The organism is Rhodococcus sp. 14-2483-1-2, from assembly GCF_002259405.1.
Taxonomy (GTDB): Bacteria; Actinomycetota; Actinomycetes; order Mycobacteriales; family Mycobacteriaceae; genus Rhodococcoides.
On sequence record NZ_NPFW01000017.1, the window covers coordinates 171,697 to 285,134 of the forward strand.

The window sequence follows — 113,438 nt, forward strand, 5'->3', positions numbered from 1 at the left end:
CTACCGACGAAGAACGAGATCAACAGCACCGGCAGAATCTTGATGCCCTCGTTCACCGGATGTACCAACAACATGCGCTTGTCCAGGCGCAGCCACGGCTGCTCCTCCTCGACGGCGAGCAGTTCTGCCTGGTACTGCGGGTCACCGGCGGTCACGTTGCGTCCCCGACGGTACGGCCGGCGATGTCGGTCAGTCGCGCGACCGTCTTGTCCGCGACATCCTGATCGAGCGCGGTGATCTTCACCGCGCCCGCGGACGATGCCGTCGTGACGGTGACGGTTGCCAACCCCAACAGCCGGTCGAGCGGTCCGCGTTCGGTGTCGACGGTCTGCACCCGCGAGATCGGCGCGATGCGTCGCTCCTGGCTCAGCCAGCCGGTGCGGGTGTAGACCGCGGTGTCGCTGATCTCCCAGCGATGCACGCGGTACCGCCACTGCGGCACGACCGCGATGTGCAGGGCCGCCAAAACCACCGTCGCCGCGAGAACGGCAACGTGGGGCCACGTCGTCGCATTCGAGTCGACGACGGCCCAGACGATCTGGGCGACGAAGATCGGTAGCCACAGCAGACCGGCACTCAGAGCCCAGAGCAGGCGTGCACGCGGAGACGGTTGCCACTGTGGATCGGTCATCGTTGTCACGGGTGCAAACCTAGCCGTCCGTTCGTGCCGCGGTCGTGACGACGCGGTGCACGAACCGCAACTTCTCGTGCACCGGTTGCGGAATGATGAAGGGATAGAGGTCGCCCTTGCCCATCGACCTGTTGACCCTGTTGAACACTCCCGACAGGATCTGCCAGTCCTCGAGGATGTCGTCGAGATCTGCGTCGTGATAGCTCGTTCGAGGAGCGACATCGTCTCGCATTGCCCAGGCCGCCAGGTCGGCGCGCAGCATCACTCCGGACTCGGCCGCAGTGGCCAGTGTGTCGGTGATGTGCAGGTAGTGGGCGAAGCACTCCGCGAAGTCCTCCCACGGATGCATCGTGGCGTACTCCGAGATGAAACTCTGCTGCCAGTCCTCGGGTGCACCGAACTTGTAGTGACGTGCGATCGCGTCCGAGTAACTTGCGCGCTCATCGCCGAACAGCACTCGACAGTCGTCGATGAGCGGACCGTTCTCGACGAGGATGTTCTCGTAGTAGTGGCCGACCTCGTGCCGCAGATGACCGAGCATGGTCCGATACGGTTCGCGAAGCCGCACCCTCAAGGCCTCGCGGTGTGCGTCGAGGGACTCCGCCAGGTCGATGGTGATGACACCGTTGGCATGGCCGATGGTGACCTGCTGACCGGATGTGCGGGAAGACAACAGGTCGAATGCCAGGCCGCCGTCACGCTGTCGGTACGAATCGACGGGTAGGCCCAGATCCAGCAGCTGGAAGAGAAGCTGACGGAGGGAAGCGGACGCGTCGGCTAGCTTTTCGAGTGCGATCGTGTCGTCGCTCTCGGGCCTGCGGCGTATGAGACGGCCCGCCGCACACTGCCCACTGCCGGAGTCCTCGGCAACCAGCCAGTTGCACTGCCACGACCAGTTGACGCAACGGTGCCAGCGCACCCCGTCGACGACGACCTCGTCGTCCGGGATCGCGACCAGGGTTCTGGACGGGAGATGAAGGCCGAGGAGCGTCGAGCACGATGGGCAGCTCTGCGACTCGAAGGGGGCGAGTCGGCCGCAGGCCGGGCAGGCGAAAGCGCGCATGAACAGGAGCTTCCCACGATGGCGTGCGCTTTCCCGCCCGTACGAACGAGGGCGACCTGAGTCGTTACCGAATGGCGACGTTCGGATCGGCGACGGACTACCGACCCCTGCGGTGGCACGTGCGTACCAGGAAGGCGCATGATCGTTGGGTGACTTCTCTACCGGACTCCGTACCAGCTCCCTCCGCGATGCGACGAGTGTTGCGCCGCGCCCGCGACGGAGTGTCTCTCAACGTCGACGAGGCCACGGTGTTGCTGCACGCCCGTGGCGAGGATCTGACCGATCTGATGGCGTCGGCGTCCCGGGTGCGTGATGCGGGACTCGAATCCGCAGGCCGGCCGAAGACGGTGTCGTACTCGCGAAAGGTGTTCGTACCCATCACGCGGTTGTGCCGCGACAAGTGCCACTACTGCACATTCGTGACCGTGCCGGGCAAGTTGAATGCCGCAGGCCACGGGATGTTCATGGATCCCGACGAGATCATCGACGTCGCTCGCAAGGGTGCCGCACTCGGGTGCAAGGAAGCGCTGTTCACCCTCGGTGACCGGCCGGAGGAGCGGTGGCCGGAGGCCAAGGCGTGGCTCGACTCCCGCGGCTACGACTCGACCCTCGACTACGTGCGCGCCATGTCGATCAGGGTGCTCGAGGAGACCGGTCTGCTGCCACATCTCAACCCCGGAGTGATGTCGTGGCAGGAACTTTCGCGACTCAAGCCCGTCGCCCCGTCGATGGGCATGATGCTCGAGACCACCTCGCGTCGGTTGTTCGAGGAAAAGGGGCAGGCGCACTACGGCAGCCCCGACAAGGATCCCGAGGTTCGGCTGCGGACCTTGACCGACGCGGGTCGTCTGAACATCCCGTTCACCACCGGAATTCTGGTGGGAATCGGCGAGACGCTGCGCGACCGCGCCGAGTCGATCATGGCAATTCGTAAGGTGCACAAGTCATTCGGGCACGTGCAAGAAATCATCGTGCAGAACTTCCTGGCCAAGTCCGATACCGCGATGCGGTCCGTGCCCGATGCAGGTCTCGAAGAATTCCTGGCGACGATCGCGGTGACCCGCATGGTGGTCGGCCCGTCGATGCGGATTCAGGCCCCGCCGAACCTCGTCGCAGCGGAGGAAACCGCAGCGTTGCTGGGCGCAGGCGTCGACGATTGGGGTGGCGTCTCGCCGCTCACTCCCGATCACGTCAATCCCGAGCGGCCGTGGCCGAATCTCGACACCCTGGCCGAACTGTCGGCGTCGGCCGGTTACACGCTCGTGGAACGTACTGCCGCGCAGCCGCAGTACGTACTGGCCGGTGCTCCGTGGATCGACCCGCGGATCTCCGCGCACGTGCGGGCCCTCGCCGATCCCGAGACCGGCATGGCGCGCGAGGGAGTGAATCCGACGGGTCTGCCATGGCAGGAGCCGGACGAGGAGTGGGAGTCCTCGGGCCGGGTCGATCTGAACACCGAGATCGACACCCAGGGCCGCAACACCGAGACCCGCTCGGATCTGGCGAATGCCTTCGGCGACTGGGAGTCCATTCGTGAGCAGGTGCGCGATCTCGCCGGGCTCGAGCGGGTGGATCGCGACCTGGTGTCGGCGTTGACGGCAGCGGAGAAGGACCCGGCCGGGTTGTCCGACGAGCAGTACCTCGCGCTCGCAACGGCCGAGGGCCCGGGAATGGATGCCGTCGCCGCGCTCGCCGACGATCTGCGCAAGCAGGTCAACGGAGACACCGTCACCTACGTGGTGAACCGGAACATCAACTTCACCAACATCTGCTACACCGGGTGCCGCTTCTGCGCGTTCGCCCAGCGCAAGGGCGACGCCGATGCCTTCACCCTGTCCACCGCCGAGGTCGCCGATCGAGCGTGGGAAGCGCACGTCGTCGGTGCGACCGAGGTCTGCATGCAGGGCGGCATCGACCCCGAACTGCCGGTGACCGGGTACGCCGATCTGGTGCGTGCGGTCAAGGCCAAGGTGCCGTCGATGCACGTGCACGCGTTCTCGCCGATGGAGATCGTCAACGGCGCATCCCGCGGCGGTCAGTCGATCCGCGAGTGGCTCACCGAACTCCGGGCAGCCGGGCTGGACTCGATCCCGGGTACGGCCGCGGAGATCCTCGACGACGAGGTCCGCTGGGTGCTCACCAAGGGCAAGCTGCCTGCTGCCGAGTGGATCGAAGTGATCACCACCGCGCACGAGGTGGGCCTGCGGTCGAGCTCGACGATGATGTACGGCCACGTCGACAATCCGTCGCACTGGGTCGGTCACCTCAACGTGCTCAAGAAGATCCAGGACAAGACCGGTGGGTTCACCGAGTTCGTGCCGCTACCGTTCGTGCACCAGTCCTCGCCGTTGTATCTGGCCGGGGCCTCGCGACCCGGCCCGACCAACCGGGACAACCGCGCGGTGCACGCCCTGGCCAGGATCATGCTGCACGGCCGAATCGACAACATCCAGACATCGTGGGTGAAATTGGGAATCACGGGTACACAGGCGATGCTGAACGGAGGCGCGAACGATCTGGGCGGGACCCTGATGGAGGAGACGATCTCACGGATGGCGGGTTCGCAGAACGGTTCGGAGAAGACCGTCGCGGAGCTGCACGAGATCGCCGACGGCATCGGACGACCGGTTCGTCAGCGCACCACCACATACGACCCGGCCCCGGCCGTGTCGGTTGCCGGCCTGATCTGACCCTCGGGTCCCTCTTCTCGAAATGGAGCTTGTCTGACATGGACGACCGTCGCGTCGCCGCGGTGCTGAGCAGCGCCGTCGCCATCATTCATCCCGTGCTGGACATCCTGGCCACACGGGACCCGATCGGACTCAAGGGGCGGACGTTCCGCGAGTCCTCTGCGGACGATTCGACCCTCGACAACGTCATCGATTTCCTCGCGAAAGCCTTCGACACCACCGACTTCCCCGGCACCGCAGGCTGGGAGAAGCTCGACAGTGACGCTCGCTCGCAGTGGTGGGTCAATCGCATCGGTGCCCTCAACACCGTTGCCGTCGCATTTCCCGGTGTGTTCGGCATCCTGGTCAACCGGCTGCCGATCCAGGATCTGCTCGGGTTCGCCAACCAGGCGATGGTGCTCGTGGCCGTGGCGCGCGAATCGGGTGTGACCGACCGCGAGACGCACGTGGAGCTGCTCGGATCGGTGCTGTGCAAGCGTGATCTGACGTCCCTGGCCGACAGTGTTCCGGCGAAGAAGGAAGAGTCCCCCAAGTCGGGTCCGTTCGCGTTGCTGCGCGGCATGTGGCAGATCGCGAACGTGCTGCGCGACGTCTCCGGTGAGTTGGAGAAGCGTCCGCATCCGCGTGGGGTCTACCGCGTCCTCGGTGCCATCCCGCTCGTCGGAGGTGTCGCCGGATATCTCGGCGAGCGCGGCGCTCTCTCGCGTGCTGCGAAACAGGGACGTAAGTGGCTCGCCGCCCACCGTAAGGCCGCTGCCATCGGCGAAAGCTCACCGGCGAAGCGACTGCGGGGATAGCCGCCCGAGCCAGGTGAGGTCACCCTGCTCGGTTTGCTTCAGGTTCGGACGGCGATACTAGGATGCTCAGGGCGCGCGAGCGCCCACGATCGATACAGGAGGGGAGAGCAGCAGTGACTTACTCGATTGCAGAACCGTGCGTAGATGTACTGGACAAAGCGTGCATCGAAGAGTGCCCGGTGGATTGCATCTACGAGGGTAACCGAATGCTGTACATCCACCCCGACGAATGCGTCGACTGCGGAGCCTGCGAGCCGGTGTGCCCCGTCGAGGCCATTTTCTACGAGGACGACGTTCCCGAGCAGTGGAGCGCGTACGTAGGTGCCAATGTCGACTTCTTCGACGACCTGGGATCTCCCGGCGGAGCGGCGAAGCTCGGCAAGACCGACTACGACCCTCCCTTCATCAAGGCTCTGCCTCCCATGGGCGAGAACTGACGATCTTGGTGCGCACAGCGGTGGCAGCGGGGCTGCCCGATTTTCCATGGGACTCGCTGACCGCCGCCAAGGAGAAGGCCTCGGCTCATCCGGACGGCATCGTCAATCTGTCGGTCGGTACACCGGTGGATCCGGTCGCAGAGGTGATCCGTGCAGCGCTGAATTCTGTTGCGGATGAACCCGGTTACCCGACGACCGTCGGCACCGTGGCGCTGCGGGAGGCCGCGGTGGCGGCGCTCGAGCGCCGCTACTCCATCACCGGCATTTCGACCGACGCAGTGTTGCCCGCCATCGGCACCAAGGAAATGATCGCCTGGCTGCCGACTCTTCTCGGCCTGGGGCCCGACGACCTGGTCGTCATCCCCGAATTGGCATATCCCACATACGAAGTGGGGGCGCTGCTAGCAGGGTCGCGGACGATCCGGGCCGACGGCCTCAATCGACTGGGGCCCGAGCGTGCGTCGCTGATCTTCGTCAACTCACCGTCCAACCCGACCGGCAAGGTGCTCGGAGTCGATCACCTGCGCAAGGTCGTCGATTGGGCCCGTGAACGTGACGCGATCGTCGTCTCGGACGAGTGCTACCTCGGTCTGACGTGGGATGCCGACGCCGTATCCGTCCTCGATCCGCGTGTGTGCGACGGTGATCACACCAATCTCCTTGCCGTGCATTCGCTTTCGAAGACCTCGAACCTGGCCAGCTACCGCGCCGGCTTCGTGACCGGAGATGCCTCCCTCGTCGCCGAGCTGCTCGAGGTGCGCAAGCACGCGGGCATGATGGTGCCGTTGCCGATCCAGGCCGCCATGACCGCTGCACTGGCCGACGACGAGCACGAGAACATCCAGCGCGAGCGATACCGCGCCCGTCGAACGACTCTGAAGGCGGCCGTCGAGGCAGCGGGATTCACCGTCGATCACTCCGAGGCCGGGCTCTACCTCTGGGCAACGCGGGGCGAACCGTGCCGCGACACCGTCGACTGGCTCGCACAGCGCGGAATCCTCGCCGCACCCGGGGAGTTCTACGGTCCCGACGGTGCCCACCACGTGCGCATCGCACTGACGGCTACGGACGAGCGCATCGAGGCTGCGGCCGGTCGCCTGCGCGGGTAGTCGGGTTTCTCTGGTGCGCTGAGCGTCCACTATTCGGCCCGTCGAGCGGGATCCCGTTTCTCGACTCGAATTGTGGACACTCACGTCGGTTGGCTCCGGCTCCGCCGGGGTGTTCTCATATAGCCGTGACCCTCAGCCTGCTGCTCAGCTTCGCCGGTGTGTGCTTCCTGCTGGCGATTCTGCCCGGGCCCGATTCGTTTCTGGTGCTTCGCTACAGCATCGGCGGCCTCAAGCCCGGCATCGCCGCAGCGATGGGCGTCGCGATCGGCGGACTGTTCTGGGCCGTGCTGGTGGCCGTCGGGCTGGCGGCGATCGTCGAGCAGTCTGCGACGGCATATCGAGTGGTCAAAGTCCTCGGCGGCCTGTACCTGCTGTATCTGGGCGTCAAGGCTTTCCGCGCTCGACGGAAGAACAAGGTGGCCGGCGAGCCGCTCGTGCCGGTCGCTGCGTCCGCGTGGTCGGCGTTCGGCGCCGGAGTTCTCTCGTGCGCGCTCAACCCCAAGGTAGGACTGTTCTACCTTGCGGTGGTGCCGCAGTTCCTGACCGTGGTCACCTTCACCGGTGCCATGACGCTCGGGCTGGTCGAGGTGGTTGTCGCCGCGCTGGTGATGGGAGTGTTCTCCGTTCTCGCCTCACGCGCGGTCGCGCTGCTGCGCAAGCCCGCGGTGACCGACTGGATCGACCGCATCAGCGCCGGAATCCTGGTCGCACTCGGTATCGGAACCGTCGCGTCCTCGGCCTAGATCTCGCAAACGCGCGCGCACTTGCCATACGCGCGCAGAATCGTGACGCGAAACCGCTCGCGTTCAGCAAACGCGCGCGCGTTTGCGAGGACCAGAGGTGCCGCGTGGATCACGGCTCGAGGTCCGGCTCGCCCACATCCCAGCCGCCGCGTCGGATACGCAGGATGTAGACCAGCTCGTTGCTGCCGAACGCCTCGACGGTGGTGAAGCGTTTGGGCTCGGTGTTGACCTCGGGATTGCGTGCGTGAGCTTCCTCGTAGAGCTGAGTGGCTCGAAGATCGGCCAATTCCACTCGGGTCCAGAAGTCGTCGGACTGCACCGAGTAGACCAGCCGTGGTGCGCCGTCGGTGACGTGCGCGATATCGATGTCGTCGTCATCGTCCGAATCGGAGTCGTCGAGGTCCAGGTCGAGGTCGTCCTCGGAATCTGTGTCCTGCTCTGCGTCGGTTCCGATCAGATAGACACCCGCCTGCAGGTCACCGGCGGCGACCGTCATGTACTCGGCGTAGTCGCCGGTGTCGATTCCGTCCACGTCCATGTATGTACGGTAGCCATGTGCTGCTTCGTTCACTGAACCCACTCGCCGTTGCGCGAGGAGACGATATTCCCGACGCCATCACGATCGATGGGGTCTCGCTCTCCCGTGCCGATATCCTGGGCGCCGCGACGTCCGTGGCCGAGCGCATCTCGCGAGCCGACCGCCTCGCGATCTACGCGACACCGTCCGTCAAGACCGTGCTCGCCGTCGTGGGCGCACTCATCGCCGGTGTCACCGTGGTGCCGGTTCCGCCCGATGCCGGGGTGGCCGAACGTGAGCACATCCTCCGCGACTCGGGCGCGCAGGCGTGGCTCGGTGAAGCGCCTCCGGATACCTCCGGGCTCGAGGTCCTGCCGGTGCGTCAACATGCACGGTCGTGGCACAGCTACCCCGAACCGCAGCCGTCCTCGGTCGCGTTCGTGCTCTACACCTCCGGTACCACCGGCCCGCCGAAAGGCGTCCTGATCTCGCGTAGTGCCATCGCCGCCGGCCTGGACGCGTTGGCGCAGGCCTGGGCGTGGACTGGGAAAGACACTGTGGTGCACGGGCTTCCGTTGTTCCATGTGCACGGTCTCATCCTCGGCGTCCTCGGCCCACTGCGAGTGGGCAGCCCGCTGATCCACACCGGCAAGCCGACGCCCGAGCTCTACGCAGCCGCGCGCGGATCCCTGTACTTCGGGGTGCCGACGGTGTGGTCGCGCGTTGCCGCGGACGAGGCGTCGGCCCGCGCCCTGTCCGGTGCCCGACTGCTGGTGTCCGGCAGTGCGCCGCTCCCGGTCCCGGTGTTCGAGAAGCTGCGTGAACTCACCGGCCAGGCTCCCATCGAGCGATACGGCATGAGCGAAACCCTCATCACCATCAGCACCCGCGCCGACGGGGAGCGTCGAGCAGGCTCGGTGGGACTGCCGGTCGCGGGCGTCGAGACACGGTTGCGTGGTGAAAAGGGCGAAATCCTGCCCCACGACGGCGAATCCATCGGTGCACTGCAGATCCGGTGCCCCATGCTGTTCGACGGCTACCTGAACAACCCCGAGGCGACGGCCGCGACGTTCACCGAGGACGGGTGGTTCGACACCGGAGACGTCGCTCTCATCGAGCCCGACGGGTTCCACCGCATCGTCGGGCGCGCCTCGACCGATCTGATCAAGTCCGGCGGGTATCGCGTCGGCGCAGGGGAGATCGAGACGGTGTTGCTGGGGCACCCGAGCGTCGACGAGGTGGCCGTGGTCGGTGTGCCCGACGACGATCTGGGCCAGCGCATCGTGGCGTTCGTCGTCGGCACCGATGTGGAAGATCGAGTGCTGATCGATCTGGTGGCCACCGAGCTGTCGATTCACAAGCGGCCCCGCGAGATTCGCGTCGTCGACTCCCTTCCGCGCAACGCGATGGGGAAGGTCCAGAAGAAGCTGTTGTCATAGTCGTCAGCGAGGGCGCGAGGCGGCGGTTAACGTCGAGGAATGACCACACTCGACGGTGCACGCATTCTCGTATTCGGTGCCAGTGGCGGTCTCGGCGGTCCGGTCGTCGAGCAGCTCGCGAAAGCCGGTGCACGGTTGACCGTGAGCGGCCGGAGCATCGAGTCGGAGCATCACTCGGTGAATGCCGATCTGACGCTGCCGGATTCGGCTCGATCGGTGATTGCGGAGGCCGTCGAACACCACGGCGGACTGGACGGGATCGTCATCGCCGCGGGTGTCGTGGCGTTCGGGCCGGTGACCGAAGTGGACGACGACACCGTCGACGAACTGTTGCTGCTCAACTATCTCGCGCCGCTGCGGGTGCTTCGAGAAGCGCTGACCACCCTGGGCCAGGGCGGGTTCGTGCTCAACATCAGTGCCGTCGTGGCGGACAAGCCGATGCCGAACATGGGTGCCTATTCGGCGAGCAAGGCTGCGGTGACCGCTCTGCTGAAAAGCGTGCGCACGGAGGCACGTAAGTCCAAGATCAGGATCGTGGACGTGCGTCCGCCGCACACCGAGACGGGTCTTGCGACGCGGCCGATCGCCGGGCAGGCACCGAAACTACCGCAAGGTCTGACGCCGGAGGCGGTGGCAGCGCGTATCGTCGCGGCGATCGTCGACGACGAGACCGATGTCGGCGCGGATCAGTTCTCGTAAGCTATTGTCGGCGTCGTGACCGAGACACACGTGATCGACGCAGCCAGAAGGCTCGTACGTCGTCGCACCATCGACTTCGGTCTCGTCTGCACGTCTTCCTGTTCGTAACTGTCGATCGAACCCATCCCCGACGGGCATTTCGCGCTCCTCGGGTAGTTCCGGCAACCCTCGAATCGAACAGGATCCTCCATGACCACATCTGTGTCCCACATCGGCGGCGTCATCGCTGCCACCGACGATGCCGTGCAGGCCGACGCGAAGAACGCCCAGGCGGTCTTCCGTGCCTCCGCCACCGCGCACGATGCCGTCGCCACCACCGTCACCCTGGGCAAGTTCAGCGTCGAGGTCGACGAGCCGCCTGCCCTCGGCGGTGAGAACAAGGCCGCCAACCCGGTCGAGTACTACCTGGCGTCGCTGCTGTCCTGCCAGGTGGTCACCTACCGCGTCTGGGCCGAGAAGCTCGGCATCGTCGTCGACGACATCAAGGCCAAGGCCGAGGGTGACCTCGACGTTCGCGGATTCTTCGGTTTCGACGACAACGTTCGTCCCGGGTTCGGTGAGGTGCGCGTCGTCGTGACCGTCACCGGTCCCGAGTCACGGGAGCGGTACGAGGAGCTGCAGAAGGCCGTCGACGATCACTGCCCCGTGCTGGATCTGACGCGCAATCCCACCCCGATCCACACCGTTCTCGAGACGGCCTGACGTCATGAGCGAACGGACATTCGGCCTGCGTACCAGAGCAATTCACGCCGGAGCGAGACCCGATCCTGCCACCGGTTCGCGTGCGGTGCCTATCTATCAGACGGCGAGCTACGTGTTCGAGAATTCCGCGGACGCAGGCGATCTGTTCGCTCTGCAGAAGTACGGCAACGTCTACAGCCGCATCGGCAACCCCACCGTCGCCGCCTTCGAGGAGCGCATCGCGAGCCTCGAAGGCGGCATCGGGGCGGTTGCGTTCGGCAGTGGGTTGGCGGCCGAGTTCGCAGTGTTCGCTGCGCTCGCGGGCACCGGAGACCACATCGTTGCCGCGGCCGGGCTCTACGGCGGCACGGTGACCCAGCTCGACGTGACGCTGCGCCGCTTCGGCGTCGAGACCACGTTCGTCCCTGGCACCGATCCCTCCGATTACGCAGCAGCGGTGACGGATTCGACCAAGCTGATCTACGCCGAGGTCATCGGCAATCCGTCGGGCGAGATCGCCGACCTCGAGGGTCTGGCCGCCGTGGCCCACGATCACGGAATCCCGCTGGTGATCGACGCGACGATGGCGACGCCGTGGCTGAGCCGGCCCATCGAGTTCGGCGCCGACATCGTGATCCACTCGGCCACCAAGTTCCTCGGTGGTCACGGATCGACGCTCGGGGGAGTGGTGGTGGAATCCGGGCGGTTCGATTGGGGCTCGGGCAAATTCCCGCAGATGACGGCACCCGTGGCCTCCTACGGCGGGCTGTCGTGGTGGGGAAACTTCGGCGAGTACGGCTTTCTGACGAAGCTGCGCAGCGAACAGTTGCGCGACATCGGGGGCGCACTGGCACCGCAATCGGCATTCACGCTGATCCAGGGTGTGGAGACGCTGCCGCAGCGTATGGACGCACATGTCGCCAATGCCCGAGTCGTTGCAAAGTGGCTCGAAACCGATCCACGTATCGACTACGTGAGATGGGCAGGCCTGCAAAGTCATCCGCAGCACGACCGAGCAGCGAAGTATCTCCCTGCCGGTCCTGGTGCGGTGTTCGCTTTCGGAATCGACGGTGGCCGCGAGGCCGGGCAGACGTTCGTCGAGAGCGTGCAGATCGCCAGCCACGTCGCCAATATCGGTGACGTGCGCACGCTGGTGATTCACCCGGGCAGCACCACACACCGACAACTGACCGATGAGCAACTCCGCGGAGCAGGTGTCGGTCCCGAGTTGATTCGCATCAGCGTCGGACTCGAAGATGCCGAGGACATTCTGTGGGACCTGGATCAGGCCCTGGCACTGGCAACAGGAAAGGCGCGGTCATGAGCGAGCGCACCTGGCAGGGCCCGTCCGCGCCGCAGCGGCAACGCATCCTGCGTGAGACGAAGACCGTCGCGATCGTCGGTGCGTCCAAGAACCCCTCGCGGGCAAGCTACTTCGTCAATCGGTATCTGTCCTCGACGAGCAACTACGAGATCTTTCTCGTCAATCCGACGGTCACCGACATAGAAGGGACCACGGTCTATCCGACCCTCGCGGATCTGCCTGAATCGCCGGATCTGGTCGACGTGTTCCGCAAGTACGACGACTTGCCCGACGTTCTCTCCGAAGCGATTGCAGCGCAGGCGAAGACGATCTGGCTACAGCTCGGACTGTGGCACGAGCAGGTGGCACGCGACGGGGAGGCCGCGGGGTTGAACGTCGTCATGGATCGGTGCCTGAAGATCGAACACGCCCGATTCCACGGAGGACTGCATCTGGCCGGATTCGACACGGGAGTGATCGATTCGCGTCGTACCCGCGGTTAGCGGTTCACGCCTTCAGCAGACGGCCACTGATCACCGTGGCCAGTGCGCGTGGGGCCAAACGGACACTGCCGGCGCTGATCTTGTTGGACAGACCGGACACGACACTGGCGGGGGTTCGGCGAGAATCCAACGCGCGCATAGCCGTCGAGACCACCTGCTCGGAGGTCTGGTAGTTACCCACCGCGGCATCTTCCGATCCCACGACATCGAAGAACTCGGTGCGCGTGGGGCCGGGGGAGAGCGCGAGAATCTTCAGCGACGAGGTGCGGTGCTCGTAGGCCAGCGCTTCGGTGAAGTTGAGGACGAAGGCCTTCGTCGCACCGTAGACGGCCATGTTGGGGGTGGGTTGGTACGCGGCGGTACTCGCGATGTTGATCAGTGCGCCGGTGAGGTTCGGCAGAAATGCGTGCGTCAGGTCGACCAGGGCGCTCACGTTCAGTGCGATCTCGGCAGCGACGCGCGCGGGATCCTCGTCGGCGAACCTTCCATGCGTTCCGAAACCTGCATTGTTGACGAGGGTGGTGGGGGTGATTCCTTTGTCCGCCAATGTGGTTCGTAGGGTGTCGCCCACGCCGGGGACACCCAGGTCCATCGCTACGACGGTGGCCGTCACGCCGTGCTCGGATTCGATGCGCCGCGCCAGGGTGTTCAACCGATCGGCGCGTCGAGCTACGAGGACGACGTTCTCGCCGCGTGCGGCGAAGCGGGTGGCGAATTCCTCGCCGAGGCCCGAACTTGCTCCGGTGATGAGCGCTGTGGAAGTCATGCCAGCAAATGTAGGCAGTGTCAGCATTGTTGTCAACGCCAACATCGCCTAGGGTGAGGTCATGGCAACGCAGCGCTACCACCACGGTGACCTGCGCGCGGTCTTGCTCGACGAGGCCGAACGGAGCATCGCGCACGGCGGGGTCGACGCGTTGTCGCTTCGGCAGCTGGCCAGAGATGTCGGCGTCAGTCACGGTGCCCCGGCGCGCCATTTCCGCGACAAGCAGGCGCTACTGGATGCGCTGGCGCTGCACGGTTTCGAGGAATTGAATCGCCGAATGGTCGCAGCGGCAACGGGACCCGGTGAGCTGCTGGCTCGGTTCCGTGGAGTCGCCCGCGCCTACCTCGGATTCGCCGTCGAACACCCGGAGTTGCTCGATGTCATGTACAGCACCAAGCATCATCCCGACGCCAGTGAGAATCTGAAAAGCGTTGCGCACGAGAGTATGACCGCCACCGAGGATTTGCTGAAGGAGGCGATGGCGGCCGGTGTGATCACCGAGGCTCCACCCGAGATCCTCGCGCGCGTCGCCTTCGCGAGCGTGCACGGACTCGCGATGCTGGCCACCGGCGACCTGCTCGACGGCGTGCCGACCGAGGATCTGCTCGACGCGACCGTGGACACTCTGCTGCGCGGGTTCACCTGACCGGTGGCCCCGAGCAGCGGTTCGAGGAGCAGCCCCCTAGGTGGACCCCGATAGGGGTATTTCGTCGGGGTCCGTCCCCGGATCGACGAGGTGAAGTCCCGGCCGTGCCCTTCGGCGGTCGGGGCGCTGAGCGACGCTGGAAGCCATCTCGGCAATGAGGTCGAGCCGGAGGCGCTCTGCTGCGCGCTGCCTGCTCCTGAGGTAGTGAGCCAGTTCCGACGCGATGAGTGCGGCACCGACGGGCCCGCCGTACCGGTGCGTCCACCCGGGTCCATCGTGCTCGAATGCGTTCAGGAAACGGTTCGGGTCGGACAGCACGGCAAGGACGGTATCCGCGGTCACGCCGTGTGCGCGTAAGCGGGCGGTGACGTCCGAGATCTCGTGTGTTCCCCGGTGTGCGCCGAGCGCACGCTGCCACTGGGCATTCACAACTGCGGGCCGAAGTGAACACTGGGCCCGCTGCACGGGAGGCGGTGGGGTCCGGCCGAGTTCCGCGGCGACCCGACCTCTCCGTTCGGTCGGCGCTTGTACCGATACAGATCGGCATCGGCGTCGGCCAGTAAAGTCTCGAACGGTTTGTCTTTGGGCGTCGACACGGCCAAACCGTAAGAGGCAGAGACCGATTGGCTGGCAACCATGGTTTCGGCCAACTGCCTCGCCTCGGCGTGGTTCGAGACCGGGGTGATGAGGACGAACTCGTCGCCGCCCACACGTCCGAGGATCGACCGCGACGGCGCGCGTGAGGACCACGAGAGAGCGAGCTCTGCAAGGGCCCGGTCACCGGCTGCATGCCCGTAGTTGTCGTTGAGATCCTTGAAGTTGTCGATGTCGAAAGCAATGATCGCGACGCGGTCGGTCCTTCGGCGCAGTTGCGCTGTGAGACGGGCGAACCCGTGCTCGGCACCCGTGCGGTTGAACACCCCCGTCAGTGGGTCGCGCAACGCTGCCGAGCGAAGACTTGCTCCGGCCGACCCCAGTACTTCGGTGAACGCGACCACACAGAAGAGGGCGACGATGACCTCGCTCGGCGAACTCGCGGCTTCACCGAGGGCGAGCGAACCGGCCACGGCCAGTGCCAGTACCGAACACTGAACCCGTGCGATCGAGGCTCGGTGCATGGTTCGGATGTATACGACGAGAACGAGTATCGAGGCAACTGCGCTCATGCGGAGAGCCGTGTGCACCTGGAAGGCGATACCGAACAGGCCTGCAAACGCAGCCCACACGACGGTCGAGTCGAGCTGCACGCGTCCGATGTGCACAGGTCTGTTCGCGACCGTACCCACGATCGAGAAGACGATGGACGCGACCAGTCCGCTCACCGTCGTCCACGACTGCTCGACGTCGGGTACCGAGAACGAGTCGAGCGTCGTTCCTATTCCGGTGAGAGCCGATACGATCAGCAGTAGCAAGACTGCCGCCAGCACTTTTCGGGCCTCTCTTCGCTGAGCGACGACGGGCACCGAGGCGTGGGGTGTCGATACGGCATTCACGTCTGCTCCATCGCCGCAGCTATTTTCCCGTTACCAATTGTGATTCTCGCAACTCCACTCGGTCGGTGTCGGCGGCCGTGACGGATCCGATGGCGCGGGAGTCCGGTGAGCACGGCCGGCGTCGCGGGTGGTCCGCTGCGGAGGTATGCCTCCGCTTCGAAAAGTGCGATCTGAACTGCGTTGATACCGATTGTCTCGGTGAACGGCCGCGGGCGAGTCGAGTGAGGCAACGTGACGTCGGCTCGCGTATGAAAAGCGGGCGTTTCCGTGTGCTGCCCGTCCAGTCGGCAGACCGCTGCTGCGGTGCCGCTGTCCTCGGATGGATAACTAGAAAATTGCTGACTTCGGGCAGTTTGGGTACGCTGCTCGCTAGTCGAATGTGAAGGACGGGGGCATGGTGACGAGTGCATGGAGCAGAGCCGAAAATCTTGCTGTTATCGACAGCGCGAGCTTCCGGGCGGTGTACGTCTTCGGTGTGGCGGCAGCGTTGCTCGCAGGATTCACGGCGTTGGGTTGGATGTTCGCCCAGCCGATGCTGGGGATCGTGGCGGGAGTGACCGCAATCGGCACGATCGGGACAGCTCACGCGCTGCTCGGTGGTAGTCGTTTCGGTACGTCGCCCGCTGATCTGTTGGAGACGCATGCGGGTCGCTTCGATGGCTGACAACCGCGACGAAGCCTTGATCACGTTCGCGGCTCGCTGGGAGCCGTACGGCGGTGCGGATGCTTCGGAGATCTTCGTCTGCTTCGGTTTGAGCGAAAGTCAGTACCGGGCGCGTTTGTACCAGGCCTTGACGCGTTCCGGGCACGGTGCAGTGGACGTCGACGCCCGGGTGCGGACGCGGTTGCTGCGCTACAGCACGTCGTGAGTATTCGACTTCTGCCCGGCGAGGCCGATACTCGATGCAGTGGCGTGCCGATCCTGGCTGCCGGCTCGAAACGAACGACAATCGGGGACAGCGAATGAGCATTGGGGCCAGGTGGCGTGTCGCGGCGCTGACAGTGGCGGCGGGAGCCGCGACGGTCGGTGGCGTCATGATCGGCACCGGGGCCGGCGTCTCGTCGGCGTATCCGATCTGTATCGGAAATCTGCACGCGTGCCATCACCCCGCCCCCACCAGCATCGATGTCACCACCACGGTGGATGATTCGACGACCACCGAATCCACCACGTCGTCCACCACCACGTCGGCGACCTCGACCACAACAGCAGCGTCGAGCACCTCGTCGTCGAGACGCCCACGACCCACCCACGAACCCACCACGGAGTCGGAACAGTCGTCGACTCGCTCGCAGCCGTCACGCACGCCGACGTCCGGGGTGGTCGACGGGCCTCCTGCAGCCGGGCCTCCTGCAGCCGGGCCTCCTGCAGCCGGGCCGCCTGCAGCCGTTCCGCCTGTCGGCGGTGCAGGCGGTGTCCCGCCAGGAGCCGGCCTCGATGTACCCGATGTCGAGGACGAGGAGACGGCGGCGGCATCTTCCTCGACCGCACCGTCGACAGAACCGGCCGGCCCGGCGTCGACCAGTGCGGCCTCGCCGTCGTCGTCCGCTTCCGGTCCCGGCGCATCGGGTCCCGGCGCGAACGGTCCTGATCCGGATACCGAACTCACCGCGTCGTCCGGTCTGTTGGACGCACGCGCGGTGGCAGGTGGAGTCGTGGGTCTGATGCTCGCCGGAGCCGGAGCGGGTGTCATCAGCGCCAGGGGAGCCCGCGCGCAGCAGGTGCGTCTCGATCGAGCTCGCGGGGAGATTTTCTCGTGACGCGCTCACATCGTCGGATCTCGGCGGCCGTGGACGTGGTCTGCGAAATTGCAGCGGATGCCGATCGGTCCACGCTCGACGGCGTGATCGAGGCGATCGCCCGCGAACGCAGGCGACCGATCGTCATCGAGGGCGCAGTCCTGCCGCCAGGGGTGTGTGGGCAGCGCCGCGCCTACCCCGATCGCGACGTGATCGTGATAGGTACGGACCTTCCGAATTACGATCGCACGCTCGCCCACGAACTGGGCCACATCGTCTTTCGACACGACGGCATACCCATCGAGAGTTCCCTGCGCGCCGTCAGCGATGAGCTGCTGGCGTACTTGCTGAGCGAACGCACGTTGCAATCGGCCGTGGTGGACGGTGCCGACAACGACGACGAATGGGAAGCGGAGGCCTTCGCCGGGCAGCTGCTGCAGCGATTGCGTCGTGCGAACACCCGAGGCGCAGCTCGATCGATCGTCTCTTTCGACCAGGCGTTGGGCTGACATGGCGTGGATTGCAGCACTGGTGGTCTGGCTTGCGGCCGGTGCACGAGTGGGCCGAATGGTCGTGCGACCTGCCACCACGGTTCGGATCTGCATGGTCCTGGCCATGGTGTGCACAGCGGCGGCCCAGACGGTGGCCATCGACGACGTCGCCGCCACGCTCGGCCGCGACAATGCGGCCGCAGCGTTGGCGATGTGCTGGGCCGGCGGGGCCGGAGCGTCGATGGTGATCGCCATCAGGGCATGGCCGACACTTCTGCGGCGGTGGTACCGAACGTGTGCCGTCGTCATCGCGGTGTCCACAGCCGGTGCGATGGCGGGCTCGCTCTTGAACCCGGTGGCCGGCTGGTGCGCGGTTCTGCCGGCGTTCGCCGCCGTGATCGCGGCCGGGGTTCGGGTGATCGCCCGCACGCCGATCGGGCGTGCGGTTGCCCTTTATTGTCTCGGTGCTGTGGCGCCGCTGTCGATCGCCATCGCAGTGATTCTCGGTGCGGAACCCAACCGCGGGGTGCTCACAGTGGGTGCGTTGATCATGTCGATCGGTGCCGTGTCGGTGTTGATCGAGACATGGATACGCGCCCGGATCCTGCTCTACCGCATCAAAGATCTACACCACGCCCTGCTCCGCCGATTCCCCGAACTTCGCGACTCCGACCGATCGCGGGCACCCACTGTGCTGCAAGCGTCCGATCACGTGTCGGACGTCATGGACGGGCTGTACTTGCAGGTGGGTGCCGGACAGTTCGACGACGGAGTCGCCGCGCCTACCGATCCGGTGGATCGCGCAGCACGGATAGCTCGGACGGTCCACGACCCTCTCGCCCACCCCATCCTCGGTGCCCACTGGATCGTGCCCCCACCCGACTGGTCCCCTCCGCAGTGGGTTGCCTTGATCGCCCGGGCGCATCGATCGACGTCCACCGCCGCGCTCGACGACGCGACATCACCGGACTCCGCTACCGACACGACTGCTCGGTAGCGGACGCGGCCGGCCAGGCAGCGAGCGCTACGGGGTGCTGTCCGGTGGCACCGCGGGCAATCCTTCGCTTGCGCGTAGCTTTTCGGCCATCGAGGTCAGCAGGCTCTGCGATTCGTCGGACAGGTCGAATGCGCGTGCCGACAGTCGCCGCAGGCCCTGATTCCGCAATTGCGCGAGCATTTCGAGATCGCGATCGACCGCATCCTGATAGACCGGGTCGTAGAAATAATCCGCCCGTACCTTGAAGAACCGCGCCAACGCTGTCACGGTCTCCTCCGACGGGTTGGTCCTGTGTCCGGATCGAAGCTGCGAAATATACGGTTTGGAGATGCGATGGCCCGCGTCGGCCAGCCCCTGTGCGACCTCGGCATTGGTGTGAGGCCGACGTCCCGGTGGATGGACCGTGTCGAACAGCTTGTTCAACCTGGCCGCGAACGATCCGTCTTCGACCGGCACCTTTGTCTTCCCTCTGATCATGTGAACCCAACTTGTCCCGCGGCGGTAGCCGACATTTCAGTAACCAAATGGTAACCGTCCGGCGGCTTCGATAAACGCGCTCTGCTGTTCACGGTCGAAATCCGCGTTGGGTGGCGCTTGGCCGGTCCTGAGCGATGTGCCGAATCATTCGGATCGATTCGCCGACGATCAACGTGACCAGCGACAGCGCCATCAATGCAAGCGCAGCCACGATCGCGAATATCAACACCGAATACATCTCGACTACCCCTCTGTCTCATGAGCTGGACGAGTCTGGATCGCAGAGGCGACGTGATGCGGTCGAATCCGGATGCGAGGCCTGTCGTGCTTTGCGGGGGGTGGCCTCGCATCCGGCAGCCGGCATCGTCTGCGAATTCGACACCGTCCAGGTCTAGATATTAGCTGAAAGATTGCTGTCGAGGCGAACCGAATCGGTGCCCTAGGTTGAGTGCATGACCGAATACGACCTGCAACGCTTCGTCGACGCCCAGGATCCCGTGTGGAGTGCAGTGACGCAGGAGTTGAAGGCGGGGAGGAAGCAGACCCACTGGATGTGGTTCGTGTTCCCGCAGTTGGCGGGATTGGGACGAAGTGCGACTGCTCAGCACTTCGGCATCGCCGACCTGACGGAGGCGGAACTGTATCTGTCCCACGAGGTGCTGGGTCCGCGTCTGAAGAAGGCGGCCCGGCTGACCGTCGGAATCGAGGGTCGAACGGTGGACGAGATCTTCGGTTACCCCGACAATCTGAAACTGCATTCGTCCATGACGCTTTTCGCCGAAGCTACCAAGGGCCAGTCCGTTTTCGGCGAAGTGTTGCAGAAGTATTTCGGCGGCGAATTCGATGGCGCGACACTCGACTTGCTCGACGAGCGGTACCGCTAGCATCGCACCCATGACGACTCCACTCGCCGGATCCATTGCCTTCGTCCACGCCAGCTGGCACCTGGACATCGTCGACCGAGCGCGAGTGGGATTCGCGGCAGAACTCGAGCGGCTGGGCCAGGGCGATACTCGTGTCGACGTCTTCGAGGTGCCGGGGGCATTCGAGATCCCGCTGCACGCCCAGCGGTTGGCGAAGACCGGGAAGTACTCGGCGATCGTCGCCGCCGCGCTGGTCGTCGACGGAGGAATCTATCGACACGACTTCGTAGAAACGGCGGTCATCGACGGCCTCATGCGGGTGCAACTGGACACCGATGTGCCGGTGTTCTCGGTGGTGCTCACTCCCCATCACTTCCACGAGCACGCCGACCACGCAGCGTTCTTCACCGCCCACCTCGAAACCAAGGGTGCCGAAGCGGCGCGGGCTGTTGTCAAAACCCTGGCGTCGCTGGGAACCATCGGCTGACGCCGGGGCCGATTTTGGGCCGGGGCCGATTGCCTCCCTGCGCCTGAGTTGCATGAAGTACTCGCGGAACTCGAACCGCGCGAACGGATCTTCTATCTTTGCGAGTACGGCACCACGCGCAACGACGCCTAGTGCCTCGCCGATCAAAGTTTTTGGGATATCGACGCTCCGGGTCGGCTCTGCAGTCGCGAGCACGTCTGATCGGTCCTCGAAGACCGGTACGTGTACGACCCGGGCGGTCGGCGCGGCGGTGATGATCGGGGAGTTTCAGCCACGGGAACTGCCCCAGCCACCTACCTGCTGACGTACACACTGCTGCTCGACTGCGTGCATACCCGTAGAGGGACGTTGTGGCAGCGACGGGACGGTAACTGGACAATTCTCCAACATCGAGGAGCCGTGATCGCAGCCCACAAATCGTGATGTGTGGGGGATGAGTCGACCTCTATCATGGGCTACCGACAGACTTTGAGTTCCCAATACTTTTGTAGGGCAATAGTTTTCGATTGCACTGTGGTTGTCAGTCGAATGTTTGTTCGATACACTTGCTCCCATGACCACGGAGATCTGGCAACTGAGCGAGAGTGAACTCCTCGCCGATGCCGCCGCGGTCTCCCACCAGATTCAGTTGTTGGAGGCGCGGCGGATCGCGCTCGTCGCCGAAATCGACACCCGCGTCTCCCGCGAGAAGCTCGGTTTCCCCGGACCCGCCGGATGGCTGACCTCCACCACACTGCTCTCACCGTCCAAGGCCACCAAGATCGTCGCCCTCGCCCGCGGCATGGCTGCGTTTCCCGACATCGCCGACGCCGTCAACACCGGCGTCATGTCCGTCGATCACGCCGCTCTGATCCTCACCTTCGCCGAAACCCCACCGGAGAACCTGCCGGAAGAGGGTCGCGATATGGCCCGCGCCGCCTTGATCAAGGCTGCGACCGGGCCCGACGCGCGCACCGGCCGGATTCGTGCAGCGATCACCAGACTCGAAGACAGCTTCGGCACCAAGAAACCACCCGCCGAGAACACCGACCGCAACGAACTCTTCGCCTCCACAACCCTGAACGGGCGCCTGGTACTCAAAGGCGACTTCGATGCGATCACCGGAGAAAAGCTGCTCACCGCACTCTCACCGTTGACCGAACCCCACCCCGCAGCCGACGGCACCCAAGACGACCGCAGCCCCGCCAAACGCCGAGCCGACGCCTTCGGACACATCCTCGACCAGTACCTCGCCTCGAGTGATCGCCCCATCGAAGGCGGTGAACGACCGCACGTGAACCTGCACATCAGCCTGCGCGATCTCACCGACCTCCGCGACAGCGCCGACGACATCACCGATGACGAAACCTCACGCGCAGCAGCCGAATCCGACACCGTGGATCCGGTCGACATCAAGACCGGACACGCGATCGACCCCGACACAGCAGACGCATCTGATACACCCTCTGCCGCGGATCGTGGCGCGTATCGCGACCTGTTCGGCGACGGCACCACGGTCGGGTGGCTGCCGTGGATGGGACCCCTCTCCCGCAATACTTCCCGCCAGTTGGCCTGCGACTGTGTCCTCACCGCCATCGTGATGGACGAGAACGGCAACCCGTTGAACCTCGCCCGCACCGCCCGCACCATCACCGCCAAACAACGCACAGCCCTCACCGCCCGCGATCACGGCTGCGCGTTCCCCGGCTGCGGAAAACCTGCAGCCTGGACCGAAGGCCACCACATCTGGCACTGGGGCGACGGCGGCCCCACCGACATGAACAATCTGGTTCTGCTCTGCGGATTTCACCACCGCCTCATCCACCACTCCGATTGGGAAGTGTTCATCGGTACCGACAACCACCCGTGGTTCATCCCGCCCGCAACCGTCGACCCGTACCGACAACCCAGACAATCGCACGCCCGAGCAGGCCCCCACATCGCCTGAGCCGAGCGCACCGTCCACACAACGACTCCAGCCCCGCACCGAGAACACGGTGCGGGGCTGGAAGAGGTTGCTCTACAGCCTGATTCGAGTGAAGTGGACTCTCAGTCGTTGGCGTGCAATGCCGCGTTCAGTTCGACGCCGGTGCCCTTCCACGGCACCACCTCGACCGCGCCCGAGAGCGAGTTGCGACGGAACAGCAGGTTGGATTTGCCGGACAATGTTGCCGCCTTCACCACTGTCCCATCCGGACCACTCACCTTCGTGCCTGCCGTGATGTACAGCCCCGCCTCGACGACGCAGTCGTCACCGAGCGAAATGCCGAGACCGGAGTTCGCGCCCAGCAAGCAGCTCTTCCCGACGGAAATGACGTTCTTGCCGCCACCGGAGAGCGTGCCCATGATCGACGCACCGCCGCCCACGTCGGAACCGTCGCCCACCACGACACCCGCGGAGATGCGACCCTCGACCATCGAGTTGCCGAGCGTGCCGGCATTGAAGTTGACGAAGCCTTCGTGCATGACCGTCGTGCCGCTGGCCAAGTGCGCGCCGAGGCGAACGCGGTCGGCGTCGGCGATACGAACTCCAGTGGGAACGACGTAATCGACCAGGCGTGGGAACTTGTCGACTCCGTACACGGTCACCGGACCGCGTGCGCGCAGCTTCGCGCGCACCGTCTCGAAACCGTCCACCGCTGCGGGACCGAAGTTGGTCCACACCACATTGGCCAGCAGGCCGAACACTCCGTCGAGATTCTGCCCGTGCGGCTGAATCAACCGGTGCGAGAGCAGATGCAGTCGCAGATACGCGTCGTGGGCGTCGATCGGGGCGTCGTCGAGGGAGGCGATGCTGGTGCGCACTGCGACCACCTCGACGCCGCGCGCCTCGTCGGATCCGACGAGAGCGGCCAGCTCCTCGGGGACGTCCGAACCCTCGAGCCGGGTGGTGCCGGTCTCGAAGCCGGTCCCGAGCTCCGGGCTCGGAAACCAGGTGTCGAGAACAACGCCCGACGTCGTGATGTTGGCGATACCTACTGCTGATGCTCCATGTGCGCTCACGGGACGAAGAATACGCGGTGGGCCGAATGCGGTGGGGGCTCGGCAACGGCTCCGGTCGGGGACTGTTCTGCCCGCCGTGTCGGGCGCGCGGATTGTGGGTGCACCGCGATTCGGGCGAAGCGTCGGTTCGTTATCGGTTCGACTGCCGAGCGTGATCGCATCGGGACGCCGGCGGACGCGTCGGCGGTGGGGAAGCTGACAGAGTTTCTCCGGTGACCACCCGTACCGCCTCCCGCAGTCGCGGAGTGACCTCGGTGATGGCCGGCGGCGTCTCCTTCACCGGATTGGTGACGACCTTGGCCACGACTATCGTCCTCGGAATCGCCCTGGGTTTGGTTGTCACAGGCGCGTGGTAGACATGCCCATCGGCTGACAGGGGGTCGCCGAGTCTGGGGGACGTCATGAGTTCGAGCAAGTCCACACGTACGCGTTCGGCAGTGACGGTGATCGCTGCGGCGGTGATCGCCGTGAGCAGTGCCGTTGTCGGTTCGGGCACCGCTGCCGCCGATCCCAACTGCGCCGGAGCCGGCGGTTCGTCGGCCGTGGTCGCGCGAATCCCCGGGGCAGCTCTCGAAGGCCTGGCCGTCGACGCGTCGGGCCGCGCCTACGTCACCGACATCGTCTCGGGCCGGGTGTACCGCATCGACGCGCCCGGACAGGCCGCGTACCCCATCGCGACGGTCCCCAGCGGCGGCGGTGGCGCGCTGGCATGGATGCCCGACGGCACCCTGCTGGTCGGCTACGGAGCCGACCCCCGCGTCTTCGTCGGAGACATCGTCAAGGCCGCGGGCATCGTTCGGCTCGACGTGAACACTCTCACCGTCACCCCGTTCGCGACGGGTCTGAGCGCAGCCAATGGACTCGCAGTCGCCGCCGACGGAACGGTGTACGCCACCAACGACTTCGGCTCGCTCATCGGCCGGATCGGTCCCGACGGTTCGGTCGACCCGGCGTGGGCGAGCTTCCCCAGTGCCAACGGTGCAGTGCTCGACGCCGCAGACCGGTACCTCTACGTATCGCGCACGTTCGTGAACCCAGGCGTCAGCCGGATCCCGATCGCCAACCCCTCGGCACCGGAAAGCGTGCTCGACCTGTCGGGACTGGACAGCTTCGCGGCTCCGGACGGGCTCACCCTCGACGATTCCGGACGCCCGGTGGTGCCGCTCAACGCAGGCGGCTCCGTCGTCCGCATCGATGCACCGGGGGCGACGTGTGTCATCGGCACCGGAACTCGGCTGACCAGCGTCGTCACCTACGGCCGCTCCGACCAGGGATTCTCGAGCGGACGATTGTTCGGTGCGGGCTTCGACGGCGTGGTCCGCGAGATTCCGGGATCCACGGCCTAGAGTTTTCTCCCGTGACGCTCGAACTGAATGCCGACCCGATAGACCTCACCGCGGCACTGGTGGACATCCCCAGTGTCAGCGAGGACGAATCGCGCATTGCAGACGAGGTGGAGAAGGCGCTCCGCGAGCAGACCACGGGCTTCGAGATCATCCGAAGCGGCAACGCCGTTCTGGCTCGAACCAACCGCGGACTCGGGTCGAGGGTGATGCTCGCCGGGCATCTCGACACGGTTCCCATCGCAGACAACGTGCCGTCCAGGCGCGAGCACGACAGCGCCGAGGGCGACATTCTGCACGGGTGCGGAACTGTCGACATGAAGTCGGGTGACGCAGTGTTCCTGCACCTCGCGGCCACGATCGACAACCCTGCTCACGATCTGACTCTGGTGTTCTACGACTGCGAGGAGATCGCGGCCGCCCGGAACGGACTCGGCCGCATCGAACGAGAGCTGCCAGAGTGGCTCGAAGCCGACGTCGCCATTCTCGGCGAACCCTCCGGCGGTTTCATCGAGGCCGGTTGCCAAGGGACGCTGAGGGTTCGGCTGACGGCGTCGGGAACGCGGGCGCACAGTGCGCGGTCCTGGTTGGGCGACAATGCAATTCACAAGTTCGGTGCGGTCCTGAACCGACTCGCCGCGTATCGCGCACGCACCGTCGATATCGACGGCTGCGTGTATCGGGAAGGGCTGCAAGCAGTCCGGATCTCCGGTGGAGTTGCGGGCAACGTCGTTCCCGACGCGGCCGAACTGGACGTCAACTTTCGCTTCGCGCCGGATCGCAGTGTCGACGACGCCGTCGAACACGTTCGTGAGGTGGTCGAGGGACTGGATCTCGGCTTCGAGGTCACCGACTCGTCGCCCGGGGCGCTTCCCGGTCTGAACCGACCCGCAGCGGCTGCTCTCATCGAAGCCGCGGGCGGACAGTTCCGAGCCAAGTACGGCTGGACGGACGTCTCCCGGTTCTCGGCGCTCGGTATCCCGGCGGTCAACTACGGACCAGGCGACCCCAATCTCGCTCACAAGCGCGACGAGCGTGTACCCGTCGAGCAGATCACCCACGTCACACAGGTTCTCCGGAGCTACCTCTCTGCCGGATAGCCTGAACGCCATGAACAGCGACCAGGACCCAGGCGGTTTCGAGGAACCCGGCACCGAGAAGCCGGCCAAGCACAAAGGATCCGTCGTGCTCAGGCGTGGCCGGAACACCGAGACGTCCACCTCGGATCAGCGCCTGCTCGACGAGCGAGGATCAGGGAACTGGATTCACTCCGACACCTGGCGAGTGCTGCGTATCCAGAGCGAATTCGTCGAGGGATTCGGTGCCCTCGCCGAGGTCCCGAAGGCCGTCACCGTGTTCGGTTCGGCGCGCACCCCCGCAGACCATCCCGAGTACGCCCGAGCCCGGCAACTCGGAGCTGCTCTCGCGAAGGAGGGCTTCGCCGTCATCACCGGTGGTGGTCCCGGGGCGATGGAAGGGGCCAACCGAGGTGCGAGCGAGGCCGACGGGTACTCGATCGGACTCGGGATCGAGTTGCCGTTCGAGCAGGGCCTGAACGAATGGGTCGATCTGGGCGTCAACTTTCGCTACTTCTTCGTGCGCAAGACCATGTTCGTGAAGTACTCCCAGGCGTTCGTGTGTCTGCCCGGCGGCTTCGGTACTCTCGACGAACTCTTCGAGGCGCTGACCTTGGTGCAGACGGCCAAGGTCACCAGGTTCCCGATCGTGTTGCTGGGCAAGGACTTCTGGTCGGGACTTCTCGACTGGATCAAGACGACTCTAGTGAAAGAAGGCAAGGTGTCCGAGAAGGACCTCGAACTGATCCACTGCACCGACAGCGTCGACGAGGCCGTCCGGATCGTCCGCGAGGCCCAGCAGTGAGCGATCGTGCATCGACCGAACGCTTGCTCAGTGTCTGCGTCTACTGCGCGTCGGGCCCCGTCGACGCGTCGTTCATCGACCTGGCCGGCGAGGTCGGCACCGAGATCGGTCGACGAGGCTGGCAGCTCGTCTCGGGTGGCGGCAACGTCTCGATGATGGGCGCGGTCGCGGCGGCGACGCGAGCAGCGGGCGGCAACACGGTCGGCGTGATTCCGAAAGCGCTCGTGCACCGCGAGGTCGCCGATGTCGACGCCGACGAGCTGATCGTCACCGACACCATGCGTGAGCGGAAGAAGATCATGGAGGACCGCGCCGACGCGTTCATCACCTTGCCGGGTGGGATCGGGACGTTGGAGGAGCTGTTCGAGACATGGACTGCGGGCTACCTGGGCATGCACAGCAAGCCGATGGTGATGCTCGATCCATTCGGACATTTCGACGGCATGATGCAGTGGATAGAAGGCCTGCGAGAGACCGGATTCGTGCAACAGCGCGCTCTGGACGCCCTGGTCAGAACGACGACCGTCGATGCAGCTCTGAATGCATGCGCAACGTTGTGACAGGTCATAAAGCGCGGCCGTGAAGAGAGATGCTCAAAGTTGTTACCCTCAAGTAGGGTAAGAAATCTCACATCGTCTTCAAAGGGGAGTTCATGGCTGTCGATGCCCGTCAGAAAATTGGAGTGACCGACCTCGCGGTCGCGTTGCCGAAAATGGTGACGGAGGTGCCCAGCCTGCTCAAGGGCCTGGCGGGATTCACTCGTAAGCCCGACCACAAAGCGTCGATCGGTCAGATCTTCCAGGACGCCGCCGCGAAGAACAGCGACCGTCCGTTCGTGCGGTTCGAGGGCGAGTCGATCACCTACCGTGAGGCGAACGAGCTCGTCAACCAGTACGCCGCGGTGTTCGCAGACCACGGAGTCAAGCGCGGCGACGTCGTCGGCATCCTCAGCAAGAACCGCCCGGAGGCGCTCTTCTCCGCACTCGCTGCCGTCAAGCTCGGTGCCACCGCGGGAATGCTGAACTACAACCAGCGCGGTGACGTGCTCGAGCACAGCCTCGGCATTCTCGACGCGACCGTCCTCGTGCTGGACGAGAACGCACAGGAAGCTCTCGATTCGCTCGACGGGCAGCCGAAGGTCGGAGCAGTTCTGCCGCTGAAGAAGTTGGCCGAACTCGCGGCGACGGCGTCGACGGCGAACCCGAAGGTCACCGCGGAGATCCAGGCCAAGGAGAAGGCGTTCTACATCTTCACCTCGGGTACCACCGGCATGCCGAAGGCCAGCCTGATGAGCCACTTCCGCTGGCTCAAATCGATGTCCGGGTTGGGCAACATGGGTGTGCGGCTGCGCAGCAACGACGTCATCTACTGCTGCCTTCCGCTCTACCACAACAACGCCCTGACGGTGACTCTGTCCTCGGTGCTCGCAGGTGGCGCGACCATGGCCATCGGCAAGCAGTTCTCGGTGAGCAATTTCTGGGACGACGTCCGCGTCAACAAGGCCACCGCGTTCACCTACATCGGTGAGCTGTGCCGCTACCTGCTGACTCAGCCGGAGAAGCCCTCCGACCGAGACAACTCGGTCAAGCTGATCGTCGGAAACGGACTGCGCCCGGAGATCTGGGAAGAGTTCACTCAGCGATTCGGCATCTCCCGCGTCGCCGAGTTCTACGGCGCCAGCGAATGCAACATCGCGTTCATCAACGCCCTGAACATGAAGAAGACCGCAGGCATCTGCCCGCTGCCGTACGCCGTCGTCCAGTACGACGAGGAATCCGGCAAGGCCAAGCGCGGCCAGGACGGCAAGCTCCGCAAGGTCGGCAACGGCGAGGTCGGACTGCTGCTGTCCAAGATCACCGACCGGGCGCCGTTCGACGGTTACTCCGACGACAAGGCCACCGAGAAGAAGATGGTGCGCGACGGTTTCAAGGACGGCGACGCGTGGTTCGATACCGGCGACCTGGTCCGCAAGCAGGGCTTCATGCACGTCGCGTTCGTCGATCGACTCGGTGACACCTTCCGCTGGAAGGGCGAGAACGTCGCGACCACCCAGGTCGAGGGAGCCCTCGGTGGGCACTCGTCGATCGACGGGGCCGTCGTGTACGGCGTCGACATCGAGGGAACCGACGGCAAAGCAGGCATGGCTGCGGTGACGCTGCGCGAGGGCGAGACCTTCGACGGCAAGACGATGGCCGAGCACCTCTACGACAAACTCCCGACGTACGCGGTGCCGCTCTTCGTCAGGGTCGTAGACAGTCTCGAGCAGACGTCGACGTTCAAGAGTCAGAAGGTGGCCCTGCGCAAGCTCGGCTACGAGGAGGACAGCGACAGCGACCTGTACGTGCTGCGCGGCAAGTCCGGTGGCTACGAGAAGGCGTACGACGGTTACGTCGCCGAGGTCGCCGCAGGTAAGGCACCCAAGGGCTGAGCACTCGAAAGATGCGCGCGTGCCACTATTGATTTCATGAGCACCCTCTGCGGCAAACCGGTCGCCGACGATCGCGCATTGGTCATGGCCATCGTCAATCGCACCCCCGATTCGTTCTACGACGGGGGTGCGAATTTCAGCGACGATGCTGCGATGGCGTCGGTGCACCGGGCTGTCGCAGAGGGTGCCGACATGATCGACATCGGTGGTGTGAAGGCCGGCCCCGGCGACATCGTCGATGCCGAGGAGGAGATCCGCCGTGTCGTTCCGTTCGTGGAGGCCATCCGGGACGCGTATCCGGAGCTGCTGATCAGTGTGGACACCTGGCGCAGCGAGGTCGCTCGACTGGCCTGTGGCGTCGGAGCGGATCTGATCAACGACACGTGGGCCGGGGCCGACCCGGAGCTGGTGCGCGTCGCTGCCGCCGAGGGAGTCGGCATCGTCTGCTCGCACACCGGCGGTGCGGTGCCCCGTACTCGCCCGCATCGGGTTCGATACGCCGATGTGGTGGCCGACGTGATCGCCGAAGTCACCGCCGCCGCCGAGAACGCCGTCGCGGAGGGGGTGAAAAAAGACTCGATTCTTATCGATCCGACGCACGATTTCGGGAAAAACACCTATCACGGGCTCGAGTTGTTGCGTCGCGTGGACGATCTTGTAAACACCGGGTGGCCTGTGCTCATGGCGCTGAGCAACAAGGACTTCGTAGGCGAGACTCTAGGTGTAGAGCTCGCCGACCGGTTGGAGGGAACATTGGCAGCGACAGCATTGGCCGCAGCAGGCGGAGCCCGAATGTTCCGGGTGCACGAAGTTGCGTCGACCAGAAGAGTCGTGGACATGGTGGCAGCGATCCAGGGTCTGAGAACCCCGGCGCGGACGGTCAGGGGTCTGGCATGACACTCGCAGATCGAACGGACGTGACCAGAGCGTGGTCTGAGACCAACAGCTGGGACACCCCCGAATGGACCATTGCCGAACTCGAGGCCGCCAAAGCGGGCCGAACGGTGTCGGTGGTACTCCCGGCACTCAACGAGGAACAGACGGTCGCCGCCGTCATCGACACGATCCACCCGTTGCTCGGTGGCCTCGTCGACGAGCTGATCGTGTTGGACTCCGGGTCCACCGACGAAACGGCCGTGCGCGCGACAGCGGCCGGTGCACGTGTCATCAGCCGAGAAGAAGCGGTACCGGGCGTCGACCCCGTACCTGGCAAGGGCGAGGTGCTGTGGCGATCGGTCGCCGCGTCGACCGGTGACCTCATCGCGTTCGTCGACTCGGACCTGATCAACCCCGATCCGGCGTTCGTGCCCAAGTTGCTCGGCCCCCTGCTGATGGGCGACGGCATCCACCTCGTCAAGGGCTACTACCGCCGTCCGTTGCGGACGAGTGGAACCGAGGACGCCAACGGCGGTGGACGCGTCACCGAACTCGTGGCAAGGCCGCTGCTCGCTGCTCTGCGGCCCGAGCTGACCGGGGTCATTCAGCCCCTCGGCGGCGAGTACGCCGGTACGCGCGAGCTTCTGTCCGCGGTGCCGTTCGCACCCGGCTACGGCGTGGAGATCGGGCTGTTGCTCGACACGTACGACAGGCTCGGGCTACGGGCGATCGGCCAGGTGAATCTGGGTGTGCGCAAGCACCGCAACCGCCCGCTGGTCGAACTCGGGGCGATGAGCAGGCAGATCGTCGGGACGATGCTCAATCGGTGCGGGATGGTCGATTCCGGTGCCGGTCTGATGCAATTCCGGGTCGACGGTGACTCGTTCGAGCCGTTCTCGACCGAGGTGTCGTTGCTGGACCGACCGGCGATGAACTCGCTGAAATAGCGTGTCCGAGGGACGTGACAAGATCGTGGCATGTTGACGCTGCTGATCTACGTCGTCGTCATTGCCGTCGTCGCCGCTGCATTGTTCTTCGTGGCGTCAGCGGTGTTCGGTCGCGGTGAGGAACTGGGCCCGCTGCCCGAGGGAACCACCGCGACCGTTCTGCCCGCGGAGGGCGTCACCGGTGCCGACGTGCACGCGCTGAAGTTTCAGCAGACCCTGCGGGGCTACAAGCCGAGCGAGGTCGACTGGGCGCTGCAGCGACTCGGCGGCGAGATCGACATGCTCCGTTCGCGGCTGTCGGCAGCACAGCAGCTGCAGGACACGGTTGCCCCGTCCCCGGTCGAGGCCGAACCGGACGAGCGATGAGCGCGGTCGCCGGACCGGACGGCCGGATGCGCTGCCCCTGGGGTGCCACCGACGACGACCTGTACCGGGACTATCACGACATCGAGTGGGGACAGCCGCTCCACGGCCGCAACGAGCTGTACGAGCGTCTGTGTCTCGAAGCGTTCCAATCGGGTCTGGCGTGGATCACGATCCTGCGCAAGCGTGACAGTTTCCGCACCGCATTCGCCGGTTTCGATCCGGAGCTGGTGGCCCGGTTCGGCGAGGCCGATGTGGAACGGCTGATGAACGACGCGTCCATCGTGCGCAACCGGCTCAAGATCGACGCAGCGGTGAGCAACGCGCGCGCCATCGTCGATCTCGACGACACCGACCTCGACACCCTGCTCTGGTCCTTCGCTCCCGAACCCAGGCCGGCGCGCCTGATCGAGCTCTCCGATGTACCCGCCTCGACTCCGGAGTCCACGGCTCTGGCGAAGGAGCTCAAGCGGCGGGGCCTGCGCTTCGTCGGTCCGACAACCGCGTACGCCTTGATGCAGGCCACCGGAATGGTCGACGATCACCTGTCGGGGTGCTGGGTGCAGGTCGTCAATACCGACTCCGGTTCCCGGTATCGACGGGGATAGGGAAGAATAGGTGACAACACCCGTCGCCCCGCGACGAATTTATCTTTTTGGCCTAGGCGCCGAGCTGGTGGGCGCAGATCTGGAGGGAGCAGAGGATGGCGGCGATGAAGCCCCGGACCGGGGACGGTCCCCTCGAAGCAACCAAAGAGGGACGAGGAATCGTCATGCGTGTCCCGCTCGAGGGGGGCGGCCGCTTGGTCGTCGAATTGACCCCCGACGAGGCCGCAGCACTCGGTGACGAACTGAAGGGTGTCACCGGCTGATCGCCCTGTCGATCGATCATCGCTCAGCCCCGCTCGCCGTACCGGCAAGCGGGGCTTTGTGTTGTGTTCACGACTGTGGCGTCCGGCAGAGTCGTGATGAAGGAGGAGTCGGATGCTGACCGACATCGTGGACGTACTGCTGTGTCCGCAGTGCCGAGTGCGTGAGGTCGACTCCGGGCTCGGCGCAGGCGACACCGATCGGACGCTGTGGTGCGATCGAGGGCACTCGTTCGACGTCGCTCGGCAGGGCTACGTCAGTCTGCTGACCGGTGACGGCGGCAAGTTCACCGGCGACTCGGCCGAGATGATCGCGGCGCGCGACGTGTTCCTGGGGGAGGGGCACTTCGACCCGATCGCCGCAGCGGTCTCGGCGGGTGTCCCGGCGGACAGTGAGGTGGTGCTCGACGTCGGGGTCGGAACCGGTCACTACCTCGCGGCTGTTCTCGACGCCCATGCCGACGCCAGGGGCATAGGCGTCGACGTGTCGAAGTTCGCGGCCAGGCGCGCCGCGCGGTCCCATCCCAGGCTGGGGTCCGTGGTCGCGGACATCTGGAGCGGACTGCCGGTGCGATCGGGTGCTCTGTCCGCGGTGACGTGCGTGTTCGCTCCGCGCAATGCCGGTGAACTGCATCGGGTTCTCGTCGACGACGGCGTTCTGGTGGTCGTCACGCCGACGTCCCGGCATCAGCGTGAGCTGCGGGGGCCGCTGGGTCTGATCGGCGTCGAGGAGGACAAGACTCGCCGCCTGAGCGAGTCGTTGTCCGGTCTGTTCGAGCCGGTGGACGAATCCCCGATGGAATACTCGATGATGCTCTCGCACAACGACATCGAGGCTCTGATCGGTATGGGCCCGTCGGCGCGCCACGGTGACCCCGAGGCTCGGTCTGCGGCGCTGGCGCAGCTACCGGAAACCACCGAGGTCACCGCATCAGTGACGGTATCGACCTATCGCCGCCGCGCCAGAGCGTCGTTGTAGACGGCGAGAGTCTGCTTCGCGATCGACGCCCAGGAGAACTCGGCGACGGCTCGCTCGCGCCCGGCCTTGCCCATCGCTTCCGCGAGTGCGGGGTCGAGGGCTACTTGGTTGACCGTGTCCGCCAGGTTCCGCTCGAAGGCGTCGGGTTCGTAGGAGTTGTAGTGCACCAGGCGTCCGGTGCGGCCGTCGTCGACGACCTCGGGGATGCCGCCGACATCCGATGCCACCACGGCAGTTTCGCAGGCCATCGCTTCGAGGTTGACGATGCCGAGTGGCTCGTACACCGAGGGGCAGACGAACACGGCTGCTGCGGTGAGTATCTCGCGAATCTTGTCGGTGGGCAGCATGTCCTTGACCCAGAACACGCCGCTGCGCTGCTCGGCGAGCAGCGCCACGGCCCGCTCGGTTTCCGCGGCGATCTCCGGAGTGTCGGGGGCGCCTGCACACAGAACGAGCTGGATCGACGGGTCGAAGTGATGGGCCGCCGCGATCAGGTGTCCGACGCCCTTCTGCCGGGTGATGCGCCCGACGAACGCGACGATCGGCTTGCTTCGATCCACGCCGATCTCGTCGAGGGTCGAGGTGCCGTGGTCGGCGAACCACCGCTGCGTGTCGATTCCGTTGCGCACCACATGAACCCGACTCGGATCGAGTCGCGGATAGGCGTCGAGCACATCTTTGGCCATGCCCTCGCTGACGGCGATGACGGCGTCGGCGTATTCCACCGCGTTGCGCTCCGACCACGACGAGATGCGGTAGCCGCCGCCGAGTTGCTCGGCCTTCCACGGCCGTCGCGGCTCGAGGGAGTGTGCGGTGAGGATGTGGGGGACGTCGTACAACTCGGCCGCGAGGTGACCGGCGAGGCCGGTGTACCAGGTGTGTGAATGCACCACGTCCGCGTCGGCTGCGGCGTTCGCCATCCGCAGCTCTGCCGACAGCGTCGTCAGCGCAGCGTTCGCTCCGGCGAGCGCCGGATCGGGGTCGTGCACCTGCGCTGTGTCGCGCGGCGCGCCCATACAGTGGATGTCCACGTCGCACAGCGATTTCAGCTGCGCGGTCAACTCCGTGACATGAACTCCTGCGCCACCGTAGATCTCCGGGGGATATTCCTTGGTCATCATTGCTACGCGCACGTGAACGAACCTACATTCCCCAGCAGTTGTGCGTGTACTGCTAGCAAGGTTCTCTCGGTGCGGATAGGTTGAGTGGGTGAGGACACAACCGCACGTACTAGGGATTGTGCTTGCCGGCGGAGAGGGTAAGCGCCTTTACCCGATGACCGCGGACCGAGCCAAGCCAGCCGTTCCCTTCGGGGGCGCCTACCGACTCATCGACTTCGTACTGAGCAATCTCGTCAATGCCGGTTACCTCCGGCTCTGCGTGCTCACCCAGTACAAGTCCCATTCACTGGACCGCCACATCTCGCAGACGTGGCGACTGTCCGGGTTCGCCGGGGAGTACATCACCCCGGTTCCCGCGCAGCAGCGTCTCGGGCCCCGGTGGTACACCGGCAGTGCCGACGCCATCTTCCAGTCGCTGAACCTGGTGTACGACGAGGACCCCGAGTACATCATGGTGTTCGGTGCCGACCACATTTATCGGATGGACCCGGAGCAGATGGTGCAGCAGCACATCGACTCCGGTGCAGGCGTCACCGTTGCCGGCATCCGGGTTCCGCGCAGCGAGGCATTCGCCTTCGGGTGCATCGACTCGGACGAGAACGGCAAGATCACCCAGTTCCTGGAGAAGCCGGCTCAACCGCCCGGCACCCCCGACGACCCCGACGTCACCTACGCCTCGATGGGCAACTACGTCTTCACCACCAAGGTGCTCGTGGACGCCATCAAGGCCGACTCCGAGAACGTCGACTCCGACCACGACATGGGCGGCGACATCATTCCGGCACTCGTCGAAGCGGGCGTCGCCTCGGTGTACGACTTCAACGACAACGTCGTTCCCGGTGCCACCGAACGCGATCGCGGCTACTGGCGAGACGTGGGCACCATCGACGCCTTCTACGACGCCCACATGGACCTCGTGTCGGTGCACCCCATCTTCAACCTCTACAACCGCCGCTGGCCCATCCGCGGATCGGCCGAGAACCTGCCGCCCGCCAAGTTCGTCCAGGGCGGCTTGGCGCAGGAGTCGGTCGTCGGTGCCGGCTGCATCCTGTCCGCCGCCACCGTCCGCAACTCGGTGCTCAGCTCCAACGTCATGATCGACAGCGGCGCGACGGTCGAGGGCAGCGTCCTGATGCCCGGCGTCAAGATCGGTAAGGGTGCCGTCGTGCGGCACGCGATCCTGGACAAGAACGTCGTAGTGGGCGACGGCGAGATCATCGGCGTCGACCACGAGCGCGATCGCGAGCGCTTCAACGTCAGCGCCGGGGGAGTGGTCTCGGTCGGCAAGGGCGTCTGGATCTAGAGCCTGCGGCATGTGAGTGGTGGAGCCCTCGGGTCGTTTCGCGGGCTCCACTCCTGCCTCGTAGCCCGCTACGAGTTACCACTCACATGCGGCGCAGCCGCTCACGCTCTCGACGCGCAGATCAGCCCGTCACCCAGAGGCAGCAGCACCGTCGTCAGACGCTCGTCCTCGGCGATGGCCCGGGCAGCGGAGCGGACGGCCACCGCGGTCGCGTCCCGCTGAGTCGGGTCGGCCACGCGACCACCCAGTAATGCGTTGTGCAGCACCAGAACTCCGCCTGGGCGCAGAAGTCGAACACTCTCTGCGACGAAGTGCGGGTGGTCGGCCGGGCTGGCATCGATGAACACCAAGTCGTAGGTGTCGTCGGCCAACCTGGGGAGCACGTCGAGCGCCCAGCCGTTGATCAACCGGGTACGCGAGGGCGCAATTCCCCCCGCGCGGAACGCTTCTCGGGCCGCACGCTGGTGCTCCGGTTCGGTGTCGATGGTCGTGAGGACACCGTCTGCGCGCATCCCGTCGAGCAGCCACAAACCGCTGATCCCTGCGCCGGTTCCGATTTCGACGACCGTCTTCGCGCCGAGCATCTGGGTGAAGATCGACAGAATCGCTCCGACAGACGGCGGTACCGGGGCGGCACCCAGGTCGACGGCTCGCTCTCTGGCTGCGATCAGAACCTCGTCCTCCTGAGCGGAGTCTTCGGCGTAGGCGAGCATCTTCTCGGCGTTGGTCGGCACGTCCCGAGGCTATCGTGCCCAGGGCACATTCTCACGCGCACATTCTCAGGTGCGCCTCAGCTGTTTCATACCGGACCCACACGCGGGTCCGTCAGGCTGTGGAGGAATCGAAGGTCCATCTCGATTGCGAAGTGTGAGCTGGAACATCCGAGGGTAGTCGTCGGTTGAATCAGAAGGACGTACGCAGTCCTGAGCAGGAGGATCCAACTATTTACAAGATCAACGGCGATCGCGACACCGCGCGTCTACCCGAGTCCGTACCCGCGCCCGACGATCTCAGCGGCACCGCAGTGTTCGATGCGACCGGCGAGGACTCCACCATGCCGTCCTGGGACGAACTGGTCCGCGAACACGGCGACCGCGTCTACCGCCTGGCCTACCGCCTGTCCGGCAACGCCCAGGACGCCGAGGATCTGACACAGGACACCTTCATTCGCGTGTTCCGCTCCCTGTCCAACTACCAGCCGGGCACCTTCGAGGGCTGGCTGCACCGCATCACCACCAACCTGTTCCTCGACATGGTTCGTCGGCGCAGCCGCATCCGCATGGAAGCGCTCCCCGAGGACTACGACCGCGTCCCCTCCGACCGGCCCAACCCCGAGCAGATCTACCACGATGCGCGCCTCGACCCCGATCTGCAGTCCGCGCTCGACTCGCTGGCACCGGAGTTCCGCGCCGCAATCGTGCTGTGCGACATCGAAGGACTGTCGTACGAGGAGATCGGTGCGACACTGGGCGTCAAGCTCGGAACGGTTCGCAGTCGCATTCACCGTGGACGCCAGGCGCTACGCGAGTACCTTCGAGTGCACGGGAAGGTCGACTCGGGTCACGCAAGTGTCCACTAGCTACGAGGAGGGTTGGATGACGCAGGCGCGCAAGCCGAGGCGATTCAGCTCCACCGAACATCTGGCCAGTGAGGCCGTCGCGGCGTACGTCGATGGCGAATTGCGAATGCCTGCCTACCTCCGTGCAGCCGACCACCTGTCCGAATGCCCCGAATGTGCTGCCGAGGTCGAGGCCCAGCAGCAGGCACGGAAGGCATTGCGAGGAGCAGGGGAGATGTCGATGCCGCATTCTCTGCTCGGACTGCTCAGCCAGATACCGTCCTGCGCGGGCGAGGATCGGCCGTCCCACACCAAGCGAACCTTCATGTCCGCCGTCGCCGACGTCCGCCGTCGCCGACGCTGATCGCACCGAGATCTGCGCGACGACTTCTCACCTGCATCGAGTCGCGCCGACCGCTCGAGTGATACTGAACTCTCACACCGACGTATGCGAGGGGTAACCGGACGCGTGACATCGAATTCGACCAGCACCGAGACCGCAGGCACCGACCCGGCAGATTTCGAGGGCGCAGGGACCGGTCCCGAAGGTCCTCGGTTGCCACCGCGTCCGGTCTATCGGCCGTCCGTCGATCCGGTGTCGGCCTCGGTGTTCGGACGTCCCGACGATGTGGACGGCTCGTTCTCTCCGCGTAGGGCCGGCGAGGAACTTCCCTCGCGCGTATCGGTTCGTCCACCCGATCCCATCCTCGCCGAGGCGTTCGGACGTCCGGACGATGCCCAGGACTCGCTGCAGCGCGACCCGAACGCCGAGGACGACAGCGACACGGCCCCGTCGGCTCCGGCCGATCCGTGGCGCGATCCAACCGCTCGGGTGTCCCTCGGCAGCGCGGCGCTCGATTCCCCACCTCCTCCCGTTCTTCCACCGGGCACCAAACTCGGTGTGCGCGACGTGCTGTTCGGTCGGTCGGTGTCCGTCCGAGCTCTCGTCGTACTCGGCGTTCTCGCCCTCGTCATCGGATTGGTCGGCGGGCTGTTCGGTCGCCTCACCGCCGAGGTCACCGGGGCGTTGACCAGTCAAAAAGTGACCCTGACCCAGTCCAGCGGCGACGACATCCCGCGCGGGCAGATCAGCAAGGTCGCCGACGCCGTCCTGCCGTCCGTCGTCTCGATCCAGGTGACGCTCGGCGAGACCGGGGGCACCGGCTCGGGCGTCGTCATCGACGGTGCCGGCTACATCGTCACGAACAACCACGTGATCTCACTGGCCGCATCCGACCCGGAGAACTCGACCCTGGAAGTGACGTTCTCCGACGGCACCAAGGTGCCGGCCGACATCGTCGGACGCGACACCAAGACCGACCTTGCCGTCCTCAAGACCGATGTCGGCAACCTCACCGTCGCCGAACTCGGTCGTTCCGCCGACGTTCGCGTCGGGCAGGACGTGATCGCCGTCGGCTCACCGCTCGGCTTGAACAAGACCGTCACCTCGGGCATCGTCAGCGCGCTCGATCGGCCCGTCGCCCTGTCGGGTGAAGGCACCGACACCAACGCCGTCATCGATGCCGTGCAGACCGACGCCGCCATCAACCCCGGCAACTCCGGCGGTCCACTCATCGACTTCGAGGGCCGCGTGATCGGCATCAACTCGGCCATCCGCAGCGAGAGCGGCGGATCGGTCGGCCTCGGCTTCGCCATTCCGGTCGACGAGGTCTTCGAGGTGACGCAGTCACTGATCCGGGACGGTGTCATGCGGCACCCCGACATCGGAATCAATGCCCGCTCGGTCATCAACGACACCTCGGCAGGCGCGGAAGTGGCGAACGTCCGCGCCGACGGTCCTGCCCAGCAGGCCGGAATCGTCGAAGGCGATGTCATCACCAAGGTCGGCGACCGAGCCGTGGGCGACGCCGACGAACTGGTCGTCGCCGTGCAGGCCACGACCATCGGGGAGCCGGTTCCGGTGCAACTCGTCCGGTCGGGGCGGCTGGTGGACCTCTCCGTCACGCCGGTTTCGGACTGACGACGTAGGCTGGCAGGCGTGTTCGGCAACATCGGTTGGGGAGAGCTCGTCATTCTCCTCGTAGCAGCTCTCGTCATCCTCGGCCCCGATCGCCTCCCCGGCGCCATCAGCTGGGTGTCCAAGTCGATCCGCCAGGTCAAGGATTATGCCAACGGCGCGAGCCAACAGCTCAAGGACGAACTCGGCACCGACTTCGAGGACCTCCGCAAACCGCTCGCGGATCTCAATCAACTCCGGGGCATGACCCCGCGGGCAGTGATCACCAAGCACCTGCTCGACGGCGACGACTCGGTTTTCAAGAACCCACTCGAGGACACCTTCAAGGGCAAGCCCTTCGACGCCAAGCCGAAGAGTCCGGGCGGCCCGACGCCTCGGAACGGCGTGTCCTCGGGCAATGCGTCCGGCGGCACGGTGTCGATGAGCAAGAACGAGCCGAAACTGTCGGCCGGCGACACCCCGCCGATCGACGCCGACGCCACATAAGCCTGAACCGTTCTTCGTTCGGTCTCACCCGTCCGCGTCAATGGACCATTGCATACGTCTGAGCGCTGCAGTGGTCCATTGACGCAAACGGGGGCGGGGGCGGGCGGGCTAGAGCACCTTGTTCAGGAAGTCCTGAGTACGTGGGTTCTGCGGGTTTCCGAACAACTCGTCGGGGGTTCCCTCTTCGACGATGACGCCCTCGGCCATGAAGATCACACGATCGGCGACCTCGCGTGCGAAGCCCATCTCGTGGGTCACGACGACCATCGTCATGCCGCCCTTGGCGAGGTCGCGCAGCACCTGCAGTACTTCTCCGACCATCTCGGGGTCGAGTGCGCTGGTGGCTTCGTCGAACAGCATGATCGACGGGCTCATGGCCAGTGCCCGGGCGATGGCGACGCGCTGCTTCTGCCCGCCGGAGAGGTTGGCCGGCTTGTAGTTCGCACGCTCGGACAGGCCCACTTGTTCGAGCAGTTTCACGGCCGAATCCTTGGCCTGCGACTTCGACATCTTCTTGGTCTCGACGGGCGCGAGCATGACGTTCTCGAGGGCGGTCATGTGTGGGAAGAGATTGAAGTGCTGGAACACCATGCCGATGTTCTGGCGCACCTTGTCCAGATCGACGTTCTTGGCCGTGAGGTCGGTGCCGTCGACGACGACCGATCCGGCGGTGATGTCCTCGAGCTTGTTGAGGCAACGCAGGAACGTGCTCTTGCCGGAGCCGGACGGCCCGATGACGCACACCACTTCACCGTTGGCGATCTCGGCGTCGATGCCCTTGAGAACCGTGTTGTCGCCGAACGCCTTCTGCAGGCCCTTGATGGAGATCTTGGTTCCGGAACCGCTGTCGACCGGCAGGTCCTTGGTCAGTTCGGTGCTCATTTGTTGATCCTCTTCTCGAGCCGGTTCGACAGCTTGGTGAGAGCCATGATGATGATGAAGTACAGAACGCCGACGATGAGCCACATGTTGAACGACTCGAAGTTGCGGGCGATGATCAGACGACCCGTCTGGGTCAGTTCGGCGAGGCCGATGACCGAGAGCAGTGACGTGTCCTTGAGCGTGATGACGAACTGATTGATGTACGACGGGATCATCGTGCGAATTGCCTGTGGCATCACCACTTTTCGCATCGACTTGAGGTAACTGATGCCGAGGCTGCGCGACGCCTCCATCTGTCCCTTGTCGACGGCGAGGATGCCGCCGCGGACGATCTCGGCCATGTAGGCACCGGCGTTGAGCGAGAGCGTGATGATGCCTGCGGTGAACGCCGACATCTGGAAGTTCAGCGCCGCGGGTACACCGAAGTAGATGAAGAATGCCTGCACCAGAAGCGGTGTGCCACGGAAGATGTCGACGTAGGTGGTGCCGATGCCGCGGAGCACGATGTTGGTGGAGACGCGGAACAGACCGAAGATCCCGCCGAGCACCAACGCGATGGCGATGGAAATGACGGTCAACACGATGGTCAGCCACAGGCCCTTGAGCAGCAACTGCCAGCTGCTGGCGATCAGACCGGGGATGGACGTGTCGGCGGTGGAGGCATCGGCGTTGAGGTAGGTGTCGAGAATCTGGTCGTACTGGCCGTTGGCGCGCAGGTTCTCGAGTCCGGTGTTGAACTGTTCGAGCAACTGGGCGTTGGTGCCCTTGGCGACCGCGAATCCGTAACTGGCACCGGCTTCCTTCTCGGTGACGGTCTTGAATCCGTTGCCCTGGGTGATTCCGTAGGCGAGCACGGGGTAGTCCTCGAAGGCGGCCGCCGAGTTGCCGGTACGCACTTCCTCGAACATCGTGGCGGAGTCGTCGAAGCTGCGAATGGTGAAGCCGTACTGGTCTGCGATCGACGCGGCGAAGGTCGCGCCCTCGGTGCCGTTCTTGACCGCGACGGACTTACCGCGCAGATCCTCGTAGCCCGTGATGTCGTCGTTGGAATCCAGAATCGCCATCTGGACACCGGAATCGAAGTACGGCTCGGAGAAGTCGAAGGTGGCCTTGCGTTCGTCGGTGATCGACATGCCGGCGATCATTCCGTTGAACTGGCCGCTGGTGACGCCCTGGAGTGCGGTATCGAAACCGACCTGCTCGACGGTGTAGTCGAAGCCTTGATCCACCGAGATCGCGGCGAGTAGGTCCATGTCGATTCCGACGAGTTTGCCGCTCTCGTCCTGGAATTCGAAGGGTGCGAACGTGGTGTCGGTCGCGATCGAGTAGTTCTGTGCAGGCGGGGCGGGTTGTGCGGATGCCATGGCGGGACCGAGCAGCGATCCCAACAGGGTGATCAGCAGTGCGATCAGAACCGGAACGACGACCGGCCTGACCCGATGCGGCTTCTTCATGAAGGCCACTCTCTATCGACAGTAGGATTGAAGGCAAATCCTAAGGCCCCAACCCTGTTTCCCGCGTCGTTTGTCGGGTATAAGCGCGACTTACAGTTTGCGCGCCGAATCGATGCCGAGTGACATTCCGACCAATCCACGTTCGCGGACTGCCAACTTCGCAGCTACCGCCTCCAAGGCTTGTGCCGCAGGCGATTCCGGGTTGCTCAGCACGATAGGCGTCCCGGCGTCGCCGCCCTCTCGGACGGCGGTGTCGAGCGGAATCTGGCCGAGAAGGGGAACGCTGGCACCCACTGCCTTGGTCAATCTGTCCGATACGTCCTGTCCGCCACCGGATCCGAAGATGTCCATGCGGGTGCCGTCGGGCAGTTCGAGCCACGACATGTTCTCCACGACACCTGCCACGCGCTGCCGAGTCTGTAGTGCGATCGCACCCGCGCGCTCGGCGACCTCGGCCGCGGCCTGCTGCGGGGTGGTGACCACGAGGATTTCCGCGCTCGGGATGAGCTGAGCGACTGAGATCGCCACGTCTCCGGTGCCGGGCGGAAGGTCGAGCAGCAGTACGTCCAGATCGCCCCAGAAGACGTCGGCCAGGAATTGCTGCAGCGCGCGGTGCAGCATCGGTCCACGCCACACGACCGGGGTGTTGCCCTGGGTGAACTGCGCGATCGAGATGAACTTCACGCCGTGTGCCTGCGGCGGCATGATCATCTTCTCGACCTGGGTCGGTCGTGCGTCGTTGCCGAGCATGCGAGGTACGGAGTGACCGTAGATGTCGGCGTCGAGCACGCCGACCGACAAACCGCGAGCGGTCAGCGATGCGGCGAGATTGACCGTCACGCTGGACTTGCCGACGCCGCCCTTGCCCGACGCCACCGCGTACACGCGGGTCAGGGATCCGGGTTGCGCGAAGGGAATGATCGGCTCCGCGGAATCGCCGCGCAGTGACTTGCGGAGTTCGGTGCGCTGCTCGTCGTTCATCACGTCGAGTTCGACCGATACGGTGCCGACGCCTGCGACGTCGGCGACGGCGTTCTTGACGCGGTCGCTGATTTCGGTCTTCATCGGACAACCGGAGGTGGTGAGGTAGATGCCGACGCCGACGGCTCCGTCGTCGGAGATGTCGATGCTCTTGACCATCCCCAGATCGGTGATGGGTTTGCGGATCTCGGGGTCGATCACCTTCGAGAGCGCGGTCCGAACGTCGGATTCGGTCAATACAGCCATTGCCTCATGCTAGGCGGTGGGCCGACTCCCGATGGACAGCAGGGCAGGCGCGGACACCCGATCAGTGAATGCGCGGGAGCTGGTCCGACGTCGGGACGATGCCGGTGGCGTATCCGGCCGACCACGCGAGCACGTTCGCCACGTAGGCCATCGAGTTGTTGTAGCGCAGGATCGCCTTGGTGGTCGATCCGAGGTCGCGCATGTCGGTGCCGTCGTCGCACAGGTACATGCCGGTGGCCAGGGCCGCGTCGTAGAGGTTCTGCGGGTCGGAGACGCCGTCTCCGTTGCCGTCCGCGTGGTAGAGGTTCCACGTCGAGGGCAGGAACTGCATGGGGCCGACTGCGCGGTCGTATTCGGTGTCGCCGTCGAGTGCTCCACCGTCGGTGTCGCGAATCACCTGGTTGCCCGCGAGGGTGCCGTTCAGGCGTGGACCGAGGATGGGCTCGTGCAGCTCGCCCGAGTCGTCGACCTTGCCGTTGTTGGCGTGGGTGGATTCGACGCGGCCGATGCCGGCGATGACGGTCCAGCTGATGCCGCAGCCGGGCTGCTGCTGGGCCAGGATTCGCTCGGCGTTCTTGTAGGCCGAGACGTTGACGACCGGAATCGCGATGGGGCTGACCGCGAGGTTGGTGGGCAGCTCGGGTGTGGGCGGAATCTCGGGGACCGGGGCGGGTGCCGGGACCGCAGCGGGTACCGGAAGCTCGGCCTGGGCCACCGGTTGCGCCTGCTGCTCCTGGGCGATCGGCTGCGGGGTCTCGACCACCGAGTTGGATTCCTGCGCTGCAGGCGAGGTTTTCGCACTGACGAAAGGGATGTATTCCGTGGCTCCGGCGCTGGTGGCGGCGGTGACGAGTCCTGCGGGGACGAGACCTGCCAGAGCAATCACCGAATTCCGTCGGACCTTGGAAGTCGATGCTTTTCTGTGACGACCCACGCGTGCTGTACCTCCTGATTTCCCCGGATGACAACCGGGGCCCGACCTGATGACCGGGGTCGAGGGTACCTGATTCGAGACTGTTCCGTTACCGGGCTGTTATCAGCGGAGGAGGGGTCTAGTGCGCTTCGGGGTCGAATGTCGCCGTATCCGGGCCCGATGCGTCCTCCGGCACCCGGCCGGCTGCCTTCTTGCGTGACTTCTTCGGAGTTGCGACCGGCTGTCCCGTCGCCTGTTCGAGCAGTGCCTTCACCTCGTCCAGTTCGCGGCGCAGATAGTCGCGGGTGGCCACTTCTCCGACGGCGATGCGCAGCGCTGCGAGTTCGCGAGCGAGGAACTCGGTGTCGGCCTTCGTCTGTTGTGCGCGAGAACGGTCCTCCTCGAGCGAGACTCGGTCTCGGTCGTCCTGCCGATTCTGGGCCAGCAGAATCAGCGGGGCCGCGTACGCGGCCTGGGTCGAGAACGCGAGGTTGAGCAGGATGAAGGGATACGGGTCCCATCGGAGGTTGACGGCCACGACGTTGAGGAAGATCCAGACGATCACGATGCCCGTCTGGATTGCCAGGTAGCGGCCGGTACCGAGGAATCTGGCAGCCTTCTCGCCCGACTTGCCGAGATCGAAGTCGAGATTGACGTTGAACATCCGCGATCCGCGCGGAGTGTCCATTCTCTGGCGTGCTGTTTCTTTCACTGTCCGGCCACTTCCTGATCTCGCCAGTCCTCGGGCAGCAGGTGATCGAGGACGTCGTCCACGGTCACGGCCCCGACCAGGTGGTCCTCGTCGTCGACCACCGGGCCGCAGACGAGGTTGTACGTCGCGAAGTACCGCGTCACGGCGGTGAGGCTGTCCTCGGGGGACAACCGCGGCAGCGCGCTGTCCACCACGCCGCCGACCAGACTCGCCGGCGGTTCTCGAAGCAATTGCTGCAGATGTACGCAGCCGAGATACGGGCCGGTGGGGGTGGCCGTCGGTGGCCGCACCACGAACACGAGCGAGGCCAGCGCGGGCGTCAGGTCGGGGTTGCGCACCCGGGCGAGCGCCTCGGCCACCGTCGTCGATGCGGTGAGTACGACGGGTTCGGGGGTCATCAGACCGCCTGCGGTGTCGGGGGAGTGCTCGAGCAGACGGCGGACCGGTGCCGAGTCCTCCGGATCCATCAGTCGCAGAAGCGATTCCGCTTCGGTCTCGGGCAGCTCGCCGAGGAGGTCGGCGGCATCGTCGGGGTCCATGGCCTCGAGCAGATCGGCACCGCGATCGACGCCGAGGTAGTGCATCATTTCCACCTGGTCGTCGTCGGGCAGTTCCTGGACGACGTCGGCGAGACGTTCGTCGTCCAACGCCCGCGCCACCTCCATGCGACGTTTGACGGGGAGCTCACGCATCGCGTTGGCGACGTCGGCCGCGCGTAGATCCTCGAACTGCATGAGTAGCTGTGCGACACCTTGATCGGGCATCGACAGTTCGTTCTGAGTGAGCCCCTGCACGTGCTGCCAGTCCACGACGTGGATCGCACCACGGCGCGCGAGCCGTTGCCGTTGCTTGCGTACCGCAACCCGTGCGACCACCCAGTCGCGAGTTCGGGTGAGTTCGATGCCGAGGTCGACGACGATGGAATCGACGTCGTGCAGCTCGTCGAGCTCGGGGTCGTCGACGCGCACCTTGGAGTCGAGAATCTGCGCGAACACGAGAATCTCGTTCGCGCGCTGAGTGAATCGCCGCAGACTGACGTTCCCGGTCGTGAGCTGGACCGAGTTCGGTTCGATGCTGGTGACTCTGAGCATCGGCACGAAAATTCTTCGCCGAGTTGCCAATTCGACCACGAGGCCGAGCACTCTCGGTTGCGCTCTACCGACGCGCATCGAGATCACCACGTCACGGACCCGTCCGATCGATTCGCCGTCGGGGCCCAGGACACCCAGGCCGGCGAGCCTGGCCGCGAATACCTTGCTCAGTGCTGCCATGATGGCAAGGTTAGAGGCTTCGCAATACAGAGGGTGAATCAGACAGGGGTTGTGCTCGTCGTGAATACTTCGGGCCCGCGGCGATCGGTGTTGGCCGTTCCGGGCAGTTCGGACAAGATGATCGCCAAGGCCAAGGGTCTACCGGCGGACGCGATCTTTCTCGATCTCGAAGATGCCGTTGCGCCCATCGCGAAGGTCGAGGCCCGCGCGCGCATCGTCGACGCACTCAATTCCGACGGCTGGGGCGACCAGATCAAGGTCGTTCGCGTCAACGACTGGACGACGCAGTGGACGTACGGCGACGTCATCGACGTCGTGTCGGGTGCCGGACGCGCTCTCGACGCCATCCTGCTGCCGAAGGTGGAGTGCGCCGCGCACGTGCAGGCACTGGATCTGCTGCTCACCCAGGTCGAGAAAGAGCACGGACTCGACGTCGGTGCGATCGGGATCGAACCGCAGATCGAGAGCGCCCGCAGTCTGCGCAACATCGACGAGATCGCGACTGCGAGCCCGCGGGTGCAAACCCTGGTGTTCGGTCCCGCCGATCTGATGGCCAGCGTCAACATGCGCACTCTGGTCGTCGGCGAGCAGCCGGTCGGATACGACACGGGCGACGCCTATCACCACATTCTGATGACCATTCTTCTCGCCGCCAGGACGCACGGTCTGCAGGCGATCGACGGTCCCTATCTGCAAATTCGCGATCTCGACGCTTTCCGCCGGGCGGCCGGCCGCACGGCAGGTCTCGGTTTCGACGGCAAGTGGGTGCTGCATCCGACGCAGATCGAGGCGGCCAACGAAATCTTCGCGCCGCGTCAGGCCGACTACGACAAGGCCGAGATGATCCTCGATGCGTACGAGTTCCACACGTCCGCGGCCGGCGGCGGCCGCGGCGCAGTGATGTTGGGCGACGAGATGATCGACGAGGCGAGCCGCAAGATGGCGCTCGTCGTCTCGGCGAAGGGCCGGGCGGCAGGAATGACGCGTACGACCGCCTTCGTGCCGCCCACGTCCTGACCGACCGTCAACCTGCTGTGAACCGCTATAACGGGTGTGCCGGGTGTCCGTTTCGGGGCACAATGGAGTCATGACTAATCCCCTCTCGCAGTCGGGCCGCCCAGGGCAGGGACTGCCGACGCCGCCTTCCGGTTGGCCGATCGGTTCCTACCCCACCTACGCCGAGGCGCAGCGCGCCGTCGACTACCTGTCCGACGAGGAGTTCTCGGTACAGGACGTGACGATCGTCGGCGTCGACCTGATGCAGGTCGAGCGCGTCTTGGGCCGGCTCACGTGGCCCAAAGTGATTGGTGGAGGCATTGTTTCGGGTGCATGGCTGGGCGTTTTCCTCGGCCTGGTCCTCGGTATCTTCAGCGAGAACATCCTCGGAGCTCTGCTCATCGGCGTCGGCGGCGGGATCATCTTCGGCCTGATCTCGGCGTCCATTCCGTACGCGGCCACCAAGGGGCAGCGAGATTTCGCGTCGAGCATGCAGTTGGTCGCCGGTCGTTACGACGTCCTCTGCGAACCCCGTACCGCGGAGAAAGCGCGCGACCTGCTCGCGAAACTGTCGATCTGATCACACCTGGTGGACGACCAGGCAACCGACAGGTAACGGAATAGCCCCAATCTCCCCTCAATGCCAGTGAGTTCGGTTACGTTTCTTTCGTGCACGGCAGTCCCACACAGTGTGCTGCGCGAGTAACTGAACGTACGGAGGCGGAAAGTGCCGAGACATCGTGGTCGTAGGCGTGGAAAAGCAACGAGGATAGGGGTGTTGGCGGCAGCGGCTCTGGTGACGAGTCCGTTGCTCGCAGCGTGTGGTTCGTCCGACAGTTCGGTTCCGGTTCTGAGTTTCTACACTGCCGCAGACGGCGCAGAGCAGTACGCCGCTGCGGCACAGGTGTGTTCGGACGCCTCGAACGGTCGCTACCGCGTGGAGCAGCGAACGCTGCCCAAGAGCGCAAATGATCAGCGTCTCCAGCTCGCGCGGCGCCTCGCAGGCAACGACCGGACGCTCGATCTGATGACACTCGACGTGGTGTGGACGGCCGAATTCGCCGAAGCCGGATGGGCATTGCCCGTCCCCGACGACCTGTCCGCGAAGCTCCGCGACGGCTCCACCCTCGAAGGTCCGCTCGCCACGGCCGAATGGCAGGACCAGCTCTACGCGGTTCCGCTCAACTCCAACACCCAGTTGCTCTGGTACCGGCCCGACGAGGTGCCGGACGGGGTACCCCCGCAGACGTGGGATCAGCTGATCGACGTGGCCGAGGCCAATGCGGCCGCCGGAAGGCCCTCGGAGATCGGCGTCCAGGCCAAGCAGTACGAGGGCTTCATGGTCTGGTTCAACTCGCTGCTCGAGAGCGCAGGAGGATCGGTCGTCGGCGAAGACGGAACGACGGTGACACTCAACGACACTCCCGAGCACCGCGCCGCCACTGAGAAGGCCCTCGAGATCATCAAGCGGGTCGCCACCGCCGATGGCCGCGACCCGTCGGTCTCGCAGAGCGACGAGGGAACCTCCCGGCTCGGGATGGAAGCGGGACGGATGGCCTTCCAAGTCAACTACCCGTTCGTGCTGCCCGGTCTGAAGGAGAACGCCGTCGCCGGTGCCGTCTCGTTCCTCGACCTGTCGAACGTGCCTGCCGACCAACAGGACGCGCGGATCGCCGAGGTCTTCCGCAGCGCCCCGTATCCGGAGGTCGATGCGGGCGAGCCCGCCAAGGTCACCATCGGTGGGTTCAACATCGGCGTCGCCAAGACCACCCAGCACGAGGACCTCGCGTGGGAGGCCGTCGAGTGCCTCACCAACGAGGAGAACCAGCGCAACAACGCCGTCAACGGTGGTGTGCCGCCGGTGCTTGCACGCCTGTACGACGATCCGGAGTTCCAGGCCGTCTATCCCGCATGGGAAGGGGTGCTCGGTTCCATCGAGTCGGCGGCCGTCCGGCCCGTTTCGCCTGCGTACCAGAGCATCTCGATTCTGTTGACCGATGCGCTCAACCCGCCGCAGAACATCGATCCGGTTGCCGACGTGGACAAGCTCGCCGATCTGGTCACCAAGGCCGTCAATTCCGAAGGGTTGATTCCATGAGCGCCACCACCGAGTCACAGCCCGCATCGCAGCCTGTCGACAAGCAGGCGGCTCTGAAGAACGTCTCCGACGGCAAGAAGGCCGAACGACGGTTGGGTCTGCTGCTCATCGCACCCGCAGCCCTGCTGATGATCGCAGTCACCGGGTACCCGATCATCTACGCGTTCTGGCTCAGCCTGCAGAAGTACAACCTCGCATTCCCCGAGGATCGTGAATTCGTCGGCATCTCCAACTACGTGACCGTGCTCTCCGACGGCTACTGGTGGACGGCGTTCGGCGTGACGGCGGGCATCACGATCATCTCGGTGATCATCGAGTTCATCCTCGGCCTGGCGGTGGCTCTGGTCATGCACCGCACCATCTTCGGCCGTGGACTGGTGCGCACCGTGGTGCTCATTCCGTACGGCATCGTGACCGTCGCCGCCGCGTACAGCTGGTACTACGCGTGGACCCCCGGCACGGGCTACCTCGCCAATCTGCTGCCCGACGGCAGTGCCCCGCTCACCGAGCAGTTCCCGTCACTGGCGATCGTCGTGTTGGCCGAAGTGTGGAAGACGACGCCGTTCATGGCGCTGCTGCTGCTCGCAGGCCTGGCGCTGGTGCCCGACGACCTGCTCAAGGCCGCCGAGGTCGACGGGGCGGGTGGCTGGACCAGGCTGATGCGGATCACCATCCCGTTGATGAAGCCGGCGATCCTCGTCGCGGTGCTCTTCCGCACCCTCGACGCGTTCCGCATCTTCGACAACATCTACGTCCTGACCCGAGGCAGCAACGAAACCGGATCGGTCTCGATTCTGGGTTACAACAACCTCTTCGGTGCGTTCAACCTCGGACTCGGGTCGGCGATCAGCATCCTGATCTTCTTCTGCGTCGCGATCATCGCGTTCGTGTTCATCAAGTTGTTCGGTGCATCGGCACCGGGATCCGACGACGGAGGCCGCAAGTAATGACCACTGTTACGCCTCGCAAGAAGGTCGGTTGGACGGTCGTCAACGTCCTCGTCCTGCTCTACGCACTCGTTCCGCTGCTGTGGATCATCAGCCTGTCGTTCAAGTCGACGGCGACCATCGCGGACGGCAGGTTCATTCCGCAGTCGTTCACCCTGGAGAACTACAAGGGCATCTTCCAGACGAACCAGTTCACCTCGGCATTGGTGAACTCGATCGGCATCGGATTGATCACCACGGTGATCGCCGTGGTGATCGGCACGATGGCCGCGTATGCCGTTGCTCGCCTGGACTTTCCGGGCAAGAAGGCGCTCGTGGGTGCGGCGCTGCTGATCGCGATGTTCCCCCAGATCTCGCTGGTGACACCGCTGTTCGACATCTCCCGCTCGCTGGGACTGTTCGACACCTGGCCGGGACTGATCATCCCGTACATCACCTTCGCGTTGCCGTTGGCGATCTACACCCTGTCGGCGTTCTTCCGCGAGATTCCATGGGAGCTCGAAAAGGCAGCGAAGATGGACGGCGCGACGCCCGCACAGGCGTTCCGCAAGGTCATCGCCCCGCTGGCCGCCCCCGGCATCGTCACCGCCGCCATTCTGGTGTTCATCTTCGCCTGGAACGACCTGCTGCTCGCCATCTCGTTGACGGCAACAGAACGTTCGGTCACCGTCCCGGCGGCCATCTCGCAGTTCACCGGTAGCTCTCAGTTCGAGGAGCCCACGGGGTCGATCGCGGCGGCAGCAGTCGTCATCACGATCCCGATCATCATTTTTGTGCTCTTCTTCCAACGACGTATCGTGGCGGGCTTGACGTCCGGCGCAGTGAAGGGATAACCGTCATGGCCGAAATCGTTCTCGACAAAGTCACCAAGCTCTACCCCGACGGCGCCGCCGCGGTCAGCGACGTCGACATCACCATCGCCGACGGCGAATTCATCATTCTCGTCGGGCCGTCCGGTTGCGGAAAGTCGACCACCCTCAACATGATCGCCGGTCTCGAGGACATCTCGTCCGGCGAGCTGCGCATCGCGGGGGAGCGCGTCAACGAGAAGGCACCGAAGGATCGCGACATCGCGATGGTCTTCCAGTCGTACGCGCTGTACCCGCACATGACGGTGCGGCAGAACATCGCCTTCCCACTGACGCTCGCCAAGCTCTCGAAGTCGGAGATCAACAGCAAGGTCGAGGAGGCAGCCAAGATCCTCGACCTCAGCCAGCATCTCGACCGCAAGCCGGCGAATCTCTCCGGTGGTCAGCGTCAGCGAGTTGCCATGGGCCGCGCCATCGTTCGTACACCCAAGGCGTTCCTGATGGACGAGCCGCTGTCCAACCTCGACGCGAAGCTGCGCGTGCAGACCCGCGCCGAGATCTCGCGCCTGCAAAAGCGGCTCGGCACCACCACCGTGTACGTCACGCACGACCAGACCGAGGCCATGACCCTCGGCGATCGCGTCGTGGTGCTGCGCGGCGGGCTTGTGCAGCAGATCGGTTCTCCGCAAGAGCTCTACGACAAGCCGCGAAACCTGTTCGTGGGCGGCTTCATCGGATCGCCCTCGATGAACTTCGTTCCCGGACAGCTCACCTCGAACGGTGTCTCGACCGCGTTGGGCGATATCGACATCCCGCTCGAGCGGATGGATGCGATCAAGGCCAAGAACCCGGGCCGCGAGGTGGTCGTCGGCATCCGCCCCGAGCACTTCGAGGACGCGGCTCTGATCGACGGTTACCAGAAGATGAGCGGTGCCACCTTCACCGCCACCGTCGACGTACTCGAGTCGATGGGTAGCGACAAGTACGTCTACTTCACGCTCAAGGGCGCGCGGGTCGAATCCAGCGAGCTGCAGGAGCTCGCAGCGGACGCGGGTATCGCCGATCTCGGTGGTGCACAGGTGGTTGCACGTCTGGCCGCCGAATCCAAGGCCGCCGAGGGTGGTCAGGTGGAACTGTGGTTCGACCCGGCGAAGATCTCGGTGTTCGACCAGGCCTCGGGTGCGAACCTGACGCTGTAGTGCCTACGGCAGTGGTGTGGTCGAGTGCCTTGGAGGGCACTCGACCACACCACTGCGCAGCACTCAGAACGCAGAGCCGGTGCTCGGCAGCTGGTAGCCCTGGAAGAAGTCGAACGGCACCACGTTCGGTGCCGGGTTCTGCAGCTGCGGTGCCGGTGCCTGGGGGAACAGCTCGGGGAGCTCGAATTGGTTCGGTTGGTCGTTTCGGTTGTCGTCGTATCGGGTGTGGTTGTCGCCCCGATCGGTCCACAGCGGATCGGCCGACGCGGTGCCAGCCATCGCCACCAGAGGAATGGCCACCAGAGCCCCGGTCACTGCTGCGCGGGTGAGAATCTTTCGGGTGTTCATGTGTTCCCTTTCGTCGGTGTTCGTACTTCTCCGACGTTAGGTCGACACGGTGGGCCCGCGACAGGGAAAACGGCTGACTCCCAGGAGATTACGAGCGTTCTCCCAAGGGCGACGACCGGTGTTTTCGTTGTTCCCGGCCTGGTCGGACCGGTGCGGTCGTCGTCGGTTGTCGTCAGACGCCTGGCAGTGCTCCCAGCTTCGGCCCCGACTCATCGGTCGATTCGGAATCGGCAACGACGGTCGATTCCCGATCCGGCGGGGTGCTCTTGATGGCGAGGGCCGCAAGGGCGACGACGGCGCATGCTGCAGCACCGGTGAGGAAGGCCGCGGTGTAGACGATTTCGCGGGCGACGGTCGTTCCGTCGATCGTGAACATGGCGAGCACGGTGGACAGCGTGGCACTTGCGATCGAGGTGCCGACGGTGCGCACGATCGAGTTGACGCTGTTCGCCACTCCGGTGTCCGCTGCGCTGACCTCGGCCATGAGCAGGTTGGGTAGGGCCGCGAACGCGAGGCTGACGAACAGGTTGATGACGATACCGGCGGTGATCAGTTGCCAGGTCCGATCATGGGCGAGCGCGACGAACACGAACCCGATCAGACCGATCAGAGCTCCCGCCACCAGGACCCGGCGAGGTCCGTACGACCGGATGAGACGGCCACTGACGACAGCCGCGACCACGCCCACCGCCGCGCCGGGCAGGAGGTACACGACGCTCGCTTCGAGCACGTTGGCGGTGAAGCCATAACCTGCCACGGCGCGTGGGGTCTGCACGAAGAACGAGCACGCGAGAAAATTGACGAACATCCCGACGCCGACGAAGAGCGTGGCGACGTTGGTGGCGAGCAACGGCCCGTGGGTGAGCATGCGGGGTGCGACGAGGGGTTCGTCGGTGCGGTTCTCGAAGACCCACCAGATGGTTCCCACCAGCACACCGACGACCGCGCAGCCGATGGTGGCAACCGAACCCCACCCCCACGTGCGGCCCTGGGTCAGGGAGAGGAACAGCAGAAGCAGAGTCACCGCGAGCAGTGCAGCGCCCCACCAGTCGACGGAGCCGCCGCTGGTTCTCGGCCGCGAGGGAACGCCGAACCAGGCGATCGCGAGCGCGACCACGACGAACGCAACAGTGAGCCAGAACACGCGGTGGTAGTCGGCACCGTTGGCGGTCAGCAGTCCGGTCAACACCAGTCCGAACCCGCCGCCGACACCGAGTGTGCCGGACAGGATTGCCATCGACCCGACCAGTTTCGCGGGCGGCATCTCGTCGCGCAGTACGGCCAGTGCGATGGGGAACAGGGCGTACGAGACGCCTTGCAACACCCGACCGACGAGCAGCCACAGCAGTGAATCCGTCAGGGCGGCCAGCATCGATCCGGCGAGCACCACGGTCAGGACACCGACCAGGACGGGACGCTTGCCGTGCAGGTCGGCGAGCCGTCCGATCACGGGAGTGGCGATCACCGCGGCGAGGAGGTTTGCCGTCAGTACCCAGCCGGCTGCGGTGGTGCTGACCCCGAGCTGGGTGCCGATGGTTCCCACGATGGGTACGACCATCGTCTGCAGGACGGCGAGGGTCATGACGACGAAACAGAGTCCGGGCAGCAGAATGCGGCGGGTGGACATGAACGAACTACCTCGTTACGTGATGGAAGTGCACAATCGCGTGAGAACAAAAATGTTGAACGCATCTAAGTAGTTACCAGACATCGGTCGACTACGGAAACGAGAACGGGGTCACTGCGGACGGGTGGGCTTACCCAGCGCCTTCTGCCGCAGTTCGCTGACGATCTCGTCGTTCCAGACGTGTTCGCGCACCAGGCGGTAACGCTCCCGGCTCATCCAGAGGTACGCCTCGGCGTCGGTGCGGTCCTCGAGGATCTCCGCCGCGCGCACCATGCGCACCACCGGTAGGTACTCCTCACCGAACCAACGTCGCGCGACGGTACCGCGGTCGACGAATTCACCGACCTCCTGCATCAACCGGAAGCCCCATGCCTCCACCGATTCGCTCAGCTGGGCGTAATCGAACGGATCGGTCACCTGAACGGCCTCGCGTGCCTTGCCCACCAACGGCACTCGACTGAGGAAGATGCGCCGGTGATCCTTGATCAGCAGATCGCCACGTCGGGTGATGCCCTCGGGGGAGATGCGGGTGATGATCTCGGTGACGACGGCGTCGATCGACGTTCGGTGCATGGCGAACGCGATGGAGACTCGGTGATGGCCGTCGACGACGAAGTGCATTCCGCCGATGCGATAGACCTGAATCGGCGGCATCGCTTCGCCGCGACGTTGAGCAGCCGCGAGTCGCTGCCAACGTTCGCGGATGCGCGCCGATGTCGGGCGGAAGAAGCGATCGAAGTCGCGTGTGCGATCGACGCTGCCGACGATGGTGTCGACGCGAATGACCTGCAGGCCGAGGTGACGCTCGCCCACCTTGCCGAGGGCCGCGACGACCTCGTCGAACGGCAGGATGGTGTTGACGTCGTCGGGTTGACGACGCAGCCACCCGACCAGACGTGCGACGTCGGCGCGTCGGCGCTGGCGGGTGAAGTCGTTCTCCGCATCGGCGGCCGGGAATCCGGTGTCACGTGCCATGTCTGCGCCTCACGATCTTCGGTGTCTCGAAATCCGTTCTCTCGCCGCCCGGTTCGATCTCGAGAAGGGTGTATCCGACGGTGTTGATCACCGTCGCGCCGTGCAGGGTCAGATCGTCCGGGGTGTGACCGTGCGGATGAATGTGGCCGTGCAACAACAACTGTGGGGACAGTCGGCGCGTCACCTCGTCCAGGCAGTCGAAGCCGATGTGCGCGGGGTCGGTGTCGTCGCCGACGCCCAGAGGTGGACTGTGGGTGAGCAGGATGTCGACGGGCCGAAGATCCTTGCGCACGTTGCGATGCCATGCGAACGTCCGGGTCAGGGTGCGTGATCGCCGTCGCTGCTGCCGTTGGGTCCACTGATTGGGCCCACCGTTGTAGCGGATGGACCCGCCGAGACCGGCGATCCGCACGCCTGCCGCGGACACGATGCGACGGTCGACGTTGACGGCACCGACCGGTCCGGGCCAGGTGGCGGGCAGCCCGGCGCGCATCCAGCCTGCACGTCCGGCCGAGTAGCCGGTGAGGTCCGCGTCGTGATTGCCCGGCACGAACACGCACGGTGCGTTCAACGCGTCGGTGAGGTACTCGAGATAATCGAACGGCAGGTCGCCCGCGCCGAGAATCAGGTCGACTCCGAGCGACTTCACCTGCGGACTCCACAGGGATTCGATCGTTTCGTCGGCGACTGCGAGAACGGAGACCACGGGTACGACGGTACCCACCTCCGGTGCGGTGGTACCTCCGAACGGACTTCTCGGGCATCGGTGGTGTTGGATGGGTCAGGTGAGCGACAGTGTCATTGCAGCGGTACGCGCACATCTGGTGACCGAGATCGGCGACGAGAATCCGTCGTCGGCGTCGGTGACCTTCCTCGGCCTCGAGTCGCTGGACGTGCTGAGATTCGGCGCGGACTCCGACGTGGTCCGGTACGTCAGTCTCGGCTGCTCTCGTCACCCCATGGCCGATCCCAACGAACTCGTCGCAGATCCCTCGCGCGGCCCCCGCGCCGAACTGGTGCTGGCCCTTCGCGGTGGGGCAGGCGTGGCGTCGGGCGTGCACAAGTCCCTGGCCGTGCTCGCTGCCTCTCCCGCGGTGGAGGGCGTCGTTCTCGTCGAGGATGCGCTGCTGGACCTGGGCGAGCCGCTGTGGACCAACGCGCCGTTCACCGCGGTGCTGCTCGGAGTCAGTGATATCGCCGATCTGACGCTGCCCGAGCCCTACGATCCGGTTCGTTTCCTCGCCGCAGTGCCGTTGACCGGTACCGAGGCGGCGTGGGTGCGGTTACGCGGTGCCGCAGCCCTGCGGGAGGCCTGGACCGAGGCAGGGATCGATGTGCGCGATCCGAATCGGTCCGCGGCCAGTCTTTGACGCCCACTCACCGCGCGTAGGTTGCCAAATCCGGTTCGGCACTGACGGAATCGTCGATCAGATGCCGAGGTACCTGGGCCAGATACTTCAGTCCGGTGATCGCCGCACGCGCGTCGTAGCGCAGGTTCGGCATCGCGGTGCTGAAACACAGGTTGTCCGAGATGCGTTCGCGCACAGCAGGTCCGTCGTGGTCGAGCGCGTCGAGGACGAGATGAAAGGCGACGTTGTCGCCGATGATGTCGAAGTGTTCGACGGGCCGCAGCGGACAGATGTCCTGGACGGCGATGTTCGCGGCTCCGGCCAGAGTGCTCGCGTGCGGTTGCGGGTAGATCAATTGGTCGAATGTCGTGAAGATCGAGGTGTAACTGGGTCCCGCAGGCAACGGACGCGCCGCGAGCGCGGTGAGGAATTTCGATCCGGTGGCGATCTGCCAGTTCGCCGGCGGGCACTCCTGCGAGTCGTCGCATCCCGAGCGCGCCGAGTCGGTGCCGTTGTACGGGGTGGCGAGCGAGATGAAATCCGACACCAGCGCGGGCAGGTCCGGCCAGAACGTCAACGCCCAGAGCTCGTCCAGTGGACCGTGTTGGTGACCCATCATGACGACCTGGCGACCGCTGTCGGCGGCCATGGTGCGGACTGCGTGCACCACGTACTGGGCGGCGATCTGCAGGTCGCCGTACCCCTCGTCGGGAAGGGAGAGGCTGCACACCGGTATCCCCTCGGCCGGCAGTGACTGCAGGTAGTTCCAGCCGAAGGACTGCTGATCGGTGGCGAAGGCCGGTGTGAGCAGGACCGGATCGCGGGTGGCGTCGTGCAGATCGGTGGTGCAGGTGAGGGCCTCGTCGAGATCGGCCTTCGCGACGGTCAGCGGCGGACCGGCTGGATCTGCGAGAACCGGCTGAGCCGACGCGGCCCCTGGGGCGTACGAAAAGATGATGGCCACGGCCGAAGCCAGTACCAGCGAGCGGATTCTCATCGATCCCTTCCGGATGACACTGCAGGACTTCTGCAGTCTCATCCGGGACGAACCGGTGGGTTCGTCACGTGGAAGCAGTCGGGACAATCACCAACGACCGCTCGATTCGGTTGGACATCGTCCAACCGGGCCCAGCTCCTAGAGCCAGTTGTTCTTGTGGAACGTCCGCCACAGTCCGATACAGACGCACAACACGACCGCGACCATCAAGTGGTAGCCGTACGTCCAGTGCAGCTCGGGCATGTTGTCGAAGTTCATCCCGTAGATGCCCGCGACCATCGTCGGCACAGCGGCGATCGCCACCCACGACGAGATCTTGCGCATGTCCAGGTTCTGCTGCATCGTCACTCGCGCCAGCGCCGCGTCGACCAGTGAGCTGAGCACCTCGTCGTACTCGGAGATGCGTTCGGCGACCGTCGTGTGATGGTCCTGCACGTCGCGCAGATACCGTCGCACGGCCTTCGGGACGCTCGGCTCCTGCACCAGACGCGCCAGCGGCGTCGACAGAGGTGTCACCGATCGGCGAAGCTCGACGACCTCCCTCTTGAGGAGGTAGATGTTCTCGATGGGCACGTGGTGGTGCGGCGAGAACACTTCCTCCTCCATGCCGTCGACGTCTCGCTCGATCGAGTCGGTCACCGCGAGGTACTCGTCGACGACGTGGTCGGCCACCGCGTGCAGGACCGCCGACGGACCGAGGGCGAGTTGTTCGGGGTTCGCTTCGAGGCGCTGACGCACGCCGGCCAACCCCGAATGCTCTCCGTGCCGGACGGTGATGACGAAGTCACGGCCGACCATCACCATGATCTCGCCGCTCTCGACGATCTCGTTGGCGGTCGTCACCGACTCGTGCTCGACGTACTTCACCGTGCGCAGCACCAGGAACGCGACGTCGTCGTAGCGCTCGAGCTTGGGCCGCTGATGGGCGTGGACGGTGTCCTCGACCATCAGCTCGTGCAGGCCGTAGCACTGGGCGATCGCGCTCATCTGGTGCTCGTCGGGTGCGTGCAGACCGACCCACACGAATCCCTCGCCGCGGGCACGCACCTCTGCGATGGCCGAGGTGTGAGTGAATCTGCCGGGAAGTCGAGCACCGTCGACGTAGACCGCGCAGTCGACGATCGCGCGGGCCGTGGGCACCGGAATCCGCGGTGTCGGCTCGGGACCGGCCTTGGCCGATCGTCGATGCAGTGACGGCAGCGACGGGCGTGGTGGAAGGGACGGCATGGCGGGCAATCGTACGCCAGCAAAACGACGAGAGAGTGGGCCTGGAACACTGTGCAGGTGCTCATCGATCTCCACACCCACTCGACGGCGTCCGACGGCACCGACAGCCCGACCGAGCTGGTCCACGCCGCAGCCGAGGCAGGACTGTCGGTGGTGGCTCTGACCGACCACGACACCACCTCGGGGTGGGACGAAGCGGCCTCGGCACTGCCGCCCGGTCTCACGCTCGTGCGCGGCATGGAACTTTCCTGCACCGGGCGAGGCGAGGACGGCGAGCCGGTTCCGGTGCACCTGCTCGCGTATCTGTTCGATTCCGCGAACGAGGCGTTCGCGGGCGAGCGCGCTCGGTTGCGCGGCGAGCGGGTCACTCGATTGCGTGCCATTGCCGAGAAGATGGCGGCGGACGGTCTGCCCATCGACCCCGACGCGGTGCTGGCCTCGGCCGGAGACGCTGCCGGACGACCGCACCTGGGCCGCGCGCTGATCGACGCCGGCTACGTTCCGAACATGGATGCCGCGTTCGCCGGTCCGTTGGCGACGAGCGGCAAGTACTACGTCGAGAAGGTCGACACCCCCCTCGAGGTCGCGGTGGACATGATCGCCGCGGCAGGCGGTGTCAGTGTGCTCGCGCACGCCAGAGCTCGTGCCCGCGGTCGCATCCTCGACCTCGATCACATTCGCGAACTCGCAGCGCGCGGTCTCGGGGGAGTGGAAGTGCACCACATGGACCACTCGCCGCAGGACACCGCGGTGATGGCCGATCTCGCCGCCGAACTGGACCTGATCGTCACCGGATCCTCGGACTACCACGGCACCAACAAGACGGTGAAGCTGGGCGAATACACCACGGCCCCAGAACAATACGACCGTCTGATTGCGGCGGCACTCCCATGACATTCGACGTGACGCTCTACCTGACGGTGTTGATCACCCTGTTCGTCATCATGGACCCACCGGGCGCGATCCCGGTGTTCCTGTCACTGGTGGGCCGCAAGAGCAAAGAAGCACGCAACAAGGCCGCGTGGCAGGCACCCGCGGTCTCGCTGACCGTCATCTCGGTGTTCGCGATCGGCGGTCAGGCGATCCTGAGCTACTTGCACATCGGCATCCCGGCACTGCAGGGCGCAGGCGGGTTGCTGCTGCTGCTCATCGCGTTGTCGCTGCTCACCGGAAAGGGGGCTGGCGGCGACACCGCCGCGGAGGACGTCAACGTGGCACTCGTGCCGCTGGGGACTCCGCTCATGGCCGGCCCCGGTGCCATTGCCGCGGTGATCGTCTACGTCAGTCAGGCCGACGGTGACGTCGGTTCGTTCCTGGCAATTGCGTTGGGCATCATCACCATTCACGTTCTGTTCTTCCTGGTGCTGCGATTCTCGACGGCGCTGATCCGGCTCCTCGGGGAGGGCGGGATCTCGCTGTTGGCGCGCATCGCAGGTCTGTTGCTCGCCGCCATCGCGGTGCAGTTGATCGCGGATTCGGTTCGCGGATTCGTGGCCGGCGGATGACCGGGGCGTCGTACGGGCTCCGATTCCTGCGCGGGCTCAGCGGCATCGTCACCGCGGGACTGGTGGTACTCGCCATCGGCGTCGCCGTCACGCAGTACCTGGGCCACTCCCGCGGCTTCCCCGGTCCGGGCGGTGTCTCGGTCGCCGCGCACATCGTCGCCGCGGTCGTGGCCGTGTTCGCGCAGCGCATCGCCGATCACCGTCGCGGTTTCTCGGCTGTTCTCGGGGCGATCGTGGTCTTCGTCGTCACCGGCCTCGTCCTGTGGACACAATGGTGGCAGTAGAAGCCGTGGTGGCATAAATCTGCCCGCTCTCGACTCTGTGGTCAGGTGGGGTGGCGATGTGGCACACTGGGGCACCGACAGGGCTACAGCCCATCGCTGATCGTGCAGGCACACCCGCCTCACATGCGAGACACGCTCTCGGCAGTTTGCAGCCAGCACTGGCGCACTCCGACGGCCCTCATTTCCACCACTCACTTCGTTGACATTTCGTCGCCTTGCTGGTCGAGGTCGACAGTGCGAGGAGCTTTCACCGTGACGGCAGTCGAAGACACCGCAGCAACACACACCGCACCGGCAGGGCCGGCAGCGATCACCGACGAGGAGATCTTCGCCGGGCACCTCGGCGGCAAGCTGTCGGTCGAGTTGGCAGCGCCGCTCGACACACAGCGCGATCTCTCGATCGCCTACACCCCAGGAGTGGCCCAGGTCAGCCGCGCCATCGCCGCCGATCCCGCGCTGGCCAAGCGATACACCTGGACCGATCGCCTCGTCGCCGTCATCTCCGACGGCTCCGCAGTGCTCGGCCTGGGCGACATCGGTCCTCGCGCATCGTTGCCGGTGATGGAGGGCAAGGCCGCACTGTTCAAGAAGTTCGCGGGCCTCGACTCCATCCCGATCGTGCTCGACACCAACGACGTCGACGAGATCGTCGACACCATCGTGCGGTTGCGCCACAGCTTCGGTGCCGTCAACCTCGAGGACATCTCGGCGCCGCGCTGCTTCGAGATCGAACGCCGCGTCGTCGAGGCGCTGGAGTGCCCGGTCATGCACGACGACCAACACGGCACCGCCATTGTCGTCCTCGCCGCGCTCAACGGGGCCGCGAAGGTACAGGGCCGCAACACCTCCGAGCTGAAGGTCGTCATCTCCGGAGCCGGGGCAGCAGGTGTGGCGTGCGCCAACATGCTCCTTCTGGCCGGCATCCGGGACGTGGTGGTGCTGGACTCGAAGGGGATCGTCTCCTCCGATCGCCTGGATCTCACCGGCGTCAAGACCGATCTCGCTGCGCGTACCAACCCCCGTGCGCTGGCAGGCGGAGCCGCCGACGCCCTGGCCGGAGCCGACGTGTTCCTCGGTCTGTCCGCGGGCAGGATCGACGAGAGCTACATCGCTTCGATGGCCGCGGACTCCATCGTGTTCGCGCTGTCCAACCCGGATCCGGAGATCCATCCGGAGGTGGCGAGGAAGTACGCCGCCATCGTCGCGACCGGTCGCAGTGACTTCCCGAACCAGATCAACAATGTTCTCGCCTTCCCCGGTGTGTTCAAGGGCGCGCTCGACGCGGGTGCCCGTCGCATCACCGAAGGCATGAAGCTCGCCGCTGCCGAGGCAATCCTCTCGGTTCTCGGCGACGAGTTGGCTGCGGACAAAATCGTGCCGAGCCCACTCGATCCTCGTGTCGCCCCGGCCGTTGCGGACGCAGTTGCGGCAGCAGCGCGAGCCGAGGGCGTCGCGTAGGAAAACGGAAAGAAAACACCGGCGAATCCGGCCCCCACCCGGGCCTGTGGTTCGCCGGTGTCTTTCGTCGTGGGACGAGTCAGACCTTCGCGAGTCCGGTCGGCATCCGCCGCAGGCGACCGGTTCCCGGAACGGACGTCCACACTGCGAGGGCGAGAAGGCCGTCGACGATCAGGGTCAGCAGAGCCACCAGGATCGCGCCGACCAGAACGCGGCCGTAGTCGTAGAGCGCGAGTCCGTCGAAGATGTAGCGGCCGAGCCCACCGAGGTTGACGTAGGCCGCAATGGTCGCAGTGGCGATGATCTGCAGTGTGGTGTTACGCAACCCGCCGAGGATCAGTGGCAGCGCGTTGGGAATCTCGACCCGAAACAGAACTTGGGTTTCGGTCATCCCCATCGCCCGGGCGGCGTCGACGACGTTGGCGTCGACGTTGGCGATACCGGAGTACGTGCCTGCCAACAGCGGAGGAATGCCGAGCAGCACCAACGCGATGATCGGCGGGACCAGACCCAATCCGATCACCAGAACCAGAAACACGAGAATGCCGAGGGTCGGCAGCGACCGCAGCGCGTTGACGAGCCCGACGATGACGGCCTCACCGCGGCGCAGGTGACCGATGAGCAGACCGACCGGAACCGCGACGGCAGCCGAGAGCAACACCGCCAACAGGCTGTACCACATGTGTTCGGTCAGTCGAGTGCCGATTCCCGTGGGGCCGGCCCAGTTTCCGCCGTCGAGAATGTACGAGAACGCCTCGGAGAAGAGATTCATGCGCGTGCCTTCTTCTTCGACGAGCCCGTGCTCAGCCGCGTCCACGGAGTGAGTCGACGGCCCAGCAGGTACAGGGCCGCGTCGAAGATCAACGCCAGGAACACGATCGAGATGATGCCCGCGAAGATCTGGTCGGGATAGTCGCGCTGGTAGCCCTGGGTGAACAGCTGGCCGAGACCGCCGATACCGATGACCGAGCCGACCGACACCAGCGAGATGTTCGTGACCGCCACGACTCTGATGTTGGCGATCAGCACCGGAAGCGCCAGTGGCAGTTCGACGGTCACTGCTCGCCGCAGCGACGAATAGCCCATCGCCTCGGCGGAATCGACCACGGCGAACGGTACCGAATCGAGTGCCTCGGGCACCGCGCGCACCAGTAGCGCGGTCGAGTACACCGCAAGGGCGATCACGACGTTCAACGGATCGAGCACCGGTAGCCCGACCACCGCGGGGATGGTGACGAACAGCGCGAGCGAGGGAAGGGTGAACGCAATACTGGCCACCGTCAACGTGATTCGACGAACCCAGCGAGTGTTTCGAATGACGGTGCCCAGCGGGATGGCAATGAGCAACCCGACCAGCAGCGGGACGAGCGAGAGATACAGGTGCGTTTTCGTGTAGCCGAGAACCACATCGAAGTTGTCCAGCAGCCAGGTCACTGTTCGGTGTCCCCGCTGGCGAGGAAGTGGTGCCGGTTGCGCTCGGAGTCCTCCGACTTACGTTGTGCAGCAAGGTGTTCGAGTATCTCTGCGCCGTCGACGCTACCCACGGCCGCTCCGGCCGAATCGACCGCGACACCGATTCCCGAGGGCGAGGAGATCGCCGCGTCGAGTGCCTGACGCAGATCGCCACCCTCGAGGAACAGCGAGCCGCCCGCTGCCGTGCTGTCGTCGATGCTCCGGCCGTCGCGCACCTTCTCGACTCCGGTCGCGTCGATCCACCCGAGTGGACGGCGCTGCTCGTCGACGACGAGGACCCACTGACCCTGGTCCAGTCGGAGGCCGTGGATCTCGTCCTCCGTCGCCGTGTGGATCGGGTGCATGGTCACCGCCTGTGCCGACCGAAACGACAGTCCACGGTAGCCGCGATCGCGGCCGACGAACGACGCCACGAAAGACGTTGCCGGGGCGGCGAGTACGGTCTCCGGCTTGTCGTACTGCTGCAATCGGCCCTGGGGTCCGAAAACCGCGATGCGATCGCCGAGCCGGACGGCTTCGTCGATGTCGTGGGTGACGAAGACGATCGTCTTCTTCAGATCGGCCTGCAGTCGCAGCATCTCGATCTGAAGTTCTTCACGAACCACCGGGTCCACCGCGCTGAAGGGCTCGTCCATCAGCAGGATCGGCGGGTCGGCGGCCAGCGCCCGGGCCACGCCCACTCGCTGTTGCTGCCCGCCGGACAGTTGCGCCGGGTAGCGCGAGGCGAATGCCGGGTCGAGGCCGACGCGCTCGAGGACGTCGAGTGCAGCCTTGCGCGCAGCGCGACGTGATTCGCCGTTGAGTACCGGCACCGTGGCGACGTTGTCGACGACGGTGCGGTGCGGCAACAACCCGGCACTCTGAATGACGTACCCGATGCCGCGGCGCAACTTCACCGCGTCGATGTCCGCGATGTTGCGACCGTCGACCGTGATCACGCCCGAGGTGGGCGTGATCATGCGGTTGATCATTCGCATCGACGTGGTCTTGCCGCAGCCGGACGGCCCCACGAACACGGTGAACGAGTGTGGCTCGATCACCAGGTCCAGAGAGTCGACGGCCGTGGTGCCGTCCGGATACGTCTTGTTGACCTGCTCGAAAGTGATCATCAGCTGACCGGCTGATCCAGACCCTTGTCCTGGACCCACGCGGCTGCCGCTGCTGCGGGCTCGACCTTCTCGTCGCCCGAGACCGAGGTGTTCAGCGCGATCAGCTCCTCGGTGGTGATCTGTGCCGATACCGCGTCGAGAACCTGGGTGAGCTTGTCGGACTGCTTGGCCGTACGCAGCACCGGAATGATGTTCTGGGCAGCGAAATTGTTCTCCGGGTCCTCGAGGACGACAAGATCGTTCTGTGCGATCGAGGGCGCGGTGGTGAAGATGTCCGCCGCGACGACCTGTCCGGAGACGAGTGCCTCGACCGTGGCCGGGCCGCCGCCGTCGGAGATCGGAATGTAGTTGCCGGGTGAGATGTCCAGGCCGTACTTGTCACGCAGACCGGGCAGGCCGCCGACGCGTTCCTGGAATTCCGGGGTACCGGCGAAGGTCACCTCGGACGAGAACGGGGCGAGGTCGCCGATGGTGGTGAGGTTGCGCTCGGTGGCGGTCTGGCGAGTGACGACGACGGCGTCCTTGTCCTCGCCCGGTGCCTGCGCCGTCACGGTGAGGTCGTCGCCCAGTGCAGCAGGCAATGCGGCCAGGACGTCCTCGGAGGACGTGGCGGTCGCGGATTCGTCCAAGTACTGCAGCAGGTTGCCGGTGTAATCGGGGATCAGGTCGATAGACCCGTCTCGCACTGCGGGAATGTAGGCCTCACGGCTGCCGATGTTGAGCTTGGTGCTCACCTCGAAACCGTTGGCGCGCAGGGCCTCGGCGTAGATGTTCGCCACGGTCTCGGACTCGGGGAAGTTGGCCGAGCCGATGATGATCGAGTTGGTGTCGCTGTTGCTCTCGCCGCCCCCGCTGGACAGTGGATCCGAATTTCCGCCGCAGGCGGTCAGAGCGGTGACCGAGAGAGCGAGTGCGGCCACGGCGGCCACTGCCCTCGGAGCGGAGAACGCGCGCGTGATTCGGGAGGTGGTCATGGTGTCCTTCCATCGGTTCGGGCACAGTCCTACCCATCTCCTGTCGACCCCACCCGCGCTGCGGGGGCATCGAAGGAACCAGGACTCGGGCTGCTCGGGATGGTAGTCGAAACCAGCGTGCCCATAAGGTTGGTTCGACTACCGTCTCGTTCGCACTAGTGCCCCGCGGCCGAGATCGGTAAACCACCCGGGCAGTGAACAGGAGAAAATGACAGTGCGATCGTCGGTTCTGGCAGCGGCCCTGGTGATGTCGATCGCTGGACTGGTCGGTGGTTGCAGTGCCGGCGCGTCGACCGACCCTGCTGCCGTGCCCGTCGTCGTCGGAGCGGGCAGCTCGGATCTTTCGCGGCTGCTCGCGCAGATCTACGCCGGGGGACTGCGGTCGACGGGAGCGGACGTCCAGGTGAAGGAAGACCTGGGAGATCGGGCCGACTACCTCGCGGCGCTGGACCGCGGTGAGGTGACGATGGTTCCCGACCTGACCGGAGAGCTGTTGCGCACGTTCGACACTCTGTCGGCAGCAACCGAGGCAGAGGACGTGTACACCGAACTGAACCGATCACTACCTGCCGGGTTGTCGGTGGGGGACTACGCCACCGCCGAGGATCGACTTGCCATTGCGGTGGCTCCTGGCACGTCGGCAGCCGACGGGGAAACGGTGACGGACTTTCTGCGTCGAAACGAAGCAACGGTGGGGACGGTCGAGGGGCAGGTACACCCGACGGACGTGATCTCGGAAGGCGTGGGGAGTCCCTCCTTCACCGGGGCCGGTTTCTCCGAGTTCATGGTGTACCCGGACGCACAGTTCGCGGTCGACGACCTGAATTCCGGTGCGGTGGCCGCGCTCGCGATTCGCACCGCGTCGTTCGGCCCGTTGGCGAAGGATCTGACCACGCTGCCCGACGACGATCATGTGTACCCGGCGCAGAACGTGGTTCCGCTCTACGTCGACGGAGTGCTCAGCGAGAGCGCTCTGAGGTCGTTCTCGGTGGTGGCGGGGGAGCTGACGACTGCGGACCTCGCCGACATGATCGGCGAGGTCCGCAGTGGTGTTCCGTCAGGCGAGGTCGCCGGCCGCTGGCTCGGTGAGCGCAACCTGTGACACTGTGCTCGTCTGCGTTGCCCTGACCTTGCGGCCCAGGTACGAGCCCATGTGATGGACGGCCTGGGCCGCCTCCCGCAGGATCGATGCCTGTAGATGGGCCACGTGCCAGAGCTTCTTGTATTCCACGTGTTCGAGCTCGACACCCGACAGTCGCAGCTTGTCCGCGAACGCGGTGATCTGCGCGTACAGCACCTCGTCGGTACCGACGTGCATGACGATCGGGGGCAACCCGTCCAGATTTCCCAACAGTGGGGCGAAACCCTGGTCAAGTGGGTCGCCCGCGCCCAGATAGGCGTCGGCCGAGCTGTACGACCACCCGGTGTTGACCACGAGATCGCGGTCCTTGGCTGCGTCGCGCGCACCGGGATCGACCCACGGCGAGATCAGGCCGAGGGCCGCCGGGCTGGTGCCGTCGTCCACCAGACGTCGGGCGGTGGCCACCGTCAGACCTCCACCCGCCGAATCGCCTGCGATGGCGATACGGTCCGCAGTGAATCCGTGCACTCGGACCAGCTCGCGGAACGCCGCCACGGCATCGTCCAGACCTGCCGGGTACGGATTCTCCGGGGCCAACCGGTAGTCGAGCACGTAGACCGCGCTGGCCGATTCCCGGGCCAGATGTGCGGCCAGTGACCGATGCGTGTTGATCGAACCGATCGTGTACGCGCCGCCGTGCAGGTACAGAATCGCGGTGTCGCGTTCGGTCGCCCCGACGGTGATGCGCTCTGCCCGACGCCCGGCGAGCGTCAACTTCTGCGCGACGGTTCCGTGCGGGAGCGTCTGCAGCGGAGCCCCGGCTTCGAGGATCAGCCGCTGCGTGCGGAACGAGAAGCGCGAATTCAGCGCGACGCGATAGAACGGCTTCAGAGCGGCCGCGACGATCGGCAGGGGAACGTAGAAGGACTTCACGATGCGACCCGCCTACTTCTTGGAGCGTGGCATGGCACGCTTGGACACTGCGGCGATCAGGCCTTGGTATCGCGAACCGGTGATGCGCTGCAGCAGATCGAGCGCAATGGCGTCGGACCCGATGAGCACCCGCCCCTTGCCCTTCTCGACGCCCTTGAGGATGGTCTTCGCCGCGTCGATCGGGGTGGTCTTGGCGAGCTTGCTGTCGAAGAACTTGGCCACGTCGGCCTGATCGAAGTTCTCCGCGACGGTGGCGTTGCGGGCGATGGCGGTCTTGATGCCACCGGGGTGCACCACGGTCACCTTCACCGGAGCCTTGGCGATCAGCATCTCCATCCGCAACGATTCGCTGAACCCGCGGACGGCGAACTTCGCCGCGTTGTACGCGGACTGCGACGGCATTGCCAACAGGCCGAAGAGGCTGGAGATGTTGATGATGTGTCCGTCGCCGGAGGCCTGGATGTGCGGCAGAAATGCCTTGGTGCCGTTGACGACTCCCCAGAAGTCGACGTCGACGATGCGCTCGATGTCCTTGAACGAGGATTTTTCGACGTCACCGTGGTACGCGATACCGGCGTTGTTGTAGATCTGGTTGACCTTGCCGAAATGCGCGACGACGGCCTCGGCGTAATCCAGCACGGTCTCGCGCTGGGAAACGTCCAAGAAATCCGATTTGACCTCGGCACCCAACGCCTCGACCCGTCGAACGGTCTCGTCGAGTCCGGCGGTGTCGACGTCGGACAGAGCCAACTTCGCTCCGCGTCCGGCCAGTTCGAGGGCCAGCGCGCGGCCGATTCCCGAGCCCGCGCCGGTGACGACGGCCACCTTGCCTGTGAATGTGCTCATCGTGCGGACACCTTGTCTGTGTTGTTGCCGGCGGAGTTGTTCGCCGACGATCCGGAGGGCAGGTCTGCGGTAGCGACGCTACGGTACGCATCGAGATCGAAGTTCCTGGTGATTCGGCGGAACTCGAAGGTGAAGCCCGGCCACAGCGTCGTGTTGTTGCCGTGCTTGTCGAGGTACCAGCTGGCGCACCCGCCGTTCATCCAGACGCTCTTGGCGAGCTGATCCTGCAGCGTCACGTTGTATTCGTCCTGCACGTCCTTGCGCACCTCGATGGTGCCGATGTCGTGCTTGTCGATCGTGTTCAATGCGTCGACCAGGTAGTTGATCTGCGACTCGATCATGAACACCATCGACGTGTGGCCCAGACCGGTGTTGGGGCCCACCAGGAAGAACATGTTGGGGAAGTTCGCGACGGCCGCGCCCTTGTAACCCTGCTGTCCACCGTCCTCGAAGGTTTGGGCCAGTGTGCGGCCGTCCTTGCCGGTGATGCCGTGGTACGCGGGGGAGTCGGTGACGTGGAACCCGGTCGCGACGACGAGCGCATCGATCGGGCGCTCGGTGCCGTCCTTGGTGACGATCGATCCTTCGCGCACCTCGGCGATGCCGTCGGTGACGAGGTCGACGTTGCTCTGAGCGAGTGCCGGGTAGTACGCGTTCGAGATCAACATGCGCTTGCAGCCGATGCGGAAGTTCGGGGTGACCTTGGCGCGCAGCGCCTTGTCCTTGATCTGGGTGCGCAGGTGATTCTCCGACGCCCACTGCAGCGGCTTCATGAAGGCCGGGGCCTTGGCCAGCCCGACGACCTGGGTCTCGCGCATCGCGTAGATGCCGGTGCGGGAGAGGCGCTGGAAACCGGGAACGTGCTTGAAGGCGAAGCGCTCGAGCTTGGTGTACGGGCGGTCCGCGCGGGGCAGGATCCACGGCGCGGTGCGCTGGTACACGTCCAGGTGCTCCACCTGGCCTGCGATGGCGGGCACGATCTGGATCGCCGACGCGCCGGTCCCGATGACGGCGACGCGCTTGCCTGCGAGCGAGACGTCGTGATTCCACTGAGCCGAATGGAAGACGTCGCCCTTGAAGTCGTGAATTCCCTTGATGTCGGGCAGGTTCGGCTCACACAGCGCGCCGACGGCCGAGACGACGATCTTGGCGGTGTAGTTGCCGGTGGTGGTCTCGACATCCCAGCGGCTCGTCTCGGCGTTCCAGCGTGCCGAGGTCACATCCGTACCGAACACGTGCTTGTCCATGACGCCGTACTTGCGCGCCACCCCGGCGATGTACTTCTGGATCTCGGGCTGCGTCGAGAACGAGCGCGTCCAGTCCGGGTTCAGCGCGAACGAGTAGGAGTACAGGTGTGACGGCACGTCGCAGGCGGCACCGGGGTAGGTGTTGTCGCGCCAGGTGCCGCCGACGTCGTGGCCGCGTTCGATGACGACGAAGTCCTTCTTGCCTGCCTTCGTCAGCTTTATCGCGGCACCGAGGCCGGCGAATCCGCTGCCGATGATCAGCGTATCGACGTGACGCGGCGTCGTTGCACGGTCCGAAGTATCTGTTACGGGAAGACTCATGTAGGGGAGCGTAGAAGCTTATTGAGTGTGAGTCAATAGTTATTGACTAACATTCAGTAGGGTGGTTGCATGGCGTTCGTGAACAGCCCCGGCACATCGACAACGAAGAGGACCAGACTCAGTCCGCAGCAACGACGAGCGCAACTGATCGACCTCGGCACCGAGATGCTCGCCGACCGCCCCCTCGAACAGATCTCCGTCGAGGACATCGCAGACCAAGCAGGCGTCTCCCGAGGGCTTCTGTTCCACTACTTCGCCTCCAAGCAGGAATTCCACCTCGAGATCGTGCGTGAATCCTCGCGCGTCATGCTCGAGCGCACCGCACCCGATCCGTCGCTGCCACCGTACGAGATTCTGCGCGATTCCATCGCGAACTACGTCGATTACGTCACCGACAAGCGGCAGATGTACGTCTCGCTCCTGCGCGGCACCCCCAGTGGCGACCCACAGATGCGCGCGGTGTTCGAGGACACCCGCTCCGCCATGGCCGAGCGAACCGTCGCGCAACTCGGGGGACTCGACATCGAAGTCACCCCCACCATCGTGTTGGCCGTCCGCGGCTGGATCGCATTCGTCGAGGAAACGACCATCAACTGGCTCACCGCTCCCGAGCTGAGTCGCGACGAACTGATCGACCTCAACGTCAACGCCCTGCCCGCCGTCGCACTGGCACCGGGGATGATCTCCGCACTCCTGGGAGCCGACGCGACGCCGACGCCTGAGACCTGATCGCGCCCGCCCGCCCCCCGCACGCGTCAATGGACCCTTGCACTCCTCAGACGTATGCAGGGGTCCATTCACGCAGCCGCTGACTCTGCATGAATGGACCGTTGCACAGCTCAGACGTATGCAATGGTCCATTGACGCGGAACGGGGAGCCCAGCAACGACAACAGCGGCCCACTTCCGAAGAAGTGGGCCGCTGTTGTTATCGAGTGTTTCTAGCCTTCGCCGACTGCGTTGAAGGCCTCGTCGATGATTTCGAGTTGCTCGACTGCGTGCACCTTGCTCGAGCCCGACGACGGGGCGGACATTGCGCGACGCGAGATGCGCTTGATGCCGACCAGCTTCTCGGGCATGAGCTCGGGCAGTGCGAGACCGAAGAACGGCCAGGCACCCTGGTTCGCAGGCTCTTCCTGAACCCAACGGAATTCCGTTGCGTTCGGGTAGCTTTCGAGTGCTTCCCTGATGCGGCGGACCGGCACGGGGTAGAGCTGCTCGACGCGAACGATCGCGACGTCGTCGCGGTTGTCCTTCTGCTTGCGAGCGAGCAGTTCGTAGTAGAGCTTGCCGCTGACCATCAGTACTCGCTTGACCGCGCTGCGGTCACCGGTGCCGGTGTCGTAGGTGGGCTCGTCGAACACCGAGTGGAACTTGCCGTCGGTGAAGTCCTCGATGTTGCTCACTGCTGCCTTGTTGCGCAGCATCGACTTCGGGGTGAAGACGATCAGCGGGCGACGGATGCCGTCACGCGCGTGCCTGCGCAGCAGGTGGAAGTAGTTGGCGGGGGTCGAGGGGAGTGCGACGGTCATCGAGCCCTCGGCGCACAGTGTCAGGAAGCGTTCGATGCGTCCGGACGTGTGGTCGGGACCCTGACCTTCGTGGCCGTGCGGCAGGAGCAGCACGACGTCGGAGAGCTGGCCCCACTTGGCTTCACCGGACGAGATGAACTCATCGATGATGGACTGCGCGCCGTTTACGAAGTCGCCGAACTGCGCTTCCCACATCACCAGTGCGTCCGGGTTGCCCACCGAGTAGCCGTACTCGAAGCCGACGGCTGCGAACTCGCTGAGCGCGGAGTCGTAGACCATGAACTTGCCGGGGTTGTCGCTGCCGATGTTCTGCAGCGGCGTGTACTCGGCGCCGGTCTTGCGGTCGATGATCACCGAGTGGCGCTGGGTGAACGTGCCGCGGCGGGTGTCCTGGCCGGAGAAGCGGATGTTGCGTCCCTCGTCGACCAACGATCCGAGCGCCAACAGTTCGCCGAAGGCCCAGTCGACCTTGCCCTCGTGCGCCATCTCGCGACGCTTCTCGAGCACCGGCTTGACGCGCGGGTGCACGTTGAATCCGTCGGGAACGTCGAGGTGCGCGTCGCCGATGCGGTGCAGCACGGCCTTGTCGACGGCCGTGGTGAGCTTGGCAGGCAACTGCTGGTCGAGTTCGACCGATTCGCTGGGCTCCGGGGTGTACTTCTCGAGTTCGCGTACCTCGTTGAAGACGCGTTCGAGCTGGCCCTGGTAGTCGCGGAGTGCGTCCTCGGCTTCCTTGAGCGAGATGTCTCCACGGCCGATGAGCGATTCGGTGTAGCTCTTGCGGACGCTGCGCTTGGTGTCGATGACGTCGTACATCGCAGGCTGCGTCATCGAGGGGTCGTCGCCCTCGTTGTGGCCGCGACGGCGGTAGCAGATCATGTCGATGACGACGTCCTTGTGGAACTTCTGACGGAAGTCCACCGCCAGCTGAGCCACCCAGGCGCAGGCCTCGGGGTCGTCGCCGTTGACGTGGAAGATCGGCGCGGCGATCATCTTCGCCACATCGGTGCAGTACTCGGACGAACGCGAGAACTCCGGTGACGTGGTGAAGCCGACCTGGTTGTTGACGACGATGTGCACGGTGCCGCCGGTGCGGTAGCCCCGCAGGTCGGACAGGTTCAGCGTCTCGGCGACGACGCCCTGGCCTGCGAATGCAGCGTCTCCGTGCAGCATCAGCGGCAGGACGGAGTAGCCGCCCTGGCCGGTGCCCTTGTCCAGCAGGTCCTGCTTGGCGCGGACGAGGCCTTCGAGAACCGGGTCGACGGCTTCGAGGTGCGACGGGTTCGCGGTGAGCGAGACCTTGATGTCGTTGTCACCGAACATCTGGATGTACGTGCCCTCGGCACCGAGGTGGTACTTCACGTCGCCGGAGCCGTGTGCGGCGGCCGGGTTCATGTTGCCCTCGAACTCGGTGAAGATCTTCGAGTAGGGCTTGCCGACGATGTTGGCGAGCACGTTCAGTCGGCCGCGGTGCGGCATACCGATGACGACCTCGTCGAGGGCGTACTCGGCGCTCTGGTCGATGACGGAGTCCATCATCGGGATGACCGACTCGGCACCTTCGAGCGAGAAGCGCTTCTGCCCGACGTACTTGGTCTGCAGGAACGTCTCGAACGCCTCGGCTGCGTTGAGCTTGCTCAGGATGTACTTCTGTTGCGCCACAGTCGGTTTGACGTGCTTGGCCTCGACGCGCTCCTGCAGCCAGGTGACCTGCTCGGTCTCGAGGATGTGGGTGTACTCGACGCCCACGTGGCGGCAGTACGAGTCACGCAGAACGCTGAGCACGTCCCGCAGCTTCATCTTGTCCTTGCCGTGGAATCCGCCGACCTTGAATTCGCGGTCGAGATCCCACAGCGTGAGGTCGTGGCTGATCACGTCGAGGTCCGGGTGCATCCGGAACTTGTCCTTGGTGAACTGCAACGGATCGGTGTCGGCCATCAGGTGACCGCGGTTGCGGTACGCCGCGATGAGTTCGAGCACGCGAGTGTTCTTGTCGACCGTGCCCTCGGGCAGATCCTTGCGCCAGCGAATCGGCTCGTAGGGGATCTTGAGCGAGTGGAACAGCTCGTCGTAGAACTCGTCGCTGATCAGCAGGTTGTGGATCGTCTTGAGGAAGTCGCCCGACTCTGCACCCTGAATGATGCGGTGGTCGTACGTCGAGGTCAGCGTCATGAGCTTGCCGACGCCGAACTCGGCGAGACGCTCGTCACTGGCTCCCTGGAACTCTGCCGGGTACTCCATGGCACCTGCACCGATGATGGCTCCCTGGCCGTTCATCAGACGCGGCACCGAGTGCACGGTTCCGATTCCACCGGGGTTGGTCAGCGAGATGGTGACGCCCTGGAAGTCCTCACCGGTGAGCTTGCCGTCGCGAGCACGACGCACGATGTCCTCGTACGCGTTGTAGAACTGCGTGAACGTGAAGTCCTGCGTGTTCTTGATGGCCGCGACGACGAGGGAACGGTTGCCGTCCTTGCCGGGCAGGTCGATCGCGAGACCGAGGTTGATCGCTGCCGGAGTGATGGCGTTCGGCTTGCCGTCGACCTCGGCGAAGTGGCGGTTCATGTTCGGGAACGCCTTGACGGCCTGCACGATGGCGTAGCCGAGCAGGTGCGTGAACGAGATCTTGCCGCCGCGGGTGCGAGCGAGATGGTTGTTGATCACGAGGCGGTTGTCGACCATGAGCTTGGCCGGGATTGCACGCACGCTGGTCGCGGTCGGAATCTGCAACGAGGCGGACATGTTCTTCGCCACCGCTGCGGCAGCGCCGCGCAGAATCTTGCTCGACTCTTCACCGAACTCGGCTGCGGCGGGCTTTGCGGGAGCGGACTTCGCAGGCGCTGCCTTCTTCTCGGCAGGCTTGGCGGCAGCGGCGGGCTTCGAGGCCTCGGCCTTGGGAGCGGCGGCCTTGGGTGCTGCGGCCTTCGGCGCGTCGGTCTTGTCGGGAGCAGAGGCGGCCGGCTTGGCTGGTGGCGCGGGAGCTGCGGGAGGCGCGGACTTGGTGGAGCTACCGTTCGAGGCTGCGCCGTTGCCGGCCGCACCGTTGGATCCGGCGGTCTCGTCGGTCACGGCATCGGGGTCGTAACCGGTCAGAAACTCGTGCCAGCTCGCGTCGACGGATGAAGGGTCCTGCTTGAATCGCTGGTACATCTCGTCGACCAGCCATTGATTTTGTCCGAATTGGGTAGTAGAGCTGCTGCTCACGGCAGTAGTTCGCCTCGTTTCTGTCTTCGTTCCCGTTCAGCGCGCGTACGTGTCCAGGCTAGACCGTTGGTCCAGCTCACGTGCGTCCGGGACGTAGCTGTGATATGTACTCACCGGTAACCATCGGCCTCGTTGTCGATGACTCCTTGGACTATCGAATTATTCCCTCGGTTCGTTTCGGCTGCAGTCCACAGTTGCGCGTAGAAGCCGCCCCGCGTGCGGAGCTCCGAATGTCGACCTACTTCCACGATACGGCCGCCGTCGACCACCACGATCAGGTCTGCTCGTGCGGCGGTCGCCAAGCGGTGCGCGACGACCACTGCGGTTCGGGTCCGGGCGACGGCGCTGCTGGCTGCCAGCACGGTGCGTTCGGTCGCCGGATCGAGCGTGGCGGTGGCCTCGTCGAGCAGGAGAAGGTCGGGGTCGACCAACTCGGCCCTGGCCAGTGCGATCAGCTGCCGTTGACCCGCGGACAGCCCTTGCCCGCGCTCGCCGACGGGTTGGTGCATACCGCCGCGAAGTGCAGCGATGGTGCTCAGAGCACCCACCGAGCGGGCAGCGTTCTCGATGTCGGCGCGGGTGGCGTCGGGCCTGCCGTAGGCGATGTTCGACGCGACTGTTCCGGTGAAGAGGTGCGCTTCCTGCGGTACGACGCCGAGTCGGTGCCGGTAGTCCGAGAGGCGATAGTCACGTAGATCGTGGCCGCCGACGCGCACCGATCCGGAGGTCGGATCGTAGAAGCGGGCCAGCAGTTTCACCACGGTGGATTTGCCCGCGCCGGTGCGTCCGACCAGCGCGACGGTGGTGCCGGCGGGAATCGTGAGATTTACCTCACTCAGCGCGTCGCTCTGGGCTCCGGCGTAGCGGAAACCGACGTCGACGAGATCGATGTCGGCGCGCAGACGTCCGCCGGGGAGGGCTGTGGCGTGCGCGGCGGTGGCAGTTTCGATGGAGCTGGTGGTGCGCAGCAGATCCCCGATCCGGCCGACACCGACACGTGCCTGCTGGTAACCGTCGAACACCTGCGAGAGCTGCTGGATCGGTCCGAAGAGCAGCCCGAGATAGAGCACGAACGCGACGAGGGTGCCCGCGGTGGTGGTGCCGGTGGCGATCTGATGTGCGCCGACGAACACGACGACGGCGAGGGCGACGTCGGAGAGCAACGTGATGAGAGGGAAGAACACCGAGATCGCGGTCTGCGATCGCATTCGGCTCGCCCGGTAGCGGTCGGAGCGTTCGGCGAACCGGGTTGCGGCGTACTCCTCGCGCCGATACGCCTGTGCGGCGCGCAGTCCCGTGACGTTCTCCTGGAAGTCGGCGTTGACGATCGAGATGCGCTCACGGGACGTCGAGTACGCCGCCGAGGAGATGCGCCGGAATATCACGGTGGCCACGGCGAGGGGTGGTACGACCGCCAACGCCACCAGGCCCAGAGTGGGGTCCGTGACGAGCAGGGCGGCCGCTATACCGACGACGGTCAACACGCTCACCACAGCGGTCGACGCCCCGGTCTGAATGAACGACGACAGTGCATCGACGTCGGTGGTCATTCGGGTCATGATGCGACCCGAGAGCTCACGCTCGTAGTAGTCGAGGCCGAGCCGCTGAATGTGCGCGTAGCTACGCACACGGAGACCGAAGAGGACTCGCTCGCCTGCCCGCGCAGTGATGACCGTCGTCCAACAGACGACGAACCAACTCGCCGCTGCCAACACGACGCCGATCGACGTGGCGATCCACAGCGTGTTCGGGTCTCCGCTCGCCACTCCGCTGTCCACCGCATAGCGAACGAGCGAAGGGAAGGCGATCGAGGCCAGTGAGTCCAGCGCGAGGAGCACCACAACCGCTGCGAGCAACGAGCGCACCGGGCTCAGCAGTCTGGACAGCCGAAATTCAGGGTCGGGTCGACGCAGGTCGGATCCCGATGTGCCCGGATCCTCGGTAGCGGGAGGCAGGGCCGCGACTGCCCGGGAGATGGCCGGCGTGGGTGCGAGTGAGCCGAATGCCCCGGCCATCGCAGTTCCGTGACCACCTCCACCTCCGGGCGCGGGTGTCGCGGTTGCGCCGGGTGCGACCGTCGCCTCCGGCGGCGAATCGGGCCAGAGGGTGTCGGCGGACGGGTCCACGATCGGCTCCGCGCCGGGGGCGTCGTCGAGTTCGCCGTCTCCTCCGGCCAGGAGAGCCCGGAACAACGGACAACGCTGATCCAGTTCGTCGACCGTTCCGGTGTCGATGATGCGGCCGTTGTCGAGCACGGCGACGCGGTCGGCCAGGGTCAGGGTCGAGCGGCGATGAGCGAGAACGAGAGTCGCGCGCGTGCGGACGCCGCGCAACGCGTCGAAGATGGCGGCCTCGGTCTCGGCGTCCACAGCGGAGGTGGCGTCGTCCAGGATCAGAATTCGCGGCTCGACGAGAAGAGCGCGGGCCAGTGCGATGCGTTGGCGCTGACCTCCGGACAGGGTGAGTCCGCGTTCACCGACGAGGCTGTCGTATCCCTCGGGCAGCGCGTCGATGAAGTTGGAGGCCTGCGCCAGCCGTGCTGCACGCTCGATGTCCTCCGCTGTCGCGTCGGGCCTGCCGAGCGCGATGTTGGCGGCGATGGTGTCGGAGAAGAGGAACGGCTCGTCGAACACCAGCGAGATCGCCTCGCGTAGTGACGTCGAGTCGAGGTCGTCGATATCGATCGACGTTCCGTCGGACGTCAGCGCAATCTGTCCCCGAGAGGGGCGGTAGAAGCGGGGGAGCAGCAGCGCGAGTGCGGTCTTTCCCGAGCCCGCGTTGCCGACGACGGCCACCGTCTCGCCGGGCGAGATGGTCAGGTCCAGGCCGGTGAGCACGTCGCGTTCGGGCTCGAATCCGAAGGTCACCTCGGAGATACGGACCCCGAGCGGGCCGTCGGGCAACGCGACGGGTTCGGCCGGTTCCGGGTCGGACGGCTCGGTGTCGACCACCTCGTAGACGCGCTCGACGGCCGCACGGGAGAGCTGAGCCATGATCACCACCGACGAGACGGTGCGGGTCACGGCCGACAGGGTCGCGACGTAGGTGGCGAAGGCCAGGAACGTGCCGATCGTGATGTGGCCCTGCAGGGCGAGATAGCCGCCGAGGGCGATGACTCCGACGAGCCCGAGTTGAGGAATGGTGGCCATCGACGGTGCGAACCGCGAGTTGATCCTGGCCGATCGCATCCGCTCGGCGAACAGCGTGCGCCCCAGTGTCTCGATGCGATCCACCGCGCGTGCTTCCTGTCCGAAGCCCTTCACCACTCGGACGCCGGTGACTGTTTCCTCGACGTGCTGAGCCAGATCGGCAGCGCGTTGTTGAGCCGACCAGGTCGCCGCGAAGAGAGTGGGCCGCATTCGGTAGACCACGATGCCGACCGCAGGAACGATGAGGACCGCGACGACCGTGAGCAGCGGCGACAGATACGCCATGACCACCAGCGCCAGCACGAACTGCAGGACGGCACCCGCCGACAACGGCACCATGGCCAGCAGCCCCTGCACCAGTTGAAGGTCGGTGATGGATCTCGAGACGACCTGACCGGTACGGATTTCGTCCTGCTTGCGCCCGTCGAGCCGCTGCAGTGACGCGAGCAGGTCGAGGCGTAGATCGTGCTGGACGTCGATCGAGAGCCGGCCGGCGAGCATGCGTCGGCCGAATTGGCACGCGAACCGCACCAGACCCAACAGAGCGATGGCGGCTGCAACGGTGGCGATCTTCTCGCCGTTGCCTGCGGTCGCGTCGTCGATCGCCACTCGGGTCAGCAGCGGGAACGAAATGTCGATGACGGCCGCGATCATCGTCACGCCCAGGGCTCCCAGTGCGGTGCGGCGATGCAGCATGCACTGCGCGATCAGACGTCTGATCCATCCACGCCGGGTACTCGACGCGGGTTCTTCGCTACCGAGTGTCGACGAGCTGCGTCGGGGTGCCGCTGCACGGTCTTTCACCGCATTACTGTGTGCCATCGATTCACCACGGTAGACCCGAGAACCGACACGGTCCGCCTACGACCGCAGGGACCGGATACCCGGGTCGTTCCGCAGGCTCCACTCCCGCCCGTCCGGGTCGTTCCGCAGGCTCCACTCCCGCTCGTATGGGTCGTTCCGCAGGCTCCACTCCCGCCCGTCCGGGTCGTTCCGCAGGCTCCACTCCTGCCGCAGACCTCAGCCGATGTCGCGGGTTCGAGCCAGGAACCAGCCGACGCCGACGAGGATCGCCGCCCACAGCGCGAGTCCGAGCGGTGCCCACGGCCACGACGCCAGGTCGCCTGCGCCGTCGAGTTGAGTCGCTGCCATCGTCGGCAGAGTCAGGTTCGACGGAAGCGCCACGGCGACCGATCCGAGCCCGACTCCGAACAGGATCAACGAGAGCAGACCCTCGCCGAACGGCAGCCAGGCAACGAGCACGACCGCAGCCCACGTCGGGGATTTGAGCAGCAGACCGAGGCCGGCGCCGATCAGCGACCACAGCACGACGGCGAGGAGGCACGACGCCACCACGCCGATGAACGCGCCGTCGAGCAGTACGGTCCGCTCGTTGAAGATCAGCAGGCAGATCAGGCTGGCCAACAGCACCACCAGCCCGTATCCGAGGCCGAACAGCGCAGTGACGATGAGTTTGGCGGCGATCACTCCGTCTCGGCCACGAGCGGTGAGGAAGCTGGTGGTGATGGTCTGGTGGCGGAATTCGGTTCCGGTGTTGACGGCACCGAAGATGCCTGCGAACAGAATTGCGGCACCGGCGGCGACGTACAGGCCGATCGAGGCGACCCCGCCCGAGATATCCAGGTCTTCCTCGAACTCGCCCAACTGGTTCGCGATCACCGACGTGATGACGGAAGCGAAGATTCCGACGACGAGCGGTGCGATCGCCAGCGCCCACCAGAATTTCAGTGTCGTGACCTTGCGGATCTCCGACGTCAGCAACGCGTTCATCGCGGACCCCCGTTCCAGTTCTGCGGCGCACCGTAACCGGGCGGCGGGCCGTAGCCCTGGTGGTGACCCGGCGGCGGGCCGTAACCCTGCGGCGGCCCGCCGTACGGATTCTGCTGAACGGGTGCAGCGTTGTACTGACCCGCGGTCATCGACAGGAACACCTGCTCGAGGTCGACGTGTTCACCGGTGGTCCCGAAAATCGTCACCTGGGCGTCGGCAGCGATGCGAGCGATCGTTGCGGCGTCGGTACCGGCGACGCCGATGCGTCCGTCGGGCAGCAGTTGGCTGTCGTTGAATCCATTCGATGCCAACGCCAATGCCAATGCCGCGGGGTCCGATGCGGCCACGAGTACACGGCTCGGACGCGTCGATCGCAGTTGCGCGATGGATCCCTGGTAGACGAGTGCACCGGCGCTGACGATCACCAGATTGTCGACGGTCTGCTCGATCTCGCGCAGGATGTGACTCGACACCAGCACGGTGCGTCCCGACGCGGCGAATGCCTTCAGGAAGTCGCGCAGCCAGGCGATGCCCTCGGGGTCGAGACCGTTCGCGGGTTCGTCGAGCACGAGGATTTCCGGATCCCCCAGCAGCGCGGTTGCCAACGTGAGGCGTTGACGCATGCCGAGGGAGTATCCGCCCGCGGCGCGGTCGGCGGCGTCGCCGAGGCCCACCAGGTGCAGCACGTCGTGTGCGCGACTGTCGGGTACGCCGATCGCGGCGGTGTAGATCTTCAGGTGATGTGCAGCGCTGCGCTTGGGGTGCAGGCTCAGCGAGTCGAGGACGGCTCCCACCGTGCGAGCCGGATGGGTTGCCGTGCGGAACGGAACGCCGTTGACGAGGCCGACGCCGGAGGTGGGTGCAACGAGCCCGAGGAGCATGCGCAGTGTCGTCGATTTACCCGATCCGTTGGGGCCGAGGAATCCGGTGACGGTTCCGCGTGGAACCGCGAAGCTCAGGTCCGAGACCGCGCGAACAGTACCGAACTGCTTGGTCAGTGCGTGCGCTTCGAGCGCTGCTCCCGAGTAGCTGGTCATCCGTGCGCACTCCCCCTCACCGTGAAACACCTCGTGTACCGGCTGCGCGCGGCAACCGGTACACGAGGCTACGGGGTGTGACCGACATCCGGGCCGACCACTCGCACACGAGCCCTCCGCGTCAGCGATGCAGCGCGGCGGCGATCTCTCGGTAGGTCTCGAGTGGATCGGCCATGTCGGGTAGAGAGTGCAGTGTCACGTGCGATGCACCAGCGTCGAGGTGCTCGTTCAATCGTGCTGCGATCGCGTCGGCCGTGCCGTGCGCAACCAACGCGTCGATCAGTCGGTCGCTGCCGCCGTCGCCGATCTCCTCGTCGGAGTAGCCGAGTCGGTTCAGATTGTTGGTGTAGTTGCGCAGATGCAGGTACGGGTTGTTGACCGGTGGCCGGCCGATCGAGCGCGCCTTCTCCGGATCCGATTCGAGGACCACCTTGTGTTCGGGGGCCAGAATCTTGTTCGGTCCCAACGCTTCTCGTGCCTCACGGGTGTGCTCGGGGGTGGTCAGGTACGGATGCGCACCGGCGGTGCGGTCGGCGGCAAGCGCGAGCACCTTCGGCCCGAGTGCGGCGAGGACGCGCCGCTCCACCGGCACACCGGCCTCGTCCAGATCGTCGAGATACGCCACGAGCGCGTCGTACGGCTTGGTGTACTCCTGCGTCGCCTCCGGGTGGCCTGCACCGATTCCGAGGACGAACCGTCCCGGATGCTTCTTTTCCAACCGGTGATACGACGCGGCGACGTCGGCGGCCGCGTCCGACCAGATGTTGACGATGCCGGTCGCGACGACAACGGTCTCGGTGGCGTCGAGGATCTCCTCGGTGGTGGTCAGATCCGCAGGCGGCGAGCCGCCGAGCCAGATCGTTCCGTAGCCGAAGGACTCGATTGCCCGGGACAGTTCGGGAGTGAACGCCGAGTGCAGTCGCCAGACGCCGTACGTGCCGAGTTCAGGTGTGGAAGTCATGCTCGTGTCAACGCGTCCGACTCGTGAAGATTCCGTGAGCGCTCATTCGTCCGGCTCGATGATGCGATTCTCCGGGAACCGGGCCGGTGGCGGACCGAACGCGTCGCGGGCGTTCTTGATGACACCCTTGCCGACCGCGCGGTTGCCTGCGCCACCGATCGCCGCACCGATTCCGGCGGGCAGCATCTTGCCGACCAACAGCGCGCTGCGTTTGGCGAGGTACTTGGTGATGAACTTCTTCACCAGCGACTTGTTCATCGTCGCCATCGAGCCGCCCGGGATACGGGAGGTGATCAGCGGGCCCCAGTTCTTGGCCGTCTTGCCGACTGTTCGTTGCACGATCTGCATGCCCGATTCGCCCAGCGCGACCGACAGCACCAGAGCGCGCCGTTGCTGGTGGTTCTCGACGGGAATGCCGTGCACTGACGCGACCGAGAGTGTCAGCAGCGCCGAGGACTCGATGAAGAACGCGGTTTCGGCACCCACCGCGGCGAGCGAGGCGGCGGTCCCGACGCCGGGGATCGCCGCGGCACCGCCCACTGCCGAGCCGCTGCCGGTGACCGCGAGCAGGAACCGCTTCTCGAGGCGTTCGATGATCTGTGCCGGGGTGTCGTACGGGTGTGCTCGACGCACGTGCGCGACGTACTTGTCGACGGCGGGTCCCTGCAGGCGGCTGGCGTTGTCGAGAATGTTGACCAGCGCGCGTTCGAGCTTGCCTCCGCCCCCGACCTCCACCTGTGCGTCGTCCTTTTTGCCTGCCATCGATCTCTCTTTCGGTTGCGAGTGTGGTGGCCGGTCGATCCGGAGGGTCAGCGCACCCAGTGATCGGGCGGAACGAGCTCGTCGGGCTTCGGCGGCGGGGGAGCGGTGCCGTCGCCGAAGGGTGATCCTCCCAGGGATTCGCGACCGTGGGGTTCGAGCCAACCGGTCAGGTCCGGGCCCTTGGGCACGATGCCCGACGGATTGATGTCGGTGTGCACCTCGTAGTAGTGCCGCTTGATGTGGTCGAAGTCGACGGTGTCGCCGAATCCGGGGGTCTGGAACAGGTCGCGTGCGTAGTTCCACAGCACCGGCATCTCGCTGAGCTTGCTCCGGTTGCATTTGAAGTGGCCGTGATAGACGGGATCGAAGCGCACGAGCGTGGTGAACAGTCGCACGTCGGCCTCGGTGATGTGGTCACCGACCAGGTAGCGCTGTGTCGACAAGCGTTCGACGAGCCAGTCGAGGCGGGCGAACAGTCGGTCGTAGGCCTTGTCGTACGCCTCCTGGGAGCCGGCGAATCCGCAGCGATAGACGCCGTTGTTGACGTCTCGGAACACGAGATTGGCAACCTCGTCGATCTCGCCGCGCAGCGCCTCGGGGTACAGCTCCGGGGCTCCGTCGCGGTGGTACTGCGTCCACTCGGTCGACAGGTCGAGGGTGATCTGTGGGTAGTCGTTGGTGACGACCTCGCCGGTGGGGACGTCGACGATGGCAGGGACGGTGATGCCGCGCTCGTAGTCCGGGAAGCGGGCGAAGTACGCGTCCTGCAACCTCTGGATCTGCAGAACGGAGTCGACGCCGCCCGGCTCCTCCTGGAAGTTCCAGCTGCGTGGGTCGTGTGTCGGTCCCGGAATGCCGAGGGACAGCACATCTTCGAGCCCGAGCAGTCGACGAACGATGATGGACCGATGCGCCCACGGGCAGGCGCGTGCGGCGATCAGTCGATATCGACCGGGCTCGACCGGGTAGCCGTCCCGGCCGTCCGCGGTGATTCGAGTCGGAATGTAATTGGTGTCGCGCGTGAATTCTTTACCCGGCTTCACGTAGGCGGCATCGTCGGCCATGCTGTTCACTCCTCGCATCGAACTGTTCTGTCGACGCTACCCAGTTCGGAGCCGACTCAACCTCGATCAGCGCGAAGCACTGCGGTGTGACACACGCCGATCTCGACGTAACCCAGCCGCGCGGCGAGGCGTCGAGCAACGGCGTTCTCCGGTCGCGATCGCCACTGCGGAATCAGGCCGTCGTCGATGGCGTCGTTGGTTGCCAGCCTGCCGACCACCTGGGCGTGGCCCCGCCGGCGATGGTCCGGGTCCGTCAGGACCCGCATGTCGGCCAGTATCAGCTGCTCCTCCGAGTAGCCGGCCGAGGCAAGGGAGTGCGCCGAGTCGGCCGGTCGGTCATCGCCGAGCAGAGTGAACCAGTTCCGCGAGACCGGTTCGCCGAATGCTTCGGCGACGTCGGCGTCACTGCAGTGCGCGGCGAGGTTGCGGGCGTGCTCCGCGTCGTGGGAGATCAGCGGGTCGTGAACGTCGATGGTGTGGCCGATGTCCGACCCGTAGGCGAGCGTGTGAGTACCGATCTCGTACCGCTCCGATCGATCGCCCAGCAGCGACGAGATCCAGGTGCGGTCGATACCGGCGTGGCCGGCGATCGCCCGCGAGGCGTCCACGGCCCAGGACGGACCGGCGATCAGGGTGGTCTCGGCCAGTCGCAGGACGGTGATGTCTTCGGTGGCACCGACATGTTCGACGCGGTCCGCATCCGTGTCGAGGGCACGATCGTCCATCTGCAACCGTCGACACCAGGCCAACCGGACGATGTCGAGTCGGTGGCGATCGAACGGGCCGGCATCGAGAAGAGGGAGATCCACGTCTGAAACCCTAGCCACAGAGACGCTGGGCGACGTTTCGGTTTCACCGTCCCAAAGCAATCTTTCGAACTTTTTTGCCCCCGGTGTTTCGCTCAGCGCCGATAGATGGCAGACTCGCATTTGAGATTAGAGCTTCGACGTGAAGATCTAGCTCGCTTACAGAAGGTTTACAGAATGACGCAGGGCAGTGTGAAGTGGTTCAACGGCGAAAAGGGCTTCGGCTTCATCGAGCAGGATGGTGGCGGACCGGACGTTTTCGTTCATTACTCGGAGATTCAGGGTAGCGGCTTCAAGTCGCTCGACGAGGGCCAGCGCGTGGAGTTCGAGGTGGGCCAGGGTCAGAAGGGCCCCCAGGCTACCGGCGTCCGCGCCATCTGATTCAAGCTTCGTAACCCGATTTCTCCTGGTGGAGTGACCTTCTCGAAGTAATCTCCACCAGAAACTCGGTGACAGGGCCGGATACACGGAAGAAATTCCGAGTATCCGGCCTTCGTCTGTTCGAACGGGACATCGACTGCGGTCGGTGTCCTTTTTCGTCTCTATGTCCGGATAATCCCCAGGTCAGAGCATTGTCCGGGTTGTCAATCCCAGTTCTATTGTTCTATATTCCAACTGGAATAATTCAGTCGGGACATTCAGATCTGAGGTGAGGTTCGATGCGAGGCGAGGCAGTGAACCCGCTGGGCGTCTCGGTTCTCGCCCTGTTGTCCGAGAGTCCGATGCATCCCTACGAGATGTATCAACTTCTGTTGGAGCGCAAAGAGGATCGGATCGTCAAGGTTCGACCCGGATCGCTCTACCACGCCGTTGCTCGCCTCCACGGGCAGGCGCTGGTCGCCGAGGTCGGCACCGACCGCGGCGGCAACCGACCCGAACGCACCACGTACGAGATCACGCCCGCAGGCCGACGAGTTCTCGTCGATCGCCTCACCGAGATTCTCCGCACCCCGGTGCGTGAATATCCGCAGTTCACCCTCGGCCTGTCCGAGATGCACAACCTGGCGGCGTCCGAGGCGATCGCGTTGCTCCGCGCACGTATCGAGGACCTCGAGGTGGAGATCGAGGAACTGTCCGGCTATCAGCGGTTGGCGGCCGACCGCAACATATCCGAAATCTACTGGGCCGGAATCGATTACACGTACCACATGTTGTCAGCCGAAGTGAACTGGTTGACGAGTTACATCGCTCGGGTCGACAGTGGCGAGCTGGCGTGGCCGCACGAGATATCCACACACCACACGACCCTGACGGATCGAAACCAGGAGAGCACATGAACGTCGTCGAGACCGCTCCGCCACAACGAGAGATCAAGCCGTGGCCCGCCCTGTGGGCGCTGTGCCTGGGCTTCTTCATGATTCTGGTCGACACCACCATCGTGGCAGTCGCGCAGCCGGCGATCCTCACGGGCCTGAACACCGACATCAACAACGTCATCTGGGTGACCAGCGCGTATCTGCTGGCCTACGCGGTGCCGCTGCTCGTCACCGGGCGTCTCGGTGACAAGTTCGGTCCCCGAAATCTCTATATCGCCGGCCTCGTTCTGTTCACACTCGCGTCCGCCTGGTGTGGCCTCTCCGGGTCCATCGAGATGCTCATCGCCGCGCGTGCGGTCCAGGGTCTCGGTGCTGCGATGATCACCCCGCAGACGATGGCCGTGATCACCCGGGTGTTCCCCGCCGAGAAGCGCGGAACGGCCATGGGCGCGTGGGGCGCCGTTGCAGGCGTGGCGACACTCGTCGGCCCGATCCTCGGCGGCGTCCTGGTCGACTCGCTCGGCTGGGAGTGGATCTTCTTCATCAATCTGCCGGTCGGTGTTCTCGCAATCGTGTTGGCGCTGAAGTTCGTTCCCGTGCTGCCCACCCACGATCACAAGTTCGATCTGCTCGGCGTGGCGTTGAGCGCCATCGGACTGTTCTGCATCGTGTTCGGTATCCAGGAGGGACAGAAGTACGACTGGGGAACGGGCATCTGGATCCTCATCGGCACCGGCCTGCTCGTCTTCGCCGGGTTCGTCTACTGGCAGGCGGTGAACAAGAGCGAACCGCTGGTCCCGTTGGCGCTCTTCCGTGATCGCAATTTCTCGCTCTCCAATATCGGTATCGCCGCAATGGGTTTCGCGATGTCCGGCATGATGCTGCCGATCATGTTCTACGCGCAGAGCGTCACCGGGCTCACCCCTACCCGTTCGGCACTGCTGTTCGTCCCGATGGCGCTGCTGACCGGCATTCTCGCCCCCAATGTCGGCAAGCTCGTCGACAAGACGCATCCCCGCTACATCGCTGGTTCCGGATTGTTCATCCTGGCGGCCTCGCTGCTGTGGTTCGCGTACGAGATGACGCCCACCACCGCGATCTGGAAGCTGCTTCTGCCCATCGCGGCGATGGGCGTGGCGAACGCGTTGATCTGGTCTCCGTTGGCGGCCACCGCAACTCGTAACCTGCCGATGAGTCAGGCGGGCGCAGGTTCGGGTATCTACAACACCACCCGCATGATCGGCTCCGTGCTCGGTAGTGCGGGCATCGGCGCGCTCATCCAATCGCGCTTGGCCGCCGAACTACCTACCGGTGGATCGGCTTCGGGGGCAAACGAATTCGCCGGCCGAGTGCCCGAGATGCTGCGGGACGGCTTCACCGCCGCGATGGCGCAGTCGTTGATCCTGCCCGCCGCAGTGTTGGTCGTCGGCATGATCGCGGTCTGCTTCTACACCCGGCCTGCGTTCGAGTAAGTGCCTGCGGCAGTGGTGCGGTCGTGCGCCTTCCAAGGCACCTGACCGCACCACTGCTCATCGGGTCGTTCCGCAGGCTCCACTCCTACGCGAAGCGCACTACAGGCCCAGATCGCGTCCGATCAGTTCCTTCATGATCTCGTTCGATCCGGCCCAGATCTTGGTCACGCGAGCGTCTTTCCACGCCCGAGCGGCGCGGTACTCGTTCATGAATCCGTAGCCGCCGTGCAGCTGTACGCAGTGGTCGAGGATTTCGTTCTGCACCTGCGAGCTCCACCACTTGGCCTTGGCTGCATCGATGGCCGTCAGCTCGCCGATTCCGTGCGCGGCGATGCAGTTGTCGATGTATGCCTGTGCCACATCGAGTTTGGTGACGAGCTCGGCGAGCAGGAACTTGTTCCACTGCAGTGAACCGATCTGCTGGCCGAATGCCTTGCGGTCCTTGGCGTACTGCAGTGTCTCCTCGAGAATGGGGCGGACGTGTCCGAGGTTGGCCACCGAGCAGCTGATGCGTTCCTGGGGGAGTAGCTGCATCATGTGGATGAAGCCGCCGTCGAATTCGCCGATCATGTTCGAGCTCGGAACACGCACGTTCTCGAAGAACAGCTCGGCCGTATCGGATTCGGGCTGGCCGACCTTGTCGAGCTTGCGGCCGCGGGAGAATCCTTCGGTGCCGTTCTCGACGGCGAAGAGCGTGATGCCCTTGGCCTTCTTCTCCGGCGTCGTGCGGGTGGCGACGATGACGAGGTCGGCGGAGTTGCCGTTGGTGATGAAGGTCTTGGAGCCGTTGATGATGAAGTCGTCGCCGTCCTTGACGGCGGTGGTCTTCAGTGCAGCCAGATCGGAGCCACCGGAGGGTTCGGTCATCGCGATCGCGGTCAGGATCTCACCGCTGCAGAAGCCGGGCAACCAGCGCTTCTTCTGCTCCTCGGTGGTGAGCTTGACCAGATACGGAGCGACGATGTCGACGTGAATACCGAAGCACGACGCCACCGCGGCACTCGAGCGGGCGAGTTCCTCGGCGAGGACGGCGTTGAATCGGTAGTCCTCGGCTCCGCTGCCGCCGTATTCCTCCGGTACCTCGAGGCCCAGGAAGCCGTTGCGTCCGGCTTCGAGCCAGATCTCGCGGTCGATGTATCGCTGTTCGACGAGCTTCTCCTCGACCGGCGTGATGGTTCGGGTGACGAATTCTCGAACCGATGCGCGGAAGTCCTCGTGGTCGGACTCGAACAGACTGCGCTTCATCTAGGTGTTCCTCTCGGTAACGTTCACTTTCCTGCGCACAATACTCGGTGGTAACAAGGTCCTCGGACGGGTGTGGCACTATGCGAACCATGGCTGACGCACCCACTTCGCTCGTTCGATCGACCACCGCGGCCGGCGCGGAGGTCGCCGTCCTCACCTTCGACCACGGTCCGCTCAATCTGTTCGATCAGGCCATGTTCGACGCGGTGGCCGCGAACGTTGCCGATCTCGTCGCGCGACCTCCGCGTGCGGTATTGCTGCGCGCCGAGGGCAAGGTCAACTCGGCAGGCGTCGACGTTCATGTCTTCGAGGGCCTGTCCGCTGCGCAGGGCGCCGATCTGTGGCGTGGTCTGTTCGCGCAGATTGCTCATCCGCTCGAGGCGTTGCCCTGCCCGGTGATCTACGCCGCGCACGGGTTGACGCTCACCGCGGCGTTCGAGATCTCGTTGGCCTGCGACATCATCCTGGCCGGACCGAAGGCGAAGTTCGGTCTGGTCGAGACCGTCGTCGGTCTGACGCCGTCGATGGGTGGGCCGCAGCGTCTGGCCGAGCGGGCCGGTTCGGGTCGGGCTCGCGAGCTCGTCATGACCGGTGATCTGTACGACGCCCAGACGCTGAAGGAGTGGGGCGTGGTCAATCAGATCCACGACGACGTCGACGCCGCCGCGCTCGCGCTGACGCATCGATTGGCCGACGGCCCCACCGTCGCGCACGCGGCAACCAAACAGATTGTGGCAGCGTGGCGTTCCGGTGGTGTGGCCCACGCGGACGAGATCACCTCGGAGGTCTCCGGGGCACTCTTCGAGACCGAGGATCTGCGCGGCGCAGTGAAGAGCTTCCTCGAGGTCGGCCCGGGTAAGGCGACGTACACGGGCAAGTAGAATCGTATGAGTGAGTAATGATCAGCTGGCCGAACTGCACCTGCACATCGAAGGGTCGCTCGAACCTCCGCTGATCTTCGATCTTGCCCAGCGCAACGCAATCACGCTGCCGTACAACGATATCGAAGAACTGCAGGCGAAATACGAGTTCACCGACCTGCAGTCGTTCCTCGATCTGTACTACGCGAACATGGCCGTGTTGCAGACCGCCGAGGATTTCGCCGACCTGGCCCGCGCGTACTTCCGCCGCACCGCGCAGGCCGGGGTGACGCACGCGGAGATCTTCTTCGACCCGCAGGCGCACACCGAGCGTGGTGTCCCGCTCGCGGCCGTCGTCGAGGGATTGGCCGACGCCTGCGCATCCAGCGAGCGCGAATTCGGCGTCACCAGTGGGTTGATCGCGTCGATCCTGCGCGACAAGCCGGTGCTGCACGCCAATCAACTGCTGGAGGATCTGTTGTCGATGCAGGCCCCGATCATCGGGCTCGGTCTCGACTCCGCCGAGGTGGGCTATCCGCCGTCACTGTTCGTCGACGTGTTCGCCAAGGCCCGCGCCGAGGGTTTGCATGTCGTCGCCCATGCCGGTGAGGAAGGCCCGCCCGACTACATCTGGCAGGCACTGGATCTGCTGAAGGTCGAGCGCATCGATCACGGTGTGCGGTGCCTCGAAGACGAGGCACTGGTGAATCGACTTGTCGAGGAACAGATCCCGCTCACCGTCTGCCCGCTGTCCAATGTCCGGCTCAAGGTGATCGACGACGTCGAGCAGCTGCCCTTGCGGCAGATGCTCGAGCGCGGCCTGTCGGTGTCGATCAATTCCGACGATCCCGCCTACTTCGGCGGGTACGTCGACGACAACTTCGCTGCCCTCGAAGCTGGCATGGGTCTGACAGCGGCCGAGCGACAGCAGTTGGCCGAGAACTCGATTCGCGCGAGCTTCGCAACTGTCTAGATCAGCGCGACTGTCTGGATCAGCTCGCCGTCACCGAGATCCTCGGGTAGCCGGTCGCTCCGTCGGGAACGGTGTCGGCGGTCTTGTTGGTCTGCAGCTCTCCCGCGGAGTTGGTGGCCCGGGCACGGATCGCATGCTGCCCGGCAGGCAGATCCAGCTCGACCGTCCATTGCCGCCAGGTGTCCTTGGAGTACTCCTCAGAGAGAGTGGCCGGCACCCAATTGCCCTCGTCCACTTGCACTTCCACGCCCTCGATGCCGGTGTGCTGATCCCAGGCGACGCCCGCGATCACCGACTTCCCGGCCGGCACGGAGCTGCCCGATCTCGGGGTGTCGATTCGTGAGGCGGTCTTGATCGGTCCGAGTGCGCCCCAGCCGCGATCGGTCCAATAGGCCGTCACCTTGTCGAATCGGGTGATCTCGATGTCGGTGACCCACTTGGTCGCCGAGACATACCCGTACAGGCCCGGAACGACGAGCCGCGCCGGGTAGCCGTGCTCGACGGGCAGCGGCGCACCGTTCATTCCCACAGCCAGTAAGGCATCGCGGCCGTCGAGCAGAACCTCCAGGGGAGTGCCCGCGGTGAAGGCGTCGCTGCTCGACGACAGAGCCATGTCGGCGTCGGGGGAGATGCCCGCTTCTTCGAGAATGTCCTTCAGCGGGTAGCCGATCCACGTCGCATTGCCCACGAGGTCGCCGCCGACGATATTGGACACGCAGGTCAGGGTGACCGTCTTCTCCACTGCCTGGCGCTCGGCGAGGTCGGCGAACGTCAGCTCGATCTCGCGGTCCACCATGCCGTGGATGCGCAACGACCACGTATCCGACGCCAGGCGCGGCACGACCAACGCGGTGTCGATGCGGTAGAAGTCGTCGTTCGGGGTGATGTACGACGCGAGGCCGTCGATCTTCAGGTCCGCCCCCTCCGGAATCGGGGGTTGTGGGGTCGGCGTGGGCAGCATGAAGCCGAGTCGATCCGCGGTGACGGCTCGGGCCGAGGTCAGCATCCGTCCGGCTGTTCCGGCGACGACGCCGAGCACCGCAGCACCGGCGGCAAGAGTCAGGAAGCTGCGTCGGGTCATTCCTTCGGTCGCCGGGGTGGTGGCACCGATGAGAGCGTGCAGGACGACGATGCCGACGATGACGCCGCCGATGGTCGGGACTGCGGAGAGGGCCGTCGCGTCGGGTCGGGTCACCGCCGCGAGTGCGCCCACCAGTCCCAGTACTGCGAAGACGACGGCACCGATCGGTTTGCGGGCGATGCCTGCCGCTGCGGCGATGGCACCGATCACCACGGCCATGCCGATGAACAGGGCGAGCTTGTCGGAGGTACCGAACGTGTCGATGGCCCATTCACGGACCGGGGCCGGACTGTGGTCGACGGCCGAGGACCCGACGGCGGTCAGCGGTGACGAGTTGGGTCCGATGGGGACGGCGATCAATTCACCGACACCGAGGACGACTCCGGCGGCGATGATGCCGGACAGCGCGCGTTTTCCTGTGCTCACTCGTTCCAATGTAAGCGTGCGGGCAGTGGCTGCGTGCACGGGACGCTCCACTCGACGCGTTGGCCTGGGGAAACCCACTCGAAGGTCGCAGGAGTGGAGCAGGAATTGCGTGGAACGCTACATCGGTCAGCCGGTCACGACAGCAGACGCTCGAGGTAGTCGCTGCCGAACAATCGTTTCGGGTCCATCGAATCCCGAACACGCAGGAAGTCGTCGAAGTGTTCGTAGGTATCGCGCAGCTCATCGCCGCCGAGGGAATGCAGTTTGCCCCAGTGCGGACGCCCGCCGACGCTGCGGCAGATGGCTTCGACGGCGTCGAAGTATTCGCGGTGATCTCGTCGGTGGTACTGGTGCACGGCGATGTAGGCCGTCGGGCGGCCGTATGCCGTGGAGAGCCAGATGTCGTCGGCGGCGGCGAATCGTACTTCGACGGGAAACGCGATGGACATCGAAGACTGCTCGAGCCAGCGATCGACCTCGCGCAGCACCCAGCCGATCTCGGCTGCAGGAACGGCATATTCCATCTCGACGAACTTGACGGTCCGCGACGACGCGAACACCCGGTACGAGCGGTCGGTGTACTCGCGGGCCGACAGTGCCCGGGCCGAGACCGCGTTGAGCCGGGGGATCAAGGCCGGCATACGCGTCACCACGCGGTTGAGGCCCTCGAAGACCGTGTTGGACAGTAGTTCGTCGTCGAGGTATGACCGGACCTTCCCCAGCGGGCGCAGCGCAGCGTCGCCGGGCAGGCGGGTGTTGTGTTTGGTCAGCACCCGGTCGGTGTGCGGAAACCAGTAGAACTCGAAGTGGTCGACGCCTGCGACGGTCGCATCGAGCTCGGCGAGCGTTGCCCGTAGCGTCGACGGCTCCTCGACGGCCCGTAAGGCGAAGGCCGGAACGCAGTCGAGCGTGACCCGGGTGATGACGCCGAGCGCACCGAGCCCGACGCGGGCCGCGTCGAACAGATCCGTGTTCTCGTCGCGAGAGCACCGAACGAGCCGGCCGTCTGCGGTCATCAGCTCCACCGCGCACACCTGCGTGGCGATGCCGCCGAAGCGGGCTCCGGTTCCGTGAGTACCCGTGGAGATGGCACCGGCAACCGATTGTTCGTCGATGTCGCCCAGGTTGGTCATGGCAAGGCCGAGGTCCCACAGCCGCGCGGTCAGCTCGCGCAACCGGGTGCCGCCGAGCACCGTCACCTGGGCGGAACCGTCGTCGTGGCGGGCGACCGATTCGATCCCGCGCAAAGAATCCAGGCTGATCTGAACGCCGTCGGTGACGGCGATCGGGGTGAAGGAGTGTCCGGCACCCACGCATCGCACCGTTCGAGACCTGTCGACGGCGCGCTGCAGAACACTGCGCAGTTTGTCCACCGATGCGGGCTCGACACGCTGCGCCGGATACGCGTGTTGATTGCCCGCCCAGTTCTGCCACGACCGCTCGATCATCGAATCACTATCGCACTCCTGAAACCTCGGGTTGTTCCCCGTGGGGCAATACGAGGCACAGACCTTGGCAGCGCCCTAGTATCGGGTCATGCAATCGAGGCTGCCCGCTGATGTGCGACGCGCACAACTGGTGCAGTCTGCGATCGACGTCGCCGAGCGGGTCGGGATCGAGTCCCTGACCGTGCGTGCTCTCTCGGAACAAGCCGAGGTCACCAAGGGCATCGTGCAGTACCACTTCGAGACCAAGCAGGATCTGGTGATCGCGATGGGGGAGCACCTCATCGTCGATGTCACCGAGATTCTGCACGCCGCGTTGGACAGTGCCGTGGGCACGCGCGAACTCCCGGGCGTTCGTGGTCTGCGAGAGTTGGTGCACGGCGGTCTGAGCGCGGTGTGGTTGCTGATCGAGAAGTCGCCGGATCGGCAGTTGCTCGCCTACGAGATCAAGACCTATCTGCTGCGCCATCGCGCGCTCGGGTCCGCCACGGCCGCCGAGATCGCCAGTGGGCAGTACCGAATCCGGGACTCCGAGGCCCGGTTGTTCTTCGAGAAGTGTTCCGCCCACACCGGGACGCGATGGATCGAGCCGGTGGCGTCGATCGCGCGTTTCGGGATGGCCACCCTCGACGGGCTGGTGCTGCGGTGGTTGGTCGACGGCGACGATCTCGAGGTGCTGGCGCAGATCGACGACCTGTCGGGGCTGATTGCAAGCAAGGCCTTGGACTGCTGAGGACCGGCGTGGCAGATGCTCGCTGGGACTTCTGGGCTGCGGAGTGTTTGACTGTGTAGGCCTGGCAACGACGACGAAGGAATACGCCGCATGAGTTCGATCGCCGGTGTCGCAACCACCGACACGACACCACTGTCCCGTATCGCCGCTGCCACCGAGGGTCTCGAATCACCTTTGGCTGCAGTCGATTCCGCCGCGCTCGATGCCAATGCTGCTGCTCTGCGGGCACGGGCGGACGGGGTGCCGATCAGGATCGCGAGCAAGTCGGTTCGGTGCCGGGCGGTACTGGATCGGGTGCTCGCGGCCGATGGCGTGAGCGGGGTCATGGCGTACTCGCTGCGTGAGGCGATCTGGTTGGCGCGCCACGGCGTCGAGGACATCCTGATGGGGTACCCGACGGTCGATCGCACCGCCCTCGCCGAGGTCGTGAACGATCGTGTTCTGTCGGGGCGCATCACGCTGATGGTCGACGACGTCGCACAGCTGGACATCGTGCGCGACGCGACCGACAGTGATCTTCTCAAGCCGCGTATCTGTATCGACGTCGATGCCTCGCTGCGGATCGGGCCGCTGCACATCGGTGTCAGACGTTCGCCGCTGCGCGAACCCGAGCAGGTCGCCGCCTTCGCGCGGGTGGCGCAGGCGCGTGGGTTCCGGGTGGTCGGTCTGATGTTCTACGAGGCGCAGATCGCCGGTGTGCCCGATTCCAATGTTGCGGTGGAATGGATGAAGTCGCTGTCGTCGCGTGAGATCTCCACGCGCAGAACGGCGGTGGTCGAGGCCGTGACCGCGGCCGTCGGGCGGATCGAGATCGTCAACAGTGGCGGTACCGGGTCGATCGACTTCTCGGCGGCCGATCCGGTCGTCACCGAGGTGACCGCGGGATCGGGTTTGTTCGCGCCGACGCTCTTCGATCGGTATCGCGCATTCTCGGCCGAGCCCTCGCTGTTCTTCGCGCTGCCCGCGGTGCGCAAGCCGACGCCGCAGATCGCCACGCTGTTCGGTGGTGGCTACATCGCGTCGGGTCCGGCGTCGACGTCGAGGTCCCCGCGGCCGATCGCCTGGTCGAGAAAGGCCAGGGGAGTGGTGACGTCCGGTCTGAGGCTGCTGCGCAACGAAGGTGCGGGCGAGGTGCAGACTCCGGTGAGTGGAGCGGAAGAGATCCGGATCGGTGATCGCGTCTGGTTCCGGCACGCCAAGGCGGGCGAGCTGTGCGAGCGATTCGACACCCTGCATCTGGTGCACGCCGACGGGTCCGTCGAGGCGGTCCCCACTTATCGTGGTGAGGGCATGGCGTTCGGCTGAATTCCGTTCTCGCACAGGCTCATGAAGGTGCCGAGGGTGACCAGTCCGGCCGGGGTGGACGGCAGGTATCGGGTCAGTGCCCGCGACCGGATCAGTATCGCGGCCCACTGGCCACGCGAGACGGCGACGTTGAGTCTGTTGCGGGACAACAGAAAGCCCATGCCTCGCGGAACGTCTTCGATCGCCGACGCGGCCATCGAGATCAACACGACCGGTGCCTGTCGTCCTTGGAACTTGTCGACGGTGCCCACCGAGACCTCGTCGAGTCCGGCGGCCGCGAGTCGTTCGACGATGACGGCCACCTGCGCGTTGTAGGCCGCGACGACCAGGAAGTCGCCCTGGTCCATGGGCCGCGCACCCTCGAAGGACTGCGGGTCGCTCCACGGTCGGCCGAGCAGATTCTGCACGTGAGTGACGATCTCGTCGGCTTCCTCCACCGAGTCGGTGGAGTTGCCGTGGTGGTCGAGGTAGACGATATGCAGGCCGGGCTCGAGCGAGTCCAGTGAACGTGCCTGTGTCACAGCACTGTTGGACTCGAGCTTGCCCTCGTACGACAGTGCCGAGACCGGCGCGCACAGATCGGGATGCATCCGCCACGTCGTGGCCAGGAAGTACCCGCGGTCGGCGGGCAGCGTCGGGTGACCGCTGGTGATCCAGCCCAGCGCCGACTCGTCGACGGGTTCGGGGTGGGTGCCCTGGCTGACCTGCGGCAGCTGGGCCGGGTCGCCGAGCAGCAGCAGGTTGCGTGCGGACACCGAGACGGCGATGGTGTTGGCCAGCGAGAACTGCCCGGCCTCGTCGATGACCAGGAGATCGAGCGACTCGGGCGGGATGCGGCCGGGGTTGGAGAAGTCCCAGGCCGTGCCGCCGATGACGCACCCCTCGTCGGCGTCGGTGACGAAGCGGGAATAGCCCGTCGGGTCCAGGACGGTGTGCACCGTCGGGGCCTTCTTGCCCACCCGAGCCGGGTCCACTCCGGCGTCGACGATGGTGTCGAGCAGGTTGTTCACCACGTGATGAGACTGGCCGACCACGCCGACTCGCCAGTGATGCGTGTTCACGAGTTGCTCGATCACCCGCGCGGCGGTGTAGGTCTTGCCGGTACCGGGCGGGCCCTGGACCGCAACGTAGGAATTCTCCAGATCGAGCAGCGCCGTGGTGACCGCGCTCGCGTAGTCGCCGCCGCGAACCGTGGGAAGTCCACTGCCGGAACGGGTTCGGGGCGGGGAGATCGCCAGCAGATCGGCGACGGCCGTATGCGGAAGGTTCGGCAGGGTGGCACCGACCTCGGCGGCCGCGGTGGCGATGGCCTGCTCGAGATGTTTGGTTGCCGGGGGTGGCTCCGGCGCGGTCGCGATGGGGAAGTCGTCGTACCCGTCCACGCCCTTGCGCAAGTTCTCCTGCACCACGACCACGTCGAGGGTGCCCTCGTAGCCCGTCTGCACAACGTCGACCGAGGTGGTGGCACGGTGGTTCGGCTGCTGCTTGGGCAGTCCGTCGGGGGCGGGGTCGGCGTACAGCAGTTTGACCTTCGAACCCGAGAGGGCTCCGGTGCTCAGATGCCCGAGCAGCTTGATCTGCCGACGCAGAACTCGTTGCTTCGGTGCAGTCTTCATCCAGTCGTGCACCAGCTCGGCGCGCTCGACCTTCAGCACGTCGGCCGCGTCGGCCCACTCGTCGAGCGGGTGGGTCAGACGATCGAAGTGAGCCCACCAGAACGGCTTTCGTTCACGTCGGTGATACCCGATGGAACCGGAGAACAATGCGACGGCCTGCTGCGTCGAGGTGCGCTCCCACGGCAGACCCGCGTAGTCGGCGAGTTCGAGCTCGAGCGGGCTCGCGGTGTCGGGTGCACCGTCTTCGAGCTCGAGATGCTGCGTTGCCCGTGGGTGCACACCGGCATCCGACGCGCGCGCGAGCAACCAATCCCGCAGTCGCAGCGTCGACTCGCAGTCGGTGCGGTTGTACTCGGCGATATCGGCGAGCAGAGCAGCGGCCTCGGCGTCCTTCCCCTGGTCTCGTAGATCGCACCAGTTCGCGTATTCGACGATCGACGCGGCCGCGTCGGTGACGTCTCCGTCGCGGGCCGCGGGCATGTACAGGGGTTCGAGCTTCTTGATGCTGTAGGACCTGGCACCGATGCGCACCGCAGATCGCACGATCGGATAGAGGTCAACCAGAACGTTGTCCCGCAGTAGGTCGTCGACCGCGTCCTCACCTACTCCGTAGCGACCGGCGAGGCGCAGTAGCGCGGTCTTCTCGTACGGCGCGTAGTGGTAGACGTGCATGTTCGGGTACGCGGCGCGGCGCGCGGAGACGTAGTCGAGGAAGTCGATCAGGGCGCGGCGTTCCTGTGCGCGATCGTGCGCCCAGAACGGTAGGAAGTCGCCGTCGGCGGTGTAGACGCCGAACAGGTACTCGAGACCCCATTCGGCACTGCCGGCCTCGGCCCACAACGGGTCGCCCTCGAAGTCGAAGAAGATGTCGCCCGGATCGGGCTCGGGGATCACGCCGAGTGCATCGGCGTCGAAGATCTCGAACTCGGCGTCGCCGCTGTGTTCCTGGCGAACCTGCAGCGCGGCCTGAGCTCGCAGATTCGTGACCGTGCGAGACGACATGCCGTCCACGTTCGCGGTCGATGCAGCGAGTTCGTCGATCGTCGAGATGCCGGCGTCGAGCAGTCTGTCCCTGGTGCTCGCGCGCATGCCGGCGACGAGAACCAGGTCGCGGTGCTGTTCCACCTCGACCGTGCATGCCTCGCATTGCCCGCAGCCGGAGTAGCGCGAATCGAACCAGTCGACGACGGTGCCCTCGGCGTGGTGTTCGTCGAGTATGTGTTGCAGGTGTTCCCGGGACTGCCGGTAGACCGGAAGGATCTCGGTGAGCGAGTGCGCGGAGTCGCTGCCGTCGCCGAGCATCAGGTGTACCTCGTCGCTCGGAACGATCCCGCCGGATCGGAGCGCGTCCGCGTAGGCCGCCAGCTGCAGCAGGGCCGACACCTTCGCGTGCCGCGACAGCTTGGTGTCGTACACGGCGTACCGATCGCCCTCGGCCACCAGAAAGTCGCAGAATCCGAGAAATCGGCCGTCGAAGAAGGTGGCCTGATACACCACGGGTGTCCGGGAGGTGAGGGCGGTGAACGTCGCCCAGGCCGCGTCGGCCAATTCCTGTGCGGTGCGTCCCGGTCGGTCCATCGTCAGGACACCGCCCGGAAATCGCTGCTGGAATGTCTCGAGCTGTCGGCGTTCGTGCTCGAATCCGAGTGCAGAGGTGCGGTCCAGCATCGGATCCGGCGCGGCGGTTGCGCGCGGGATCAAACCGGTGAGGCCGTCGAGTCGGCGCAGCAGTCCGAATTCGCACGACGCTGCCGAGGCGAGGTCGCTGGCGCTGTAGATGACGCGATCGCCGATGAGGAACACGCGCCCACCCTAGTCACCACCACGCGCGGTACCGGTCACGTTGCGCGCGGATGCCGCCGTGAGGAGGCAAAATGATCGAATGCCTTTTTTCGACGGAGCCACCGGTGCTGTCCATTACCGAAACTGGACTGTTCCCGATGCTCGTTTCGGTCTCGTTTTTCTGCACGGTCTCGGCCAGAACAGCGGCCACTATCACCGTTTCGCCCGGGTCCTCAACGGACGCGGAGTCGACGTGTGGGCGGTCGATCACGTGGGCCACGGCCTCACCGAGGGTGAGTTGACGGATGCCGCTCAGATCCCCGCACTCGCTCGGAACGCGCTGCAGTTGCTGGACATGGCCGAGGCCGAGCACCCGGAACTGTCGTTCGCTCTGATGGGCCATTCGCTGGGTGCGGCGACGGCCATCGCTGCCCTCGGCGCGCATCCGGAGGCAGTGCGGTGCGCCGTGCTGTGCGGAACGCCCAAGTCGGTGACCGGCTCGGTCACCGACCTCGCAGACAATGTGATTCCGCTTCTGGCCGTGCACGGCGTGGACGACCGTCTGGCTCCGATCGATGCGGTGCGCGAGTGGATCGGCGGTGTTCCCGACGCGTCCCTGCGTGAGTTCGAGGACGGTGGTCACGACCTGCTGCACGAGAAGATCCACCTGCAGGTGACGTCGGTGGTGGCGGAGTTCCTCGACGACCACATGTCCTGACAACGAAGAAAAGAAGGGCCCGGCGCGAACATCGCGCCGGGCCCTTCTCTTCTGGTCGATCTACGTGTAGATGGCTTCGATGTCGCTGCCGCGCTCGGCGTGAATGATGTTGCGCTTGAGCTTCATCGTCGGGGTGAGCTCACCGGTTTCGACGGTGAAGTCGTTCTCGAGGATCGTGTACTTCTTGATCTGCTCGGGGTTGGAGACCTTCTTGTTGGCCTCGGCGACGGCCTTGTCGATCTCGGCGACGAGGTCGGCGTTCTTGGACAGTTCGGAGAACGGAATGTCCGCGGACAGATCGTGCCGTTGGAGCCAGCCCGGCATGGCCTCGGGGTCGAGGGTGATCAGCGCACCGATGAACGGCTTGGCGTCGCCGACGACGAGGCACTGGCTGATGATCGCGTTCGCGCGGAGGGCGTCCTCGAGCACTGCGGGGGCGACGTTCTTGCCGCCTGCGGTCACGATGATCTCCTTCTTGCGGCCGGTGATCGAGACGTAGCCTTCCTGGTCGATCGCGCCGAGGTCGCCGGTGTGGAACCAGCCGTCGACGATGGCCTCGGCCGTGGCCTTCTCGTTGTGCCAGTAGCCGCTGAACACGACCGGTCCCTTGAGCAGCAGTTCACCGTCCTCGGCGACCTTGACCGAGTGGCCGTCGATGGGCTTGCCGACGGTGCCGACGCGCTGTTCCTTGGTGGTGTTGACGGTGATGGCCGCGCTGGTCTCGGTCAGTCCGTAGCCCTCGTAGACCGGGACGCCTGCACCGCGGAAGAAGTGGCCGAGGCGGGCACCGAGAGGTCCGCCGCCGGACACCGCGCGGGTGCAGTTGCCGCCGAGTGCTGCGCGCAGCTTGGAGTACACGAGCTTGTCGAACACTGTGTGCTTGAGGTTCAGAACCAGCCCGGCTCCGCCCTTCTCCTGGGCCTCGCTCCACTCGATGGCCGTCGCGGCGGCCTTGTCGAAGATGGAACCCTTGCCGCCGTCGTGCGCCTTCTGCTTGGCGGAGTTGTAGACCTTCTCGAACACGCGCGGCACCGACAGGATGAAGTCCGGCTTGAACACGGCGAACTGATCCACCAGAGTCGTCACGTCCGAGGTGTGTCCGACGGTGACCTTGGACTCGAAGGAGCCGAAGGACACGGCACGGGCGAACACGTGCGCCATCGGGAGGAACATCAGTGTGCGGTTGCCCTCCTTCATCGAGTCGTGCAGCGCGATCTGGGTCGCCTGAACCTCGGCGTAGAAGTTGGCGTGGGTGAGCTGAACGCCCTTGGGGCGGCCGGTGGTGCCCGAGGTGTAGATCAGGGTCGCGGGCGATGCGGCGCTGACCTGATGGCGTCGCGCATGCAGATCCTCGTCGCTGACTCCGGCACCGCGGGTGGTCAGTTCGTCGATGGCTCCGGCGTCGATCTGCAGAACCTCACGCAGATCCTTGGCACCTTCGGTGACCTCTTTGAGGTTCGAGGCGTGCGCTGCGGTCTCGACGACGAGCAGCTTGGTGGCGGAGTCCTCGAGAATCCACTGCGCCTGGTCGGCGGAGGACGTCTCGTAGATCGCGACGGTGCATCCGCCTGCGGACCAGATGGCGTAGTCGAGGACGACCCACTCGTAGCGCGTCGCGCTGAGGATGGCGACGCGGTCGCCGAGTTCGATACCGGAGGCGATCAGTCCCTTGGCAGCTGCCGCGACCTCGGCCGCGAACCGAGCTGCGGTGACGTCGGTCCAGTTGCCGTTCACCAGACGTTGGAACGGTACGAAATTCGGCGATTCCTTCTCGTACCTGTAGACGGTGTCGGCCATGGATGCGTCGTCAGGAATGGTGAACGACGCCGGCACAGAATATTCGCGCACTGCTGGACCCCTTACGGAAAAATAGCGTGGTAGTTGTGCATTTCATCACATTCGGGGCCGTGGCGCACCATCCGGGGTGTCCGGTTTGTCGACTTTGCCGCGAGTCCGAGGGGGTTGAGTGTGACTCGGAGTACAACTTAACCGCCTGCGCGTGCGCTCGGGTGTCGGGTCGCCGGTGTGAGGCCGCTCGCACCGCACGCCGCCGCGGCCGTTTTCGTCACCTGATCAGCGTAGAAGGGTTCGCGGGGGCCGAGCAGGTACTAAACTCGTGCGACATATGAGCACTTCAGAAACTGATCAGGATGCCGCCGTGACGTCTGACGAGACGAGTTCGCCCCTTTCGGAGTCCGCTTCCGTCCCAGCCGGCGACGACATCACCTTTGCCGATCTCGGAATCGACGAGCGGGTCCTGAAGGCCCTCCGCGATGTCGGCTACGAAAGCCCGTCGCCCATCCAGGCGGCCACCATCCCGCCGCTGATGGCAGGCAACGACGTCGTCGGCCTCGCGCAGACCGGTACCGGCAAGACCGCCGCGTTCGCGGTGCCGATTCTGTCCCGTCTCGACGTCTCGCGTCGGACGCCGCAGGCATTGGTGCTGGCCCCGACGCGCGAGCTCGCGCTGCAGGTCGCCGAGGCGTTCGGTAAGTACGCCACCCACATCCCCGGTCTGCATATTCTGCCGATCTACGGCGGTCAGGCGTACGGCATCCAGCTCTCGGGTCTGCGTAAGGGCGCGCAGATCATCGTCGGCACTCCCGGTCGAGTCATCGACCATCTCGAGAAGGGCACGCTCGACCTGTCCGGGCTCGAGTACCTCGTGCTCGACGAGGCCGACGAGATGCTCAAGATGGGCTTCCAGGAAGACGTCGAGCGCATTCTCTCCGATACCCCGGAGTACAAGCAGGTGGCGTTGTTCTCGGCCACGATGCCTGCCGCGATCCGCAAGATCTCCAAGCAGTACCTGCACGACCCGGTGGAGATCACCGTCAAGACCAAGACCTCGACGGCACCGAACATCACCCAGCGGTACGTCCAGGTGGCCCATCAGCGCAAGCTCGAGGCACTGACTCGAATCTTCGAGGTCGAAGAGTTCGAGGCCATGATCATGTTCGTGCGCACCAAGCAGGCCACTGAGGAACTCGCCGAAAAGCTGCGCGCACGGGGCTTCTCGGCCGCTGCGATCAACGGCGACATCGTGCAGTCCCAGCGTGAGCGCACCATCGGGCAGCTCAAGAACGGCCAGATCGACATCCTGGTGGCCACCGACGTCGCGGCCCGCGGTCTCGACGTCGACCGCATCTCGCACGTCATCAACTACGACATCCCGCACGACACCGAGTCCTACGTGCACCGCATCGGTCGTACCGGTCGCGCCGGTCGCGCCGGTCAGGCTCTGCTGTTCGTCGCACCGCGCGAGCGGCACCTGCTCAAGGCCATCGAACGTGCGACGCGTCAGCCGATCACCGAGATGCAGCTCCCGAGCGTCGACGACGTCAACGCGCAGCGCGTGACGAAGTTCAAGGACTCCATCACCGAGAGCCTGGGCAACGAGAATCTGGCGCTGTTCCGTCGTCTCATCGAGGACTACGAGCGCGAGCACGACGTGCCCTTGGTCGACATCGCAGCCGCTCTGGCCATTCAGTCCCGCGACGGCGAAGCGTTCTTGCTCAAGCCCGAGCCGCCGGCCCCGCCGCGGGCACCGCGCGAGCCTCGCGAACCGAGACCACCGCGCACGTTCGACGAGGACGCGGCCAGTTCGCACCACCGCAAGACGGGCCAGGAGATGGCGACGTACCGCATCAGCGTCGGCAAGCGGCATCACGTCGCTCCGGGTGCCATTGTCGGTGCCATCGCCAACGAGGGCGGTCTGCGTCGAAGCGACTTCGGGCACATCAGCATTCGTCCCGATCACTCGTTGGTGGAGTTGCCTGCCGACCTCGCCGACGAGACGGTCGAGGCGTTGCGCCGCACCCGCATCAGTGGCGTGTTGATTCAACTGCAACCCGATTCCGGCCCTCCCGGACGCAGCGGCGGTCCACGCGGCGGCGGAAAGTTCAAGGGAAAGCGCTGACGCACGTGCGCGGCAATTCGTAGTCCACTACGAGTCTCCGCGCACGACCTCGGGGTCGAGCGTTTGACGGCCGAGGCCGCGGGTATCCACCCGCCCATGACCCACGTCACTCTCCGTGTCAACGGCACCGATCGCGAGTTCGACTGCGACACGCGAACCACCCTGCTCGACGCCCTTCGGGAAAACCTCGACCTGATCGGTGCCAAGAAGGGGTGTGACCACGGGCAGTGCGGAGCGTGCACGGTGTTGGTCGAGGGGCGGCGGATCAACAGCTGCCTGACGTTCGCGGTTGCGCAACAGGATCGCGACATCACCACGGTCGAGGGACTGTCCGACGGCGACACACTGCATCCCGTGCAGCAGGCCTTCGTCGACCGTGACGCGTTCCAGTGCGGGTACTGCACATCCGGGCAGATCTGTTCGGCGGTGGCGGTGATCGAAGAGGCCAAGCAGGGTTGGCCGAGCGCGGTCACCGAGGACATCGAGGCCGCCGATGTCGAACTCGATTCCGACGAAGTAAGAGAACGTATGAGCGGCAACCTCTGTCGTTGTGGTGCCTACTGCAATATCGTCTCGGCCGTACGGGACGCATCGTGAAGACCTTCGAGTACGACGCCGCCACCGCCGTCGACGACGCCGTGGCCCGCCTCGCCGAGAACGAGAACGCGATGCTGCTCGGCGGGGGAACCAACCTCGTCGACCTGATGAAGCTCGGTGTCGTGGGCCCCACGACGCTGATCGACGTGACGCGTCTTCCGCTGCACGACATCGACGTGTCGGACGACGGCTCGCTTCGTGTCGGTTCCGGCGTGACCAACAGTGACCTCGCGGTGCACCCGGTGGTGCGCCAGCGTTATCCCGTGCTCTCGCGGGCGGTGCTCTCCGGAGCCTCGGGCCAGTTACGCAACATGGCCACCACCGGCGGAAACCTGTTCCAGCGCACCCGGTGCGTCTACTTCATGGATTCATCGAAGCCGTGCAACAAACGCGAACCCGGTTCGGGCTGCCCGGCCCGGACGGGTGAGCACAGGAATCTCGCGATCCTCGGGGCTTCGGAGGCGTGCGTGGCGACGCATCCGTCGGACATGGCGGTTGCGCTGTCGGCTCTCGATGCGCGTGTCGTCGTGCGCGGAGTGGACGGTGAGCGTGTCGTGCCGATCGACGACTTCTACCGACTTCCCGGCGACGATCCGGAACGTGACAACACGGTCGCGCGGGACGAGATCGTCACGGCCGTGGAGATACCGGAATTGGCGGACGGCACCGTCTCCACGTACCGCAAGGTGCGGGATCGGCAGTCCTACGCGTTTGCGGTCGCATCCGTGGCCGCCGTGCTCGATGTCGAGGACGGCGTCGTGCGTGGGGTGTCGATCGCGCTGGGCGGTGTGGCGCACAAGCCGTGGCGCGCTCGCACTGCCGAGCACGCGCTGCTCGGCGCGGCCGCCGACGAGGCGTCGTTCCGGCGGGCGATCGCATTGGAACTCGACGCGGCAGAGCCGTTGCGCGACAACGCGTTCAAGATTCCGCTGGTGACCAACCTCGTCGCCCGCACCCTGGTGGAACTTACAGATTCGGGGGATCGGTCATGACCGCATCGATCGGGCAACCGATTCAGCGCACCGAATCGATAGCGAAGGTGACCGGCCTGGCTCGGTACGCCGCCGAGCAGCCGCCGGCCGTCGGGCAGTTGTATGCCTGGTACGTGCCCGCGACAGTTCCTGCAGGCACGGTCGAGCACGTCGAACTCGCTACCGACCCGGCGGTGCACGCCGTCCTGTGGCACGGCAACGCCGAGAAGCTCGGCGAGGTCGAGGACGCCGAATTGCATGTGCTGCAGTCGAACACCGTCGCGTACCGCGGTCAGATCGTGGCCGTCGTCGTGGCCGAGACCCTGCAGGCCGCGCGGGCCGCCGCTGCCCAGGTGCAGGTGCGGTACGCCGACGTCCGCTCTCCCGACAACACATTGACGGCGGAGCACAGCACGCTCTACGCGCCCGAGTCCGTCAATGCGGGGTTCCCCACCGACGTGACCGTCGGCGATCCCGACGCTGCGCTGGCATCGGCCGAGCACCTCGTCGACAGTTGGTACTCCACCGCGCCGATGCACAACAGTCCGATGGAGCCGCATGCCACCACGGCGCAGTGGTCCGACGGCGTTCTGACGCTGTGGGATTCGACGCAGGCACCGTCCGGTGTCCAGGGCGACCTCGCTACGGCGTTCGACCTCGAGCCCGAGAACGTTCGCGTGATCGCGGAGAACGTCGGCGGCGGATTCGGAGCCAAGGGCAGTACTCGGCCCAATGCGATCCTCGCGGCGATGGCTGCACGCGCCACCGGTAAGACAGTGAAGCTGGTCCTGCCGAGGCAGGCCCTGTTCGATGTCGTCGGCTATCGCACCCCGACGCTCAATCACGTTCGTCTGGGCGCTGATTCGACCGGAACTCTGCAGGCGATCGCACACGATTCGTTCCAGCAGACCAGCACGATCTTCGAGTTCTGTGAGCAGACCTCGGAATCGACTCGGCACATCTACGCGGCTCCGAACCGTCGCACCACCCACCGGCTCGCACAGCTGGACGTCGGAACCCCGCGGTGGATGCGGGCACCCGGCGAAGCGCCGGGCATGTTCGCCGTCGAGACGGCCATCGACGAATTGGCCGTGGCCACCGGTATCGATCCGATCGATCTGCGGATCCGCAACGAGCCGGACGTCGATCCGGCCAGTGGTAACCCGTTCAGCTCACGCAGCGTGGTGCAATGCCTCCGCGAGGGAGCCGAGAAGTTCGGCTGGGACGGCCGCAATTCCGCGCCCGGTCAGCGTCGAGAAGGCAACACCCTGGTCGGCATGGGCGTCGCGACGGCCAGCTACCCGGTGCTGATCTCACCGAGTACCGCGTCGGCGCGCGTGGAGCAGGACGGCACGATCACGGTTTCCGTCGCCGCGTCGGACATCGGAACCGGCGCGCGCACCGTGCTGCGCCAGATCGCGGCCGATGCTCTCGAGGTGGACGCGGACACCGTCACACTCGAACTCGGCGACAGCGCACTGCCGAAAGCGCCTGGAGCAGGCGGCTCCTCGGGCACCTCGTCGTGGGGCTGGGCCGTCACCAAGGTCTGCCACTCTCTGAAGGCTCAGGGTTCGTACGAGCCGGGGAACTCGGCCGAGGCCGACACCACCGACGACGTCGAGGGTCAGAAGGAGCTGGCGCGCATGGCTTTCGGTGCCCAGTTCGCCGAGGTGGCGGTCGACATCGACACCGGTGAAGTGCGGGTACGAAGGATGCTCGGCGTCTTCGGTATCGGCGCGGTGATGAATCCGCGGCTGGCCAGGTCTCAGCTCATCGGCGGCATGACGTTCGGACTCGGCATGGCGCTGATGGAGAACGGCATCACCGATCGCGAGTTCGGTGGATTCGCCAATCATGATTTCGCGGAGTACCACATCCCGGCGTGTGCGGACGTCACCGATCTCGAGGCCGTATGGGTCGGGGAAGTCGACACAGAACTGGCGCCCATGGGCGGCAAGGGTATCGGTGAGATCGGTGCAGTCGGATCCTCGGCGGCCATCGGCAATGCCGTCTACAACGCCACCGGCGTCCGAGTCCGTGACCTCCCGATCACCCTGGACAAGGTGCTACCGCACCTCTAGAACGGGCGCAGCCCCTCTACGCCAATATTCGCTGCAAGAATTGACGTGTCCGGGGCTCGGTCGGGTTCACCAGCACCTGTTCCGGTGTGCCTCGTTCCAGGACGACGCCGTTCTCGATGAACAGCACCTGATCGGCGACCTGCTGGGCGAAGCGGATTTCGTGGGTGACGATCACCATCGTCCAGCCCTGTGCGGCAAGGCCTTTGATGACGGCAAGAACTTCGCCGACGAGCTCGGGATCGAGTGCCGAGGTGGGCTCGTCGAACAGCATCAACTTGGGGCGCAGTGCGAGAGCTCTCGCAATTCCGACGCGTTGTTGCTGGCCGCCGGAAAGCTGGAACGGGTACTGGTCGGACTTGGCGTCGAGACCGATCTGATCGAGGATTGCGTGCGCGTCCCGAATGGCGTCGTCCTTGGCGCGCTTCTGCACGATCACCGGTCCCTCGATGATGTTCTGCAGCACCGTCTTGTGCGGAAACAGGTTGTGGCTCTGGAACACCATGCCGCTCTGGGCACGGAAATGTCGGAGCTGCGCCGCGCTGACGGAGTCTGCGAAATCCACCGATACGTCCCCGATACGGATGATGCCTGCGTCGGCCTGATCGAGTGCGTTCAGTGTGCGCAGCACCGTGGTCTTACCGGATCCGGACGGTCCGATGATGACGGTGACGGTGCCGGAGGGCACGGTGAACGAGATGTCCTTCAACACTTCGAGTGGTCCGAACGATTTCTTCAGTGCGGATACTTCCAGCAGGTCTGTCATTTGGCCACGTACCTGTCGAGTCGGACTTCGAGTTTGCCTTGGAAGAACGAGAGAACGATGCAGATCACCCAGTAGTAGAGCGCTGCAACTGTGTAGAGGGTGAAGAAGTCGAATGTCGGGGCCGCCGCGAGTTGCGCGACGCGCAGCAGCTCGGTCACCAGGATGGTCGACGCGAGCGAGGTGTCCTTGACCAACGAGATCAGCGTGTTCGACAACGGTGGTACCGCGGTGCGCAGTGCCTGTGGAAGCACGATGCGCTGCAACGTCGTTCGGTATCCCATCCCGATGGTCTGCGCGGCCTCCCACTGGCCCTTGGGCACGCTCAGGATCGCGGCACGGATCACCTCGGCCGCGTAGCCACCGACATTCAGCGAGAACGCGACCACCGCGGCCGGGAACGGCGAGATCACGATGCCGAATTGCGGGAGCCCGTAGAAGATGATGAACAGCTGCAGCAGCAGGGGAGTACCGCGGATGATCGAGACGTAGAACCGGGCGACCGCAGCGAGCGGCGTGATCGACGAAATACGAGCGAGCGCAACCGCGAGAGCGATCACGAGTCCGATCACGAAGCTGATGGCGGTCAGCGGAATCGTCATGGTCACCGTGGCTTTGAGCATCGGCCACAGGTTGTCGAGAACCAGCTGTGTCTTCGACGGCGCAGTCGAACCCTCGTCGTCGCTCACCGGGACCACGGTGTCGGCCGTCGGTGCGGCGACGTCGCTGCCGAAGTACTTGTTCGAGATCTCGGCGATGGTGCCGTTCTCGCGGAGTGTGTCGATGGCGGCGTCGACCTCGTCCATCAGCCCACTGTCCTTCCGAGCCACGAAGGATTGCAAGGTCGTGTCTCCGGTCTCGCCCGCGATTTTCACTCCGGTGTCGCCGGTCTGCTGCAGGTACTCGGCGATCGCGAGGGAGTCGTTGACGGTGGCGTCGACGCGGCCGTCCTTGACGAGCGTGACGGCCTGGACGAATCCCTCGACGGCTTCGACGTTCGCGCCCGCGTCCGCCGCGACCTCTGCCCAGTTGCTCGTCGAGGATTGGGCGGTGGTCTTGCCGGCCAGGTCGTCGAGAGAGGTGATGGTGGAGTCGTCTGCGGCGGTGAGGATCTGGCCTTCCGACACCGTGTAGGGCGTCGACAGGTCGTAGGCCGACTGGCGCGCAGGGGTGATCGAGACCTGGTTGGCGATGAGGTCGAAGCGCTGGGATTGCAGTCCGGCGAAGATCGAATCGAACGGGGTCTGCACGAAGTCGACGCGTACGCCCAACTCGGCACCGACGGCGTTGATGACGTCGATGTCGTAACCGGTGAGTTGTCCGTCGCCGCCCTGATAGCTGAACGGGCTGTAGGTGCCCTCGGTGCCGACGACCAGTACGCCCTCGTCCTTCACCCGGTCCAGCAGCGACTGTGAGGACGAACTGCAGCCGGACAGCCCCAGGATGCCGATGAGGATCGCGACCAGAGCCAGAATCGATCTGCGCACCATCTGCGCCCGCTTTCGCCGTATGTACGAGTGGAGAAAAACCTACCCGTCGATCTCCAGTTCCGCTGACACCACGACGGTGTTGTTCATCGGCAGGGCCGCGACCCCGAGTGCGGTGCGGGCATGGGCACCGATCTCCGGACCGAAGATTGCGAGCACGAGATCCGAGAAGCCGTTGACGACCGTGGTGGTCTGAGTGAAGCCGTGGTCGGCGTTGACCGATCCGGTGACGGTCAGCCACGCGCTGATTCGATCGAGATCTCCGACGGCACGGGCGACGCTACCGAGGAGCGCCAGTGCGGTGTCGCGGGCGGCGTCGGTTGCGGCGTCGAGATTCACCTGTGACGGCACAGCGCCGAACGGGCCGGCCAGAGTTCCGTCCGGTGCCAACGGAGAATGCCCGGACGCGAAGACCCGGTTGCCGCGCACGCGCACCCATTCGAACGAGAACTCGAAACCGGGTGGGGCGGTCGGTTCACCGGGCAAGGTGAAGCCCAGTTCGGTGATGCGACGTTCGATCTCCATGGAGGAAAACTCTGTCAGACCGGGATGCCGTTGATGGTGCGAACGGTCCAGCGAGAACCGTCGTGTTCGAGGGTGGAGACGCCCGCGTTGAGGATGCGCGGCGAGTGCCGCCGCCGGATCGCGTCGAAGATCGCCCGGATGACGCCGCCGTGCGCCACGGCGATCACCGCGGAGTCCGGGTAGCGCGCGGCGATGTCGTCGACGGCGCGCACGCCTCGGACGATCAGATTCGAGCGGGGCTCCAAGCCGGGGTACATGCCGTTCGGCCAGTGCGAATACGCATCCCAGTCGGTGAATCCTTCGGCCTCGCCGAAGTGCCGCTCGGCCAGATCGGGGAACTCGGCGGTGCGGGTCAGGCCGAGGTGTGCACCGATGATGTCGGCGGTTTCCGCTGCTCGGATCAACGGTGAACTGACCAGGTGGTCCCACTGGCGGTACTCGAGTTCGTAGCCGGCCTCGCGGGCCTGAGCACGGCCGGTGTCGTTGAGAGGAATGTCCGACGAGCCCTGCAGACGCCCGTGCAGATTCCAGTTCGTTTCACCGTGCCGAACCAGTGCCAGAAGAGTCATAGTGAGCGGAGAATATCCCAGAGTTACCAGGGAGTACGGTCGATACGAAGATACGTGAACGAGCTTGGAGGATTGTCGATGAATCTTGCCCTGACAGAAGAAGAGGCCGCGTTCCGTGACGAGATGCGGACGTTCTTCACCACGAAGGTCCCCGCCGAGATTCGTGAGAAGAGCGCGACGGGTCAGGAGTTGAGCAAGGACGAGGTGGTTACGACCATGCGAATCCTCAACGAGAACGGCTTGGCGGTCCCACATTGGCCCGCCGAGTTCGGTGGCCGCGACTGGACCGCTGTGCAGCGCCACATCTGGCTCGACGAAATGCAGCTGGCGTCGGTGCCGGAGCCGCTGGCGTTCAACGCCTCGATGGTCGGCCCGGTCATCGCAACGTTCGGCTCTCAGGAGCTCAAGGAGAAGTTCCTGCCCAAGACGGCGAATCTCGACATCTGGTGGTGCCAGGGCTTCTCCGAGCCCGAGGCCGGATCGGACCTGGCGTCGTTGCGCACCACCGCCATCCGCGACGGTGACGACTACATCGTCAACGGACAGAAGACGTGGACCACGCTCGGCCAGTACGCCGACTGGATCTTCGCGCTCGTGCGCACCAACCCGGACGCGCCGAAGAAGCAGGCCGGAATTTCGTTCCTGCTCATCGATCTGAACACTCCCGGCATCGAGATGCGCCCCATCAAGCTGATCGACGGCAGTGTCGAGGTCAACGAGGTCTTCTTCGACAACGTCCGCGTTCCGGCCGAGAACCTCGTCGGCGAGGAGAACCAGGGTTGGAGCTACGCCAAGTTCCTGCTCGGTAACGAGCGCACCGGCGTCGCCCGCGCCGGACACACCAAAGTGCATCTGGGACAGGCGAAGAAGCACGCCGCGCAGACCAAGGTCGGCAGCGGCACGCTGCTCGAGGACCCACTGTTCGCGGCCAAGATGGCCGAGGTCGAGAACGAACTGCTCGCCCTCGAGCTGACTCAGCTGCGCCTGGTGTCCAGCTCGGACGACGGCAAGCCGAATCCGGCGTCGTCGATCCTCAAGCTGCGGGGATCGGAATTGCAGCAGACCACGACCGAGTTGCTGATGGACGTTGCCGGGCCGGACTCACTGCCCTACGAGGCGGGCGAGGACATCGAGAGCGAAGGCTGGGCGCAGCGCTCGGTACCGGGGTATCTCAACTACCGCAAGGTGTCGATCTACGGCGGCTCGAACGAGGTTCAGCGCACCATCATCGCCTCGGCGATTCTCGGACTGTAAGGGAGCATCTGAAGACATGGATTTCGAACTCAACGAAGAGCAGAAGCTGCTGCGCGACACCACTCGTGAGGTGCTCACGCGGGCGTACGACACCGAGAAGCGCAACAAGATCGTTGCCGGTGAGCTGGGCTGGAGCACCGACGTCTGGAAGCAGTTGGCCGAGGTCGGCCTGCTGGGTCTGACGTTCAGCGAAGAGGACGGCGGCATGGACGCCGGTCCCGTGGAGATCATGGCAGTGATGACCGAGGTCGGACGACGGCTCGCGCCGGAGCCGATTCTCGACGCCGTGCTCGTCCCCGGCGGGTTGATCTCCGAACTCGGCAGCGCCGATCAGCGCGCGCGGCTCCTGCCGCCCGTCGCCGAGGGGTCGTCGATGTTGGCGTTCGCGCACAACGAATCCGGCAGCCGCTGGCCCAACATCGAGGTCGCGACCACCGCCACCGAGGACGGTGGATCGTGGTCGATCAACGGCGTCAAGAACCCGGTCCCGCACGGCGGTAGCGCAGACGTGATCGTGGTCAGTGCCGCGCTGCCCACCGGTGGAACAGGACTGTTCGTCGTCGACGCCGACGCGACCGGTCTCACACGCAAGTCCTACGCCACCCATGACGGTCAGCGCGCCGCGCAGATCGAATTCGTCGACGTCGCGGCCGAACCGCTCGGCACCGCCGAGAACGCGGCAGCGGCCATCACCGGTGCCGAGGTGCGTGCTCAGGCCGCGTTGTGCGCCGAGGCGATCGGTGCGATGGAGGAGGCGCTGCGGCTGACCACCGATTACCTGAAGGCGCGCAAGCAGTTCGGGGTTCCGCTGGCCAAGTTCCAGGCGCTCACCTTCCGTGCGGCGGACATGTACGTGCTGCTCGAACTCGCCCGCAGCATGAGCCTGTACGCCACGATGTCGTTGGCCGACGGCAACGTCGACCCGACGATCGCCTCGCGCGCGAAGCTGCAGATCTCACGGTCCGGTCGCAAGATCGGCCAGGAGGCGATTCAGTTGCACGGCGGAATCGGCGTCACGGCCGAATATCCGGTCGGGCACTACACCAGTCGGCTGGTGGCCATCGAGCACACCCTCGGCGGTGCCGACGAGCACCTGCGCATCCTGGCGTCGAAGGTCGCCGATCACGATCTGATCGGGATCTGACGCTCGTCAGAAGACTCCTCGGGCCCGGCCACCGTCGACAGGTGGCCGGGCCCGAGGTCGTTGTGCGAGGTGTCAGCTGCCCGAATCCGCCTCGGCGACAAGGTCGGCCACGGCAGCGGGATTGGAAACCAGGATCGCGTGCGAACCCGGAACCTCGGTCACCTGGGCACCGGCGCGCTGCGCCATGAACCGCTCGGCCGATGCCGGGATGATCTGATCCTGCTGGGGGATCAACGCCCACGACGGCGTGTGTGCCCAGGACGGCGGACCGCTCGGCTCGAGCAGTGCTCCGGCGGCGATGGTCTTCTGATGCGCAGCCATCCGCGCGGCTTGCTCCTCGGTGACGTCAGGGGCGAAGAACGGCCGGAACAGGGCGGGTGTGATGTACGAGTCGACGTTCTTACCGATCAGGTTGGAGGAGTCGTCGACGATCGACAGGCCGATCACCGGCGGCACCAGCGCGGTCACCGGGAATCGGATGGGGTCGAGTTCCAGGGCGACGGGTTCGCCTTCGACCGGCATGAAGGCCGCGACGTAGACCAATGCTTCGACGTTGTCGGCGTGCACGTTACTGATCACCGTGCCGCCGTAGGAGTGGCCCACCAGGATCACCGGACCGTCCATACTCTCGACGACATCGGTGACCGAGGCCGCGTCGACGGCCGGTCCGCGCAGTGAGTTGTCCGCAGTCACCACGGGGTAACCGCGGCTGCGTAGGTTCTCGGCGACGCCGTCCCAGCTGGTGTTGTCCGCGAAGGCTCCGTGCACCAGCACCACGGTCGGCAGCTCCTGCGCGGCGGCGGGCGCGACGCCGATGCCGACCATCGACCCCACTGTCAGTCCGGCAGTTGCGAGAAGGGTGGTCAGCTTCGGTTTCGTCATGCTCTCAACCTGTCACACGCCGGATGTTCGTGCGGTGTTCACCACGTAGATCCGACCAGCTTTTTCTCAGTGAACGCTCGTATGC

112 protein-coding genes (1 of these 112 running past the window's edge) are annotated in these 113,438 nt (G+C 65.3%); 63 read left to right on the forward strand and 49 right to left on the reverse strand.

Going from position 1 to position 113,438, the window contains the following annotated elements:
- The 3 genes from CH295_RS16205 to CH295_RS16215 form a co-directional block, all read right to left on the reverse strand.
- Positions 1 to 74 carry the beginning of a PH domain-containing protein gene (locus CH295_RS16205; RefSeq protein WP_094741367.1) on the reverse strand. The gene continues 1,375 nt to the left of window position 1, outside the view, so the window shows 74 of its 1,449 coding nt (coding positions 1-74); it begins with the start codon at positions 72 to 74; its stop codon lies off the left edge, out of view.
- A 77-nt stretch (positions 75 to 151) separates the two neighbouring features.
- Positions 152 to 631: a PH domain-containing protein gene (locus tag CH295_RS16210; protein WP_037191476.1), complete on the reverse strand. Its 480-nt coding sequence runs from the start codon at positions 629 to 631 to the stop codon at positions 152 to 154.
- 19 nt (positions 632 to 650) lie between these two features.
- Positions 651 to 1,694, reverse strand: a complete 1,044-nt coding sequence (locus tag CH295_RS16215) for a zinc-binding metallopeptidase family protein (protein ID WP_094741291.1) — start codon at positions 1,692 to 1,694, stop codon at positions 651 to 653.
- A 149-nt stretch (positions 1,695 to 1,843) separates the two neighbouring features.
- Between CH295_RS16215 and CH295_RS16220 the strand changes: the two genes are divergently transcribed.
- From CH295_RS16220 to CH295_RS16240, 5 genes are all read left to right on the forward strand, one after another.
- Positions 1,844 to 4,384 (forward strand): bifunctional FO biosynthesis protein CofGH, encoded by a 2,541-nt coding sequence (locus CH295_RS16220; RefSeq protein WP_502694504.1) that lies wholly within the window; start codon positions 1,844 to 1,846, stop codon positions 4,382 to 4,384.
- 38 nt (positions 4,385 to 4,422) lie between these two features.
- Positions 4,423 to 5,181 (forward strand): hypothetical protein, encoded by a 759-nt coding sequence (locus CH295_RS16225; RefSeq protein WP_094741293.1) that lies wholly within the window; start codon positions 4,423 to 4,425, stop codon positions 5,179 to 5,181.
- Between the two features lie 113 nt (positions 5,182 to 5,294).
- Positions 5,295 to 5,618 (forward strand): ferredoxin, encoded by a 324-nt coding sequence (gene fdxA, locus CH295_RS16230; protein WP_008714223.1) that lies wholly within the window; start codon positions 5,295 to 5,297, stop codon positions 5,616 to 5,618.
- Positions 5,619 to 5,623: 5 nt separating this feature from the next.
- Positions 5,624 to 6,727, forward strand: coding sequence for a succinyldiaminopimelate transaminase (gene dapC, locus CH295_RS16235; RefSeq protein ID WP_094741294.1), 1,104 nt, complete (start codon positions 5,624 to 5,626; stop codon positions 6,725 to 6,727).
- A gap of 125 nt (positions 6,728 to 6,852) precedes the next feature.
- Positions 6,853 to 7,470 carry a LysE family translocator gene (locus tag CH295_RS16240; protein ID WP_094741295.1) on the forward strand — a complete coding sequence of 206 codons (618 nt, stop codon included), beginning with the start codon at positions 6,853 to 6,855 and terminating at the stop codon, positions 7,468 to 7,470.
- A 109-nt stretch (positions 7,471 to 7,579) separates the two neighbouring features.
- Here CH295_RS16240 and CH295_RS16245 read toward each other — a convergent pair whose 3' ends face one another.
- Positions 7,580 to 8,008 carry a hypothetical protein gene (locus CH295_RS16245; protein WP_037191484.1) on the reverse strand — a complete coding sequence of 143 codons (429 nt, stop codon included), beginning with the start codon at positions 8,006 to 8,008 and terminating at the stop codon, positions 7,580 to 7,582.
- Between the two features lie 2 nt (positions 8,009 to 8,010).
- Here CH295_RS16245 and CH295_RS16250 point away from each other — a divergent pair, with 2 nt between their 5' ends.
- The 5 genes from CH295_RS16250 (at position 8,011) to CH295_RS16270 (ending at position 12,612) form a co-directional block, all read left to right on the forward strand.
- Positions 8,011 to 9,426, forward strand: a complete 1,416-nt coding sequence (locus CH295_RS16250) for an acyl-CoA synthetase (RefSeq protein ID WP_094633878.1) — start codon at positions 8,011 to 8,013, stop codon at positions 9,424 to 9,426.
- A 39-nt stretch (positions 9,427 to 9,465) separates the two neighbouring features.
- Positions 9,466 to 10,125, forward strand: a complete 660-nt coding sequence (locus CH295_RS16255) for an SDR family NAD(P)-dependent oxidoreductase (RefSeq protein ID WP_037191489.1) — start codon at positions 9,466 to 9,468, stop codon at positions 10,123 to 10,125.
- Positions 10,126 to 10,314: 189 nt separating this feature from the next.
- Complete coding sequence (locus CH295_RS16260; protein ID WP_094741296.1) at positions 10,315 to 10,827, forward strand: OsmC family protein; 513 nt, start codon at positions 10,315 to 10,317, stop codon at positions 10,825 to 10,827.
- 4 nt (positions 10,828 to 10,831) lie between these two features.
- On the forward strand, positions 10,832 to 12,130 hold the full coding sequence (locus CH295_RS16265) for an O-acetylhomoserine aminocarboxypropyltransferase/cysteine synthase family protein (RefSeq protein ID WP_094741297.1): 1,299 nt from the start codon (positions 10,832 to 10,834) through the stop codon (positions 12,128 to 12,130).
- Complete coding sequence (locus CH295_RS16270; RefSeq protein WP_037191497.1) at positions 12,127 to 12,612, forward strand: CoA-binding protein; 486 nt, start codon at positions 12,127 to 12,129, stop codon at positions 12,610 to 12,612. The genes CH295_RS16265 and CH295_RS16270 overlap by 4 nt, the downstream gene beginning before the upstream one ends.
- Positions 12,613 to 12,616: 4 nt before the next feature.
- Here CH295_RS16270 and CH295_RS16275 read toward each other — a convergent pair whose 3' ends face one another.
- The gene (locus tag CH295_RS16275) at positions 12,617 to 13,378 is read right to left on the reverse strand and encodes an SDR family NAD(P)-dependent oxidoreductase (protein ID WP_252342069.1); all 762 of its coding nucleotides are present in this window, start codon (positions 13,376 to 13,378) and stop codon (positions 12,617 to 12,619) included.
- A gap of 61 nt (positions 13,379 to 13,439) precedes the next feature.
- On the opposite strand from CH295_RS16275, the gene CH295_RS16280 reads away from it, so the two are divergent.
- Positions 13,440 to 14,024 (forward strand): TetR/AcrR family transcriptional regulator, encoded by a 585-nt coding sequence (locus CH295_RS16280; protein ID WP_094633874.1) that lies wholly within the window; start codon positions 13,440 to 13,442, stop codon positions 14,022 to 14,024.
- A gap of 36 nt (positions 14,025 to 14,060) precedes the next feature.
- Here CH295_RS16280 and CH295_RS16285 read toward each other — a convergent pair whose 3' ends face one another.
- Together CH295_RS16285 and CH295_RS16290 are read right to left on the reverse strand one after the other, a co-directional pair.
- On the reverse strand, positions 14,061 to 14,453 hold the full coding sequence (locus CH295_RS16285) for a hypothetical protein (RefSeq protein WP_094633873.1): 393 nt from the start codon (positions 14,451 to 14,453) through the stop codon (positions 14,061 to 14,063).
- Positions 14,450 to 15,517, reverse strand: coding sequence for a GGDEF domain-containing protein (locus CH295_RS16290; RefSeq protein WP_141217038.1), 1,068 nt, complete (start codon positions 15,515 to 15,517; stop codon positions 14,450 to 14,452). The genes CH295_RS16285 and CH295_RS16290 overlap by 4 nt, the downstream gene beginning before the upstream one ends.
- Positions 15,518 to 15,911: 394 nt before the next feature.
- On the opposite strand from CH295_RS16290, the gene CH295_RS16295 reads away from it, so the two are divergent.
- The 5 genes from CH295_RS16295 (at position 15,912) to CH295_RS16315 (ending at position 18,745) form a co-directional block, all read left to right on the forward strand.
- Positions 15,912 to 16,181, forward strand: a complete 270-nt coding sequence (locus tag CH295_RS16295; protein WP_141217039.1) for a hypothetical protein — start codon at positions 15,912 to 15,914, stop codon at positions 16,179 to 16,181.
- Positions 16,174 to 16,386, forward strand: a complete 213-nt coding sequence (locus tag CH295_RS16300; protein ID WP_141217040.1) for a hypothetical protein — start codon at positions 16,174 to 16,176, stop codon at positions 16,384 to 16,386. The genes CH295_RS16295 and CH295_RS16300 overlap by 8 nt, the downstream gene beginning before the upstream one ends.
- A gap of 94 nt (positions 16,387 to 16,480) precedes the next feature.
- Positions 16,481 to 17,278, forward strand: coding sequence for a hypothetical protein (locus CH295_RS27840; protein WP_170945937.1), 798 nt, complete (start codon positions 16,481 to 16,483; stop codon positions 17,276 to 17,278).
- On the forward strand, positions 17,275 to 17,766 hold the full coding sequence (locus CH295_RS16310) for an ImmA/IrrE family metallo-endopeptidase (protein WP_252342070.1): 492 nt from the start codon (positions 17,275 to 17,277) through the stop codon (positions 17,764 to 17,766). Before CH295_RS27840 ends, CH295_RS16310 begins: the two co-directional genes overlap by 4 nt.
- Position 17,767: 1 nt before the next feature.
- On the forward strand, positions 17,768 to 18,745 hold the full coding sequence (locus CH295_RS16315; RefSeq protein WP_094741299.1) for a hypothetical protein: 978 nt from the start codon (positions 17,768 to 17,770) through the stop codon (positions 18,743 to 18,745).
- A 27-nt stretch (positions 18,746 to 18,772) separates the two neighbouring features.
- Here the strand turns inward: CH295_RS16315 and CH295_RS16320 are convergent, their stop codons facing one another.
- Together CH295_RS16320 and CH295_RS28430 are read right to left on the reverse strand one after the other, a co-directional pair.
- Positions 18,773 to 19,201, reverse strand: coding sequence for a helix-turn-helix domain-containing protein (locus CH295_RS16320; RefSeq protein WP_037191674.1), 429 nt, complete (start codon positions 19,199 to 19,201; stop codon positions 18,773 to 18,775).
- Positions 19,202 to 19,310: 109 nt separating this feature from the next.
- The gene (locus CH295_RS28430) at positions 19,311 to 19,433 is read right to left on the reverse strand and encodes a hypothetical protein (protein ID WP_255138276.1); all 123 of its coding nucleotides are present in this window, start codon (positions 19,431 to 19,433) and stop codon (positions 19,311 to 19,313) included.
- A 241-nt stretch (positions 19,434 to 19,674) separates the two neighbouring features.
- Between CH295_RS28430 and CH295_RS16330 the strand changes: the two genes are divergently transcribed.
- The 3 genes from CH295_RS16330 to CH295_RS16340 all read left to right on the forward strand — a co-directional run bounded on the left by CH295_RS16330 (position 19,675) and on the right by CH295_RS16340 (position 22,499).
- On the forward strand, positions 19,675 to 20,106 hold the full coding sequence (locus CH295_RS16330; RefSeq protein WP_094741300.1) for a DUF1810 domain-containing protein: 432 nt from the start codon (positions 19,675 to 19,677) through the stop codon (positions 20,104 to 20,106).
- Positions 20,107 to 20,116: 10 nt separating this feature from the next.
- A complete protein-coding gene (locus CH295_RS16335; RefSeq protein WP_094741301.1) occupies positions 20,117 to 20,572 on the forward strand; it encodes a 6,7-dimethyl-8-ribityllumazine synthase in 456 nt (151 codons plus the stop codon).
- A gap of 553 nt (positions 20,573 to 21,125) precedes the next feature.
- Positions 21,126 to 22,499 carry an HNH endonuclease signature motif containing protein gene (locus CH295_RS16340; RefSeq protein WP_094741302.1) on the forward strand — a complete coding sequence of 458 codons (1,374 nt, stop codon included), beginning with the start codon at positions 21,126 to 21,128 and terminating at the stop codon, positions 22,497 to 22,499.
- Between the two features lie 101 nt (positions 22,500 to 22,600).
- Here CH295_RS16340 and dapD read toward each other — a convergent pair whose 3' ends face one another.
- Positions 22,601 to 23,554, reverse strand: coding sequence for a 2,3,4,5-tetrahydropyridine-2,6-dicarboxylate N-succinyltransferase (dapD, locus tag CH295_RS16345; protein ID WP_037191535.1), 954 nt, complete (start codon positions 23,552 to 23,554; stop codon positions 22,601 to 22,603).
- Between the two features lie 212 nt (positions 23,555 to 23,766).
- On the opposite strand from dapD, the gene CH295_RS27845 reads away from it, so the two are divergent.
- The 12 genes from CH295_RS27845 to CH295_RS16400 all read left to right on the forward strand — a co-directional run bounded on the left by CH295_RS27845 (position 23,767) and on the right by CH295_RS16400 (position 33,239).
- The gene (locus CH295_RS27845; protein ID WP_155292927.1) at positions 23,767 to 23,910 is read left to right on the forward strand and encodes a hypothetical protein; all 144 of its coding nucleotides are present in this window, start codon (positions 23,767 to 23,769) and stop codon (positions 23,908 to 23,910) included.
- A gap of 45 nt (positions 23,911 to 23,955) precedes the next feature.
- Entirely contained in the window at positions 23,956 to 24,900 is a 945-nt protein-coding gene (locus tag CH295_RS16350) for an SMP-30/gluconolactonase/LRE family protein (protein ID WP_094741303.1), read from the forward strand.
- Between the two features lie 11 nt (positions 24,901 to 24,911).
- Complete coding sequence (dapE, locus tag CH295_RS16355; protein WP_094741304.1) at positions 24,912 to 25,997, forward strand: succinyl-diaminopimelate desuccinylase; 1,086 nt, start codon at positions 24,912 to 24,914, stop codon at positions 25,995 to 25,997.
- 10 nt (positions 25,998 to 26,007) lie between these two features.
- Entirely contained in the window at positions 26,008 to 26,778 is a 771-nt protein-coding gene (locus CH295_RS16360) for an LOG family protein (RefSeq protein WP_037191537.1), read from the forward strand.
- Entirely contained in the window at positions 26,775 to 27,338 is a 564-nt protein-coding gene (locus tag CH295_RS16365) for an LOG family protein (RefSeq protein WP_176460785.1), read from the forward strand. The genes CH295_RS16360 and CH295_RS16365 overlap by 4 nt, the downstream gene beginning before the upstream one ends.
- Positions 27,339 to 27,430: 92 nt before the next feature.
- Positions 27,431 to 29,206: a long-chain-acyl-CoA synthetase gene (locus tag CH295_RS16370; protein ID WP_037191538.1), complete on the forward strand. Its 1,776-nt coding sequence runs from the start codon at positions 27,431 to 27,433 to the stop codon at positions 29,204 to 29,206.
- A gap of 36 nt (positions 29,207 to 29,242) precedes the next feature.
- The gene (folP, locus tag CH295_RS16375) at positions 29,243 to 30,103 is read left to right on the forward strand and encodes a dihydropteroate synthase (protein WP_037191539.1); all 861 of its coding nucleotides are present in this window, start codon (positions 29,243 to 29,245) and stop codon (positions 30,101 to 30,103) included.
- Positions 30,100 to 31,029: a glucosyl-3-phosphoglycerate synthase gene (locus CH295_RS16380; protein WP_032394090.1), complete on the forward strand. Its 930-nt coding sequence runs from the start codon at positions 30,100 to 30,102 to the stop codon at positions 31,027 to 31,029. Before folP ends, CH295_RS16380 begins: the two co-directional genes overlap by 4 nt.
- A 30-nt stretch (positions 31,030 to 31,059) precedes the next feature.
- Entirely contained in the window at positions 31,060 to 31,395 is a 336-nt protein-coding gene (locus tag CH295_RS16385; RefSeq protein WP_037191540.1) for a DivIVA domain-containing protein, read from the forward strand.
- Entirely contained in the window at positions 31,392 to 32,000 is a 609-nt protein-coding gene (locus CH295_RS16390) for a DNA-3-methyladenine glycosylase I (RefSeq protein ID WP_094741305.1), read from the forward strand. Before CH295_RS16385 ends, CH295_RS16390 begins: the two co-directional genes overlap by 4 nt.
- 95 nt (positions 32,001 to 32,095) lie before the next feature.
- The gene (locus tag CH295_RS16395) at positions 32,096 to 32,263 is read left to right on the forward strand and encodes a DUF3117 domain-containing protein (protein ID WP_008714277.1); all 168 of its coding nucleotides are present in this window, start codon (positions 32,096 to 32,098) and stop codon (positions 32,261 to 32,263) included.
- A gap of 112 nt (positions 32,264 to 32,375) precedes the next feature.
- Positions 32,376 to 33,239, forward strand: coding sequence for a methyltransferase domain-containing protein (locus CH295_RS16400; RefSeq protein WP_094741306.1), 864 nt, complete (start codon positions 32,376 to 32,378; stop codon positions 33,237 to 33,239).
- On the opposite strand, the gene glgA is transcribed toward CH295_RS16400, so the two are convergent.
- Complete coding sequence (gene glgA, locus CH295_RS16405) at positions 33,209 to 34,372, reverse strand: glycogen synthase (RefSeq protein WP_037191550.1); 1,164 nt, start codon at positions 34,370 to 34,372, stop codon at positions 33,209 to 33,211. The two genes, CH295_RS16400 and glgA, sit on opposite strands and share 31 nt — an antisense overlap.
- 76 nt (positions 34,373 to 34,448) lie before the next feature.
- On the opposite strand from glgA, the gene glgC reads away from it, so the two are divergent.
- Entirely contained in the window at positions 34,449 to 35,663 is a 1,215-nt protein-coding gene (glgC, locus tag CH295_RS16410) for a glucose-1-phosphate adenylyltransferase (protein WP_037191552.1), read from the forward strand.
- Positions 35,664 to 35,764: 101 nt separating this feature from the next.
- Here the strand turns inward: glgC and CH295_RS16415 are convergent, their stop codons facing one another.
- Positions 35,765 to 36,376 carry an O-methyltransferase gene (locus CH295_RS16415; protein ID WP_032365496.1) on the reverse strand — a complete coding sequence of 204 codons (612 nt, stop codon included), beginning with the start codon at positions 36,374 to 36,376 and terminating at the stop codon, positions 35,765 to 35,767.
- Positions 36,377 to 36,615: 239 nt separating this feature from the next.
- Between CH295_RS16415 and sigE the strand changes: the two genes are divergently transcribed.
- From sigE to tatB, 4 genes are all read left to right on the forward strand, one after another.
- The gene (gene sigE, locus CH295_RS16420) at positions 36,616 to 37,242 is read left to right on the forward strand and encodes an RNA polymerase sigma factor SigE (protein ID WP_052047749.1); all 627 of its coding nucleotides are present in this window, start codon (positions 36,616 to 36,618) and stop codon (positions 37,240 to 37,242) included.
- A gap of 16 nt (positions 37,243 to 37,258) precedes the next feature.
- Positions 37,259 to 37,585: an anti-sigma factor family protein gene (locus tag CH295_RS16425; protein WP_037191683.1), complete on the forward strand. Its 327-nt coding sequence runs from the start codon at positions 37,259 to 37,261 to the stop codon at positions 37,583 to 37,585.
- 84 nt (positions 37,586 to 37,669) lie between these two features.
- Positions 37,670 to 39,202: a S1C family serine protease gene (locus CH295_RS16430; protein WP_502694505.1), complete on the forward strand. Its 1,533-nt coding sequence runs from the start codon at positions 37,670 to 37,672 to the stop codon at positions 39,200 to 39,202.
- Positions 39,203 to 39,220: 18 nt separating this feature from the next.
- Positions 39,221 to 39,685: a Sec-independent protein translocase protein TatB gene (gene tatB, locus CH295_RS16435; protein ID WP_037191555.1), complete on the forward strand. Its 465-nt coding sequence runs from the start codon at positions 39,221 to 39,223 to the stop codon at positions 39,683 to 39,685.
- A 108-nt stretch (positions 39,686 to 39,793) separates the two neighbouring features.
- Here the strand turns inward: tatB and CH295_RS16440 are convergent, their stop codons facing one another.
- The 6 genes from CH295_RS16440 to CH295_RS16465 all read right to left on the reverse strand — a co-directional run bounded on the left by CH295_RS16440 (position 39,794) and on the right by CH295_RS16465 (position 46,144).
- Positions 39,794 to 40,567 carry an amino acid ABC transporter ATP-binding protein gene (locus tag CH295_RS16440; protein WP_094741307.1) on the reverse strand — a complete coding sequence of 258 codons (774 nt, stop codon included), beginning with the start codon at positions 40,565 to 40,567 and terminating at the stop codon, positions 39,794 to 39,796.
- Positions 40,564 to 42,021 (reverse strand): amino acid ABC transporter substrate-binding protein/permease, encoded by a 1,458-nt coding sequence (locus CH295_RS16445; RefSeq protein WP_094741308.1) that lies wholly within the window; start codon positions 42,019 to 42,021, stop codon positions 40,564 to 40,566. The genes CH295_RS16440 and CH295_RS16445 overlap by 4 nt, the downstream gene beginning before the upstream one ends.
- A gap of 90 nt (positions 42,022 to 42,111) precedes the next feature.
- Positions 42,112 to 43,248 (reverse strand): Mrp/NBP35 family ATP-binding protein, encoded by a 1,137-nt coding sequence (locus tag CH295_RS16450; RefSeq protein WP_032394099.1) that lies wholly within the window; start codon positions 43,246 to 43,248, stop codon positions 42,112 to 42,114.
- Between the two features lie 61 nt (positions 43,249 to 43,309).
- Positions 43,310 to 44,182: a lytic transglycosylase domain-containing protein gene (locus CH295_RS16455; protein WP_037191558.1), complete on the reverse strand. Its 873-nt coding sequence runs from the start codon at positions 44,180 to 44,182 to the stop codon at positions 43,310 to 43,312.
- A gap of 118 nt (positions 44,183 to 44,300) precedes the next feature.
- Positions 44,301 to 44,849, reverse strand: a complete 549-nt coding sequence (locus CH295_RS16460) for a DUF1003 domain-containing protein (RefSeq protein WP_052047740.1) — start codon at positions 44,847 to 44,849, stop codon at positions 44,301 to 44,303.
- A 20-nt stretch (positions 44,850 to 44,869) separates the two neighbouring features.
- Positions 44,870 to 46,144, reverse strand: a complete 1,275-nt coding sequence (locus CH295_RS16465) for a magnesium transporter MgtE N-terminal domain-containing protein (RefSeq protein WP_037191563.1) — start codon at positions 46,142 to 46,144, stop codon at positions 44,870 to 44,872.
- A 60-nt stretch (positions 46,145 to 46,204) separates the two neighbouring features.
- Between CH295_RS16465 and CH295_RS16470 the strand changes: the two genes are divergently transcribed.
- The 6 genes from CH295_RS16470 to CH295_RS16495 all read left to right on the forward strand — a co-directional run bounded on the left by CH295_RS16470 (position 46,205) and on the right by CH295_RS16495 (position 52,193).
- Positions 46,205 to 47,161, forward strand: a complete 957-nt coding sequence (locus CH295_RS16470) for an HpcH/HpaI aldolase/citrate lyase family protein (RefSeq protein ID WP_288143188.1) — start codon at positions 46,205 to 46,207, stop codon at positions 47,159 to 47,161.
- Positions 47,162 to 47,231: 70 nt separating this feature from the next.
- Positions 47,232 to 47,720, forward strand: coding sequence for a YflT domain-containing protein (locus CH295_RS16475; RefSeq protein WP_032394104.1), 489 nt, complete (start codon positions 47,232 to 47,234; stop codon positions 47,718 to 47,720).
- A gap of 195 nt (positions 47,721 to 47,915) precedes the next feature.
- The gene (locus CH295_RS16480; RefSeq protein ID WP_094741310.1) at positions 47,916 to 49,238 is read left to right on the forward strand and encodes an extracellular solute-binding protein; all 1,323 of its coding nucleotides are present in this window, start codon (positions 47,916 to 47,918) and stop codon (positions 49,236 to 49,238) included.
- Positions 49,235 to 50,185 (forward strand): carbohydrate ABC transporter permease, encoded by a 951-nt coding sequence (locus CH295_RS16485; RefSeq protein ID WP_032394106.1) that lies wholly within the window; start codon positions 49,235 to 49,237, stop codon positions 50,183 to 50,185. The genes CH295_RS16480 and CH295_RS16485 overlap by 4 nt, the downstream gene beginning before the upstream one ends.
- Positions 50,185 to 51,018, forward strand: coding sequence for a carbohydrate ABC transporter permease (locus tag CH295_RS16490; RefSeq protein ID WP_032394107.1), 834 nt, complete (start codon positions 50,185 to 50,187; stop codon positions 51,016 to 51,018). The genes CH295_RS16485 and CH295_RS16490 overlap by 1 nt, the downstream gene beginning before the upstream one ends.
- Before the next feature lie 5 nt (positions 51,019 to 51,023).
- Positions 51,024 to 52,193 carry an ABC transporter ATP-binding protein gene (locus CH295_RS16495; protein ID WP_037191571.1) on the forward strand — a complete coding sequence of 390 codons (1,170 nt, stop codon included), beginning with the start codon at positions 51,024 to 51,026 and terminating at the stop codon, positions 52,191 to 52,193.
- A gap of 63 nt (positions 52,194 to 52,256) precedes the next feature.
- On the opposite strand, the gene CH295_RS16500 is transcribed toward CH295_RS16495, so the two are convergent.
- The 4 genes from CH295_RS16500 to CH295_RS16515 form a co-directional block, all read right to left on the reverse strand.
- Positions 52,257 to 52,541 (reverse strand): hypothetical protein, encoded by a 285-nt coding sequence (locus CH295_RS16500; RefSeq protein ID WP_037191572.1) that lies wholly within the window; start codon positions 52,539 to 52,541, stop codon positions 52,257 to 52,259.
- A gap of 172 nt (positions 52,542 to 52,713) precedes the next feature.
- Positions 52,714 to 54,168, reverse strand: coding sequence for an MFS transporter (locus CH295_RS16505; protein ID WP_094741311.1), 1,455 nt, complete (start codon positions 54,166 to 54,168; stop codon positions 52,714 to 52,716).
- A 111-nt stretch (positions 54,169 to 54,279) separates the two neighbouring features.
- Positions 54,280 to 55,143 carry a hypothetical protein gene (locus CH295_RS16510; RefSeq protein ID WP_037191576.1) on the reverse strand — a complete coding sequence of 288 codons (864 nt, stop codon included), beginning with the start codon at positions 55,141 to 55,143 and terminating at the stop codon, positions 54,280 to 54,282.
- Positions 55,133 to 55,849 carry a metallophosphoesterase family protein gene (locus CH295_RS16515; protein ID WP_037191692.1) on the reverse strand — a complete coding sequence of 239 codons (717 nt, stop codon included), beginning with the start codon at positions 55,847 to 55,849 and terminating at the stop codon, positions 55,133 to 55,135. Before CH295_RS16515 ends, CH295_RS16510 begins: the two co-directional genes overlap by 11 nt.
- 70 nt (positions 55,850 to 55,919) lie before the next feature.
- On the opposite strand from CH295_RS16515, the gene CH295_RS16520 reads away from it, so the two are divergent.
- Complete coding sequence (locus CH295_RS16520; RefSeq protein WP_094741312.1) at positions 55,920 to 56,513, forward strand: suppressor of fused domain protein; 594 nt, start codon at positions 55,920 to 55,922, stop codon at positions 56,511 to 56,513.
- 7 nt (positions 56,514 to 56,520) lie between these two features.
- On the opposite strand, the gene CH295_RS16525 is transcribed toward CH295_RS16520, so the two are convergent.
- Together CH295_RS16525 and CH295_RS16530 are read right to left on the reverse strand one after the other, a co-directional pair.
- On the reverse strand, positions 56,521 to 57,489 hold the full coding sequence (locus CH295_RS16525) for a lipase (protein WP_094741369.1): 969 nt from the start codon (positions 57,487 to 57,489) through the stop codon (positions 56,521 to 56,523).
- A 138-nt stretch (positions 57,490 to 57,627) separates the two neighbouring features.
- Positions 57,628 to 58,716: a magnesium and cobalt transport protein CorA gene (locus tag CH295_RS16530; protein ID WP_037191578.1), complete on the reverse strand. Its 1,089-nt coding sequence runs from the start codon at positions 58,714 to 58,716 to the stop codon at positions 57,628 to 57,630.
- Positions 58,717 to 58,773: 57 nt separating this feature from the next.
- Here CH295_RS16530 and CH295_RS16535 point away from each other — a divergent pair, with 57 nt between their 5' ends.
- The 4 genes from CH295_RS16535 to CH295_RS16550 all read left to right on the forward strand — a co-directional run bounded on the left by CH295_RS16535 (position 58,774) and on the right by CH295_RS16550 (position 61,963).
- A complete protein-coding gene (locus CH295_RS16535) occupies positions 58,774 to 59,610 on the forward strand; it encodes a PHP domain-containing protein (RefSeq protein ID WP_094741370.1) in 837 nt (278 codons plus the stop codon).
- The gene (locus CH295_RS16540) at positions 59,607 to 60,221 is read left to right on the forward strand and encodes a MarC family protein (RefSeq protein ID WP_094633854.1); all 615 of its coding nucleotides are present in this window, start codon (positions 59,607 to 59,609) and stop codon (positions 60,219 to 60,221) included. The genes CH295_RS16535 and CH295_RS16540 overlap by 4 nt, the downstream gene beginning before the upstream one ends.
- Positions 60,218 to 60,505 (forward strand): hypothetical protein, encoded by a 288-nt coding sequence (locus tag CH295_RS16545; protein WP_094633853.1) that lies wholly within the window; start codon positions 60,218 to 60,220, stop codon positions 60,503 to 60,505. The genes CH295_RS16540 and CH295_RS16545 overlap by 4 nt, the downstream gene beginning before the upstream one ends.
- A 252-nt stretch (positions 60,506 to 60,757) precedes the next feature.
- A complete protein-coding gene (locus CH295_RS16550; RefSeq protein ID WP_094741313.1) occupies positions 60,758 to 61,963 on the forward strand; it encodes an NAD(P)-dependent malic enzyme in 1,206 nt (401 codons plus the stop codon).
- A gap of 79 nt (positions 61,964 to 62,042) precedes the next feature.
- Here the strand turns inward: CH295_RS16550 and CH295_RS16555 are convergent, their stop codons facing one another.
- The 4 genes from CH295_RS16555 to CH295_RS16570 are packed head-to-tail and all read right to left on the reverse strand — an operon-like array spanning position 62,043 to position 65,519.
- Positions 62,043 to 62,735: an ABC transporter permease gene (locus CH295_RS16555; protein WP_037191584.1), complete on the reverse strand. Its 693-nt coding sequence runs from the start codon at positions 62,733 to 62,735 to the stop codon at positions 62,043 to 62,045.
- A complete protein-coding gene (locus CH295_RS16560) occupies positions 62,732 to 63,397 on the reverse strand; it encodes an ABC transporter permease (protein WP_094633851.1) in 666 nt (221 codons plus the stop codon). Before CH295_RS16560 ends, CH295_RS16555 begins: the two co-directional genes overlap by 4 nt.
- The gene (locus CH295_RS16565) at positions 63,394 to 64,545 is read right to left on the reverse strand and encodes an ABC transporter ATP-binding protein (protein ID WP_037191588.1); all 1,152 of its coding nucleotides are present in this window, start codon (positions 64,543 to 64,545) and stop codon (positions 63,394 to 63,396) included. The genes CH295_RS16560 and CH295_RS16565 overlap by 4 nt, the downstream gene beginning before the upstream one ends.
- Positions 64,545 to 65,519 (reverse strand): ABC transporter substrate-binding protein, encoded by a 975-nt coding sequence (locus CH295_RS16570; RefSeq protein WP_094741314.1) that lies wholly within the window; start codon positions 65,517 to 65,519, stop codon positions 64,545 to 64,547. Before CH295_RS16570 ends, CH295_RS16565 begins: the two co-directional genes overlap by 1 nt.
- A gap of 208 nt (positions 65,520 to 65,727) precedes the next feature.
- Between CH295_RS16570 and CH295_RS16575 the strand changes: the two genes are divergently transcribed.
- Positions 65,728 to 66,621 (forward strand): glycine betaine ABC transporter substrate-binding protein, encoded by an 894-nt coding sequence (locus tag CH295_RS16575; RefSeq protein WP_094741315.1) that lies wholly within the window; start codon positions 65,728 to 65,730, stop codon positions 66,619 to 66,621.
- Here the strand turns inward: CH295_RS16575 and CH295_RS16580 are convergent.
- Genes CH295_RS16580 through CH295_RS16590 form a run of 3 tightly spaced genes read right to left on the reverse strand, consistent with a single transcriptional unit; the run spans position 66,577 to position 69,947 of the window.
- Positions 66,577 to 67,533 (reverse strand): alpha/beta hydrolase, encoded by a 957-nt coding sequence (locus CH295_RS16580; protein ID WP_037191596.1) that lies wholly within the window; start codon positions 67,531 to 67,533, stop codon positions 66,577 to 66,579. The two genes, CH295_RS16575 and CH295_RS16580, sit on opposite strands and share 45 nt — an antisense overlap.
- Before the next feature lie 12 nt (positions 67,534 to 67,545).
- Complete coding sequence (locus CH295_RS16585; protein ID WP_037191598.1) at positions 67,546 to 68,379, reverse strand: SDR family NAD(P)-dependent oxidoreductase; 834 nt, start codon at positions 68,377 to 68,379, stop codon at positions 67,546 to 67,548.
- Positions 68,376 to 69,947, reverse strand: a complete 1,572-nt coding sequence (locus CH295_RS16590) for a flavin-containing monooxygenase (RefSeq protein ID WP_037191600.1) — start codon at positions 69,945 to 69,947, stop codon at positions 68,376 to 68,378. The genes CH295_RS16585 and CH295_RS16590 overlap by 4 nt, the downstream gene beginning before the upstream one ends.
- A gap of 69 nt (positions 69,948 to 70,016) precedes the next feature.
- Between CH295_RS16590 and CH295_RS16595 the strand changes: the two genes are divergently transcribed.
- Positions 70,017 to 70,676: a TetR/AcrR family transcriptional regulator gene (locus CH295_RS16595; protein WP_094633848.1), complete on the forward strand. Its 660-nt coding sequence runs from the start codon at positions 70,017 to 70,019 to the stop codon at positions 70,674 to 70,676.
- Positions 70,677 to 70,887: 211 nt separating this feature from the next.
- Here the strand turns inward: CH295_RS16595 and CH295_RS16600 are convergent, their stop codons facing one another.
- The 8 genes from CH295_RS16600 to CH295_RS16640 form a co-directional block, all read right to left on the reverse strand.
- Positions 70,888 to 74,682 (reverse strand): multifunctional oxoglutarate decarboxylase/oxoglutarate dehydrogenase thiamine pyrophosphate-binding subunit/dihydrolipoyllysine-residue succinyltransferase subunit, encoded by a 3,795-nt coding sequence (locus tag CH295_RS16600; protein ID WP_094741316.1) that lies wholly within the window; start codon positions 74,680 to 74,682, stop codon positions 70,888 to 70,890.
- 110 nt (positions 74,683 to 74,792) lie between these two features.
- The gene (locus tag CH295_RS16605; RefSeq protein WP_502694506.1) at positions 74,793 to 78,653 is read right to left on the reverse strand and encodes an ABC transporter ATP-binding protein; all 3,861 of its coding nucleotides are present in this window, start codon (positions 78,651 to 78,653) and stop codon (positions 74,793 to 74,795) included.
- 198 nt (positions 78,654 to 78,851) lie between these two features.
- Entirely contained in the window at positions 78,852 to 79,622 is a 771-nt protein-coding gene (locus CH295_RS16615) for an ABC transporter permease (protein WP_037190341.1), read from the reverse strand.
- Entirely contained in the window at positions 79,619 to 80,659 is a 1,041-nt protein-coding gene (locus CH295_RS16620; RefSeq protein WP_094633845.1) for an ABC transporter ATP-binding protein, read from the reverse strand. Before CH295_RS16620 ends, CH295_RS16615 begins: the two co-directional genes overlap by 4 nt.
- 121 nt (positions 80,660 to 80,780) lie before the next feature.
- On the reverse strand, positions 80,781 to 81,620 hold the full coding sequence (locus CH295_RS16625) for an LLM class F420-dependent oxidoreductase (RefSeq protein WP_094741317.1): 840 nt from the start codon (positions 81,618 to 81,620) through the stop codon (positions 80,781 to 80,783).
- A gap of 42 nt (positions 81,621 to 81,662) precedes the next feature.
- Positions 81,663 to 82,382: a hypothetical protein gene (locus tag CH295_RS16630; RefSeq protein ID WP_094633843.1), complete on the reverse strand. Its 720-nt coding sequence runs from the start codon at positions 82,380 to 82,382 to the stop codon at positions 81,663 to 81,665.
- Positions 82,383 to 82,429: 47 nt separating this feature from the next.
- Positions 82,430 to 83,446 (reverse strand): glutathione S-transferase family protein, encoded by a 1,017-nt coding sequence (locus tag CH295_RS16635; protein ID WP_094741318.1) that lies wholly within the window; start codon positions 83,444 to 83,446, stop codon positions 82,430 to 82,432.
- Between the two features lie 56 nt (positions 83,447 to 83,502).
- Positions 83,503 to 84,255: a GNAT family N-acetyltransferase gene (locus tag CH295_RS16640; protein ID WP_143546054.1), complete on the reverse strand. Its 753-nt coding sequence runs from the start codon at positions 84,253 to 84,255 to the stop codon at positions 83,503 to 83,505.
- Positions 84,256 to 84,429: 174 nt separating this feature from the next.
- On the opposite strand from CH295_RS16640, the gene CH295_RS16645 reads away from it, so the two are divergent.
- The 3 genes from CH295_RS16645 (at position 84,430) to CH295_RS16655 (ending at position 86,980) form a co-directional block, all read left to right on the forward strand.
- On the forward strand, positions 84,430 to 84,633 hold the full coding sequence (locus tag CH295_RS16645; protein ID WP_008714360.1) for a cold-shock protein: 204 nt from the start codon (positions 84,430 to 84,432) through the stop codon (positions 84,631 to 84,633).
- A gap of 278 nt (positions 84,634 to 84,911) precedes the next feature.
- Complete coding sequence (locus CH295_RS16650) at positions 84,912 to 85,529, forward strand: PadR family transcriptional regulator (protein ID WP_094741320.1); 618 nt, start codon at positions 84,912 to 84,914, stop codon at positions 85,527 to 85,529.
- Positions 85,526 to 86,980 carry a DHA2 family efflux MFS transporter permease subunit gene (locus tag CH295_RS16655; RefSeq protein ID WP_094741321.1) on the forward strand — a complete coding sequence of 485 codons (1,455 nt, stop codon included), beginning with the start codon at positions 85,526 to 85,528 and terminating at the stop codon, positions 86,978 to 86,980. The genes CH295_RS16650 and CH295_RS16655 overlap by 4 nt, the downstream gene beginning before the upstream one ends.
- A 99-nt stretch (positions 86,981 to 87,079) precedes the next feature.
- On the opposite strand, the gene CH295_RS16660 is transcribed toward CH295_RS16655, so the two are convergent.
- Positions 87,080 to 88,225 carry an acyl-CoA dehydrogenase family protein gene (locus CH295_RS16660; RefSeq protein ID WP_037190332.1) on the reverse strand — a complete coding sequence of 382 codons (1,146 nt, stop codon included), beginning with the start codon at positions 88,223 to 88,225 and terminating at the stop codon, positions 87,080 to 87,082.
- An 89-nt stretch (positions 88,226 to 88,314) separates the two neighbouring features.
- On the opposite strand from CH295_RS16660, the gene CH295_RS16665 reads away from it, so the two are divergent.
- Both CH295_RS16665 and CH295_RS16670 read left to right on the forward strand, forming a co-directional pair.
- The gene (locus tag CH295_RS16665) at positions 88,315 to 89,106 is read left to right on the forward strand and encodes an enoyl-CoA hydratase/isomerase family protein (RefSeq protein ID WP_037190358.1); all 792 of its coding nucleotides are present in this window, start codon (positions 88,315 to 88,317) and stop codon (positions 89,104 to 89,106) included.
- A 10-nt stretch (positions 89,107 to 89,116) separates the two neighbouring features.
- Positions 89,117 to 90,058, forward strand: a complete 942-nt coding sequence (locus tag CH295_RS16670) for an adenosine deaminase (RefSeq protein WP_094741322.1) — start codon at positions 89,117 to 89,119, stop codon at positions 90,056 to 90,058.
- A 19-nt stretch (positions 90,059 to 90,077) separates the two neighbouring features.
- On the opposite strand, the gene CH295_RS16675 is transcribed toward CH295_RS16670, so the two are convergent.
- Together CH295_RS16675 and CH295_RS16680 are read right to left on the reverse strand one after the other, a co-directional pair.
- A complete protein-coding gene (locus tag CH295_RS16675; protein ID WP_094741372.1) occupies positions 90,078 to 91,565 on the reverse strand; it encodes a molybdopterin-dependent oxidoreductase in 1,488 nt (495 codons plus the stop codon).
- A 134-nt stretch (positions 91,566 to 91,699) separates the two neighbouring features.
- Positions 91,700 to 93,013 carry a D-arabinono-1,4-lactone oxidase gene (locus CH295_RS16680; protein ID WP_094741323.1) on the reverse strand — a complete coding sequence of 438 codons (1,314 nt, stop codon included), beginning with the start codon at positions 93,011 to 93,013 and terminating at the stop codon, positions 91,700 to 91,702.
- Positions 93,014 to 93,101: 88 nt separating this feature from the next.
- Here CH295_RS16680 and CH295_RS16685 point away from each other — a divergent pair, with 88 nt between their 5' ends.
- Together CH295_RS16685 and CH295_RS16690 are read left to right on the forward strand one after the other, a co-directional pair.
- Entirely contained in the window at positions 93,102 to 93,743 is a 642-nt protein-coding gene (locus tag CH295_RS16685) for a TetR/AcrR family transcriptional regulator (protein WP_037190327.1), read from the forward strand.
- A gap of 90 nt (positions 93,744 to 93,833) precedes the next feature.
- Entirely contained in the window at positions 93,834 to 95,048 is a 1,215-nt protein-coding gene (locus CH295_RS16690) for an alanine racemase (RefSeq protein ID WP_037190325.1), read from the forward strand.
- Here CH295_RS16690 and CH295_RS16695 read toward each other — a convergent pair.
- Complete coding sequence (locus CH295_RS16695; protein ID WP_094741324.1) at positions 95,018 to 98,467, reverse strand: TM0106 family RecB-like putative nuclease; 3,450 nt, start codon at positions 98,465 to 98,467, stop codon at positions 95,018 to 95,020. The two genes, CH295_RS16690 and CH295_RS16695, sit on opposite strands and share 31 nt — an antisense overlap.
- A 79-nt stretch (positions 98,468 to 98,546) precedes the next feature.
- Here CH295_RS16695 and CH295_RS16700 point away from each other — a divergent pair, with 79 nt between their 5' ends.
- Positions 98,547 to 99,164: an alpha/beta hydrolase gene (locus tag CH295_RS16700; RefSeq protein ID WP_037190321.1), complete on the forward strand. Its 618-nt coding sequence runs from the start codon at positions 98,547 to 98,549 to the stop codon at positions 99,162 to 99,164.
- Positions 99,165 to 99,224: 60 nt separating this feature from the next.
- On the opposite strand, the gene CH295_RS16705 is transcribed toward CH295_RS16700, so the two are convergent.
- Entirely contained in the window at positions 99,225 to 101,012 is a 1,788-nt protein-coding gene (locus CH295_RS16705; RefSeq protein ID WP_170945939.1) for an AMP-dependent synthetase/ligase, read from the reverse strand.
- A gap of 277 nt (positions 101,013 to 101,289) precedes the next feature.
- Here CH295_RS16705 and CH295_RS16710 point away from each other — a divergent pair, with 277 nt between their 5' ends.
- The 4 genes from CH295_RS16710 (at position 101,290) to CH295_RS16725 (ending at position 106,732) form a co-directional block, all read left to right on the forward strand.
- Complete coding sequence (locus tag CH295_RS16710) at positions 101,290 to 103,083, forward strand: DEAD/DEAH box helicase (protein ID WP_094741325.1); 1,794 nt, start codon at positions 101,290 to 101,292, stop codon at positions 103,081 to 103,083.
- 96 nt (positions 103,084 to 103,179) lie between these two features.
- On the forward strand, positions 103,180 to 103,680 hold the full coding sequence (locus CH295_RS16715) for a 2Fe-2S iron-sulfur cluster-binding protein (protein ID WP_094741326.1): 501 nt from the start codon (positions 103,180 to 103,182) through the stop codon (positions 103,678 to 103,680).
- Positions 103,677 to 104,672 (forward strand): FAD binding domain-containing protein, encoded by a 996-nt coding sequence (locus tag CH295_RS16720; RefSeq protein ID WP_094633833.1) that lies wholly within the window; start codon positions 103,677 to 103,679, stop codon positions 104,670 to 104,672. The genes CH295_RS16715 and CH295_RS16720 overlap by 4 nt, the downstream gene beginning before the upstream one ends.
- Positions 104,669 to 106,732 carry a xanthine dehydrogenase family protein molybdopterin-binding subunit gene (locus tag CH295_RS16725; protein ID WP_094741327.1) on the forward strand — a complete coding sequence of 688 codons (2,064 nt, stop codon included), beginning with the start codon at positions 104,669 to 104,671 and terminating at the stop codon, positions 106,730 to 106,732. Before CH295_RS16720 ends, CH295_RS16725 begins: the two co-directional genes overlap by 4 nt.
- A gap of 16 nt (positions 106,733 to 106,748) precedes the next feature.
- Here the strand turns inward: CH295_RS16725 and CH295_RS16730 are convergent, their stop codons facing one another.
- From CH295_RS16730 to CH295_RS16745, 4 genes are read right to left on the reverse strand one after another with little or no spacing between them, the layout of a single operon-like run.
- Positions 106,749 to 107,495 (reverse strand): amino acid ABC transporter ATP-binding protein, encoded by a 747-nt coding sequence (locus CH295_RS16730; RefSeq protein WP_037190312.1) that lies wholly within the window; start codon positions 107,493 to 107,495, stop codon positions 106,749 to 106,751.
- A complete protein-coding gene (locus CH295_RS16735) occupies positions 107,492 to 108,982 on the reverse strand; it encodes an ABC transporter permease subunit (RefSeq protein ID WP_094741328.1) in 1,491 nt (496 codons plus the stop codon). The genes CH295_RS16730 and CH295_RS16735 overlap by 4 nt, the downstream gene beginning before the upstream one ends.
- A 39-nt stretch (positions 108,983 to 109,021) precedes the next feature.
- Positions 109,022 to 109,504 carry a RidA family protein gene (locus tag CH295_RS16740; protein ID WP_037190309.1) on the reverse strand — a complete coding sequence of 161 codons (483 nt, stop codon included), beginning with the start codon at positions 109,502 to 109,504 and terminating at the stop codon, positions 109,022 to 109,024.
- A 14-nt stretch (positions 109,505 to 109,518) separates the two neighbouring features.
- Complete coding sequence (locus tag CH295_RS16745) at positions 109,519 to 110,073, reverse strand: histidine phosphatase family protein (protein ID WP_037190307.1); 555 nt, start codon at positions 110,071 to 110,073, stop codon at positions 109,519 to 109,521.
- 78 nt (positions 110,074 to 110,151) lie between these two features.
- Here CH295_RS16745 and CH295_RS16750 point away from each other — a divergent pair, with 78 nt between their 5' ends.
- Positions 110,152 to 111,327: an acyl-CoA dehydrogenase family protein gene (locus CH295_RS16750; RefSeq protein WP_037190305.1), complete on the forward strand. Its 1,176-nt coding sequence runs from the start codon at positions 110,152 to 110,154 to the stop codon at positions 111,325 to 111,327.
- Between the two features lie 16 nt (positions 111,328 to 111,343).
- Entirely contained in the window at positions 111,344 to 112,471 is a 1,128-nt protein-coding gene (locus CH295_RS16755) for an acyl-CoA dehydrogenase family protein (RefSeq protein WP_037190302.1), read from the forward strand.
- A 72-nt stretch (positions 112,472 to 112,543) separates the two neighbouring features.
- On the opposite strand, the gene CH295_RS16760 is transcribed toward CH295_RS16755, so the two are convergent.
- Positions 112,544 to 113,353, reverse strand: coding sequence for an alpha/beta fold hydrolase (locus CH295_RS16760; RefSeq protein WP_094741329.1), 810 nt, complete (start codon positions 113,351 to 113,353; stop codon positions 112,544 to 112,546).
- Between the last annotated feature and the right edge of the window lie 85 nt (positions 113,354 to 113,438).

Coding starts and splice junctions, on each gene's coding strand:
- CH295_RS16210 (WP_037191476.1), bottom strand. CDS start 631: ATGACCGATCCACAGTGGCAACCGTCTCCGCGTGCACGCCTGCTCTGG.
- CH295_RS16215 (WP_094741291.1), bottom strand. CDS start 1,694: ATGCGCGCTTTCGCCTGCCCGGCCTGCGGCCGACTCGCCCCCTTCGAG.
- CH295_RS16225 (WP_094741293.1), top strand. CDS start 4,423: ATGGACGACCGTCGCGTCGCCGCGGTGCTGAGCAGCGCCGTCGCCATC.
- CH295_RS16245 (WP_037191484.1), bottom strand. CDS start 8,008: ATGGACGTGGACGGAATCGACACCGGCGACTACGCCGAGTACATGACG.
- CH295_RS16250 (WP_094633878.1), top strand. CDS start 8,011: ATGTACGGTAGCCATGTGCTGCTTCGTTCACTGAACCCACTCGCCGTT.
- CH295_RS16255 (WP_037191489.1), top strand. CDS start 9,466: ATGACCACACTCGACGGTGCACGCATTCTCGTATTCGGTGCCAGTGGC.
- CH295_RS16260 (WP_094741296.1), top strand. CDS start 10,315: ATGACCACATCTGTGTCCCACATCGGCGGCGTCATCGCTGCCACCGAC.
- CH295_RS16265 (WP_094741297.1), top strand. CDS start 10,832: ATGAGCGAACGGACATTCGGCCTGCGTACCAGAGCAATTCACGCCGGA.
- CH295_RS16270 (WP_037191497.1), top strand. CDS start 12,127: ATGAGCGAGCGCACCTGGCAGGGCCCGTCCGCGCCGCAGCGGCAACGC.
- CH295_RS16275 (WP_252342069.1), bottom strand. CDS start 13,378: ATGACTTCCACAGCGCTCATCACCGGAGCAAGTTCGGGCCTCGGCGAG.
- CH295_RS16280 (WP_094633874.1), top strand. CDS start 13,440: ATGGCAACGCAGCGCTACCACCACGGTGACCTGCGCGCGGTCTTGCTC.
- CH295_RS16295 (WP_141217039.1), top strand. CDS start 15,912: ATGGTGACGAGTGCATGGAGCAGAGCCGAAAATCTTGCTGTTATCGAC.
- CH295_RS16300 (WP_141217040.1), top strand. CDS start 16,174: ATGGCTGACAACCGCGACGAAGCCTTGATCACGTTCGCGGCTCGCTGG.
- CH295_RS27840 (WP_170945937.1), top strand. CDS start 16,481: ATGAGCATTGGGGCCAGGTGGCGTGTCGCGGCGCTGACAGTGGCGGCG.
- CH295_RS16315 (WP_094741299.1), top strand. CDS start 17,768: ATGGCGTGGATTGCAGCACTGGTGGTCTGGCTTGCGGCCGGTGCACGA.
- CH295_RS16330 (WP_094741300.1), top strand. CDS start 19,675: ATGACCGAATACGACCTGCAACGCTTCGTCGACGCCCAGGATCCCGTG.
- CH295_RS16335 (WP_094741301.1), top strand. CDS start 20,117: ATGACGACTCCACTCGCCGGATCCATTGCCTTCGTCCACGCCAGCTGG.
- CH295_RS16340 (WP_094741302.1), top strand. CDS start 21,126: ATGACCACGGAGATCTGGCAACTGAGCGAGAGTGAACTCCTCGCCGAT.
- CH295_RS16350 (WP_094741303.1), top strand. CDS start 23,956: ATGAGTTCGAGCAAGTCCACACGTACGCGTTCGGCAGTGACGGTGATC.
- CH295_RS16360 (WP_037191537.1), top strand. CDS start 26,008: ATGAACAGCGACCAGGACCCAGGCGGTTTCGAGGAACCCGGCACCGAG.
- CH295_RS16370 (WP_037191538.1), top strand. CDS start 27,431: ATGGCTGTCGATGCCCGTCAGAAAATTGGAGTGACCGACCTCGCGGTC.
- folP (WP_037191539.1), top strand. CDS start 29,243: ATGAGCACCCTCTGCGGCAAACCGGTCGCCGACGATCGCGCATTGGTC.
- CH295_RS16380 (WP_032394090.1), top strand. CDS start 30,100: ATGACACTCGCAGATCGAACGGACGTGACCAGAGCGTGGTCTGAGACC.
- CH295_RS16385 (WP_037191540.1), top strand. CDS start 31,060: ATGTTGACGCTGCTGATCTACGTCGTCGTCATTGCCGTCGTCGCCGCT.
- CH295_RS16390 (WP_094741305.1), top strand. CDS start 31,392: ATGAGCGCGGTCGCCGGACCGGACGGCCGGATGCGCTGCCCCTGGGGT.
- CH295_RS16395 (WP_008714277.1), top strand. CDS start 32,096: ATGGCGGCGATGAAGCCCCGGACCGGGGACGGTCCCCTCGAAGCAACC.
- CH295_RS16400 (WP_094741306.1), top strand. CDS start 32,376: ATGCTGACCGACATCGTGGACGTACTGCTGTGTCCGCAGTGCCGAGTG.
- CH295_RS16415 (WP_032365496.1), bottom strand. CDS start 36,376: ATGCTCGCCTACGCCGAAGACTCCGCTCAGGAGGACGAGGTTCTGATC.
- CH295_RS16425 (WP_037191683.1), top strand. CDS start 37,259: ATGACGCAGGCGCGCAAGCCGAGGCGATTCAGCTCCACCGAACATCTG.
- CH295_RS16430 (WP_502694505.1), top strand. CDS start 37,670: ATGCGAGGGGTAACCGGACGCGTGACATCGAATTCGACCAGCACCGAG.
- CH295_RS16440 (WP_094741307.1), bottom strand. CDS start 40,567: ATGAGCACCGAACTGACCAAGGACCTGCCGGTCGACAGCGGTTCCGGA.
- CH295_RS16445 (WP_094741308.1), bottom strand. CDS start 42,021: ATGAAGAAGCCGCATCGGGTCAGGCCGGTCGTCGTTCCGGTTCTGATC.
- CH295_RS16450 (WP_032394099.1), bottom strand. CDS start 43,248: ATGGCTGTATTGACCGAATCCGACGTTCGGACCGCGCTCTCGAAGGTG.
- CH295_RS16460 (WP_052047740.1), bottom strand. CDS start 44,849: ATGGACACTCCGCGCGGATCGCGGATGTTCAACGTCAATCTCGACTTC.
- CH295_RS16465 (WP_037191563.1), bottom strand. CDS start 46,144: ATGGCAGCACTGAGCAAGGTATTCGCGGCCAGGCTCGCCGGCCTGGGT.
- CH295_RS16475 (WP_032394104.1), top strand. CDS start 47,232: ATGACTAATCCCCTCTCGCAGTCGGGCCGCCCAGGGCAGGGACTGCCG.
- CH295_RS16485 (WP_032394106.1), top strand. CDS start 49,235: ATGAGCGCCACCACCGAGTCACAGCCCGCATCGCAGCCTGTCGACAAG.
- CH295_RS16490 (WP_032394107.1), top strand. CDS start 50,185: ATGACCACTGTTACGCCTCGCAAGAAGGTCGGTTGGACGGTCGTCAAC.
- CH295_RS16495 (WP_037191571.1), top strand. CDS start 51,024: ATGGCCGAAATCGTTCTCGACAAAGTCACCAAGCTCTACCCCGACGGC.
- CH295_RS16500 (WP_037191572.1), bottom strand. CDS start 52,541: ATGAACACCCGAAAGATTCTCACCCGCGCAGCAGTGACCGGGGCTCTG.
- CH295_RS16505 (WP_094741311.1), bottom strand. CDS start 54,168: ATGTCCACCCGCCGCATTCTGCTGCCCGGACTCTGTTTCGTCGTCATG.
- CH295_RS16510 (WP_037191576.1), bottom strand. CDS start 55,143: ATGGCACGTGACACCGGATTCCCGGCCGCCGATGCGGAGAACGACTTC.
- CH295_RS16520 (WP_094741312.1), top strand. CDS start 55,920: ATGGGTCAGGTGAGCGACAGTGTCATTGCAGCGGTACGCGCACATCTG.
- CH295_RS16525 (WP_094741369.1), bottom strand. CDS start 57,489: ATGAGAATCCGCTCGCTGGTACTGGCTTCGGCCGTGGCCATCATCTTT.
- CH295_RS16530 (WP_037191578.1), bottom strand. CDS start 58,716: ATGCCGTCCCTTCCACCACGCCCGTCGCTGCCGTCACTGCATCGACGA.
- CH295_RS16540 (WP_094633854.1), top strand. CDS start 59,607: ATGACATTCGACGTGACGCTCTACCTGACGGTGTTGATCACCCTGTTC.
- CH295_RS16545 (WP_094633853.1), top strand. CDS start 60,218: ATGACCGGGGCGTCGTACGGGCTCCGATTCCTGCGCGGGCTCAGCGGC.
- CH295_RS16555 (WP_037191584.1), bottom strand. CDS start 62,735: ATGAATCTCTTCTCCGAGGCGTTCTCGTACATTCTCGACGGCGGAAAC.
- CH295_RS16565 (WP_037191588.1), bottom strand. CDS start 64,545: ATGATCACTTTCGAGCAGGTCAACAAGACGTATCCGGACGGCACCACG.
- CH295_RS16570 (WP_094741314.1), bottom strand. CDS start 65,519: ATGACCACCTCCCGAATCACGCGCGCGTTCTCCGCTCCGAGGGCAGTG.
- CH295_RS16575 (WP_094741315.1), top strand. CDS start 65,728: ATGACAGTGCGATCGTCGGTTCTGGCAGCGGCCCTGGTGATGTCGATC.
- CH295_RS16585 (WP_037191598.1), bottom strand. CDS start 68,379: ATGAGCACATTCACAGGCAAGGTGGCCGTCGTCACCGGCGCGGGCTCG.
- CH295_RS16590 (WP_037191600.1), bottom strand. CDS start 69,947: ATGAGTCTTCCCGTAACAGATACTTCGGACCGTGCAACGACGCCGCGT.
- CH295_RS16595 (WP_094633848.1), top strand. CDS start 70,017: ATGGCGTTCGTGAACAGCCCCGGCACATCGACAACGAAGAGGACCAGA.
- CH295_RS16605 (WP_502694506.1), bottom strand. CDS start 78,653: ATGGCACACAGTAATGCGGTGAAAGACCGTGCAGCGGCACCCCGACGC.
- CH295_RS16615 (WP_037190341.1), bottom strand. CDS start 79,622: ATGAACGCGTTGCTGACGTCGGAGATCCGCAAGGTCACGACACTGAAA.
- CH295_RS16620 (WP_094633845.1), bottom strand. CDS start 80,659: ATGACCAGCTACTCGGGAGCAGCGCTCGAAGCGCACGCACTGACCAAG.
- CH295_RS16625 (WP_094741317.1), bottom strand. CDS start 81,620: ATGACTTCCACACCTGAACTCGGCACGTACGGCGTCTGGCGACTGCAC.
- CH295_RS16630 (WP_094633843.1), bottom strand. CDS start 82,382: ATGGCAGGCAAAAAGGACGACGCACAGGTGGAGGTCGGGGGCGGAGGC.
- CH295_RS16635 (WP_094741318.1), bottom strand. CDS start 83,446: ATGGCCGACGATGCCGCCTACGTGAAGCCGGGTAAAGAATTCACGCGC.
- CH295_RS16645 (WP_008714360.1), top strand. CDS start 84,430: ATGACGCAGGGCAGTGTGAAGTGGTTCAACGGCGAAAAGGGCTTCGGC.
- CH295_RS16650 (WP_094741320.1), top strand. CDS start 84,912: ATGCGAGGCGAGGCAGTGAACCCGCTGGGCGTCTCGGTTCTCGCCCTG.
- CH295_RS16655 (WP_094741321.1), top strand. CDS start 85,526: ATGAACGTCGTCGAGACCGCTCCGCCACAACGAGAGATCAAGCCGTGG.
- CH295_RS16660 (WP_037190332.1), bottom strand. CDS start 88,225: ATGAAGCGCAGTCTGTTCGAGTCCGACCACGAGGACTTCCGCGCATCG.
- CH295_RS16665 (WP_037190358.1), top strand. CDS start 88,315: ATGGCTGACGCACCCACTTCGCTCGTTCGATCGACCACCGCGGCCGGC.
- CH295_RS16680 (WP_094741323.1), bottom strand. CDS start 93,013: ATGATCGAGCGGTCGTGGCAGAACTGGGCGGGCAATCAACACGCGTAT.
- CH295_RS16685 (WP_037190327.1), top strand. CDS start 93,102: ATGCAATCGAGGCTGCCCGCTGATGTGCGACGCGCACAACTGGTGCAG.
- CH295_RS16690 (WP_037190325.1), top strand. CDS start 93,834: ATGAGTTCGATCGCCGGTGTCGCAACCACCGACACGACACCACTGTCC.
- CH295_RS16700 (WP_037190321.1), top strand. CDS start 98,547: ATGCCTTTTTTCGACGGAGCCACCGGTGCTGTCCATTACCGAAACTGG.
- CH295_RS16710 (WP_094741325.1), top strand. CDS start 101,290: ATGAGCACTTCAGAAACTGATCAGGATGCCGCCGTGACGTCTGACGAG.
- CH295_RS16715 (WP_094741326.1), top strand. CDS start 103,180: ATGACCCACGTCACTCTCCGTGTCAACGGCACCGATCGCGAGTTCGAC.
- CH295_RS16725 (WP_094741327.1), top strand. CDS start 104,669: ATGACCGCATCGATCGGGCAACCGATTCAGCGCACCGAATCGATAGCG.
- CH295_RS16730 (WP_037190312.1), bottom strand. CDS start 107,495: ATGACAGACCTGCTGGAAGTATCCGCACTGAAGAAATCGTTCGGACCA.
- CH295_RS16735 (WP_094741328.1), bottom strand. CDS start 108,982: ATGGTGCGCAGATCGATTCTGGCTCTGGTCGCGATCCTCATCGGCATC.
- CH295_RS16740 (WP_037190309.1), bottom strand. CDS start 109,504: ATGGAGATCGAACGTCGCATCACCGAACTGGGCTTCACCTTGCCCGGT.
- CH295_RS16745 (WP_037190307.1), bottom strand. CDS start 110,073: ATGACTCTTCTGGCACTGGTTCGGCACGGTGAAACGAACTGGAATCTG.
- CH295_RS16750 (WP_037190305.1), top strand. CDS start 110,152: ATGAATCTTGCCCTGACAGAAGAAGAGGCCGCGTTCCGTGACGAGATG.
- CH295_RS16755 (WP_037190302.1), top strand. CDS start 111,344: ATGGATTTCGAACTCAACGAAGAGCAGAAGCTGCTGCGCGACACCACT.
- CH295_RS16760 (WP_094741329.1), bottom strand. CDS start 113,353: ATGACGAAACCGAAGCTGACCACCCTTCTCGCAACTGCCGGACTGACA.